Annotated in this window: 100 protein-coding genes and 6 pseudogenes (2 of these 106 running past the window's edge); 66 read left to right on the top strand and 40 right to left on the bottom strand. The window is 60.0% G+C overall.

Annotated features, from left to right (window positions below; all coding sequences use genetic code 11):
• A protein-coding gene (locus ACWGKN_RS08285) for a hypothetical protein (RefSeq protein ID WP_424254337.1) crosses the window boundary here: on the top strand, positions 1 to 846 show its 3' portion. Its footprint begins 45 nt before the window's first position; only the last 846 of its 891 coding nucleotides appear in the window; the start codon falls outside the window, past its left edge; the stop codon is at positions 844 to 846.
• A gap of 455 nt (positions 847 to 1,301) precedes the next feature.
• Positions 1,302 to 1,994, top strand: a complete 693-nt coding sequence (locus ACWGKN_RS08290; protein ID WP_035232738.1) for a DUF554 domain-containing protein — start codon at positions 1,302 to 1,304, stop codon at positions 1,992 to 1,994.
• A 76-nt stretch (positions 1,995 to 2,070) separates the two neighbouring features.
• On the opposite strand, the gene ACWGKN_RS08295 is transcribed toward ACWGKN_RS08290, so the two are convergent.
• Both ACWGKN_RS08295 and ACWGKN_RS08300 read right to left on the bottom strand, forming a co-directional pair.
• On the bottom strand, positions 2,071 to 4,131 hold the full coding sequence (locus ACWGKN_RS08295; RefSeq protein WP_452095029.1) for a molybdopterin-dependent oxidoreductase: 2,061 nt from the start codon (positions 4,129 to 4,131) through the stop codon (positions 2,071 to 2,073).
• A 22-nt stretch (positions 4,132 to 4,153) separates the two neighbouring features.
• On the bottom strand, positions 4,154 to 4,945 hold the full coding sequence (locus ACWGKN_RS08300; protein WP_452095030.1) for an SIMPL domain-containing protein: 792 nt from the start codon (positions 4,943 to 4,945) through the stop codon (positions 4,154 to 4,156).
• Between the two features lie 271 nt (positions 4,946 to 5,216).
• On the opposite strand from ACWGKN_RS08300, the gene ACWGKN_RS08305 reads away from it, so the two are divergent.
• A complete protein-coding gene (locus ACWGKN_RS08305) occupies positions 5,217 to 5,612 on the top strand; it encodes a YkgJ family cysteine cluster protein (protein ID WP_035232734.1) in 396 nt (131 codons plus the stop codon).
• Positions 5,613 to 5,678: 66 nt separating this feature from the next.
• Here the strand turns inward: ACWGKN_RS08305 and ACWGKN_RS08310 are convergent, their stop codons facing one another.
• Complete coding sequence (locus tag ACWGKN_RS08310; RefSeq protein ID WP_035232733.1) at positions 5,679 to 7,361, bottom strand: ATP-binding protein; 1,683 nt, start codon at positions 7,359 to 7,361, stop codon at positions 5,679 to 5,681.
• A gap of 265 nt (positions 7,362 to 7,626) precedes the next feature.
• On the opposite strand from ACWGKN_RS08310, the gene ACWGKN_RS08315 reads away from it, so the two are divergent.
• Positions 7,627 to 8,523 (top strand): PhzF family phenazine biosynthesis protein, encoded by an 897-nt coding sequence (locus ACWGKN_RS08315; RefSeq protein WP_035232730.1) that lies wholly within the window; start codon positions 7,627 to 7,629, stop codon positions 8,521 to 8,523.
• A 48-nt stretch (positions 8,524 to 8,571) separates the two neighbouring features.
• Here the strand turns inward: ACWGKN_RS08315 and thiD are convergent, their stop codons facing one another.
• The 6 genes from thiD to ACWGKN_RS08345 all read right to left on the bottom strand — a co-directional run bounded on the left by thiD (position 8,572) and on the right by ACWGKN_RS08345 (position 15,201).
• On the bottom strand, positions 8,572 to 9,390 hold the full coding sequence (gene thiD, locus ACWGKN_RS08320) for a bifunctional hydroxymethylpyrimidine kinase/phosphomethylpyrimidine kinase (RefSeq protein WP_035232729.1): 819 nt from the start codon (positions 9,388 to 9,390) through the stop codon (positions 8,572 to 8,574).
• Positions 9,387 to 10,043: a thiamine phosphate synthase gene (gene thiE, locus ACWGKN_RS08325; RefSeq protein ID WP_035232726.1), complete on the bottom strand. Its 657-nt coding sequence runs from the start codon at positions 10,041 to 10,043 to the stop codon at positions 9,387 to 9,389. The genes thiD and thiE overlap by 4 nt, the downstream gene beginning before the upstream one ends.
• Positions 10,040 to 10,813 (bottom strand): hydroxyethylthiazole kinase, encoded by a 774-nt coding sequence (gene thiM / locus ACWGKN_RS08330; protein WP_452095031.1) that lies wholly within the window; start codon positions 10,811 to 10,813, stop codon positions 10,040 to 10,042. Before thiM ends, thiE begins: the two co-directional genes overlap by 4 nt.
• A 238-nt stretch (positions 10,814 to 11,051) precedes the next feature.
• A complete protein-coding gene (locus tag ACWGKN_RS08335; RefSeq protein WP_035232724.1) occupies positions 11,052 to 11,363 on the bottom strand; it encodes an MTH1187 family thiamine-binding protein in 312 nt (103 codons plus the stop codon).
• Entirely contained in the window at positions 11,354 to 13,828 is a 2,475-nt protein-coding gene (locus tag ACWGKN_RS08340; protein ID WP_452095032.1) for an acetate--CoA ligase family protein, read from the bottom strand. Before ACWGKN_RS08340 ends, ACWGKN_RS08335 begins: the two co-directional genes overlap by 10 nt.
• Positions 13,829 to 13,977: 149 nt before the next feature.
• Entirely contained in the window at positions 13,978 to 15,201 is a 1,224-nt protein-coding gene (locus ACWGKN_RS08345) for a tetratricopeptide repeat protein (RefSeq protein WP_052160270.1), read from the bottom strand.
• A 425-nt stretch (positions 15,202 to 15,626) separates the two neighbouring features.
• On the opposite strand from ACWGKN_RS08345, the gene ACWGKN_RS08350 reads away from it, so the two are divergent.
• From ACWGKN_RS08350 to ACWGKN_RS08365, 4 genes are all read left to right on the top strand, one after another.
• Complete coding sequence (locus ACWGKN_RS08350) at positions 15,627 to 16,367, top strand: hypothetical protein (protein ID WP_452095033.1); 741 nt, start codon at positions 15,627 to 15,629, stop codon at positions 16,365 to 16,367.
• Between the two features lie 241 nt (positions 16,368 to 16,608).
• Positions 16,609 to 16,962 (top strand): DUF5666 domain-containing protein, encoded by a 354-nt coding sequence (locus ACWGKN_RS08355; RefSeq protein ID WP_035232719.1) that lies wholly within the window; start codon positions 16,609 to 16,611, stop codon positions 16,960 to 16,962.
• Between the two features lie 38 nt (positions 16,963 to 17,000).
• Positions 17,001 to 17,498: a DsrE family protein gene (locus tag ACWGKN_RS08360; protein ID WP_424255565.1), complete on the top strand. Its 498-nt coding sequence runs from the start codon at positions 17,001 to 17,003 to the stop codon at positions 17,496 to 17,498.
• 69 nt (positions 17,499 to 17,567) lie between these two features.
• Positions 17,568 to 17,885, top strand: coding sequence for a cupin domain-containing protein (locus ACWGKN_RS08365; RefSeq protein ID WP_035232716.1), 318 nt, complete (start codon positions 17,568 to 17,570; stop codon positions 17,883 to 17,885).
• A gap of 141 nt (positions 17,886 to 18,026) precedes the next feature.
• On the opposite strand, the gene ACWGKN_RS08370 is transcribed toward ACWGKN_RS08365, so the two are convergent.
• Genes ACWGKN_RS08370 through ACWGKN_RS08385 form a run of 4 tightly spaced genes read right to left on the bottom strand, consistent with a single transcriptional unit; the run spans position 18,027 to position 20,974 of the window.
• Positions 18,027 to 18,908, bottom strand: a complete 882-nt coding sequence (locus ACWGKN_RS08370) for a thiamine pyrophosphate-dependent enzyme (protein ID WP_035232714.1) — start codon at positions 18,906 to 18,908, stop codon at positions 18,027 to 18,029.
• A complete protein-coding gene (locus ACWGKN_RS08375) occupies positions 18,901 to 20,112 on the bottom strand; it encodes a pyruvate ferredoxin oxidoreductase (protein ID WP_035232712.1) in 1,212 nt (403 codons plus the stop codon). Before ACWGKN_RS08375 ends, ACWGKN_RS08370 begins: the two co-directional genes overlap by 8 nt.
• A gap of 4 nt (positions 20,113 to 20,116) precedes the next feature.
• Positions 20,117 to 20,422 (bottom strand): 4Fe-4S binding protein, encoded by a 306-nt coding sequence (locus ACWGKN_RS08380; RefSeq protein ID WP_035232710.1) that lies wholly within the window; start codon positions 20,420 to 20,422, stop codon positions 20,117 to 20,119.
• A gap of 3 nt (positions 20,423 to 20,425) precedes the next feature.
• A complete protein-coding gene (locus ACWGKN_RS08385; protein ID WP_035232747.1) occupies positions 20,426 to 20,974 on the bottom strand; it encodes a 2-oxoacid:acceptor oxidoreductase family protein in 549 nt (182 codons plus the stop codon).
• 825 nt (positions 20,975 to 21,799) lie between these two features.
• Here ACWGKN_RS08385 and ACWGKN_RS08390 point away from each other — a divergent pair.
• From ACWGKN_RS08390 to ACWGKN_RS08440, 11 genes are all read left to right on the top strand, one after another.
• A complete protein-coding gene (locus ACWGKN_RS08390) occupies positions 21,800 to 22,864 on the top strand; it encodes a branched-chain amino acid aminotransferase (RefSeq protein WP_452095321.1) in 1,065 nt (354 codons plus the stop codon).
• Between the two features lie 110 nt (positions 22,865 to 22,974).
• Positions 22,975 to 23,544 (top strand): cupin domain-containing protein, encoded by a 570-nt coding sequence (locus ACWGKN_RS08395; protein WP_035232707.1) that lies wholly within the window; start codon positions 22,975 to 22,977, stop codon positions 23,542 to 23,544.
• A 10-nt stretch (positions 23,545 to 23,554) separates the two neighbouring features.
• The gene (locus ACWGKN_RS08400) at positions 23,555 to 25,207 is read left to right on the top strand and encodes an AMP-binding protein (protein WP_035232705.1); all 1,653 of its coding nucleotides are present in this window, start codon (positions 23,555 to 23,557) and stop codon (positions 25,205 to 25,207) included.
• 335 nt (positions 25,208 to 25,542) lie between these two features.
• Positions 25,543 to 26,979, top strand: a complete 1,437-nt coding sequence (locus tag ACWGKN_RS08405; RefSeq protein ID WP_424254222.1) for a sensor histidine kinase — start codon at positions 25,543 to 25,545, stop codon at positions 26,977 to 26,979.
• Positions 26,922 to 27,728, top strand: a complete 807-nt coding sequence (locus ACWGKN_RS08410) for a tetratricopeptide repeat protein (protein WP_424254224.1) — start codon at positions 26,922 to 26,924, stop codon at positions 27,726 to 27,728. The genes ACWGKN_RS08405 and ACWGKN_RS08410 overlap by 58 nt, the downstream gene beginning before the upstream one ends.
• A gap of 6 nt (positions 27,729 to 27,734) precedes the next feature.
• Positions 27,735 to 29,096: a sigma-54-dependent transcriptional regulator gene (locus ACWGKN_RS08415; protein WP_424254226.1), complete on the top strand. Its 1,362-nt coding sequence runs from the start codon at positions 27,735 to 27,737 to the stop codon at positions 29,094 to 29,096.
• A 312-nt stretch (positions 29,097 to 29,408) separates the two neighbouring features.
• Entirely contained in the window at positions 29,409 to 29,771 is a 363-nt protein-coding gene (locus ACWGKN_RS08420; protein WP_035232699.1) for a hypothetical protein, read from the top strand.
• Positions 29,772 to 29,822: 51 nt separating this feature from the next.
• Positions 29,823 to 30,713 carry a hypothetical protein gene (locus tag ACWGKN_RS08425; RefSeq protein WP_035232697.1) on the top strand — a complete coding sequence of 297 codons (891 nt, stop codon included), beginning with the start codon at positions 29,823 to 29,825 and terminating at the stop codon, positions 30,711 to 30,713.
• Between the two features lie 107 nt (positions 30,714 to 30,820).
• On the top strand, positions 30,821 to 31,138 hold the full coding sequence (locus tag ACWGKN_RS08430) for a cupin domain-containing protein (protein WP_035232696.1): 318 nt from the start codon (positions 30,821 to 30,823) through the stop codon (positions 31,136 to 31,138).
• Between the two features lie 331 nt (positions 31,139 to 31,469).
• Positions 31,470 to 33,980 carry a PEP/pyruvate-binding domain-containing protein gene (locus ACWGKN_RS08435; protein WP_052159794.1) on the top strand — a complete coding sequence of 837 codons (2,511 nt, stop codon included), beginning with the start codon at positions 31,470 to 31,472 and terminating at the stop codon, positions 33,978 to 33,980.
• Positions 33,977 to 35,026 carry a protein-tyrosine phosphatase family protein gene (locus ACWGKN_RS08440; RefSeq protein WP_035228057.1) on the top strand — a complete coding sequence of 350 codons (1,050 nt, stop codon included), beginning with the start codon at positions 33,977 to 33,979 and terminating at the stop codon, positions 35,024 to 35,026. The genes ACWGKN_RS08435 and ACWGKN_RS08440 overlap by 4 nt, the downstream gene beginning before the upstream one ends.
• 45 nt (positions 35,027 to 35,071) lie before the next feature.
• Here the strand turns inward: ACWGKN_RS08440 and ACWGKN_RS08445 are convergent, their stop codons facing one another.
• From ACWGKN_RS08445 to ACWGKN_RS08455, 3 genes are all read right to left on the bottom strand, one after another.
• A complete protein-coding gene (locus ACWGKN_RS08445; RefSeq protein ID WP_452095034.1) occupies positions 35,072 to 36,082 on the bottom strand; it encodes a PilZ domain-containing protein in 1,011 nt (336 codons plus the stop codon).
• A gap of 105 nt (positions 36,083 to 36,187) precedes the next feature.
• Positions 36,188 to 37,414 (bottom strand): anion transporter, encoded by a 1,227-nt coding sequence (locus tag ACWGKN_RS08450; protein WP_452095035.1) that lies wholly within the window; start codon positions 37,412 to 37,414, stop codon positions 36,188 to 36,190.
• A 36-nt stretch (positions 37,415 to 37,450) separates the two neighbouring features.
• Positions 37,451 to 38,356: a DMT family transporter gene (locus ACWGKN_RS08455; RefSeq protein WP_424254237.1), complete on the bottom strand. Its 906-nt coding sequence runs from the start codon at positions 38,354 to 38,356 to the stop codon at positions 37,451 to 37,453.
• Positions 38,357 to 38,637: 281 nt separating this feature from the next.
• Between ACWGKN_RS08455 and ACWGKN_RS08460 the strand changes: the two genes are divergently transcribed.
• The 7 genes from ACWGKN_RS08460 to ACWGKN_RS08490 all read left to right on the top strand — a co-directional run bounded on the left by ACWGKN_RS08460 (position 38,638) and on the right by ACWGKN_RS08490 (position 47,001).
• On the top strand, positions 38,638 to 39,465 hold the full coding sequence (locus ACWGKN_RS08460; protein ID WP_035228065.1) for a glycerophosphodiester phosphodiesterase: 828 nt from the start codon (positions 38,638 to 38,640) through the stop codon (positions 39,463 to 39,465).
• 292 nt (positions 39,466 to 39,757) lie between these two features.
• On the top strand, positions 39,758 to 41,008 hold the full coding sequence (locus ACWGKN_RS08465) for a serine hydroxymethyltransferase (protein ID WP_035228066.1): 1,251 nt from the start codon (positions 39,758 to 39,760) through the stop codon (positions 41,006 to 41,008).
• Positions 41,009 to 41,282: 274 nt separating this feature from the next.
• On the top strand, positions 41,283 to 42,608 hold the full coding sequence (locus ACWGKN_RS08470) for an acetyl-CoA hydrolase/transferase family protein (protein WP_424252651.1): 1,326 nt from the start codon (positions 41,283 to 41,285) through the stop codon (positions 42,606 to 42,608).
• A 406-nt stretch (positions 42,609 to 43,014) separates the two neighbouring features.
• Positions 43,015 to 45,219, top strand: coding sequence for a cache domain-containing protein (locus ACWGKN_RS08475; protein WP_052159795.1), 2,205 nt, complete (start codon positions 43,015 to 43,017; stop codon positions 45,217 to 45,219).
• Between the two features lie 8 nt (positions 45,220 to 45,227).
• On the top strand, positions 45,228 to 45,890 hold the full coding sequence (locus tag ACWGKN_RS08480) for a response regulator transcription factor (protein WP_035228068.1): 663 nt from the start codon (positions 45,228 to 45,230) through the stop codon (positions 45,888 to 45,890).
• 153 nt (positions 45,891 to 46,043) lie between these two features.
• Positions 46,044 to 46,460: a universal stress protein gene (locus ACWGKN_RS08485; protein ID WP_035228070.1), complete on the top strand. Its 417-nt coding sequence runs from the start codon at positions 46,044 to 46,046 to the stop codon at positions 46,458 to 46,460.
• 73 nt (positions 46,461 to 46,533) lie between these two features.
• Positions 46,534 to 47,001, top strand: a complete 468-nt coding sequence (locus ACWGKN_RS08490) for a thioesterase family protein (RefSeq protein WP_035228073.1) — start codon at positions 46,534 to 46,536, stop codon at positions 46,999 to 47,001.
• 148 nt (positions 47,002 to 47,149) lie between these two features.
• On the opposite strand, the gene ACWGKN_RS08495 is transcribed toward ACWGKN_RS08490, so the two are convergent.
• The 5 genes from ACWGKN_RS08495 to ACWGKN_RS08515 form a co-directional block, all read right to left on the bottom strand.
• A complete protein-coding gene (locus ACWGKN_RS08495; RefSeq protein WP_035228074.1) occupies positions 47,150 to 48,877 on the bottom strand; it encodes an aldehyde ferredoxin oxidoreductase C-terminal domain-containing protein in 1,728 nt (575 codons plus the stop codon).
• A gap of 454 nt (positions 48,878 to 49,331) precedes the next feature.
• Positions 49,332 to 50,513, bottom strand: a complete 1,182-nt coding sequence (locus ACWGKN_RS08500) for an iron-containing alcohol dehydrogenase (protein WP_035228076.1) — start codon at positions 50,511 to 50,513, stop codon at positions 49,332 to 49,334.
• Between the two features lie 330 nt (positions 50,514 to 50,843).
• Positions 50,844 to 52,190 (bottom strand): sigma-54-dependent transcriptional regulator, encoded by a 1,347-nt coding sequence (locus tag ACWGKN_RS08505; RefSeq protein ID WP_452095036.1) that lies wholly within the window; start codon positions 52,188 to 52,190, stop codon positions 50,844 to 50,846.
• Positions 52,191 to 52,195: 5 nt separating this feature from the next.
• On the bottom strand, positions 52,196 to 53,389 hold the full coding sequence (locus ACWGKN_RS08510; RefSeq protein WP_424254971.1) for a two-component system sensor histidine kinase NtrB: 1,194 nt from the start codon (positions 53,387 to 53,389) through the stop codon (positions 52,196 to 52,198).
• A complete protein-coding gene (locus tag ACWGKN_RS08515) occupies positions 53,389 to 54,537 on the bottom strand; it encodes an iron-containing alcohol dehydrogenase (RefSeq protein ID WP_035228082.1) in 1,149 nt (382 codons plus the stop codon). Before ACWGKN_RS08515 ends, ACWGKN_RS08510 begins: the two co-directional genes overlap by 1 nt.
• 452 nt (positions 54,538 to 54,989) lie before the next feature.
• Here ACWGKN_RS08515 and ACWGKN_RS08520 point away from each other — a divergent pair, with 452 nt between their 5' ends.
• Positions 54,990 to 55,439, top strand: coding sequence for an Lcl domain-containing protein (locus ACWGKN_RS08520; RefSeq protein ID WP_035228085.1), 450 nt, complete (start codon positions 54,990 to 54,992; stop codon positions 55,437 to 55,439).
• Positions 55,440 to 55,525: 86 nt separating this feature from the next.
• On the opposite strand, the gene ACWGKN_RS08525 is transcribed toward ACWGKN_RS08520, so the two are convergent.
• From ACWGKN_RS08525 to ACWGKN_RS08540, 4 genes are all read right to left on the bottom strand, one after another.
• Positions 55,526 to 56,089 (bottom strand): flavin reductase family protein, encoded by a 564-nt coding sequence (locus ACWGKN_RS08525; RefSeq protein ID WP_035228087.1) that lies wholly within the window; start codon positions 56,087 to 56,089, stop codon positions 55,526 to 55,528.
• 190 nt (positions 56,090 to 56,279) lie between these two features.
• Positions 56,280 to 56,735, bottom strand: a complete 456-nt coding sequence (locus ACWGKN_RS08530; protein WP_035228089.1) for a hotdog family protein — start codon at positions 56,733 to 56,735, stop codon at positions 56,280 to 56,282.
• A 45-nt stretch (positions 56,736 to 56,780) separates the two neighbouring features.
• A complete protein-coding gene (locus ACWGKN_RS08535) occupies positions 56,781 to 57,785 on the bottom strand; it encodes an MDR family oxidoreductase (RefSeq protein WP_035228092.1) in 1,005 nt (334 codons plus the stop codon).
• 50 nt (positions 57,786 to 57,835) lie between these two features.
• Positions 57,836 to 58,498, bottom strand: coding sequence for a transposase (locus tag ACWGKN_RS08540; protein WP_035228094.1), 663 nt, complete (start codon positions 58,496 to 58,498; stop codon positions 57,836 to 57,838).
• Positions 58,499 to 58,565: 67 nt separating this feature from the next.
• On the opposite strand from ACWGKN_RS08540, the pseudogene ACWGKN_RS08545 reads away from it, so the two are divergent.
• From ACWGKN_RS08545 to ACWGKN_RS08560, 4 genes and pseudogenes are all read left to right on the top strand, one after another.
• A pseudogene (locus ACWGKN_RS08545) lies at positions 58,566 to 59,426 on the top strand (IS1595 family transposase); the annotation flags it as partial.
• A 55-nt stretch (positions 59,427 to 59,481) separates the two neighbouring features.
• Positions 59,482 to 60,442, top strand: a pseudogene (locus tag ACWGKN_RS08550) (IS1595 family transposase).
• A 713-nt stretch (positions 60,443 to 61,155) separates the two neighbouring features.
• Complete coding sequence (locus ACWGKN_RS08555; protein ID WP_452095000.1) at positions 61,156 to 62,664, top strand: IS1182 family transposase; 1,509 nt, start codon at positions 61,156 to 61,158, stop codon at positions 62,662 to 62,664.
• A gap of 104 nt (positions 62,665 to 62,768) precedes the next feature.
• Positions 62,769 to 63,197, top strand: a complete 429-nt coding sequence (locus tag ACWGKN_RS08560) for a transposase (protein WP_452095037.1) — start codon at positions 62,769 to 62,771, stop codon at positions 63,195 to 63,197.
• A gap of 116 nt (positions 63,198 to 63,313) precedes the next feature.
• On the opposite strand, the gene ACWGKN_RS08565 is transcribed toward ACWGKN_RS08560, so the two are convergent.
• From ACWGKN_RS08565 to ACWGKN_RS08580, 4 genes are all read right to left on the bottom strand, one after another.
• Positions 63,314 to 64,057 (bottom strand): hypothetical protein, encoded by a 744-nt coding sequence (locus ACWGKN_RS08565; RefSeq protein ID WP_452095038.1) that lies wholly within the window; start codon positions 64,055 to 64,057, stop codon positions 63,314 to 63,316.
• A 230-nt stretch (positions 64,058 to 64,287) separates the two neighbouring features.
• Positions 64,288 to 65,172 (bottom strand): hypothetical protein, encoded by an 885-nt coding sequence (locus ACWGKN_RS08570; protein ID WP_452095039.1) that lies wholly within the window; start codon positions 65,170 to 65,172, stop codon positions 64,288 to 64,290.
• 142 nt (positions 65,173 to 65,314) lie between these two features.
• A complete protein-coding gene (locus ACWGKN_RS08575) occupies positions 65,315 to 65,710 on the bottom strand; it encodes a hypothetical protein (RefSeq protein ID WP_452095040.1) in 396 nt (131 codons plus the stop codon).
• Positions 65,711 to 65,884: 174 nt separating this feature from the next.
• Positions 65,885 to 66,130, bottom strand: a complete 246-nt coding sequence (locus tag ACWGKN_RS08580; protein ID WP_452095041.1) for a hypothetical protein — start codon at positions 66,128 to 66,130, stop codon at positions 65,885 to 65,887.
• Positions 66,131 to 66,645: 515 nt separating this feature from the next.
• On the opposite strand from ACWGKN_RS08580, the gene ACWGKN_RS08585 reads away from it, so the two are divergent.
• From ACWGKN_RS08585 to ACWGKN_RS08605, 5 genes and pseudogenes are all read left to right on the top strand, one after another.
• Positions 66,646 to 67,164 carry a winged helix-turn-helix domain-containing protein gene (locus ACWGKN_RS08585; protein ID WP_035233079.1) on the top strand — a complete coding sequence of 173 codons (519 nt, stop codon included), beginning with the start codon at positions 66,646 to 66,648 and terminating at the stop codon, positions 67,162 to 67,164.
• A complete protein-coding gene (locus ACWGKN_RS08590) occupies positions 67,161 to 67,700 on the top strand; it encodes an IS630 family transposase (protein ID WP_452095042.1) in 540 nt (179 codons plus the stop codon). Before ACWGKN_RS08585 ends, ACWGKN_RS08590 begins: the two co-directional genes overlap by 4 nt.
• Before the next feature lie 65 nt (positions 67,701 to 67,765).
• Positions 67,766 to 67,954 carry a hypothetical protein gene (locus ACWGKN_RS08595; protein ID WP_452095043.1) on the top strand — a complete coding sequence of 63 codons (189 nt, stop codon included), beginning with the start codon at positions 67,766 to 67,768 and terminating at the stop codon, positions 67,952 to 67,954.
• A gap of 33 nt (positions 67,955 to 67,987) precedes the next feature.
• Positions 67,988 to 68,945, top strand: a pseudogene (locus ACWGKN_RS08600) (IS1595 family transposase).
• 37 nt (positions 68,946 to 68,982) lie between these two features.
• Complete coding sequence (locus tag ACWGKN_RS08605) at positions 68,983 to 69,231, top strand: hypothetical protein (protein ID WP_452095044.1); 249 nt, start codon at positions 68,983 to 68,985, stop codon at positions 69,229 to 69,231.
• A gap of 42 nt (positions 69,232 to 69,273) precedes the next feature.
• Here the strand turns inward: ACWGKN_RS08605 and ACWGKN_RS08610 are convergent, their stop codons facing one another.
• Complete coding sequence (locus ACWGKN_RS08610) at positions 69,274 to 69,525, bottom strand: hypothetical protein (RefSeq protein ID WP_452095045.1); 252 nt, start codon at positions 69,523 to 69,525, stop codon at positions 69,274 to 69,276.
• A gap of 353 nt (positions 69,526 to 69,878) precedes the next feature.
• Here ACWGKN_RS08610 and ACWGKN_RS08615 point away from each other — a divergent pair, with 353 nt between their 5' ends.
• Positions 69,879 to 70,985, top strand: a complete 1,107-nt coding sequence (locus ACWGKN_RS08615) for a transposase (protein WP_452095046.1) — start codon at positions 69,879 to 69,881, stop codon at positions 70,983 to 70,985.
• Between the two features lie 553 nt (positions 70,986 to 71,538).
• Here ACWGKN_RS08615 and tsaA read toward each other — a convergent pair.
• A complete protein-coding gene (gene tsaA, locus ACWGKN_RS08620; protein WP_035228099.1) occupies positions 71,539 to 71,937 on the bottom strand; it encodes a tRNA (N6-threonylcarbamoyladenosine(37)-N6)-methyltransferase TrmO in 399 nt (132 codons plus the stop codon).
• Between the two features lie 353 nt (positions 71,938 to 72,290).
• Between tsaA and ACWGKN_RS08625 the strand changes: the two genes are divergently transcribed.
• From ACWGKN_RS08625 to ACWGKN_RS08680, 12 genes are all read left to right on the top strand, one after another.
• Positions 72,291 to 72,494: a hypothetical protein gene (locus ACWGKN_RS08625; RefSeq protein WP_452095047.1), complete on the top strand. Its 204-nt coding sequence runs from the start codon at positions 72,291 to 72,293 to the stop codon at positions 72,492 to 72,494.
• Positions 72,494 to 72,994 carry a DUF4395 family protein gene (locus ACWGKN_RS08630; RefSeq protein WP_452095048.1) on the top strand — a complete coding sequence of 167 codons (501 nt, stop codon included), beginning with the start codon at positions 72,494 to 72,496 and terminating at the stop codon, positions 72,992 to 72,994. The genes ACWGKN_RS08625 and ACWGKN_RS08630 overlap by 1 nt, the downstream gene beginning before the upstream one ends.
• Before the next feature lie 491 nt (positions 72,995 to 73,485).
• Complete coding sequence (locus ACWGKN_RS08635; RefSeq protein ID WP_452095049.1) at positions 73,486 to 75,099, top strand: AMP-binding protein; 1,614 nt, start codon at positions 73,486 to 73,488, stop codon at positions 75,097 to 75,099.
• Between the two features lie 78 nt (positions 75,100 to 75,177).
• Complete coding sequence (locus ACWGKN_RS08640) at positions 75,178 to 75,969, top strand: enoyl-CoA hydratase/isomerase family protein (RefSeq protein ID WP_035228106.1); 792 nt, start codon at positions 75,178 to 75,180, stop codon at positions 75,967 to 75,969.
• 36 nt (positions 75,970 to 76,005) lie between these two features.
• On the top strand, positions 76,006 to 77,301 hold the full coding sequence (locus ACWGKN_RS08645; protein WP_452095050.1) for a thiolase family protein: 1,296 nt from the start codon (positions 76,006 to 76,008) through the stop codon (positions 77,299 to 77,301).
• A 55-nt stretch (positions 77,302 to 77,356) separates the two neighbouring features.
• Positions 77,357 to 78,217, top strand: a complete 861-nt coding sequence (locus ACWGKN_RS08650; RefSeq protein ID WP_424253810.1) for a 3-hydroxybutyryl-CoA dehydrogenase — start codon at positions 77,357 to 77,359, stop codon at positions 78,215 to 78,217.
• Between the two features lie 83 nt (positions 78,218 to 78,300).
• Complete coding sequence (locus tag ACWGKN_RS08655) at positions 78,301 to 79,446, top strand: acyl-CoA dehydrogenase (RefSeq protein WP_452095051.1); 1,146 nt, start codon at positions 78,301 to 78,303, stop codon at positions 79,444 to 79,446.
• A 115-nt stretch (positions 79,447 to 79,561) separates the two neighbouring features.
• Complete coding sequence (locus ACWGKN_RS08660; RefSeq protein WP_035228841.1) at positions 79,562 to 81,547, top strand: heterodisulfide reductase-related iron-sulfur binding cluster; 1,986 nt, start codon at positions 79,562 to 79,564, stop codon at positions 81,545 to 81,547.
• A gap of 132 nt (positions 81,548 to 81,679) precedes the next feature.
• The gene (locus ACWGKN_RS08665; RefSeq protein ID WP_035228839.1) at positions 81,680 to 82,450 is read left to right on the top strand and encodes an electron transfer flavoprotein subunit beta/FixA family protein; all 771 of its coding nucleotides are present in this window, start codon (positions 81,680 to 81,682) and stop codon (positions 82,448 to 82,450) included.
• 9 nt (positions 82,451 to 82,459) lie between these two features.
• Positions 82,460 to 83,380 (top strand): electron transfer flavoprotein subunit alpha/FixB family protein, encoded by a 921-nt coding sequence (locus ACWGKN_RS08670; protein ID WP_035228840.1) that lies wholly within the window; start codon positions 82,460 to 82,462, stop codon positions 83,378 to 83,380.
• Positions 83,381 to 83,797: 417 nt separating this feature from the next.
• Positions 83,798 to 84,031 (top strand): HTH domain-containing protein, encoded by a 234-nt coding sequence (locus tag ACWGKN_RS08675; RefSeq protein ID WP_424253943.1) that lies wholly within the window; start codon positions 83,798 to 83,800, stop codon positions 84,029 to 84,031.
• Between the two features lie 121 nt (positions 84,032 to 84,152).
• The gene (locus ACWGKN_RS08680; protein WP_452095052.1) at positions 84,153 to 85,793 is read left to right on the top strand and encodes an IS1634 family transposase; all 1,641 of its coding nucleotides are present in this window, start codon (positions 84,153 to 84,155) and stop codon (positions 85,791 to 85,793) included.
• A gap of 140 nt (positions 85,794 to 85,933) precedes the next feature.
• Here ACWGKN_RS08680 and ACWGKN_RS08685 read toward each other — a convergent pair whose 3' ends face one another.
• From ACWGKN_RS08685 to ACWGKN_RS08695, 3 genes are all read right to left on the bottom strand, one after another.
• Entirely contained in the window at positions 85,934 to 86,725 is a 792-nt protein-coding gene (locus tag ACWGKN_RS08685) for a DUF169 domain-containing protein (protein ID WP_424253947.1), read from the bottom strand.
• Positions 86,726 to 87,073: 348 nt separating this feature from the next.
• Entirely contained in the window at positions 87,074 to 87,589 is a 516-nt protein-coding gene (locus ACWGKN_RS08690) for a flavodoxin family protein (protein ID WP_452095053.1), read from the bottom strand.
• A 429-nt stretch (positions 87,590 to 88,018) separates the two neighbouring features.
• Positions 88,019 to 88,711, bottom strand: coding sequence for a Crp/Fnr family transcriptional regulator (locus tag ACWGKN_RS08695; protein WP_452095054.1), 693 nt, complete (start codon positions 88,709 to 88,711; stop codon positions 88,019 to 88,021).
• 147 nt (positions 88,712 to 88,858) lie between these two features.
• On the opposite strand from ACWGKN_RS08695, the gene ACWGKN_RS08700 reads away from it, so the two are divergent.
• The gene (locus ACWGKN_RS08700) at positions 88,859 to 89,017 is read left to right on the top strand and encodes a hypothetical protein (protein WP_452095055.1); all 159 of its coding nucleotides are present in this window, start codon (positions 88,859 to 88,861) and stop codon (positions 89,015 to 89,017) included.
• A pseudogene (locus ACWGKN_RS08705) lies at positions 88,971 to 89,501 on the top strand (IS4 family transposase); the annotation flags it as partial. The gene ACWGKN_RS08700 and the pseudogene ACWGKN_RS08705, both read left to right, overlap by 47 nt.
• Before the next feature lie 62 nt (positions 89,502 to 89,563).
• Here the strand turns inward: ACWGKN_RS08705 and ACWGKN_RS08710 are convergent.
• Together ACWGKN_RS08710 and ACWGKN_RS08715 are read right to left on the bottom strand one after the other, a co-directional pair.
• A pseudogene (locus ACWGKN_RS08710) lies at positions 89,564 to 89,656 on the bottom strand (flavodoxin family protein); the annotation flags it as partial.
• Between the two features lie 214 nt (positions 89,657 to 89,870).
• Positions 89,871 to 90,221: pseudogene (locus ACWGKN_RS08715) on the bottom strand (transposase); the annotation flags it as partial.
• A 496-nt stretch (positions 90,222 to 90,717) separates the two neighbouring features.
• Here ACWGKN_RS08715 and ACWGKN_RS08720 point away from each other — a divergent pair.
• Entirely contained in the window at positions 90,718 to 91,773 is a 1,056-nt protein-coding gene (locus tag ACWGKN_RS08720) for a hypothetical protein (RefSeq protein WP_052160203.1), read from the top strand.
• A 140-nt stretch (positions 91,774 to 91,913) separates the two neighbouring features.
• On the opposite strand, the gene ACWGKN_RS08725 is transcribed toward ACWGKN_RS08720, so the two are convergent.
• Genes ACWGKN_RS08725 through ACWGKN_RS08740 form a run of 4 tightly spaced genes read right to left on the bottom strand, consistent with a single transcriptional unit; the run spans position 91,914 to position 96,020 of the window.
• Positions 91,914 to 92,609, bottom strand: coding sequence for an N-formylglutamate amidohydrolase (locus ACWGKN_RS08725; RefSeq protein WP_424255555.1), 696 nt, complete (start codon positions 92,607 to 92,609; stop codon positions 91,914 to 91,916).
• The gene (locus ACWGKN_RS08730; protein WP_035231883.1) at positions 92,606 to 93,841 is read right to left on the bottom strand and encodes a carboxylate-amine ligase; all 1,236 of its coding nucleotides are present in this window, start codon (positions 93,839 to 93,841) and stop codon (positions 92,606 to 92,608) included. Before ACWGKN_RS08730 ends, ACWGKN_RS08725 begins: the two co-directional genes overlap by 4 nt.
• The gene (locus ACWGKN_RS08735) at positions 93,838 to 95,325 is read right to left on the bottom strand and encodes a RimK family protein (RefSeq protein ID WP_452095056.1); all 1,488 of its coding nucleotides are present in this window, start codon (positions 95,323 to 95,325) and stop codon (positions 93,838 to 93,840) included. Before ACWGKN_RS08735 ends, ACWGKN_RS08730 begins: the two co-directional genes overlap by 4 nt.
• Positions 95,322 to 96,020 (bottom strand): cysteine peptidase family C39 domain-containing protein, encoded by a 699-nt coding sequence (locus tag ACWGKN_RS08740; RefSeq protein ID WP_424255551.1) that lies wholly within the window; start codon positions 96,018 to 96,020, stop codon positions 95,322 to 95,324. The genes ACWGKN_RS08735 and ACWGKN_RS08740 overlap by 4 nt, the downstream gene beginning before the upstream one ends.
• Positions 96,021 to 96,277: 257 nt before the next feature.
• On the opposite strand from ACWGKN_RS08740, the gene ACWGKN_RS08745 reads away from it, so the two are divergent.
• The 14 genes from ACWGKN_RS08745 to ACWGKN_RS08810 all read left to right on the top strand — a co-directional run.
• Positions 96,278 to 96,967 (top strand): HAD family hydrolase, encoded by a 690-nt coding sequence (locus ACWGKN_RS08745; RefSeq protein ID WP_452095057.1) that lies wholly within the window; start codon positions 96,278 to 96,280, stop codon positions 96,965 to 96,967.
• Positions 96,964 to 97,464, top strand: a complete 501-nt coding sequence (locus ACWGKN_RS08750) for a DNA-deoxyinosine glycosylase (protein WP_035231880.1) — start codon at positions 96,964 to 96,966, stop codon at positions 97,462 to 97,464. The genes ACWGKN_RS08745 and ACWGKN_RS08750 overlap by 4 nt, the downstream gene beginning before the upstream one ends.
• A 975-nt stretch (positions 97,465 to 98,439) precedes the next feature.
• Entirely contained in the window at positions 98,440 to 99,915 is a 1,476-nt protein-coding gene (locus tag ACWGKN_RS08755) for an efflux transporter outer membrane subunit (RefSeq protein WP_452095058.1), read from the top strand.
• Positions 99,912 to 101,147, top strand: coding sequence for an efflux RND transporter periplasmic adaptor subunit (locus ACWGKN_RS08760; protein ID WP_452095059.1), 1,236 nt, complete (start codon positions 99,912 to 99,914; stop codon positions 101,145 to 101,147). Before ACWGKN_RS08755 ends, ACWGKN_RS08760 begins: the two co-directional genes overlap by 4 nt.
• Positions 101,144 to 104,206, top strand: coding sequence for an efflux RND transporter permease subunit (locus ACWGKN_RS08765; RefSeq protein ID WP_452095060.1), 3,063 nt, complete (start codon positions 101,144 to 101,146; stop codon positions 104,204 to 104,206). Before ACWGKN_RS08760 ends, ACWGKN_RS08765 begins: the two co-directional genes overlap by 4 nt.
• Before the next feature lie 562 nt (positions 104,207 to 104,768).
• Positions 104,769 to 105,425: a methyltransferase domain-containing protein gene (locus tag ACWGKN_RS08770; protein WP_452095061.1), complete on the top strand. Its 657-nt coding sequence runs from the start codon at positions 104,769 to 104,771 to the stop codon at positions 105,423 to 105,425.
• Entirely contained in the window at positions 105,422 to 106,411 is a 990-nt protein-coding gene (locus ACWGKN_RS08775; protein WP_035231872.1) for a hypothetical protein, read from the top strand. The genes ACWGKN_RS08770 and ACWGKN_RS08775 overlap by 4 nt, the downstream gene beginning before the upstream one ends.
• Positions 106,401 to 107,588, top strand: coding sequence for an ABC transporter permease (locus ACWGKN_RS08780; protein WP_452095062.1), 1,188 nt, complete (start codon positions 106,401 to 106,403; stop codon positions 107,586 to 107,588). The genes ACWGKN_RS08775 and ACWGKN_RS08780 overlap by 11 nt, the downstream gene beginning before the upstream one ends.
• A 3-nt stretch (positions 107,589 to 107,591) precedes the next feature.
• Entirely contained in the window at positions 107,592 to 108,263 is a 672-nt protein-coding gene (locus tag ACWGKN_RS08785) for an ABC transporter ATP-binding protein (protein ID WP_035231870.1), read from the top strand.
• On the top strand, positions 108,260 to 108,529 hold the full coding sequence (locus ACWGKN_RS08790; RefSeq protein WP_452095063.1) for a hypothetical protein: 270 nt from the start codon (positions 108,260 to 108,262) through the stop codon (positions 108,527 to 108,529). The genes ACWGKN_RS08785 and ACWGKN_RS08790 overlap by 4 nt, the downstream gene beginning before the upstream one ends.
• A 165-nt stretch (positions 108,530 to 108,694) precedes the next feature.
• Positions 108,695 to 109,984, top strand: a complete 1,290-nt coding sequence (locus tag ACWGKN_RS08795; RefSeq protein WP_452095064.1) for an MFS transporter — start codon at positions 108,695 to 108,697, stop codon at positions 109,982 to 109,984.
• A gap of 130 nt (positions 109,985 to 110,114) precedes the next feature.
• Complete coding sequence (locus ACWGKN_RS08800; protein WP_452095065.1) at positions 110,115 to 112,952, top strand: AMP-binding protein; 2,838 nt, start codon at positions 110,115 to 110,117, stop codon at positions 112,950 to 112,952.
• A 139-nt stretch (positions 112,953 to 113,091) separates the two neighbouring features.
• Complete coding sequence (locus tag ACWGKN_RS08805; RefSeq protein WP_452095066.1) at positions 113,092 to 114,468, top strand: TolC family protein; 1,377 nt, start codon at positions 113,092 to 113,094, stop codon at positions 114,466 to 114,468.
• Positions 114,465 to 115,343, top strand: the 5' portion of a protein-coding gene (locus tag ACWGKN_RS08810) for an efflux RND transporter periplasmic adaptor subunit (RefSeq protein ID WP_424255204.1). It continues 162 nt past the right edge of the window; the window shows 879 of its 1,041 coding nt (coding positions 1-879); its start codon is at positions 114,465 to 114,467; its stop codon lies beyond the right edge, outside the window. Before ACWGKN_RS08805 ends, ACWGKN_RS08810 begins: the two co-directional genes overlap by 4 nt.

The following is a 115,343-nucleotide window of genomic DNA, read 5'->3' on the forward strand; positions in this document are numbered from 1 at the left end:
ATCGTGGGTCACTCCACCCTGCCGGAATATACTGTGGCGACAACCTTTGTCTATTCGGATGGCTCCTGGGAAAAAGTCGTGGAAACAAACCCGTCATTCGTTATCTGGGAAACCAGCCGCGGAGAACGTTTACTGAGTTCTCCTGATTTCACCTACCGTCCCGCCCGATGGGAAAACAAGAACATGAAGGGGTACAGATTCTTCACCCCGACCAAATATCTCTACTCAACAACACAATCAAGCGTATGGCCTCTCGCCGTCGGCAATCGCACCCATTTTGATGAAAAAAGCAAGTGGGGCATCCCCGGCGTGTATGAAAAACACGCTGAAGCCACCTGGAAATGCTCCGTCAATGGAGCGGAGCGGGTGCAGGTACCGGCCGGAACATTCGACACCTGGATCATCTCCTGCTCACGGTACAGCAAGATGACCCGAGCCGGAAGAGCAGTGCAGTGGGAGGAGAAGACCTTTCATTACGCCCCCGCCATCGGTCACTGGGTGCAACTGGACCAGGATTTTCAGGGATCGCGACCCAAAATCCATCGAGAACTTGTTGCTATCCTGCCTTCTCTTTCCTCGCTGGGGATCGATAACAATGCCATAATCGGTATCAAGGAACATTTCCAGCAGACTCTGGGGACTGCTCCCAGCGGGGAGATGAACAGGTGGACTGACGAGAATAAAAAAATTTCCTTTGCGATGACACCGGTTGCGACCTACCTTCTCGCCGACGGCACCCCTTGCCGCCGATACGAACAGCGGCTCGACCTCGGTTGGCAGTCAAAGATCTACTATGGCATTGCCTGCCGCGGCGAATCTGGCCTGTGGACGGTCCCGAGAAAATGACCGGGCATCCCCCGAACAGCTTATAATCAAAGAAGAAATTCGTTCGATATAATACGCACTCAGTCTGATTTTGCCGTCATTGATCCGTTATCGCTCACCGGTTGACCTTCCGTCGAGATGAGGCGTATGCGGCTTATTTCCGCCCAGGTCTGATCGCAGCACCGGAAGGCTGTCGACCTCCCACTGGTCACCGGAACGACACCTCTGCCGTTTATATCAGAAGCCACTCCGCTCAGATCTGCCGACAGAAGGCGGGGATACGCTGTATTCCTTGACTCGTCAGGGGCTGTAGAAAGGACAGATCCCCGACCCTTCAATCTCTCCTGTTCCTCCCCCGTTCTCTCCGAAAATCGATTGCAAAATGGGATCGAGAAAGGTAATGCATGGGGCTGCACTTGTCGCCACAGCCGTCAATCCAGCATCGGCGGCCGGCAAAATATCAGCTGAGAGAAGAAATGCTTGGAACAATCGTCAACGCGGTAGCTATTATCGTCGGGAGCATCACTGGGCTCCTCTTCAGTCGGGGAATCCCCGAACACTACAAGGTAACAGTCCAGAACGGGGTGGGACTCTCGGTCGTTCTGATCGGCGTCAAGAGCTCCCTCGTCGCCGACAATCTGCTGGTGATCATCATCTCGATCGTGATTGGTTCGATCTGCGGTGAAATCGCCCGTATTGAATACCGGCTGGAACAGCTTGGCACCTATCTCGAAACCAGGGTCGCCGGAAAAAACGGCGGCAACACCGACAGCACCTTCGCCAAAGGCTTCGTAACGGCCAGCCTCGTCTTCTGTGTCGGCTCGATGGCCATCGTCGGATCACTGGAAAGCGGACTGACCGGCAACCATCAAACCCTCTTCGCCAAGTCGGTCCTCGACGGGGTCACCTCGATCATCTTCGCCTCGACGATGGGCCTTGGCGTGATATTTTCAGCTGTCGCCGTTTTCCTCTACCAGGGCGCGATCACCCTGACTGCCGTATTCATGAAGAGTTTTCTTGTACCCTCAACTATCCAGGAGATGACCTCCACCGGCGGCCTGCTCATAGTGGCCATCGGCCTGAACATGCTCGGCATGACCCGGATCAGGGTCGGCAATATGCTGCCGGCCATATTCCTGCCGCTGCTCTATTTTGCCCTGAAACAGTGACTGCCTTGAGAATGGTCGAAAGGTGAAGCGGCCATCTCTTCCATCTCTACCCACATGGCCCGCGGGACAACGGGGGCTATAACCGGGCAATGGCCACCCTGGATTCGTGGAAAGTCGCCCCGCCTCCCATGTCCGACAGTTTCTGCGAGCTCAAGTCATTGATACCCCCGTCGTCTGGCTCCACCGGCCAGAACAGCCCCTCGGCGACGAGCAGACCCCGTTGCGTATCACGCGACAGCCGCGCCCGACGGACGATCCGGCCGCGATGATTCTCGATCCGGACCAGGTCACCCTCGCCGGCACCGGCGGTCGCGGCGTCCTCCGGATGGATCAGCACTGTGCCATGCTCCCCTGCATAGCGTTCGCCAAAGGTGCTGTTCAACAGATCGGGATGGGGCGGGATCAGCAGTTTGAAGGGAAAACGGGACCGGAGATCGGGATCGCCGAACTCGCCTGGCTTCGTCAGGCAGGCGAAGGGTGGCTCCTCCGGGCCGTGATCGGCGGAGAAGACGAATCGCCCGTCGTTACCGGCGAACAGACCGCCGTTCCTCCCGCCACGGGTCGATTGCAGCCAGGTTCCGGCGGTTGGTCCAGCGGCTGGGATATCCGCCGGCAAACCTTCCATATCCTGCAGAAATCCGGTGATGCGGGCATCGACCGTCTGCCGGAACGGGGCCTCGGCAAACCCCATCTTTCTCGCCAGAGTCTGGAACAGATCGAAATTACTGATCGCCTCCCCTTGCGGGGGGATGACCGGGTCGACAACGCCGAGGTGGAAATGGCCGTAGGCGGTGTAGAGATCCCGGTTTTCGAGAAAGGTCGTGGCCGGCAGCAGCAGATCGGCATAGCGGGCCGTCGGGGTCATCACCTGGTCATGGACGACCGTGAACAGGTCGTCACGGCACAGGCCGCGCCGTACCGTCCGGGCATCGGGACAGGCGGAGAGCGGGTTGGCGTTATAGACGAAAAGCGCTCTGATTGCTGGCTGCCGTACCGTCAGCGCCTGGCCGAGCTGGATCATGTTGACGATGGGCGTCCGGTGTTCGGCCAGTTCCGGGAATTGCAGCCGGTCGCGGTTGCCGCGAAAGGCCAGCGTCGACAGGAGGACGCCCCGGCCGGGACCGCCCTGAAACAGCCCGAGCACCGCGGCCAGGGACAGGATCGCCCGCACCGCCATCCCGCCCCGGCTGTTGCGGGTCAGGCCGACCCCGATGCGGAAGAATGTCCCGGAATTCCGGTGCAGCGTCCGAGCCAGTTCCGCCATCTCGGTGCGCCCGACTCCGCTGGCGGTTGTGAACTCCTGCCACGGGGTGCCACGCAGGTAACCCTCCAGCCGCTCAAAGCCGATCGTTTGACGTTCGAGCATCGCCCGGTCGAGGCGATCATCCTCGACCAGGAATTTGATGAGGCCGAGGGCGAGGGCGGCATCCCCGCCCGGCTTGACCGCAACAAATCGGTCGGCGGCCCTGCCGGTGGCGTTGCGGTACGGATCGATGACCAGCAGGCGGCCGCCCTTTTGCCTCGCCTCGGCGACCAGCGGCCAGAAATGGACATTGGTCACCTTGATGTTGATGCCCCAGGCGACGATAAGCTCGGCATCGGCCGCCACCTCCGGCGGGCTTCCCGGTGCCGTGCCGCAATGCCTGGCCCAGGCGGCGCCGGCGGCGGCGAAGCAGATGGTCTCATCCAGCCGCAGGGCCCCGAGGCGATAAAAAAAAGCATGGCCGGCAAAGCGGTTGACCACCCCCATGTTGCCGGCATAGGAATAGGGCAGCACCGCCTCGCCGCCATGGCGGTTCACCACCGCGGCCAGTCTGGTCGTCAGGATATCCCAGGCCTCGTCCCAGCCGATCCGCGAGAATCGGCCGTCGCCCTTGGCGCCGGTCCGGACCTGGGGGTAGAGGAGGCGGTCCTCGGTGTAGACCCGTTCGATATACCGCCGCATTTTCCGGCAGATGAATCCCCGGGTGAATGGATGGTCACGGTCGCCGCGGAGCGAGACGATCCTCCCGTCCTCCACGGTTGCGACCATGCCGCAGCTGTCCGGACAATCCAGCGGACAGACGGTCTTCCTCTCCTCTTTCACGATTCCTGCCCTCAGCCTCCGCGCCCCTGCCCGTTCCTTGTCCGCAACCATTCCCCCTCCGGTTTGCCGGAGTTCAGCGGACGGCAAAGACGACGTTGACCGCGATCGTCACATCCATCTCGCCGGCCGGCAGTATCGAAGGTGCCCCCTCCGCGGCGGCCTGCATCTGCGGCGTTGTCCGGAAATAGGGGACAGGCTGGACGTTGCCCTCGCTTTCGTTGATCTGCAGCGGCTTGTCCACCGTCAGCTCGGACAATTTGGCCAGCGCCTCAGCCTTCTGCCGCGCCTCCTCAAAGGCCAGGATGCGTGCCCGGCTGACCAGTTCCTTGCGGTTCTTGACCTCGAAACTCACCGAATGCATCTCGAGTTGATGAATGGCGCCAAAGGCGTCGAGGATCTTCGCCACCCGATCCGGCCGCACATCGATCTCGGGGATCGAGATATTGAGACTCTGCTCGACCCGCTGGCCGATCAGCCGCCGCTCCCCGTCGCTCCAGTCGTATTCCGGGCGAAACGACAGGTGGGAGGTCTGGATGTTGCGCTCCGAGATCTCATTTTTCTTCAGGATATCGAGCACTCTGGCCAGTTTCTGATTCGCCTGCTGCTGCGCCTTGCCGGTGGTTTCCGCCAGTTCCGAGACCCCGGCGGTGATCCGGACATGGTCGGGCTCGACGACAATCCTTCCCTCTCCCGTCACCGTGATGGTCCGCTGTGGCACCGCGGCCGCCTCGGTCTTGTTGCCCGCTTCCGGCCGGCCCCGGTCTTCGATGCGGATGCCGGTCTGCTGCAACCGGTTGGCGGCAAACACGATCGCGGCACAGACGATGAGCGCCGCAATCACCACACCCCACTGTTGATTCTTCATTCCGTCACCTCCCCTGCTGCATGGATTTCACCGCAATCCCCTCGATCATTGAGCCGTCCCGAAAGGGCAATTGCTTAGCCTAGCGGATGCACCGCAGCCGGGCAAGCGAAATCTCGGCATTTCCCTTTACAGACCGAGGCCGACGCCGCATAGTGCGCTGAAGCAGCCGCACATCGCCCCCAACCGAAGAGGACGGGAAAAAGCGATACCGACCACTGGCCACGACAACGCCTTTTTCGGTCGGCCCAACCTCCGATTCAGTGCCCAGGCAATGACAACCGCATCTTCACCCCTCCAACCATCGGCCGGCTGCGTTTACTGCAACTACTGCCCAGGTTATTGCTGCTACCGGCTGAAGGGCTCGACGCTGTTCATCACGGCGGAGGATATCAACCGACTGGCCCGGCATTTCGGGATCAGCGACGGCGAGGTGCGCAAGCGGTACCTCGAAGGCAAAAATACCTTCAAGACCAGAGACGACGGCTCCTGCCTCTTCCTCAGCAATGCCAGGATGATCAAGCGGTGCTCGGTGCATACCGCCCGCCCCCGTCAGTGCCGGGATTTCCCTTACGACGCCCCCTGCCCCTACCTGCTGCGGGCCGATCTTCTCGAGCAGATCCAGCCCCGGATTGAACTGGCCCTGGCCCGACCGGGAAAATCGGAATAAGCGTGGTGCCGATGTCTGCCCCCGTTCCCAGCGGCCGCTGCAGGCGGGTAGTGCGACCGGGCCCGATCAGTTGCATCGGGCTGGATCGACTTCGGCCGGGAGATACACCCGGACAATCGTGCCGGTCCCTGGTCTGGACCAGATCCTGATCTCTCCCTGGTGCCGGCGGACGATGGCGTAGGCAATCGACAGGCCCAGTCCGATCCCCTTTTGCTTTCCCCGTGATTTCGTCGAAAAATACGGATCGAATACCCGCAGGCGATGGGCATCCGGGATGCCGACCCCGGTATCCGCTATCTCCACCACGACCAGTCTCCCGCGCAGCGGCGGTTCTTCCTCCGCCTCGTGCCCGGCATCCGCAGCCGGATCATGGTTGAAGAGCCGAACCCTGACGCTCCCTCCAGCGGCGACGGCCTCGACGGCATTGTCCAACAACTTGCCGATGACATGATCCACCTGGAAGGCATCGAACCGGAGAGGCCACAGATCGGGGGCGATATCGAGCTCCAGTTCGATCGCGACTGCGGCCCGGGCCCGTTCGACACGGAAGCTGATGACGTCGCCGAGGTTGCCCGGAATCAGTCGCGGCACATCCCCCAGCGAAAAGGAGATCAGCTGCAGCGTCAGTTCCTTGGCCCGCAGACTGGCCTGTCTGGCGGCATTGACAAACTCCCGCTCCTTTTCCTGCAGGTTCCCCTTTACCTGAAGGAGATCGAGATTGCCAATGACTACGGAAAGCAGATTATTGAAATCATGAGCGATACCTCCTGAGAGGACGCCGATCGATTCGAGTTTGAGAACCTTCAGCCTCTCCTCTTCCACCCGCCTCCGGTTGCTCAGGTCATGGGCGATGCCGTTGACGACCACGGACTGGCCACAGGTATCGTACTGGCCGTTGATCGTCCAGTGCAGGGGCATCGCCTGGCCGGTCCGCCGGTTGATCAGGCGGTTCTCGATGGCGATGCTGGTCCGCCGCCGGGACAGGATCTGGAGAATGCTATCAAGAAAGGCATCGGCATCCTCCCGATGGACGAAATCGATGACCGTCCGACCGAGGCAGGCACTGGCGGCTTCCCCGAGTATCCGCTCGGCCGTGTGATTGCAGTAGGTGATGGCCCCGTCCTTGTCCAGCTGCACCACCAGGTCGTCGGTCCCCTCGACGAAGCCCCTGAATCTTTCCTCGCTCAGGCGAAGGGCGTCCACGGCGATCTTGCGTTCGATGGCAGTGGCCAGCTGCTGCGCGATCGAGGTCAGAATCTCGAGGTCCTCCCGGTCGAACCGGTCCGGATCGGTATAGCTCTTGACCGCCATCACCCCGAGGACCTCGTTGCCGGCCATCAACGGCACCCCCAGCCAGATCAGCGGCAACTTCGGGACGCGGCACTCCGCCACCGCTCGTTGCACAATGTCGGCGGTGCGCAGCAGCAGCGGCCGGCGTGTCCGCACCACTTCGTCGGCGAGGGAGTCACCGTCGGCAATGCGGCAGCCGGGGTCATAGTGGTGACCCCGCTCATCGTGGAAAAAAGGGAAGGACAGTGTGCCGGTCCGGCGGTCCAGGATGCCGATGGCAAAATTGGCGGCATCGATGACCCGTGCCAGGTTGCGATGGATCACCCGGAACAGCTCGTCGAGACTGATGGTCGCGCTGACGGCACTGGAGATATCGATCAGCGTCCGGCGGACCGCCGCGGCACGGAGATCATTTTTTCGGCGACCGGCATTCCGGCGATCGTGGACGTCGCGCACCATGATTTTCACCCGGGTGAAGAGACATGTGCAACGGAAACAACAAGATCTATCGATGTCTGAAAAAGAGCGTCCTATGCTACCCCTTTCGCCTTTGCTTTTCAATCACCATCGGGTCGCCGGCTCGAGAAAATCGATCACGACGCCGATTGGTGACAACCATACCTGTGCTGCCGCGATTTCGGCACAACTGTATCTGTTCGACCGCGTCGATATCAGGTAGTCTTGACCGGAAATATCCGATCAACCCAGACATGATGAGGACCAGATGAAACAGTTCCGCTTCAAGAAACTCGATGCCTTCGCCGCCGGTCAATCGAGCGGCAACCCGGCCGGAATGATTACCATCGATTCCCTTGCCGACATTACCCCCGACGAAATGCAGCGGATCGCGCGCGAACTGCGTGGCTTCGTTTCCGAGGTCGGGTTCGTCTGCCGGGTGGGTCCGGATCGGGTCGCCCTGCGCTATTTTTCAGCGGAACGGGAGGTCCTCTTCTGCGGTCACGCGACGATTGCCATCCTCTACGACCTGTTCGCCAACGACCCTGATTTCCGACATCAGCCGACAATCCATTTCGACACCACGACCACCAGTCTGGCCGCGGAAAACAGGGTCGCGAGCGAGGACGCCGTCTTCATCAGCGCCCCCGCTCCGGTGGCCGGCAGGCAGGACTTCGCCGCGGCCGCGATCGCCGCGGCGCTCGCCATCGACCCGGCGGACATCTCCGCTCGCCTGCCGACCGCAAGGATCAACGCCGGGCTCGAGACCCTGGTCGTCCCCTTCACCGACCTGCAATCGACCCTCACCGCCCTCCCCGATCTGGCTCGGCTCAAGCGGTTCTGCGAGGACCACGCGATCGACATCGTCACCATCTTCACCGGTGAAACCGCCCGGCCGGATGCCGCCTGGCGCAGCCGCGTCTTCGCCCCCCGCTTCGGCTACCTCGAGGACCCGGCGACCGGCTCCGGCAATGCCGCCCTTGGCCACTACCTGCTGCAGCAGGGTCTGTGGCAGGGCGAGACCCTGACGATCGAGCAGAACGGCGAGCGCGATCGTCCGAATATCGTCAAGCTCATGGCGCGGGGGGAAGGGACGGGAAGTCCGCAGGTCTTTGTCGGCGGCGGGGCCGTCAGCCGGATCGAAGGGCAGTATCTGCTCCGCTAGATGCGGCTGGGAAGTCAGGCGATGTCCTGCGACCGCAGCACGACGATCCTACCAGTTGCGGTAAAAATGGTGCACCGGGCCGTGACCGTGGCCAAGCCGATAGGAGGCGCCGGCGGCGATGGCGCCGGTGATGTATTCCTTCGCCTGCCGCACCGCCGATGCGATATCCTCGCCGCGGGCGAGATAGGCGGCGATCGCCGACGACAGCGTGCACCCGGTGCCGTGGTTATTGCGGGTGGCGATCCGCTTGCCCGGCAGGACCACCAGTTGATTCCCGCCATCGAGACAGAGGAGGTCGTCGCAGGCGGCGGATTCGAGGTGCCCGGCCTTGACCAGGACGTTGCGGCACCCCAGCGCCGCCAGTTCAACCGCCGCCTCGCCGATCGCCGCGGCCGCGACGATGTCCCGGCCCAGCAGGACCGAGAGCTCGGGCAGGTTGGGGGTGACCAGTTCGGCCAGGGGCAGGAGGTGCTTTTTCAAGGCACCGACCGCCTCGTCCTGCACCAGCCGGTCGCCGCTCTGGGCGACCATCACCGGATCGAGAACGATCCGGCCGATGCCGTGCCGCCGCAGCCCCTCGGCCACCTCCTCGATCAGTTCGGGTGAAAAGAGCATCCCGATCTTGACCGCATCGCAGCCGATATCCGAGAGCACGGCATCCATCTGGGCCCGGACGAAGTCGACCGGCACCGGATGGATGGCGGTGACGCCGCAGGTATTCTGGGCGGTGAGGGCGGTGATAACGCTCATGCCGTAGCAGCCGTTGGCGGCGATGGTCTTCAGATCGGCCTGGATGCCGGCCCCGCCGCCGCTGTCCGAGCCGGCGATGGTCAACACCCGGTGATAGATCCTGGTTTCGGTGTTCATATCATCCTCCCCTCCCGGGCCTGCGCAATCCGCCCTTTCAGCTCGGCGGCCGCCGTCCGGGGACAGTCGGCGGCCACGATCGCCGACACCACCGCCACCCCGTCCGCCCCGGCGGCGATGACTGCCGCGGCGTTGTCCGCCTTGATCCCGCCGATGCCGACCAGCGGCAGGGCCACCGCCCGCCTGATCCGTGCTACCCCCTCCAGGCCCAGCGGGGCCGCCGTATCGGTCTTGGTCGGGGTGGCGAACACCGGGCTGATGCCGAGATAGTCGGCCCCCTGGTGCTCGGCCCGGACCGCATCGGCCAGCGATTCGACCGAGATGCCGATGATCATCGCCGGCCCGGCCAGCAGCCGGGCATCGGCGATATCCATGTCCTGCTGGCCGAGGTGGACGCCGTCGGCCTGAACCGCCAGCGCCACGTCCAGCCGGTCGTTGATGATCAGCGGGATACCGGCCGGCCGCAGCAGGGCCATGAGCCGCCGTGCCTCCGCGATGAGCTCGCGGGTCGGGCTGTGCTTGTCCCGCAACTGGACGCAGGTGACGCCGCCGGCCACCGCCTCCCTGACGATATCGGCAGCAGCCCGCCCCCGCGACGAACCCCTGTCGGTCACCAGATAAAGGGAGAGATCGGGCCTCGGATCGATCTTCATGCGATACTGAACCGGCAGCGCTCGGCGGCCTCCTCCGGGCGGAGATTGAACAGGGCGTCGAGCAGGCTGATCATGAACGAACCGGGGCCGGCCGCCTTCTCTCCCGCCATCTCCCCGGCGATGCCGAAGCAGGCCAGGCCGGTGGCCGCTGCCGACAGCGGATCGGGGTCGACGGCGAGAAAGGCGCCGATGATCGCCGTGGCCGAACAGCCGGTGCCGGTCACGGCCGTCATCAGCGGATGGCCGTTGGCGATCCGGACCGCTCTTTCGCCATCGGTCACCAGGTCGACCTCGCCGGTGACCGCCAGGGTGGTCTGCAGCGAGGTGGCGAGCCGGCCGGCGACCTCGACGGCCTCATCGACGGCGTGGACCGCATCGACACCCCGGCCGGCCGTCGCGGCATCGCCGAGGGACAGGACCTCGGAGGCGTTGCCGCGCACGACGCTGACCCTGGTCTCGGCCAGTATCCTCCTGGCCGCGGCCGTCCGCAGGGCGGTGGCCCCGGCGCCGACCGGATCGAGGATGATCGGCCGGCCGAGGACGGTCGCCCTCCGTCCCGCCAGCACCATCGCCTCGACCCAGCGGTCGGTGAGGGTGCCGATGTTGAGGACCAGGGACCCGGCCAGCCCGACCATCTCCTCGACCTCGCCTGCGGCATGGGCCATGACCGGCGAGGCGCCGATCGCCAGCAGGACATTGGCGGTATAGTTCATCACCACGAAATTGGTGATATTATGGACCAGCGGTTTACCGGCTCGAATCTTTCTCATGTTTTCAGCCGTTTTCCCGGGGAGCTGGGTGATAGCACTCATGGTTTCGTCGAATATCAATTTCAATCGGATCGGAAGAACACAAGGCGGCGAACAATCGTCACCGCCGATCGGCAGTACCGTTGCCGCCGTTCCCCCGGCGACACCATCTGTGGTGATCGTATATGGGGATGGCGCCCGGGGTTGTCAACCTTTTCACGGCCGCCAGGCTCCGCGGCGACCGCCGCCGGTCTTCAGCCTAACCGTCATGTCGCTGCAGTTTCCGCCTGACGCTCTCGACCTTGTCGTCCATCCCCTGGTCGCGATCGGTGCGGGTGCCGAGCTTGATGGTGGTGGTGATCCGCGGTACCCCCATCGCATGCACCCGCTCGTGGCAGCGCCTGACCGCCGCCATCACCTCGTCCCACTCCCCCTCGATATTGGTGCCGTAGGCGTGGAGGCTGAACTTGAGGCCGGCCTCGGCCAGCACCTCCTGGCAGGCGGCGACATAGGCCGAGACCGAAACCCCGACCCCCATCGGCACGACACACAGATCCATGATTACGCGCATTTTCTCCTCCCTGGGGTTGCATTGTCGGGCTCCGGGCCCTCGTCTCCGACCAGTTCCCGCCCATGGCGGCGACGGAGGTTGCGGGCGGCAAGCCGGGACTGGATATAGAGACCGATGGTCCGCACCGCCCGGTCAGCCTCGCCGAACACCATCATCCCCGCCTCCTCCAGCCGCCGGATGAAGGGGGCATACATGGTCCCACCCGCCACCACGGCGACGATCGGCTTGGGACTGGCAGCGACGATCGGCAGCAGCAGATCGGCCAGGCTCCTGCCGCTCAGCAGGTCCCTCTCCAGCGCCGAAATCACCGGCGCCAGCGGAATGATGCCGGCCAGTATCAGGTCGACCCCCTCATCGGCCGCCAGGGCTTCAATCACCGCGCTGTAGAGGGAATCGGTGGCCCCGACGTTCAAATCGAGCGGATTCTTGATTTCCACCAGATGGTCCAGGCCGCAGTCGGCCAGGGCCCGGCCAATCCTGCGGCGGGTCTCGCGGCTCAAGGCGCTCATCTTCAGGTCGAAATCCTCGGCGTGGATGTTGTCGGCCATCCCCACCGCCTCAAAGCCGGCGGACGACAGCGCCGCCACCCGGTTGCCGTCGATGACCCGGCCGTGGAGATGACGGGCCAGCAGGTAGAGGTCGGTGAACTCGCCGAAGGATGAGGCCACCATCGCCCCGGCCTGAGTCAGGCAGGATTCGCAGACCGAGTAATCACCGGCGACCGAGGCGGTGTGGCTGGAGGTGGCGGTCTTGCCCTCGGTGGTACGGCCGGCCTTGTAGAAGATCACGTCCTTGCCGGCGAGGACCGCCTGACGGACGGCCCGGGTGAAGTGGATCCCATCGAGATCATTGAATCCTTCGCAGTAGACGGCGATCACCTCGAGATCGGGATGACCCTGGAAGTAGTGCATGAAGTCGCCGTGGGTCAGGTCGTTCTGATTGCCGACCGAGACCAGATAGGCCGGATCGAGTTCGGGGATGCGGCTCAGGCAGGTGGCCATGAAGCCGCCGGACTGGCTGATGAAGGCCGAGGTGGGCCGGCCAGCCTGGCGCTGCTTGGCCAGCCGCTCCTCGGTGATGAACCAGGTATCGTAACCGCCGGGATGGGAGATGACGCCAAGCGAGTTGCCGCCGAGGAACACCGGGCCGGTTCCCTGGCGGTGCCCTTCGTCGATCCTGGCCATGATCCCCTCGGCCAGGGCGCGGCTCTGCCGGGTTTCGCCCAGGCCGCCGGCGATCAGCAGCACCGCTTCGATTCGGCCGCCGGCGAGGATCTCATCCACCAGGGGCGGCAGTGCCTCGGCGCCGACCGCCGCCACCAGCAGGTCGAGACGGTCGGTGATATCGCCGAGACCGGGGACGCAGCGGACCCCGTCAATCGCCTCGGCGGTCGGATGGACGACCGTTATCCGTTCCTTCGGATAGCCGTGGGCCAGGACATTCTTGAGGATGATCCGGCCGAAATTGTCGCGGCTGGTCGAGACCCCGATGATGCCGATCCGCTCCGGATGCAGCAGGGAGTGGATCCCGGCGGCCGGCCGGGCGGCCCTGGCCTTCTTGTCCGGCCGGGAAAACCGGCACATCCCGTCCAGCGGCACCATCATGAAATCGCGGAAGGCGAAGGGGTTGATCTCCAGCTCCTCGATCCAGAACGGGGTCTCGGGGTTGGTCGGCGAATACCGATTGGCCACCTCGATCAAAGCGGAAAAACAATCCACCAGCTGTTCGTCGGCGACCATCCGTTTCTGGCCGCGCGATTTTCCCGTCAGGACCTGATAGGACACGGTGCGGCGGAACAGGTCGAAAAAGGCCTCGCCGTCGTTCAATTCGGTCGAGGCGGAGATGATGCCGCGGTTCCTGCGGAAATTCTCGGCCAGCATCTCGGCATCGGTGCCGCCGACGCCGGCGGTGAGGATCATCCCGAATTCCCGGCTGTTGCGAAGACCGACGAGCAACTCGCTGCCGAAGGTCTCGACCTCGGGGGGGAGGTACTCCACCATCAGCACCCCGCGGATATCGTGGGTGATCGCCGAGACCAGGGCATCGCCGGAGAGGCCGCGATAGCGCTGCGGCGCCTTGCGGGGATGGCGTTCGATGCCCTCGGCGTAGCTGTCGGCCACCTCGTACATCATCCGGCGCCAGGCCGCCCGGATCCGGACCGGCTCCCTGGGCACGATCCGGACGCCGCCGACATCGAGCTTGTGGATGATGTAGGGGGAGACGATCTTCAGCACCACCCGATCGCCGGGCAGTGACACCAGTTCCTCGTCGGAGGGCCGGGCCCCGGCTGTCAGCAGGCGGCATCGCGGCGGTGTCTCGGAACCGAGATGACGCAGCAGGGTATAAACCTCATGCTCGAAGAGGAAACGGCGGTCGTCGGCGGCGGCCTGCTCGAACAGCGCGGTCATCGCCTCGAAATCGATACGGGTCTCAACCCCGTTCCTGGTTGCCGATACTCCGTTCATGTGCCATTCCCATCGGAGACGCTTACCGATTGAATGCCGTATCCATCGTCGATGCGGCACCGATATGTTTTCATTGCAGTATACATCAACAACACGGCGCCGCCAAACCGCCTCACCGTCGGTGGATGGTCATGGTCACGACCCCACGGTCAGTGGCCGCCGCTGTCTTTGTCCAGGAAAAAGAGCATCCCCCCGATCCAGTCGTCCCCTTCCCGCCGCAGCTGGACAACTTCGCGGTGACGCACGGTCCACCCGGTCCCAGCGGCCAGACGGCCGATAAAATCGGGGCAATGGGCGAACCTGCCGGTCGACTGCAGGCGGTATGTCGGCGTCTCGGCGGTCTCGATCGAGAAACAGAGCAGGGCATCGTCGGTAGTTTTGCGGTGAACCGCCGCCAGCATCGGTTCCGGGTCGCCGAGATAGATCAGGACATCGGCCAGGGTCACCAGGTCATAGCGGCCATCGGTCGCCCCCAGGAAGGGGATGATGCCATCGACCAGCAGATGCTGGTACAGCTGCTTGGACCTGGTCCGGATGATCATGGCCTCGGCGAGGTCGACGCCGGTGAGACACCTGCAGATATCGGCGAAGGCGGCGCCCACCAGCCCGGTGCCGCAGCCCAGGTCGAGGAGATGGGCAAAGGTCCTGTCGGCACCGGCCAGGAGACCGACGCCACGGCGCAGTCCTTCCGGCACCCGATAGCCCAGCCCCTGCACCAGGCTGTCGTCGAAACCGTCGGCATAGCCGTTGAAGACGGTGCGGACGTACTCGTCGGCGGCGGTCCCGAGCCGCTCCCCCCGCAGCGCGGCGACCATGTGGCGGGCCGTCTGGTGGCCGGGATGAAGTTCCAGCAGGCGCAGGTAGCAGGCGCAGGCCTCGTCGAGCTTCCCCTGCAGGTGCAGGAGGTAGGCGAGGCTGCCGGTCGCCGCCTGGTGGTCCGGCTCCAGCACCAGCAACCGGCCGAGGACCTCGGCCGCCCGGTCGTATTCGTGCAGTTCCCGGTGGCAGCCGGCGAGGCTGTACAGGCCGTCGACATCGTCCGGCACCAGCCGTGTCAACTCCTCGTAGACGAGGGCGGCGTTGCCGGTCCGGCCGCATTTCTGCAGGCACAGCCCGAGGTTGTAGAGCAGATCGGGATCGTCCCCGGCGTCGTCCATGGCCCGGAGGTAGTGCTCGAGCGACGCCTCGAATTTTTCCTGGGCATAGAGCAGCAGGCCGATGTTGTAGTGGAGGGCGGCGGAACCGGGAAAATAGTCGAGGAGACGGGAGTACTGCGCCTCGGCCTCGGCATAGCGTCCCTGCTGCTGCAGCGAGGCGGCGTTGCGGTAGATGCCGTCGACCAGATCGGCGGCCATCGGCGGCGGCCCGGTCATGCCCCGCCTCCGGTTGTGGCGATACGGTCGATCATCTTCATCTGCTTCTCCTCATCCATGTCCTCTCAGCGGATCGACGGCGCCTGCGCCCACTCTCTCATGTGTATTACCGTTGCCGCAGTCGGGAACGCAATCTATTTCCGCGCGGGGCGCCGCAGACCGCTGCGCGGCAGCGACGGCAGCGTTTGCCACCGGTGTTGCAAGGCAGCGTTATGCCCTCAATATGCCGCGACAAACCGCTCGTGTTTTCCTTGTCAATTCGTTGCCGTTGCCCTACTCTGTAAGAAAAATCGGCATCCATGGCGGTTGGCTCGAGACTCCGGTTTACGGCTGACGCAGGCTGATCGAGAGGGCGGACGAAGGGTTGGGACCGCCTCCCCCCGGCACGACCGGCGGTTCCTGGATGCCTCCAAGGAGAGGGTGAATTGAAGCCGATCAATCAAGGCAGACCACCGGAACACGTGGAACCGGCAGCCTGGCGCCGGCACATGGCCGAGGCCGAGATCGGCGCCGCCAATGCGGTCCCGGTAATCGGCGTGTGGTTCCTCGGCTGGCAGGCCTGGCGGCCGATCTTCTTCTACTGGCTCGACGGCCTGCTCGCCCTGTGGGGCTTGGGGGTGGTCGCCGCCGCAGTCTCCATCCGTGAAACGCCGTTCAAGGCAACGGGGGCCAAATTCCGGCTGGCCAAGGCCGCCGTGGTCGTTCTGGCGCTGGCCATCCTCTCCGTCCCCTCGGTGTTCACCGCCTGCTATCTTTTCGGGACATTGCACCAGCCCCCCGAGGAGATCCTGTCCCGGATATTCTCCGGTTACGGCGTCTGGTTCTCGCTGCTGGTGGTCGTCGGCTCGTACATCGCCCAGACGATCGGCGAAATACGCTGGCGCCCGGCTGTGACCCTCAAGCAATCCGGCAAGGAACGGGCCAATCTGTTCATCCACCGTACGCTGCTGATGGGCCTGCTGGTCCTCTGGGACAGTTGGAGCCCGCCGTCCAGACTGCTGCTCGGGCTCTATGTCCTGGCCGTGGCCTGTCTCTACACCTCTACCCAGCTCTATCCCGAGCGCTATCTGCGTCTGATCGGCTTTCCGACCAGGACCTCCAAGACTGTGGCCAAGGCGACCGGAAATACCGCAACGAAAAAGAAGGACCGACCGACCCACCGCTGACAGCTGCCATCAAATCAGAGAACCATCTCCATTCGCCCGCACTTTCCCCGCCTTGCCTACCGACGGGCTCATCCAGTGAGTCGAATCCCGGACCGGTCAACGATTGCCGCTCTTGCCCCGGGGAATCTCGCGCATTGCGGAATGGTCCGGAGATGCTTATCACTTCCACAATAGACGCCCATCAACCGGTATCGGCCCAGGGCGATGGCAACCAAACCTTTTGTACAGGGGGGATTCACCCATGAACCCATTAACCCGCATCACTCGACTCGCCGTCCTGCTCGCCGCTCTCGGCCTGATCCTGTTCCAGACCGCCCCGCTTTCCGCCGCCCTCTATGAGGAAGAGGTCTCGACCGGCGAATACCTCTATCTCAAAGGCATGGTGCGCTCCGTCTCCGCGGCCGACAAAACGTTGACCATCGAGCAGATGAAAGGTCCCCGCGTCACCATCCGCGTCAACCCCGACACCGAATTCGAAGGCGTCCGCAAAATCGAAGACCTGCAGGCCAGACAGGTGATCAAGGTCTGGTACCGCCCGCAGCAGGACGGCAATATCGGCCTGAAGATCCTCAGACTGCCGGACATGGGGTGCTGAGACGCCCGTTTTCCGCTTCCTGCATTGGAGATGGAACGATGAACAGAATGCTCTTGATGGCGTTGACCGTATTTGCGGCAGTCGTCTTCCTCCGGGGCGAAGGCGGCGCCGTCGCCTTGAACCACGGCAGCGCCTTGTCCGGGGTTATGACGACCAATGTCTTCTTCGACGTCAACATCGGTGATCCGGCCAAACTGCGCACCCGGCTGCAGCTGATTGAAACGACCCACGCCCAGTTGGTCGCCGCCGGCTTTTCGCCGCGGGTGGTGATCGGCATCAGGGGCATGGCGAGCAACTTCTTTACCAGGGACGCGGGCTACATCCTCGAGGCCGAGCTGCCGGTCAAAAAGGAGATCGCGGCGAAGGTGGAAAAGTTCAGGGCCATGGGATTCGCCGTCGAACAATGTCGCATCGCTGCCGGAATGCAGGGAATCGACGTCGCCGACTTTCTGCCGCAGGTGCAGGTCGTCGACAACGGTTATATCTCGATGATCGGGTACCAGGCACAGGGGTATGCCTACGTGCCGATGGACTGACGGCGGCCGCAAAACAATTGCCGCATCACATCTGATGACGGCATCTCAGTGACACAAGTGGAGGAAGACATGGCATTCTGGGATTTGAACTCCTTGCCGCTGGAGGAGTTCCGGCCGGGCATAGTCAGTAAGGCGGAATTCGGTAACGACCTCATCATGGTGTGCATGGAGATCGCTGCCAACATGGAGGATGCCGGCCATACCCACCCCTTCGACCAGTGCGGGGTGGTCCTCGACGGGAGAATAGAGATGTTTGTCGGCCGGGACCGCCGGATGCTCCATGCCAATCAGAGCTATTTCATCCCTGCCGGTGAACGCCATGGCTGGAAAACCTTCGATGAAGCGGTCAGGCTGTTGGATATGTCGGTAAAACAGCCGCCGAAATAGCCGGATACAAAGTCCATCCCGTCAGGTGGAAACACCGCTCCCCCTCCGCCCCATGAGTTTTCTGTCCTTATCGACTGAAAACCCATGGGGAACCGGGACCGAAGGAATGCGATCAGGCGGACGGCAAACGGGGCGCGAGGCTCAGGCCGCCCATTTGGCGTCGACCTGCTGCTGGATCCGGTTGACCAGATCGGTACCAAGTGCCTTGAATCTGCCCTGGGTGGCAAAGTAGTCGCTGACCGGCCTGCGTTTTCCACTGGCGACCCGCTGCGAGGGGGCGGAGAGTTTGAAGACGCCGGTCTCGATTTCATAGAGGTCGAAGAGGCCGGTCTCGACGGCGAGTTTCCCCACCTTGATCGTATATCTGGTATCGAAATTCCATCCCGGCGGGCAGGGGGTGTGGACATGGATATATTTCGGTCCGACGATGGTGGTGGCCTTTTTCACCTTGTCGTAGAGATCCAGGGGATAGGCCGCCGAGGCCGTTGCCACATAGGGAATGCCGTGGGCGGCGATGATCGCCGGCACGTCCTTCTTGGTCTGCAGCTTGCCCTTGATCGGCGTCGTCGTCGTCAGCACGCCCTGGGGGGTGGTGCCGGAACGCTGAACGCCGGTGTTCATGTAGGCCTCGTTGTCGTAACAGATGTAGATGATGTCCTCGCCCCGCTCGCAGGCCCCCGACAGGGCCTGGATCCCGATATCGCCGGTGCCGCCGTCGCCGGCCCAGGCGACGACGTTGACATCGTTTTTCCCCAGCGCCTTCATCGCGCCGCGGACGCCGCTGGCCGCGGCCGCGGTCGAGGCGAAGGTGACATTGACGCACGGGAGTTTGGTCGAGGCCACCGGGTACAGGCCCTGCAGGACGGTGAGGCAGCTGGGCGGGACCACCAGGACGGTGTTCTTGCCCAGGGCCTTCAGGCCGATACGGTAGACGATGGACAGGCCGCAGCCGGTACAGGCCCGGTTGCCGGAGTGGACGAACTCTTCCTCAGTCAGGTTCAAAATGGTTGTCTTCTCAGCCATGGCTCTCTTCCTGTAATTTTAAGCCGATCCAGCGCGGCGTATCTTCAATTTCTCCGGGCCGTTTGCATGATTCGGCCAGGATCTCCAGCAGCTGCTGCGTCTTGATCTCCCTGCCGCCGAGCCCGAGGATGTAGTTGTGGAGGATCGGCCGGTCGTCCATCCGGTAGAGGGCCGATTTGATGTCGCTGTACAGCGGCCCCTGGTTGCCGTAACTGACGGCCTTCTCCAGGACGATCACACACTGCTTGCCGGCCAGGACGGAGGCAATGGCCTGGTCCGGGAAGGGCCGGTACATCTGCACACCCATGACGCCGATGGCGATGCCGTCCTCCCGCATGATATCGATGACATCGCGCAGCTGGTAGGACAGCGAGCCGACGGCGACGGCGACAAAGCGGGCGTCGTCGCAGCGGTAGGTCTCGACGAAGGGACTGCCGCCCCGGCCGAACCGCAGTGCGAATTCGCGGTCGATCTCCTCATAGCTGTCGAGGGCGGCACGGAGATCCTGGTGCAGATTGTGGCGGATCTCGAAATAGCCCGGCTGCATGGTGCCGTCCACCCCGGGACGGATATCGGGCAGGGTGACGGTGTTGAAGTTGCCGGGATTTTCCGGATCGAGGAAGTGGGTCGGGGCAAACGGCGGCAGGAAGGCGTCGACCTCGCTCTGTTCCGGCCGGTCGAAGGGCATGTAGGTATGGGACAGCAGATAGCCGTCGTAGCACACCATCACCGGGATACCGACCGTCTGGGCGAGGCGGAAGGCCTTGATCACCGAGTCGATGATCTGCTGGTGGTCGTTGGCGTAGAGCTGGATCCAGCCGACATCCCGCTGCGACATGCTGTCCTGCTGGTCGTTCCAGACCGTCCACGGCGCGCCGATACCGCGGTTGGCGACGCACATGACGATCGGCAGCCGGGCCCCGACCGCCCAGTGCAGCTGCTCGACCATATAGAGCAGGCCGTTGGCGCTGGTGGCGGTGAAGGCCCTTGCCCCGGCAGTGGCGGCGGCGATGCAGACGGCCATGGCGCTGTGTTCGCTCTCCACCGGGATGTACTGGGCGTCGAGCTGGTCCGACTCGACGAATTCCGACAATTTCTCCGTCAGCGGGGTCTGCGGGGTGATCGGATAGGCGGCGATGACCTGGACCCGTCCCAGTTTGACTCCTGTTGCCGCGGCGACATTTCCCGAATCGATGATATGCATGGGGTTATTTCTCCTTCGCGATAAAACTCGCCTCGTCCACCATCTCGATGGCCCCGGCCGGACACTCCTCGGCGCAGATGCCGCAGCCCTTGCAGTAGTCGAGGTTGATGGCGGGTGGAATGGTCTTGCTGACAACGCAGTCCGGGCAGTAGAGCCAGCAGGTGAAGCAGGACGGCTTGCCGGTCTTGGCCGGGATGCACTTGCCGTGGTCCATGACCGGCCGCTTGACCCGCCATGAACCGGTGTTGCCGCCGTCGCCGGGGCCCGGCTGGCTTCTCGATATCATTTCGCAGTAGTTTCTCTTCGCCATCTCTCACTCTCCGATGAAGGTATGTTCGTAGGCGATCCGTGCCGCCCTGGCGTTCAGTTCCGGCTTCTTGCCGGCGAACTCTTCTTCGATGGCGCGGGACAGGGTGTCGATGTCGACCAGACCGCTGGCCTTGGCAAAGGCGCCGATGATGCCGCTGTTGACGATGCCCGGCGGCAGTCCTGCTTCAACCCCGTGGGTCGTGACGTCGGAGACGGCCACCCGGGCGTTGCCGAAATCGTAGCTGGAGGCGGGCGGAGGGGCATTGAGGATGACCAGGCCGTTGTCCTTCAGCCCCGCCACCACATCGACCTCTGCGAGCAGGGTGCGATCGAGGACGACCACCATGTCGGGGGTGGTGATCGGCGAGAGATCGTAAATTTTTTCCCGGGAAATCTTCAGCGAGGTGAAGACCGGGGCGCCGCGCCGCTCGGTGCCGAAGGTCGGCGCCATGACCACGCCCTTGTAGCCGCAGACAAAGGCCCCGTTCGCCACAATCTTGGCCGCGGTGATGGCACCCTGGCCGCCGCGTCCGTGCCATCGTATTTCGATGATGTCTTTTCTCATTGTTCACCGCTTCGGTAAAATTTGCCGGTGGCGCTTGAGCCTGCACCACCGGCGGTTGATGCCTCACAACTCTATCTTCGGTCTTTCATCCCGGCCGATGCCGGAAACTGTCGTCTGTAGTTTTCCCTCCATGATCCTCCCGGCCGCGGTGGCGGCGTCGGACGCCGCCAACAACCGAGCGCTCGATCAATTTCCGCCCCACTCTACCACACCGTCGCGTTCAGGTAAACACACCGGTTCCTGCCGGCAGTGAACCGAAACCGGCGGATGGATACGCTACCGGACCGCACCGGCAGGATCTGAATCGAATTGAGAATCAATGTCATTCACCATAACGTGTACGGCAAAAAAAACTCATGATTTTTTCCGCCGCCCGCCACAGTCCTTGTTTCCAGCAACCTTCGACCCGAGATCAGCGCGATGGACGGCATCGTCGCCGCACCGGGCGGGAGCTGCCGCCTGCAACCCTGTACCCGGCTCCGGCTGCCGGATTCACCTTGACGCCTTGTCCCGGCCGGCCGGACAGGGGATCACCACAAGCAATCGTTGCGGCGCCCAACGAGACGGAATCCTTCTTTTATATGGCGGAAATATGCCGGAAATTTCCTCCCATGTCCCGGAAAAAGAGCGGCAATTCCCCCGGGGTTTGTGGTATGGTGGGCTACGGTTTGGATCTCTTTGTCATTCTATTTACTTGGGTGGGCCAATCGTCTCTCCGCCAGCACCCCGAACCTGTTTTTATTGACATTTCCTCACATTTTCAGCAAACAACGGTAATCATATGCATCAATACAACTTACGGAAGGAGCCATGATGAAAATAGCATTCAGGAAAGCGGACAGCCTCAAGAGTCACCCCGATCAAACGTCGCTGGGATTCGGGACCATCTTCACCGATTACATGTTCAACATGGACTATAATCCCGACCAGGGGTGGCACAATCCCCGCATCGAGCCCTATGGACCGATAGCGATGGATCCGTCGACGATAGTGCTGCACTACGGTCAGACCATTTTCGAGGGCCTGAAGGCCTACCGCACCGAGAGCGGGGCCGTCCAGCTGTTCCGGCCGCAGGACAACATCAGGCGCCTCAACCAGTCGGGGGACAAGCTCTGCATCCCACCGCTCGACGAAAAATTCGTTCTCCACGCCCTCGTCGAGCTGCTCAAGGTCGAAAAGGACTGGGTGCCGAGCGCCCCCGGGACCTCGCTCTACATCCGTCCCGCCATCGTCGCCATGGATCCCTATGTCGGTCTCCGCGTATCCCAGACCTACCGTTTCTTCATCATCCTGACGCCGGTGGGCGCCTACTATCCGAAGGGATTCAACCCGGTGAAGATCTGGGTCACCTCCAAGTATGTCCGGGCCGTCCGGGGCGGACTGGGCGAGGCCAAGACCGCCGCCAATTATGCCGCCAGCATCTACGCCACCGAGATGGCCCACAAGGAAGGGTACACCCAGGTGCTGTGGCTCGACGGCGTCGACCTGAAATATGTCGAGGAAGTGGGGTCGATGAACATCTTCTTCGTTATCGGCGACGAACTGATCACCCCGATGCTCAACGGCAGCATCCTCGCCGGTGTCACCCGCAATTCGGTCATCACCCTGGCCCGGTCGTGGGGCATGAAGGTGACGGAGCGCAGGATCGGCATCGATGAGGTCTATGCCGCCAACCAGCGGGGAGAGCTGAAGGAGATCTTCGGATCGGGCACCGCCGCCGTCATCTCGCCGGTCGGCCACATGAAGTTCGACGGCAAGGAGATCACCATCGGCGACGGCGGCGTCGGTCCGGTTTCCGCCCGGCTGTTCAAGGAGTTGATGGATATCCAGTACGGCAGGGCCAGGGATCCTTTCGGCTGGACCATGACGGTGGCATAGGGGAATACCGGCAACGCGGCTCACGTCCCCCCTGGCCGGCGGCCGTCGGGGACGTGATGTGCAGGGCAGGTGGATGGCTGGGGCATCAACAAAATAGACGAGGGAAAGGTATGAGTGTAGAGAAGATCAGTCAGCGAATCAGGTACTATATGGAAAAGCGGGACATCGGGATCGACAGGCTCGCCGAGAGCACCGGACTCGACCGGGAGTTCATCGCCACCATGCTCAAGGAGAACGTCTACCCCCCGCTGGGGCCGATGATCAAGATCGCCCGGACCCTCGGGGTCCGTCTCGGCACCTTCCTCGACGACCAGCAAACGACCGACCCCTACATCGTCCGCAGTGCCGAGCGGCTGACCAAATTCAGCGTTCTCGCCGAAAAGAACAAGCCGGCATCGCTCAACTTCTTCTCTTTGGGAACGGGCAAGACCGATCGCCACATGGAACCGTTCTTCATCGAGGTGATGCCGGAATCGGCCGCCAAAAAGACCTTGTCCTCCCACGAGGGCGAGGAGTGGATCGCCGTTGTCAAGGGCAGCATCGAGGTGATCTACGGCAAGGAGACCTACATCCTCGAGGAGGGAGACAGCGTCTACTACAACTCGGTGGTGCCGCATTATGTCAGCGCCCGCGGCGGTGAAAAGGCCCGGATCCATGCCGTGATCTACATACCGGAATAGGGGAGGCGCCATGGAACAGACACTGCCGTTGCTCGATATGACCCTGGGACGGATGCTCGATACGACCGTCGCCAGATACCCCGACAACGACGCCATCGTCTACGTCGACCGCAACTTCCGCCTGACCTACCGCCAATTCCAGCAGGCCGTCGACGACCTGGCCAGGGGCCTGATGGCGCTCGGTGTGCAGAAGGGCGAAAAGGTCGCCATCTGGGCCACCAACATCCCCAACTGGGTGATCCTCCAGTTCGCCACCGCCAAGATCGGGGCGATCCTGCTCACCGTCAACATCAACTACAAGAGGGCCGAGATCGAGTACCTGCTCGGCCAGTCGGAGACCGAGAACCTCTTCCTGATCGACGGCTATCAGGACACCGACTACATCACCACCATCTACGACCTGGTCCCGGAACTGAAGACCATGGAGCGGGGCCGCCTGGCCAGCAGCCGCTTTCCGCACCTCAGGCGGGTCTGCTTCCTCGGTCTGGAGAAACACCGGGGAATGTACTCGATCCCCGAGATCAACGCCCTGGCGGCGATGGTCGGCGATGAGGAATACCAGGCCCGCCAGGCCACCCTCTCGCCCCATGATGTCGTCAACATGCAGTACACCTCGGGAACCACCGGCTTCCCCAAGGGGGTCATGCTGACCCATCACAATATCGGCAACAACGGGTATTTCGTCGGCGCGAACCAACTCTTAACCGAGAAGGACCGGATATGCGTGCCGGTGCCGCTGTTCCACTGCTTCGGCTGCGTCATGGGGGCCATCGCCTCGGTCAGCCACGGTTCCTGCCTGGTGTTCCTCGAGGGATTCGACCCGGTGATGGTCATGACCTCGGTCGAGAAGGAGCGCTGCACCGCACTGTACGGCGTGCCGACGATGTTCATCGCCATCCTCGACCACCCGCTGTTCTCCAGGTTCGACTTTTCGTCGCTGCGCACCGGGATCATGGCCGGCTCGAACTGCCCGGTCAAGGTCATGGAGCAGGTCATCGAGCGGTTGAACATGACCGATGTCACCATCTGCTACGGCCTGACCGAAACCTCCCCGGTCATGACCTATACCCGTATCGGCGACGAGTTCCGCCTGCGGGTGGAGACCGTCGGCCGGGCCCTGCCCCATCTCGAAGTCAAGGTCATCGATCCCAACACCGGGGCGACCCTGCCCCCGGAAACCCAGGGAGAGGTGTGCTGCCGCGGCTACAGCGTCATGAAGGGGTACTACAACAACGAGGAAGCCACCCGCAAGGCGCTCACCGAGGACGGCTGGCTCCGTTCCGGTGACCTCGGCATCATGGACGAGGTCGGCAACCTCCGGATCACCGGGCGCATCAAGGACATGATCATCCGCGGCGGCGAGAATATCTATCCCCGCGAGATCGAGGAGTTTCTCTACAACATGGACGGCATCAAGGACGTCCAGGTGGCCGCCGTGCCGAGCGAGAAATACGGCGAGGAGGTGGGGGCATTCATCGTCCGCAAGGACAATGCCAATATCGAGGCGAGCGACGTCATCGACTTCTGCCGGGGCAAGATCGCCCGCTTCAAGGTCCCAAAATATGTCCACTTTATCGATAAATACCCGATGACCGCCAGCGGCAAGATCCAGAAATACAAACTCTCGGAGATGTCACAGGATATCTGGCCGGAGAGGATCTGACAGGAGTTTCATCGTAATCCCCAGTACATTTCCGACCTCCCGGCAGCCGTGCCATCGCGGTCGGGAGGTCGGGGAGCCATGCCATCGCCTCGACCCAGCCGTCCACTCCCGCCGCCCGCAAACCGGTCACCAGCCGCTGAAAAACATGTAAATCGAACAGAGCGCCGCGCATGGGACCGCCCCGGCGCCACTTGACCTGAAAAGTACTCCCGCGGTATATCGGAAGTTGCTCCTGCCGCCTGCCGGCACCCCATGTATCTCAACCATGCCGCATTGGCCGACTCCCGGACATTAGTCGGCCGCACTCCCCTGCCATTGAACCCGGAGGAACACGATTGACCATATTCTCTCGCCTGATGCTCAGTTATTTCGCCCTGCTGGTGATGGCAACGGCGGTGAGCGCCTACTCCATCATCCAACTCGGCCAGATGAGGGGGATCACCCATTCGATCATCCTGCACGACACCAACATGCTCGATCTCCACAAGAACATGGCCGACGCCCTGCTGTCGGCCTCCCGCTATGAGAAAAACATCGCCGTCATGTGGGACCCGGCGTTGTATCAGAGCTTTCTGATCTCGAAAAAGGATTTCGAGCGCTACTTCGAGGAGGCCAGGGGCCTGGTGGAACCGGGGGAGATGCAGGAGGTGCTGATCCGCCTGGAAAGGAACCATCGAACCTACCAGTCGCTGATTGCCGAGGACGTTGCCCTGCTGGAGGCGGGCAAGCCCCTTCCTGAAAACCGCAGCGGCGACGACAAGGAACAGGTGCTGAACCGGGCGCTGGAGGATCTGACCCAGTTGAGGGCCTTGATCCACCACACTACCTTCAGCAAGGTCAAAACACTCGATGAGGCCGGGGTCAAGGCCCAGACGATGGCCGTGGTGATCACCGCCATCGCCTTCCTGCTCGGTCTGGTGCTGTCGATCAGCATCACCCGGAGCATCGTCCTGCCGCTGTCGCGGATGAAGAAAAAGACGGTGGAGATTGCCGCCGGGAAGCTGGAGCCCGACCTGGAACTGCCCTCTCCCCCCGAGGTCGGGGCGCTGGCCCAGGCCTTCAATACGATGTGCGCCAGACTCAAGGAGGTGGACCGGATGAAAACCGAATTCTTCTCCCTGATGTCGCACGAGCTGCGGACCCCCCTCACCTCGATTCGCGAGGGAACCAACCTGTTTCTCGAGGGCAAGGGCGGCGAGGTCACCGATAAACAGAGGAAGTTGCTGACCATTATTGCCGAGGAGAGCAACCGGTTGATACGCCTGGTCAATTCGCTGCTCGACCTCTCCAAGCTCGAGGCAGGTATGGTGCCATTCCATTTTACCGAGTATGATCTGCCGCCGCTGATCAACCGGACGCTCGACGAACTGATGCCCCTGGCCGAATCCAGGGGCATCCGGCTCGAGAAGGATATCGGCGAGGTCCCGCGTGTCGCCATGGATAGCGAGCGGATCAGGCAGGTGCTGCGCAACCTTCTCGGCAACGCCCTCAAGTTCACCCCGCACGGCGGTTCGGTCCGGGTCGAGGCTCAGTTGACAGCGGATGGACTGCGGGTGTCGATAACCGACACCGGGCCCGGCATCCCCCGGGAACATATCGGCAGTATTTTCGAAAAATTCCGCCAGGTTTCCCCTGCGGACTCCCGCCGCCTCGAGGGCACGGGGCTGGGGCTGGCAATCGTCAAACACATCGTGCATGCGCATGGAGGTAGTATATGGGCAGAAAGCGAAGCGGGGCATGGCAGCACCTTTATTTTTGTGTTGCCGCTCTGATCATCTTCATTGTCGCCGCCTGTGCACCGCTCGGCGACACGCCGACGGATCGGGAGAACGCCGGACTGCGGCACGGTCGGCAGCTCCTTGTCGACCGCGACTTCCAAGGCGCGCTGCGGGAGAGCCGGAAGGTGCTCGACCTCTACCCGCACAGTCCGCCCGGCGATGCGGCGCTGTACGAGATCGGCATGATCCATGTCCATCCTGACAACCCGAAAAGTGACCCCGGCAAGGCCCTCCAGGCCTTCACCCGGCTCACCAGGGAATTCCCCCGGAGTCCGCGGGCGGAAGAGGCCAGGAGCTGGATCCACATGCTCCAGGTCGTGAAGAAAACGAGGGGTAACGATATCGTGAAGGAAACCAGGGGTAACGATATCGAGGCCAAAGAAACAGTGAGGGAACCGTCGGTCGAGCAGGGTTTCATCCATCTCCTCAACGGCCAACAGCTCCTCGTCCAGGGGGATATTCAAGGGGCGCTGCAGGCCAACCTGGAAGCCCTCGCCCGCTCTCCCCACGACCCGCCGGGCGACGAGGCGCTGTTCGCGATGGGGCTGATCCACATCCATTACGCCAATCCGAAAAAGGACATCCGCCAGGCCCAGGCGTTGTTCGCCCGGATCGTCAAGGAGTTCCCCGACAGTCCGCGTACCGAAGAGGCCAGGATCTGGGTCGATATCCTTGATACCATGGAAAAGACCAGGCAGATCGATATCGAGATCGAAGAGAAAAAGCGGGAGATGAGGAGGTAGACACTCATGGCACGGGCAAAGCTGCTGGTGGTCGACGACGACCGCAACCTGCTGGAAATCATCAAGATGCGGCTGGAATCGATGGACTACGAGGTGACGGCGATCCGGGATGAAGAGGCGGCCAGGCAGGCGGTGGCAACCCAGGTCTTCGATCTCGCGGTGATCGATCTGCAGTTGGCGAACCAGGACGGGATCTCGCTGATGGAAGAGATCCACCTGATGAGCCCGGACCTGCCGGCCATCATTCTCACCGCCCATGGCAGCATCGAAAGCGCCGTCGAGGCGATGAAACGGGGGGCCTACACCTATCTCACCAAACCGTTCGACGCGCGGGAGTTGTCGCTGCATGTGGACCGGGCCCTGGAAAACCGCCGGCTCAGCTCCGAGGTCAACCGGCTCAAGGGTCTGCTGGCGGAACGCTACGACTTCAAGAACATCGTGGCGCGCAGCGACAAGATGCGGCAGGTGCTGGAGACCGTGGCCAGGATCGCCGGGATGGATTCGACGGTCCACATCCACGGCGAGAGCGGCACCGGCAAGGAACTGATCGCCCGGGCGATCCATCTTGCCAGCCCGCGCCAGGACAAGGCGTTCGTGGCCATCAACTGCGCCGCCCTGCCGGAAAATCTGCTCGAGAGCGAGCTCTTCGGTCATGAGAAAGGTGCCTTCACCGGGGCGATCAGGAGCTCGCGGGGGTTGTTCGCCCAGGCCCATCAAGGGTCCATTTTCCTCGACGAGATCGGCGACATGTCGCCTTCGCTCCAGGTCAAGCTGCTCCGGGTGCTGCAGGAGCGCCAGTTCTATCCGGTCGGCAGCGAAAAGCCCCTGTCGGTCGACGTCCGGGTGATCGTCGCCACCAACAGGAACCTGGCGGAGATGGTCAGGCAGGACCAGTTCCGCGAAGACCTGTTCTACCGCATCCACGTCATTCCCATCGAGTTGCCGGCCCTGCGGGAGCGACGGGAAGACATCCCCCTGCTGGCCGATTATTTTCTGAAGAAACTCAGCACCCAGATGAACAAGAAAATCAAGGGCCTGTCACCGGCCGCGATGCAGCGGCTCATGCTCCACGACTGGCCCGGCAATGTCCGGGAACTGGAGAACACCCTCGAGTATGCGGTGGCGATGACCGTCCAGGACGTCATCACCGAAGACCTGATCCTGCCCGGCAAAGCGGGGACGATCGAAGAAGGTCTGCAGCCGCTGACGGAAGCCCGGGACGCCTTTGAAAAGGGGTATCTGGTGCGCCTGCTGGAGATGTCCCACGGCAATGTCAGCAGCGCCGCGACGATGGCCGGACGGTACCGCCCCGACCTGTATGCCCTGCTCAAGAAACATGGGCTGAATCCCGGCGATTTCAAGAAATAACCCACCCGTTCGACAATCCCCTTCAGCATGTAGGGAAATCCATACATTCCCGGTAAATCGCCAGAATTGCGCCATTGTCTCCCCGTCGTTGACGTGCGGGCCGGGTGCCCCCTGAATGGAAATCCATACACCTGGCTGGTCCACCGCGACCAACGCCGCCTCATTTGTTCTCATATTCGACAGAATATCCGTTAGATACCTTCAAACCAGAGCGTGTGGCATACATCTTGCTGCCTGTATGGCAAGACTGGGGAACCGGCAGCGTATCATCCTGGCGGCACATCCATTCACACTCGAGAAAGGAGGTACACCATGCGACATCTTACCCGGAGCATCACCCTGGCGTTCATCATCATCGGCCTGTTCACCGTCGGCCCGGCACTGGCTGTCCCGCAGCCCCACCGGCAACCCGATGCGGCCCAAACGGCAGGCGAGGCCCTGAAAATCAGGCAGAACAGGATCGTTGAGAACGAGACCGCCAAAATCATGCCGGTTCTCGATGACAGGATCAAGGACCCGGAGATTCTGACCAAGACCAGGGAGAAACTGCTCACCCTGCCCGTCAAGGATATCCGGCTGGTCTCTTCCCTCTGTGATCGGGTAGCGGCCAGTGAAAAGACCCCTCGGGCCGACATCGTGTTTTCGCTGGTCACGGCCCTGATCGTCCTGTCCTGACCCGAGTGATCCCGATGTCGAAATCTCTCTCTTTGAAAACGGAAATCCATCATGTCCAAGAATTTGATCCATCTGTCATACCATTTCATCGTCCTGCTGCTGAGTGCCGCCATCGCCTTCTCGATCCCGCACGTGTTCAGCGCCCTGGCCAGGAATCTGCTCACTTTCTGGGCGTTCATCGAGAACGAGAAGATATTTCTGATCTCGCTGGAACTCTCCATCGCCGCCATGCTGATCATCATGTTCAACTCCATTCGGCAGGGATGGGAGGCCAGAAAACTGTCGCGGGTGGCAACGAGCGCCGGTCTGGTGCCGCAATCGCCGTTGACGGGACTGCTGGGACGCCGATCGGCCGGCAGATTGAAGGCGGCACGGGGTATCGCGGCGGACATCATGATCATCGGCTCGACCGGACGGCGGACCTTCGCCGATTCCGACGGAGAACTCCACCATGCCGTCCGCAACTGCCGCAGGGCCAGGATCATGCTGCTCAATCCGTATGGAGAGGGGGCGGTCGCCCGCGCCCGGAGCATCCCGGACCCGGAGATCACACCGGAGCTCATCCGCGACCAGATCATCGAGAGCATCGGTTTTCTCAAGGACCTGAAGGCCGGCCAGAAAAACATCCGGGTGAAGCTCTATCCGGACATGCCCCTGCTGAAACTGGCGATCCTTGGCGACCACGCCTTTCTCCGCCATTATCATACCGGCCTCAACGTCAACACCATGCCGGAATATGTGTTCAGCAGCGACGGCCTCAATGGCGGTCTTTATCTGCCCTTCTACCGGTATTTCCTGTCGCGCTGGAACGACCCGGACATCCCTGAATACGACCTGGACACCGATGAGCTGGTGCTCCGCGACCAGGCGGGACGGGAGCGGCATCGGGAACCGGCCCGCTGGGCCGGCCTGGTCGATGAGAGAGTGGTGAAAATCGCCTGATTCACGGGCAGGCGGAAACGGCCTGCCGATACATCAACATTGCAAATCGCCGCACTTGGAGCTGTTTTTCGATCGCGGCATGTCACATTCGGAAAAGGAGAACAGACATGGCTTTCTGGGATTTGACCTCAGTGCCCCTGGAATGGTTCCGTCCGGGTATTTTCAACAAGATGGAGATCGGCAACAACCTGATCATGGTGTGTATGGAGATTGGTCCCGGCAGGGAGGATGCCGGCCATGTCCATCCGTTCGATCAGAGCGGCGTCGTCCTCGAGGGGAGGATTGAGATGTTCGTCGGCGGCGACCGCCGGCTGCTCCACCCCAATCAAAGCTATTTCATTCCGGCCGGTGAACGCCACGGCTGGCGGACACTCAATGAAGAGGTGCGGCTCCTGGACGTGTCGCCGAAACATCGACCGAAATAGAAGACCTGCCCCCCCGGGCCGGGCTCGGGCCGGGAGATCATCACACCGCCGTCATCGATCTCCCGGTCCCGCCCGTCACCACCTCCCCTTCCATCCCCCTGCCGCCGCCCCCCCCCGGCCGACGGCGCCTCCGTCGGGATTGGCGACCGGATGTCCCCCGCTGCACGGAATACAACCGTATTGATTGACTTACCGGTGCCGGATCGTTACTGATAGATATATATTGCCCACCGCGTTTTCCGGGCGGTCGTTGCGCCATTGCCGCCCCTCGCCGCCCGGACTGTTTTCGTAACGGCCGACGAACCCAGGTCTATTCCGTGGGGCTAACCGTATGCAGCTCAACACCCTCTTCAAGTACTGGACCTACCGCCTGTTCGCCCCGGGCGTCGTCCTGCGCGAGACCTATGAGGCCTTTCGCGAACTGCTGGTCTTCGACAATCGCAGCCACGAGCTCATGGCCGATCTGGAGGCCCTCTATTATCAAGGGATCAAAGAAGATTTCTGCCGAATCAGTCACCGCTACGATCACCTGTCGGACAGCGTCAACGGCATGGTCACCTGCCTCGAACGGATGGCCCCCGGCTCCTTCGTCACGCTGCGCGAGTATTACCGGAAATTCGATTTCTACGGCCGATTCCAGCTCGCCCCGCCGGCCGTCCGCTTCGGCCCGCCGTTTGCCCTGCCGCTCGACGAGCCGACCGCGCATAAGCCGGACATGGTCGGGGCCAAGACCGCCAACCTGGCCGCCATCGCCGCCATCCTCCACCTGCCGATCCCTGTCGGCTTTGTCATTTCCGTCAACAGCTTCAATTACCTGCTCGAATACAATGACCTGCGCGGCCTGATCAACGCCTTGTTGGCCGAGATCGATCCCACCGTCCCCGACTCCCTCGTCGATATTTCCAGCCGGCTGATAGAGCTGATCACCGCCGCCGAGGTCCCGCCCGCCGTCAACGAGGCGATCTTCGCCGCCCAGGCCGCCGCCTTCGCCGGGCGGGAAGACAGCATCAGAATGGTCGTGCGCAGCAGCGCGGTGGGCGAGGACAGCGAATTCTCCTTCGCCGGCCAGTACTCGACCGCTCTCGACGTCCGCCGCGAAGACCTGATCAGCGCCTATCTCGCGGTGTTAGCGAGCAAGTACCAGCCCGAGGCCTTGACCTATCGCATCCATACCGGACTCGGCGACGAGGAGACGCCGATGGCGGTCATGGTGCTGGAGATGGTCGACGCGACCGCCAGCGGTGTCGTCTACACGGTCGGCCCGACCCGTCCCGATGCCGATCAGGTCCATATTCACACGGTGCGGGGCCTGGGGGAAGGCCTGGTGAGCGGGCGGCTGATCCCGGCAATCCAGGTGGTCGACCGCAACGAGCTGACGGTCCGGCCCCCGGTCACCGACGACGGCCAGATCGATCCCGGCCCGCCACCGGTCCTGAGCCTTGAACAGGCCATCAGCCTTGCCGCCCGCGCCCTCGAGATCGAACGGCACTTCGGCAGTCCCCAGGATATCGAGTGGGTGATGCAGGACAACGGTGAGCTCTTTTTCCTCCAGAGCCGCCCGTTATCAACCCGCCCCCTGCCGCCGCAGGCGGCCGCCACCGAAGCCCCGGCGGACAGCCGTGACGGCGGCTGCCAGCCCCTGCTGCGGGGCGGCACCACGGCGGCGGCGGGACAGGCCAGCGGCCCGGCCTATTGTGTCGATCGCGAGCATCCGGTCGAACAGGTCCCGGCCGGTTCCATCCTCGTGATCCGGGAGGCGCGCCCCTCCTACGTCCAGGTCATAAACCGGGTGGCCGGGGTGCTGGCCGAACTCGGCAGTGTCGCCGGTCACTTCGCCACGATCTGCCGGGAATTCGAGGTGCCGCTGCTGTGCGGCCTCGGCGCCGGGGTCCAGACCATCCGGCACGGTCAGACCATCACCATGCAGGCCGCGGAGCGGCAGGTGTTCGACGGCGCCACCCTCTCGACCCGTCCCGCCGTGCCTCTCTATCGCAGCCAGCGCCATCTCCCCTATTTCCGCAAACTGCGTCGACTGCTCGATACCATCACCCCCCTGCACCTGACCGATCCCCGGGCCGGCAATTTCGTCCCCGAGGAATGCCGTTCCTTCCACGACATGATCCGCTTCTGTCACGAGCAGGCGGTGAGAACCATGTTTTCCCTCGGCGACCGGCTCGGCCAGCCTGCCCGCCATCGCAAGAAAATCCTGTCCGACCTGCCGTTCGATATCTTCGTCGTCGATGTCGGCGGCGGCCTGCAGGCCACCGTCCCGACGGGAGAGCCGATCCGGATCGAGCAGATCGGCTCGGCACCCTTCCTCGCCCTGTGGGCCGGGATGACCCATACTTCGGTGCGCTGGCACGACCTGCCGCATTTCGACTGGCGCCAGTTCAGCGAAACGACCCTGGCCGACGGCATATCGACGGTTGATTCGCCGGAGTATGCCAGTTATGCTGTGATCGGAGGAGATTATGTCAACCTGATCATGCGCTTCGGCTACCATTTCACCCTGATCGACGCCCTGTGCGGCGACAACAGCGCCAACAACTACTGCCAGTTCCGCTTTGCCGGCGGCGGCGGGGAGTTCTCGGGGCGCCTGCTGCGGCTGCAACTGATCTCGACCGTGCTGCAGCAGGCCGGCTTCGAGATCGAGACCCGCGGCGACCTGCTCGACGCCAGGATCTCCGCCCTCCCGGCCGCCGACATGGAGGCGCCGTTGCTGACCCTCGGGCGACTGCTCGGGGCGACCCGGCTGATGGATATGACGCTGCATGACCTCGACGACGTCCAGCGCTATATAAAGACCTTCCTCGCCGAATCTCCCGCGGGTTTGCCGTCATGACCTACAGCGTAACCTGGCTGACCAGCCAACTGGCCTGCGGCTCGGCCCCGATGTCCTACGACGACCTCGACCTCATCAAGGGACAGGGGATCAACGCCATCGTCAATCTGTGCGGCGAATTCTGCGACCTGCACGAGATCGAGAAACAATCCGGTTTCGAGGTCTACTACCTGCCGATCCCGGATGAAAGCGCTCCCGACATGGAGCTGATGGAAAAGGCCCTGGACTGGCTGGACGAGGCCCTCTACCTGCAGAAAAAGGTCCTGGTCCACTGCCGTCATGGCCTCGGCCGCACCGGCACCTTCGTCTCCGCCTATCTCCTGCGGCGCGGCTTCGGCCTCAGACTGACCGAAAAGAAGCTGAAAAAGGCGCGCATCAGTCCAGGGAACTTCAGCCAGTGGCGGCTGTTGCGCCGGTATGGGAAACAGAAGGGGCAGCTCAAGGCCAGTGAGCCGCGGCTGGAAAATAAGACGACGGTCGACCTGAAGCCGTTTCTGCGGGAGGTCGAAGCGATTCTCGAGGAAGCCGATGCGGCGGCCGTGGCGGCCGGCAGCGATCCCAACAATGATGCCGCCGCTGCCTGCTGCTGCCACGGCGGATTCGAGGTGGACCTGATCGAGGCGGTGTATCTGAGTCAGTCGCTGAACCGGCAACTCGACCGTGACCAGCGCATGGCGGCGATCGAACGGGCGCTGGCAGCATCCTCCCGGATCCGGGAAGACCGGGTGGAAACGGGCCGCAATCGGGAGGAGGCCGCGGGGAGGGTATCATCTGCCGGAACCATTCCCTGTCCGCTGCAGGTGGATGGCGTCTGCACCCTTTTTGCCCAGCGCCCCCTCAGGTGCCGGACCGGGCTGGACAGCGGTACCCGGAAGCGGCTGCAGGAAGCGATCCACAAGGCTTCCCGGGAAATTTTTCTCGCCCTGACCGGATCGTTCTCTCCGGCCGCCAACCTGCAATTCTCCATAGCCGACACGGTTTCAGGCCGCTTTGTCCAGCAGTATTTCCAGGCGATCCTCAACGGATCGTCCAGGTCGGAGAGATGAAAATCGCCCTGCATTGCCGATGGCCACGGACTGCAATCCACGACATTATTTCACCAGCAGGACCTGGCCGGGATAGATCTGACTGTTGACGTCGAGGCCGTTCACCTGGCGAAGGTAGTCGATTTTGAGATGATAATTCAGGCTGATCCTGTACAGATTCTCGCCTTTTTCGACCACATGGTAGGCCGGTTCAGGTGATGGTGCGACTTCGTCTTCCACTGCTGCCGGAGTGCCTTTCAATGAACTGGAACCATCACCGGACTCTGAATGTAACGCTGAATCCCCCTGCTCTTTGCTTTCCAGTCGTTCCACCAGTTTTTCAACTTTCCCCATCTCCGGAATCGTATTTTTAACGTTATTCAGATCATATCGAATACCATCGATTTTACCTGCAACATCGGTCATGGATACATTTGCCGAATGCAACGATTTCAATTGTGATTCTATCAATGCCAGCTTTTCGGCCATCTGTTCGATTCGTAGTCCATCAATTTCTTCCTGCCTGCTGGTCATGGACATGTAATACAGCAACAGACCCACACCAATACATACGATGCCGATAACGGCATATTTTTCAATCTGGATTGATCCGGTTGCTTCCGCGGTCTCTTTGGGTTCGACGTAATCCTGTTGCCATTCCGGGGCCAGAACGCCGGCAATCAACCTGATATTTTTCTCAGATATTTCAGTAAATTCAACTGCCACGGCAAAGGGAAATTGCTGCTCCCCGCCTCGTTTCAACAGAAATGTCCTGACAACTGATCCTTCAGCCGTAACAACATCGTTGCAATCGGGTATCTCAACGACAATACGGATCGAATCACGTGGTTCCGGTTGCTCGGCAAGGCAGAGAAGGGCGCCGCCACGGCTGATATTGCTCACCTTCCCTCGCAATGTTTTATTGTTTCTGAAAACAGTAACAGGCCAGGTGACGGCAGCTCGTGGTTGTTTGCGTCGAAGAAATGAGCGTCGATTGATCATTTTTGAAAATCGCATGGTCGTGGCGGTCAATCTCCCTCCATATCGTTGGCTGTTCCGAAGATCATCTTCAATCATACTCTCCCTGATAGCATATCGGGTCTGATTTTATCAAGGCGCAACACCCTGGTGCCGCTACCGGGCAGGGTGGTGTCAGCGGTAACGTTCATCTCCCCCGATCATTCACCCGGCAACCGCAATCCACCCGGCCAGGATCGTCAGGCTGGCCAGCGTCACCGGGATGCCGATTCTGGCGTGTTCCGCGAACGAGACCACCACCCCTTCGGCCAGCGCCTGCTCGACCACGATGAGATTGGCGATCGAGCCGAGGAGGATGAAGTTGCCGGCGAAGGTGCTGGATACGGCCAGGACATACCACAGGTGCTGATCGGCGGGGTCGAGGAACTGGATCAGCAGCATCACCGCCGGAACGTTGCTGAAGATGTTGCTGAGCACCGCCGAGATGACGGCCAGGGTCAACGGTTCGCTGAAATGGATGCCGAGTCCCTGCAGCCCGGCCATCACCTGTCCCGGCAGATCGCCGGCGGACACGCCATGGACGACGATGAACAGGGCACAGAACAGGGTGATCAGGTGCCAGTCGACCAGACCGAGGATCCGCCGGGTGTCGTAGCGGCGACTGCAGAGGAGCAGGCCGGCGAGGCCGATGGCCGAGACCTCGCGCGGCACCGGGGTGAAGAACAGGGCGATGAGGGCGCCGATCGCCACCAGGCCCCTGGCGGTCTGGTGCCGGTTGAACTCCGGCCAGGAAGTCCGGCGATTGAGGCAGGCGGTCGCACTCTCGGCCCCGGCGACGAAACGGCGGCGATAGAACAGCACCAGCAGCAGGTAGCCGGCGGCCAGGGCGAGCAGCGACGGCGGCAGGCACCAGATGAAGAAGGCGTTGAAATCAAGGCCGGCGCTCTGGCCGATCAGCATGTTCTGGGGGTTGCCGATGATGGTGGCGGCCGAGCCGATGTTGCTGGCCAGAGCCAGTCCGAGCAGGAAGGGGACGGGGTTGAGCCGGGCTGCAACCAGGCCGTGGATCAGTACCGGGGTGAAGGCCAGGCACACGATATCGTTGGCCAGCAGGGCCGACAGGGCGGCGGCCAGCAGCATCGACACCGCCAGGAACAGCCGGGGCCGGTTCAGCAGCGGGATGATCCGGCGCGCCGACCAGGCGTAGAAGCCGCCAAGGCGAAGCTGGGCCGAGATCACCATCAGCGAATAGAGCAGCAGGATGGTCGGGATGTCGATGGCGGCGAAGGCCTCGGTGGCGGTCATCACCCCGCCGACCACCATGGCGATGGCGCCGAGCAGGGCGATGCCGGTGCGGTCGATGGCCAGTCCCGGCAGACGGCCGCAGGCGATGCCGAGGTACGTCAGGGAGAAGAGGATGCCCGCGGTCATCGCTGTGGATAATCCCGACATAAGATGAAAACGTCCTTATTCCCCATGGCCCGCCGGCAGTCCGGTTACCGGTTTTTTCGCCGCCAGCAGGCGACCGAGCAGGGTGCTGCTGCCGAGGATCAGCAGGCCGCCGACCCAGAAGCGCCAGCCGGCCGGGTCGCCGAGGAAGGTGATGCCGATGATGGCGGTAAAGATCACCTCGCTCGTCATGAACACCCCGCCCTCCCAGCCGCGGCAATAGAGGAATCCCTGGGTCATCATCAACTGGGCACTGAGGGAGAAGAGAACGATGCCGAGGAGCACCACCACCTCCACCCCCCGATCGGGAAGGGTGGGATCGGCCAGATACATCGGGGCGGCGACGGCGGCGCACACCGTGCAGAAGTAGAGATAGATCACCACCGAACCGTTGTCGCGGCGCAGGCGGTGGACCAGGGTCATCGCCAGGCCGGCGAAGACCCCGCCGAGCAGGGCGATGGCCTGGCCGGCGATGCTGCCGGTCAGCTGAAAATCAAAGAGGATCCCGGCCCCGACCAGGACCAGGAGCAGACACAGGGCCTCGCAGCGGCTGATCCCCTCCTTCAGCAGGACAAAGGAAAACACGGCGGCGAAGGCCGGATAGGTGAAGAAGATCACCATCGCCGTCGACACCGGCAGCAACCGGATGGCCATGATCATCGACAGGAAGGCCAGCGCCCCGGCGCCGCCGCGGAAGATCAGCAGCGGCAGATTATGGCCCCTGAAGAGATTGCGGCGGCGCCCGAACAGCAGCTGCAGCAGCACCATGCCGCCGAAGGAGCGGTAGAAGGCGATGTCCCAGGTCGAGTACTCGCTGCCCAGCAGCTTGATGCAGATATTGAGCATCGCGAACAGCAGCGCCGCCGAGAGCATGAAGAGCGGTCCCGCCACCGCGGCGTCGAGATGTACCAGTCGTCTGTTCATCGTACCGTTATTCCTTGACGTTGAGCACAAATGCAGGCCCAGGCCGATGTCGGAGGCAGAGACGGAGCTTCGGCGACATCCCTGTGTCTTTTACTCCCAAGCAAACGGGATTGACACCAAAAAACACGCGCGTTCTCCGCTCCCCCTGCTTTTCGCCCGGCAATACCCTTGACAAGGCACGGATACGAGGAGTAACTGAAAGGACAGCGAGAGACGGATCAAATGAAAAATATCGGCGCCCGTCCTTCCCGTATCGTCAATCCCCTGATGGAACGACAAGCATGACCTTCTTCGACCGATTTTCCGATGTGCATCTGGTCGGCGCCCATCGCGGCTTCAGGGCCTGCCGCCCGGAAAACACCCTGAGCGCGTTCACCGCCAGCGTCGGCCGCTGCCATTTCATCGAAACCGATGTCCAGATCTGCCGGGACGGCATCCCGGTGGTATTTCATGACCCGACCCTCAAACGGACCACCAACGCCGCTTTCATCGCCAACAAACTGGGGATAAAGTCACTGCGGCTCAGCACATGGGACCTCAGCCGGCTCAAGCAGCTCGACATCGGCTCGTGGTTCCTGGCCGCCGATCCGTTCGGGACCCTGGCCGCCGGCACGCTGGCCGTCGCCGACCTCGAGCCGCTGATGCCGCAACGGATCCTGACGCTGGCGGAACTGCTGGAGTGGGCGATGCGGCACAAGATGCCGCTCAACATCGAGATCAAGGATCAGCGGCGGACCAGATTCGATCAGCATGTCGCCAGTCTCGTCCTCGATGCCGTCCATCGGGCCGGTTCCGCCTCGATGGTGCTGATCTCCTCCTTCAACCATGATTATCTCGTTCAATGCAAGGCCCTGGCCCCGCATATCTCGATCGGCGTCCTCCAGAATGAGCAGCATCCGCCGGAACTGGTGCAATATCTGCAAACGATCGGCGCCGCCGCCTACCATCCCGCCGATGCCATCACCAGCAGGGAACTGATCCGCACCCTGCGTGCCGCCGGTTTCGGGGTCAATGTCTATACGGTGAACGACAGACAACGGCAACGGGAGCTCTTCGACTTCGGGGCCACCGCCATCTTCACCGATTTTCCGGAGCTGCCTGTCCGCTGATCGGGCCTCGATCCGCCCCCGACCCCGCTTGCGGCGGCGACACCGTTTTTTCCCATTTTCCGCTGTGAAATTGGCGGTGACTTTATTATAGTTTCCTCTTCACTGCATGCCGGGTCCAGTAAAAGTGCGGCAGGGCCTGCAGCGGCGCCTCGCCCTCCGCCCTGGCCGGCGGAATGTGACGGTGGTCAGTGGCCGGACGCGGCCTGGTCACCGTTTTTTTTTATTGCCATGTTCTCTCAATGCCCCGGACATCGTTGCCGGGCATCCAACTCGTGATTGAAAAGGAAGGAAAATGGAAGATCTGCTCAAGGTAGACGAGGAAATATATGCCCTGGTGCGGCAGGAAGAAATCCGCCAGTCCCGAAAAATCCGGCTGATCGCCTCGGAAAACTATGTTTCAACGGCGGTCCTGCAGGCGACCGGTTCGGTCCTGACCAATAAGTACTCGGAGGGGTATCCCGGCAAGCGGTATTACGAAGGGCAGCAGATCATCGACCAGGTCGAGACCATCGCCATCGAACGGGCCAAGTCGCTGTTCGGGGCCGAGCATGCCAATGTCCAGCCCTATTCCGGCTCGCCGGCCAACCTCGCCGTCTATCTCGCCTTTCTCAACTGCGGCGATACCATCCTCGGCATGGCCCTGCCCCATGGCGGCCATCTGACCCACGGCTCGCCGGTGAGCATTTCCGGCAAGTACTTCAACGCCCAGTCGTACCAGCTCGATCCCGCCACCGGCCTCCTCGACTACGAGGCGATTGCCGAGAAGGCCAGGAACTGCAAGCCGAAAATCATCGTCGCCGGCCATTCGGCCTATCCGCGGATCCTCGATTTCGCCAGATTCCGCGAGATCGCCGACGAGGTCGGGGCCCTGCTGATGGTCGACATGGCCCATTTTGCCGGCCTGGTCGCCGGAGGGGCCCATCCCTCCCCGGTGCCATACGCCGACGTGGTCACCACCACCACCCACAAATCGCTGCGCGGCCCCCGCGGGGCGATGATCCTGTGCCGGGAAAAATACGCCCAGGCCATCGACAAGGCGGTGTTTCCAGGCGTCCAGGGCGGCCCCCACGACAACACCACCGCCGCCATCGCCGTCGCCCTGAAGGAGGCGTCGACGAAGGAGTTCCGCCAGTACGCCCGCCAGATCGTCAACAACGCCGCCGCCCTTGCCGATACCCTGATGGCCAGAGGCTTCCGGCTGATCACCAACGGCACCGAAAATCACCTGATGCTGGTCGACCTGACTAGCAAGGGCATCTCCGGCAAAAAGGCCGCCCGGATCCTCGATACCGCCGGCATCGTCCTCAACTGCAACGCCATCCCCTTCGATCCCCGCAAACCCTACGACCCGAGCGGCATCAGGCTGGGGACGGCGGCGGTGACCTCGCGCGGCTTCAAGGAGACGGAGATGGTCGAGGTCGGCCGGCTGCTCGACCAGGTCATCAGCGATCCGGAGAATGAAGCGACCCACGCCCGGATCGCTGCCGAGGTCAGGGAACTGTGCTCCGGCTTCCCGGCCCCCGGGCTCGAACACATCGTTTGACCGCCGCTCTTTTTCGAAACAGAAAGGGGTTGAAGACCACTGGTCTTCAACCCCTTTCTTTTGGCGACGGCATTCAGCATCGCAACGCTTACACTCCCTGCCGATAGGTGCTGAACCTAGTCCCTTTCGGAAAAAGACGCAGATTAAATTCAGCTTCCAGCCGATTGCGACCGAGCACCGCAATCATCTATATTTTCGAACAAGAAGAGAGAGCCCCCCCTGTCAGCCGATGGCAGCCGGTAACGAAGATCATTCCATGCCCAAGGAGATCACAGTGAAATACACAAGCCAACTCACCAGCAAGTTGATGTCGTCCAGTGATGCAGTCCAGATGATCAAATCGAATGACTGGGTGGACTACGCCTGTTTTCTCGCCACGCCCATCACCCTCGACAAGGCCCTTGCCAATCGGGTCGGCGAGGTCGAAAACGTCAAGGTCCGCTCCCTCGGCTTTCCCGGTCTGGCGGCGGTAGCCAAGGCCGACCCGGAGGGGAGGAGCTTCTCGTACAACAGCTGGCATTTCACCGGCGCCGATCGCAAACTCCACGATCAGAAGGTCTGCAACTACATCCCGCTGTGTTACCACGAAGGTCCCGGTTACTACGACAAGGCGGATATCACCACCGATGTCATGCTGCTCCGCACCACCCCGATGGACAGCAACGGCTACTTCAACTTCGGCGTCTCCAATTCCTTCACCTGGGCCCAGATCCGGGCGGCGAAAAAGATCATCGTCGAGGTCAACGAGAACATGCCCTACTGCTACGGCGGATACGAGGAGCGGATTCACATCTCCGAGGTCGACGCCGTGGTCGAAAGCGACAACGAGGCAATGTTCTGCCTGCCGGAGCCGAAAATCTCCGATATCGACGAGCAGATCGCCGAGATCGTCGTCTCCCGGATCACGGACGGCTCCTGCCTCCAGCTCGGCATCGGGGCGATGCCCAATGCCATCGGCAAACTGATCGCCAAATCCAATCTGCGCAACCTCGGCGTTCACACCGAGATGCTGTGCGACAGCTTCGTCGACATCTACGAGGCCGGCTGCATCGATAACAGCAAGAAGAAAAACGATATCGGCAAGATGGTCTACACCTTCGCCCTCGGGTCGAAGAAAACCTACGAATTCCTGCATCACAACCCGTCCTGCAGCAGCTACCCGGTCAACTACACCAACAGCCTGGAAAAAATCTCGGCCAATGACCGGGCCATCGCCATCAACAACGCCCTGGAGATCGACCTCTTCGGCCAGGTGTCGTCGGAATCGAGCGGCACCCGGCATATCTCCGGCACCGGCGGCCAGTTCGACTATACTTATGGCTGCTACCATTCCCGCGGCGGCAAGGCGCTGATCTGCCTCAGTTCGTCGGTGGTCGACAAGGACGGCACCAGGCACTCGCGGATCCGGCCCTTCCTCGAGCCGGGCACGATCACCACCCTGCCCCGGGTCTTTGTCAATTATGTGGTCACCGAGTACGGGATCGTCAACCTCAAGGGCAAATCGACCTGGGAACGGGCCCAGGCCCTGGTCTCGATCGCCCATCCGGATTTCCGCGAGGAACTGACCGAGAAGGCCAAGATGATGAACATCCAGATGTAAGACCCGCTCTCATCCGGGCGCCTCCCTCCTCCGAGGCGCCGCGGGTCTTTACCGGAAATGAAGGGAAAGGGCTGTGCCGGTTCTCCTCACTGCATGTCAAGTCCACCTGCCCAGACTGCACCCGGCAGGCCTGGACCCTTCATTCTTTTCCGCTGCATCGCCACCGTTTTTCCCCTTGCCCGCCGTCGCGATCATCCTGCGGCACCCGGTTTTTCCCTCGATCCCGCAGGCCCGGGACGGCCATGAAGGCGGGAGGACGATCGCCGCTTTCCCGCTCCAACGATTTCTGTTACAGATACTCTTACCGCGTTTGCCGGAGGTTGTTCCAGCGCTTGCGGCCCCTGACGATCGCCGGCGGTCCGCCGGCGGCAGGGGAAAGCGGCCACAGGTAGTGGAGGGAGGACATATGTTTGCAGGCACACGGATTCGGAACAAGCTCCTCTTTTCCTACTCGCTGCTCTTCATCCTGTCGCTGTCCATCGGTTTCGCCACCGTCTATGTGATCGTCCGCGACACGATCACGACCAACATCGAGAGCGAACTGCACAACACCACGACCTCGATCAACAACCTGGTGGGCAACGCCGCCACCGCTTCGATCAAAAACTACCTGCGCGGCATCGCCGAAAAAAACCTCGAGATCGTCGACACGTTCTATCGCGCTCAGCAGCGCGGGCTGCTGAGCGAGGCGGAGGCGAAGGAACGGGCCGCCGCCATCCTCCACAGCCAGACCGTCGGCAAGTCCGGGTACATCTACTGTCTCGACGGCAATGGCATCGTCGTCGTCCATCCGCAGAAGGCCGTGCTCGGCAGCGATGTCTCGGAGTATTCCTTCGTCCGCGATCTGCAGACGAAGAAACGCGGTTACCTCGAATACGACTGGAAAAATCCCGATGATCCGGCGGCCCGGCCGAAGGCCCTGTACATGGTCCACTTCGAGCCATGGGACTGGATCATCTCGGTATCCGCCTACCGGGAGGAGTTCAAGGGGCTGGTCAATGTCGACGATTTCAAGAAGAGCGTCCTCGACCTCAAATTCGGCCAGACCGGCTACGCCTTCATCCTCGACAGCAAGGGCAATGCGATCATCCACCCGAAGCTCGAGGGGGCCAACATCCTGACCCACGCGGGGATACCCAACGAGGCGCTGACCACGATCCTCAAGGAAAAAAACGGCCAGATCGTCTATCCGTGGAAGAACCCCGGCGAGACCAGGGCTCGCGACAAGCTGTGCATCTTCACCTATATCGACGATTATGACTGGATCGTCGCCGCCGCCAGCTACCACGACGAATTCTTCGGACCGCTGAAGACCATCGGCAGCCTGACCCTGGCGACCTTCGTCATCACGCTGATCCTGATCCTGACGCTGACCGTGAAGCTCAGCAACTCGATCACCACTCCCCTGCAGCGGTTGATGAACCACTTCGACAATGCCAGCCGCGGCGATTTCAGCCTGCGGATGACGACGGCCGCCAGCGATGAGATCGGTCAGCTCGCCGGTTACTTCAACCGCTTCATGGAACAGCTCACCGACTACAGCAGCAACCTGACACGGCAGATAGAGGTCCGCCGGGAGACCGAAAACAGCCTGCGCGAAAACGAGCAGCGCTATCGCTCGGTGATGGAATCGGCTGCCGATCCGATCGTCATCTACGACATGGAAGGAAAGGTGACCTATTTCAATCCCGCCTTCGAATCGGTCTTCGGCTGGCGCCTGGAGGAGTGCCTCGGTCACCGGATGGACCACTTCGTGCCGGAAGAAAACTGGCCGGAGACCACGGTGATGATCAACACCATCAAGAACGGCGGGATCCTGCCGGCCACCGAGACCCAGCGCTACACCAAATCCGGCGACATCCGCTCCGTCAGCATCAGCGGGGCGGCATTCCGGGACCACAACCGGAAACCTGCCGGCAGCGTCATCATCCTCCGCGACGTCACCGAACAAAAGCGGTTGACCAACCTGCTGATGGATATCGGCGACAATATCCGCCAGACCATCGGCCAGGACCTCCATGACGATCTCTGTCCGCACCTGATCGGCATCGGCGGCCTGGCCTCGGCGCTGAAGGCGACGATCGGCGACGAGAACGGCAAGGCCGTCTTCCTGGCGGAAAAGATCATCGAGCTGATCGACGAGGCCACCGCCAAGGCCCGCGGTCTGGCCCGGGGACTCTGCCCCGTCCACCTGGTTTCCTACGGCCTGCAGTCGGCACTGGGCGAAATCGCCGACCACACCCGGATGACGGCCGACATCCGCTGCACCTTCAAAGGTGACGAATCTCTCACCTTCACCAACAACACCCTTGCGACACACCTCTATTATATCGTACAAGAAGCAGTGAACAATGCGGTGAAGCACGCCGCCGCCACGGCCATCAACATCTCGCTGACCAGAAAGGAAGGCTACATCCACCTGCGGATCACCGATAACGGCCGGGGGATCGGCGAGCGCCGGGGCGGAATGGGGATCGGCATGCAGCTGATGAAATACCGGGTCCTGGCCATCGGCGCCTTCCTGGAGATCACCAGCGCCGAGGATGCCGGAACGACCGTCCATGTCGTCTTGAAGACCCCGGAAGACGAACCCGACAACATCAACGGCTGAGGAGCACGATGCCTCCGCGCAAGAAAAGCAGGATTCTGATCATCGACGACCACCCGATCTTCTGTCTCGGCATGAGCGAATTGATCAACAAGGAAGAGGATCTCGAGGTCTGCGGCAGTGTCGAGTCGATGAAGAAGGCCTGCGCCGCGATCGACGACCTCAAGCCGGACCTGGTGGTGGTCGACATCTCGCTGAAGGACGGCAACGGCATCGATCTGGTCCAGGAGATCAAGAAATCGCACGAGGGCCTGCCGATGCTGGTGCTGTCGATGTACGACGAATCGCTCTACGCCGAGCGGGCGCTGATGGCCGGGGCCAGCGGCTATATCATGAAGCAGGAGGCGATCCACAAGGTCGTCGAGGCGATCCGCCACATCCTCGGCGGCGACATCTACGCCAGCATCACCGTCAAGGAGAAAGTGTTCAAGCGGCTGACCTCGCAGCATGCCGGCGACAACCGGTCGCCGCTGGACATTCTCACCAATCGCGAGCTCGAGGTTCTGCGCCTGATCGGCGAGGGCTGTTCAACCAAGGAAATCGCCGACCGCCTGCACCTCAGCATCAAGACCATCGGCACCTACCGCGAAAATCTCAAGGAGAAGCTGAAACTCAAGCACTTCACCGGGCTGGTCAAGTTCGCGGTCCACTGGTCGAACAAGATCATGCAGTAGCCGGCCGGCACAAGCGGTGCCGAATCCCCCTGCTGCGGCGCCGGGGATTGAGAAGATCGAATCCTTCTGCTACAATCCGGCTCGCGAGCAACCATCCCGCAACCCGCTCTTCCCGCCCGATTCTCAAACCTTTAAACCCAACGGAGCGATGCGATGAAAAAAATCCTGCTGGCGGTCGACGGTTCCGACCACTCGGCGAAAGTGCTCGAGACCGCGATCGAATACGCCAGACTGATGGGCGCAATGATCCTCTTCGTCTACTGCCACGAAAAATTCCCGGCGATCCTCGGCGAACCCTACCGCAACAGGGAAATCGTCAAGATCCTGGATGAGAGCGAAAAAGTGGTGACCCCGTTCCTGCAGCGCCTCGCGGTCGAGAATATCCCCTTCGAGGACCGGATCATGGAAGAACCGGCGGCCAAAAGGATCACCGACATCGCCGAAATCGAAAAGTGCGATCTGATCGTCATGGGGTCGCGCGGCCTGAGCAACCTGGCGAGCCTGGTCGTCGGCAGCGTCACCCACCGGGTTCTGCAGACGGCCCCCTGCTCGGTCCTGGTCGTCCGCTAGGGCGGTAACCGAAAAACGTCGCGACCCGGGTCACCCGCCGGTGGTCATCGCAGTCTGGAGAAAAAGGAGAAAGATGGAAAAGAAAACGGACCTGCAGGACATGCTGAACCAGCTGGGGGAAACCTACCAGAATCGGATGCCCTTTCATCGCCTGCTCGGCATCCGCATCGTCAGCCTGACCCCGGACGATGTCCGGGTCAGGATTGATATGCGGGAGGAGTTGATCGGCAATTTCGTCCGCCGGATTCTCCATGGCGGCGTCATCTCGGCGGTCCTCGACCTGACCGGCGGCCTCATCGCCTTTGCCGAACTGGTGAAGCACCTGGGAGCGGTGCCGCCCGACGAACTGGCCAAACGCTTCGCCCGGGCCGGCACCATCGACATGCGGGTCGATTATCTGCGCCGGGGCACGGGCGAGTACTTTATCGCCACGGGCTCGGTCCTGCGCCGGGGCAACAAGGTCGCGGTGATCCGGACCGAATTGGTGAACGACCAAGACCTGCTGATCGCCGCCGGCACCGGCACCTATCTGATCATCTGATCCGGCCCCGGTGGCGTGAGCCGCCGCCGGCAGGGAAAACCGCGTTTTCTCGACGTCCCGCCTCCCCCGCCGGGGCGTCACGGAGATGATTCTCCCGTTACGTTCCGGAAAAATCATCTCGCATGGACGCCTGTCCCGTTGACCGGGATCAGAAATTCCAGAAGGAATCGATGGCGGCGTTGTCGATATCCCACACCACGTTGTGCGGGGCGATCGGCTCGGTGCGGAAGAACTCCGGCAGCCGGTCGTCGTGGCTGGTAAAACCGGCGGCCAGGTTGAAGGCCCGTTCGATCTTGAGGATCGTCTTGCCGAGGTTGGTGACGTCGTCGGCCGTCAGGGCGATGCCGAACCGGGCGTTGATCATGTCGATCAGCGCCGGCAGGCAGTTGGCGTCATCGAGGGCGGCGAAGGCGATGAACAGGCACATCCCGGTCGAGTCGATGGCGGCGGTGGCGATCTGGAGATTGCGCGACAGCTCGACCTGACCCTCGTTGCTGAGCGGATCGAGCTTGCCGCCGACCCCGAGGATATTGGTGGCGATGGTGTAGCCCATGGTGTGGTCCGCCCCCTGGGTCGAGGTGGCGTAGGTGATCCCGATTCCCTTGATCGCCCGCGGATCGTAGGCGGGAATGGCCTGGTTCTTGACGGTCGGCACACGGGTGATGCCGAAGGCCCGGCCGACGGCGCCGGCGCCGCCGCCGATGATCCGGCCGATGCCGGTGCCCCGGCCGACCTCCTCGCGCAGCATCCGGCAGACCTCGGCGCCGTCGCCGAACGGCAGCACCCCCGCCTCCATCGCCACCCCGAAGGCCACCGAGGTCTCGATGGTGTCGAGCCCGAGATCGTCCATGATATGGTCGGCCTCGGCGATATGGTCGAGATCGTCGACGCAGCAATTGGCCCCCATGGCCCAGATCGACTCGTACTCAAAGCCCGAGGTCAGGTATTTCTTGTCTCTGTTGTTGTAGAGCTGCGAGCAGTTGATGACGCACCCCGGATGGCAGTTGTGCTTCGGCTTGCCGTCCCGGGCGACGATGGTGTCGTACATGGTCTCGCCGGAGATCTTCTCGTGACCGGCAAACTGGCCGGAGGTGAAGTTCCGGGTCGGCAGGCCGCCGGCCTCGTTGATGATATTGACCAGGACATTGGTGCCGTACTGGCCCAGGGCCTGGCTGATGGGGTTGTCGATGAGGGCCTTGGCGAAGGCCCGGCTGGCGGCGAGGAAATCCTCGGGCCGGGCGATCTCGACCTTGGCCTCGCTGGCCTCGATCGCGATGAACTTGATTCCCTTGGAACCCATCACCGCCCCGAGTCCGCCGCGGCCGCAGGAACGGATCCGCGAGCCCGGGTCCTTGACCGAGATGTTGGCGGCGGTCATCTTCATCTCGCCGGCCGGACCGATGGAGATCACCCCGAATTTCTCACCCAGCCTCGCATTCAGGATCTGGACCACCTCGTAATTGCCCTTGCCGATCAGTTCCGCCTCGGCGGTGATCGTCACCCCGGCGGCGGTCACCTGCAGTCCGTACCAGGTGTCGGATTGCGGCTTGCCTTCGATGATCAGCGCCTTGACCCCCAACCGGGCCAGCAGCTGGGCGGCGGTACCACCGGAGTTGGCCTCCTTGATGGTGCCGGTCAGCGGGCTCTTGGCGCCGCAGGACAGACGGCCGGAATTGGCGGCCTGGGTGCCGGAGAGCAGGCCCGGCGCGATCACCAGTTTGTTGCCGACCCCGAGGGGGTGGCAGGTCGGTTCCACTTCGGCGGCGATCACCGTGGATGTCAATCCCCGGCCGCCGAGTCCCATCCATGCCGCCGGGACCTCTTCGATCACGGCGCTCAGATCGGTCATGTTGACACGAAAAATTTTGTCGGCCATTGCGTATTTCCTCAATAAATTTCAAACCCTCAGCGGGGATATGTCCAGGCGCTGAACTTCGCCTTGTGGTTCACACTATTTTTTTCGAGCCCTTTGCAGAATGACAGACCAATACCGTATGTCCCTCTCGTATCTCGGAGGACCGACATAATGTATGTTGTCATTTCGAGCGATAGCGAGAAATCTCGGTTTTCCGGACGATGAGATTTCTCCCTGCGGTCGAAATGACAGGATCGGGTCGAACTGACAGGATCGGGTCGAATCGACAGGATCGGGTCGAATCGACAGGATCGGGTCGAATCGACAGGATCGGGTCGAATCGACAGAACCTGCAGCAGCAATTCATTTTGCAAAAAACCTTTTCTCTACAGAATATTCAACTCAACCGGGTGTGGATAGGCCGGTGCCGGAGCACGTTGTCCATGCTCCAGCACCGTGGCAGCGCCGCTGTATATTAAAGGGCTGCCGTGTAGATGGCCATGACGTCGGCGTCCTTCGGACAGCGCGGATTGGTCAGACCGCAGGCATCCTTCTGGGCGTTGCCGGTCATCGTGGCGATATCCTCGGCCTTGACATCCTTGCCATAGCGCTTGCCGAGCTCGATCAGACCGGCGGGGATACCGATATCGGTCGACAGCTTCTGGATTGCCTTCAGTGCCAGTTCGGCCGCATCGCGGGGGGAGAAGCCTTCGACATTCTCGCCCATCAGCCTGGCGATCTTGACGAAGCGCTCCATCTTGGCAATCAGGTTGAAGCGGCAGACATGGGGCAGCAGGATGGCATTGCACTCGCCGTGCGGCAGATCATAGAAGCCGCCGAGCTGGTGGGCCATCGCATGGACATGACCGAGGCTGGCGTTGTTGAACGCCATGCCGGCGAGATACTGGGCGTAGCACATCCCTTCGCGGGCGACGATGTCGCTGCCGTTGGCCACCGCCGGACGGAGGTGGGTGGCGATCAGCTCGATCGCCTTCTCGGCCGCCGAGTCGGTCATCGGCGTGGCGATGGTCGAGACATAGGCCTCCACCGCGTGGGTCAGCGCATCCATGCCGGTGGCGGCGGTCAATGCCGGCGGCATGCCCATCATCAGCAGCGGATCGTCCACGGCGATGCCGGGGGTGACGCGCCAGTCGACGATCGCCATCTTCACGTGGCGGGAGGTGTCGGTGATGATGCAGAAGCGGGTCATCTCCGAGGCGGTGCCGGCGGTGGTATTGACGGCCAGGTAGGGAGGCATCGGTTTGGAGGATTTGTCGACGCCCTCGAAGTCATGGATCTTGCCGCCGTTGGCGATCACCAGACCGACGCCCTTGCCGCAGTCATGGGAGGAACCGCCGCCGAGGGTGATCAGGCTGTCGCAGCCGTTCTTCTTGTATACTTCGACGCCGGCGTGGACGTTGGTGTCGGTCGGGTTGGGAATGGTTTCGTCGTAGACCACATACTTCATCCCCGCCTCGTCGAGCAGGTCGGTGATCTGCTTGGTGATGCCGGCTCCGGTGATCCCCTTGTCGGTGACGATCAGCGGTTTGGTGCCGCCGAGGGCCTTGATCTTGGACGGGATCTGCTTGGCGGCGCCGATGCCGATCAGGGTGACGCTGGGAATGAAATAACCGTATACTTCTTCGCGAATAGCCATGGTGAAACCTCCGTTGTTCGATTGTGGTTTGTTTCAATCTGTGTGGTGCCCGGCCTGGATCCTTAGGCTGGACAGTGATACTATAGCAATTCGCGTGCCAATTTCAATACACTGTAATATCAATTATTTAGATGTATGATCTACCCAAATGATACGTCATATTGTCCCTCGGAGAACCGAATTCCCGGCAAAAATACTGTACGTCCGGGGATAATCTCATGAAAAATACAAGATACCGATGGGTTACGTCGGGGCGGGTCAGAAGGAAACAAACGCCGGGGGAAAATGGGTCAAAATGTCACAGTTCCCTGCCGGGCGGATGGCCGGCCTTCATTCCAGGGCGTACTGAGCCAGCTTGCGGTAGAGGGTCTTGCGGCTGACGCCCAGGGTTTCCGCGGTTTTCTGGCGGTTGCCGTCGTAGAGATTGAGAATTTTGAGGATATGATTCTTCTCGACCGATTCCAGGGTGAGGGCCGACTGCACCTCTTCCGCGGCGGAAACCAGTTCCCGGGGCAGACAGCGCTCGGTGATGATAGTGTTCTCGGCGAGGATGATCGACCGCTCGATGACGTTGCGCAGTTCGCGGACGTTGCCCGGCCAGGAGTAGCGGAGAATGCAGTCCATGGCCGTGTCGACGATGCGGTAAGCGGTGTTGTCGGGACTGAGCCGGGTGAGAAAATAGTTGACCAGCAGCGGCAGATCCTCCTTCCGCTCACGCAGGGCGGGGATCCGGATGGTGAATGCGTTGATGCGGTGGAAGAAGGCCTCGTTGAAACGGCCGTGTTCGACCTCCTCGGCAAGATTGCGGTTGGTGGCGAACAGGAAGCGGATATTGACCGTCCGCTCCTCCTTCTCCCCGACCCGCCGGAAGGTCTGGGTCTCCAGCACCCTGAGCAGGGAGGCCTGGACCTCGAGCGGCAGCTCGCCGATTTCATCGAGGAACAGGGTGCTGTCATGGGCAAAGGCCATCAGCCCCTCACGCGATTCGGTGGCGCCGGTGAATGACCCCTTCATATGGCCGAACAGCTCGCTGCGGGCCAGTTCCTTCTGCAGCGAGGCGCAGTTCTTGATGATCATCGGGCTGGCGGCGCAGGTCGAACGCTGATGGATCAGCCGGGCCACCACATCCTTGCCGACCCCGGAATCGCCGGTGATCAGCACCGGGATCCTCGCCGGGGCCACCTTGTTGATGAGAAACCGGATCTCGGCGACAGCCTTGGAGTTGCCGATGAATTGCACCTGCTTTTGCTCGAGACCGCTGGTATGACGCAGGATCCGGTTTTCGCGGGCCAGCAGCACCCGTTGGTGGGCCTTCTCCACCACCAGGTCGAGCTGCTCGAGGTTGAACGGCTTGCGGATGAAATCGCAGGCGCCGAGCTTCATCGCCTCGACCGCGCTGTCGATATCGCCGTGGCCGGTGATCATCACCACCTCGACATGGAGCACCTGCTCCTTGATTTTGATCAGCAGGTCGAGATCATGCACATCCGGCAGGCGCAGGTCCATGATAATGACATCGAACCACTGTTTGCGGATCATCGCCATGGCGGTGGCGGCGTCGGCAGCCACCACCACACTGCGCCGGTCGTTGGCCAGCTCCTTGAGCAGGAGCCGGCGGATCGGTTCCTCGTCATCGATGACGAGGATGCTGTACTTCTCGCTGTCGATCGGCTGCATGGGCCCTACACCTCGATCCCCGGCAGGGACACCTTGAACGAGGCCCCCCGGCCCTCCTCGCTCGTGACCGTTATCTCGCCCCGATGGTGCTTGACGATGGCGTAACAGGTCGACAGCCCGATTCCGACGCCCTTGCCCACCGGCTTGGTGGTGAAAAACGGCTCGAACAGTTTATCCTGGACATCCACGGGGATGCCGCACCCGGTATCCTTGACGGTCAGCTCGACCCCGCCTCCGGTGCGGGCCCGGGTGATGATGTCGATCTGCCCGCCCTCGCTGCTGGCATCGAAGGCGTTGGTGACCAGGTTGATGATCACCTGCTTCAGCTGCGACTCGTCGCCCATGATCTTCGGCAGGTCCTGGGGCAGGGAGGTATGAACCGTAATCCCGCGCCGCTCCTTGAAATGATGCTTGAGCAGGAACAGGGTGTCGTTGACGCAGCGGTTCAGATCGACCGGCCAGAGGCTGGAGGTCACCGGCCGGCTGAAGGTCAGCATCGTCTGGACGATGTCGCGGCAGCGGCGGCACTCCTTGACGATGGTGTCGGTATATTCCCTGAAATCGGCATATGTCTCCGGTTCCACCCGGTCCTGGATGCGACCGAGCCGGCGCCGCAGGCCTTCGGCGAAGCCGCTGATGGCGGTCAGCGGGTTGTTGATCTCATGGGCCACCCCCGCGGCCAGGGCGCCGATCGTCGCCATCTTCTCGGCCTGGTAGAACTGGGCCTGGAACTCTTTTTCCCGGGTGACATCGCGCTTGAACACCAGCACGCTGCGCTCGCCGGTGGGCGACAGCTTCAGCGGCGAGGCGATGATCTCGAAGTGCCGGAACTTGTTATCCACCTTATAGATGCAGAGATCCTTGACGATCTGGCCGAGATCGAGCGAGCGGAGGGCCGGGCAGTCGTCGCAGCGGCGGCTGCTGCCGCGGAACACCTCATGGCAGGTGCGACCGATGGGGTCGATGCCGGGAAACCACTCGGTGAACACATGGTTGACCTGCTGGATCCGCAGGTCTTCCGACAGCACCACCATCAGGTCGGTGATGCCGTCGAGCACCGCCTGGATCTCGCGGCGTTTTTTCTCCAGTTCCTGGTTGGAGGTCTTCAGCTGTTCGACCTTCTGCTGCAGTTCCTGGTAAAACCCCAGCTTGCAGTGCTCGATGCCGACCAGGTCTTCGAGGGTGGTCAGGGCAGTCATCACCACACCTCTTCGCAGATCTGCAGGAATTCCTGCCAGGAGGCGGGACGGGGATTGGTCAGGTTGCAGGCGTCGTTGACCGCCATCCGGCAGATCTGCTCGAGGTACTGCCTGTCCCCTTCATCGATCACCTGCCGCAGCCGCTGCGGCACATCGAACGAGGCGAAGAACGCATCGAGCCGGTCGATCCCGGCCAGCGCCGTCTCCCGGGGCGAACCGACCGTCCGATCGAGAACCACCCGGCCGATCTCGGCCATCTTCGTCTCGGCGTGATCGAGATTGAAGCGCATGACCGCGGTCAGCAGGATCGGGTGGATGACCCCGTGCCGCATGTCGAAATGGCCGCCCAGGGAATGGGCCAGGGCGTGCTCGGCGCCGAGACTGGCGTTGCTGAAGGCCATCGAGGCGGCGGTCGAGGCGATGCTCAGTTTTTCCAGGAAATCCATCGAGCGGGTCTCCACCGCCCGAGGCAGATAGCGGAGGATGAGATCGATGGCCTTCAGCGAATGCATGCAGGTAAACTCTGAGGAAATCGTCGAGATATACGCCTCGATGGCATGGGCCAGGGCGTCGACGGCGGACTGGATGATCAGGGTCTCGCTCTTGGTCTCGAGAATCAGCGGATCGACGATGGAGATATTGGGGACCAGGGTGCGGGTGATGATCGACATCTTCACCGCCCGCTCGACATCGGTGATGATGCAGAACTGGGAGATATCCGAACCGCTGCCGGCGGTCGTGGTGATCAGGACCATCGGCGGCAGCGGCCGGTTGACCCGGTTCGCCCCTTCGTAGTCCCTGATCCGGCCGCCGTTGCTGGCGATGATCGCCACCCCCTTGGCGGTATCCATCGAGCTGCCGCCGCCGATGGCGATGATCACATCGGCTCCGTTTTCGCGGTAGAACCGGGCGCCCTGCTCCACCTGAAAGTCACGGGGATTGGAACTCACCCCCGGGTAATAGACCCATTCGATCCCCTCCTTTTTGAGGATGTCCATCAGCCGCTGCACCCATCCGGCCTTTTCGATCCCGCTGTCGCTGACCAGAAAGACCTTCCTGGCCCCCAGGCGCAGGGCGCACTGGCCGGCATAGTTCAGACTTCCCCGGCCGAAGATGATCTCGGGGATGGCAAACTTGGTTACATCCATGGAGCGTATTCTCCTCACACAGAGTGGTTGTATCGGTGCATGACCTGCGGCAGGAGCGGCTGCCGCCGTTTGGCACCACCGTTCCTCGTTTGAGTACAGATGTGATATTTTTGAGCGCGATTGTCAATGGTGCAGTGGCCACGCCCCGCTTTCGGCTGTTCCCGATACTGGAGAGCAGTTGATAATCAGGCCATCGGCTGGAGGCCCTGTCGCAACCGTCATGGCCGCCTGCGGACACCACTCTATTTTATCTTATATATATATTTCATATACATATATCAATCTCGCCGCTCGTCGTATTTGACTTCGGGCGGCGAGTCCCCGATAATAAATGATAGCGCGGGGACATTGCAACAGCCGGATCGACGGCCAGATGATCAATGACGATGGCCGCCCCTTCCCGACTCGACCACCGCCGGTCAGCGATGGCCACGCCACGGAGGAGGTCCGCCATGACACATCGAACGCTGCTTTCCTGTCTTTTTGCCTGTATGGTGATCGGAAGCGCAGCCGTTTCGCATGGACGGGAGGAAAAAGGCCAGCTCCGGTCCCAGGGCAAGGAGATCTGTCAGGAGGTGCGATCGGGAAAGATGTGGCAGGTCGACAAAAAAAGCAGGTTCTCCAGCGCCCGGGAGGCCGAACGCTATGCCGCCGATCTGCAACTGGGAGGCTACGGCGATTGGCGTCTGCCCACCAAGGCGGAGATGTTCAACCTCGCCAGGATCTTTTTCTGGAAAAAGAACACCGACTGTGCCATGAACATGCGGGGTGATTTCTGGCTTGTCGATGATCGGGGCAAGACCTCTCCCGGCCACTGGGAGATCGATTACGCCTGCGGCCCCCAATACCGGTACATCAAAGCGATCCAACCAAAGGGGCATGTCCGGGCGGTGCGCCCGTGAGGCGGCATACTGCCCTTCTATGATGCCCCACGACAGTTCGGCGGAACGATGCGATCACCACACTGGTTCGTCGCCTGCCGAACCGTTTATTGTTTCAATCGTTTCCCGATATTCCACGCCCTGCCGAGCTTCTCACCGACCGCCCAATACTGGTTGTCCGGCATCGACAGGGTGAACGGATTGAGCTTGCTGATATCCACGACCTTGTCCGTCAGATACCGTTCTTCGGTGAACACCTCTTTCACTTCCCCGATATACAGTGTATTGAACGGCAGTTTGACCGTATCAAACAGCGACAACGACATCCCGACCGGGCACTCCTCGATCAGCGGGGCATGGCCCAGGCTCCCGAAGAACACCTTGAAGAGATCCGATTTATCGCTCTTGCCGCCGGAAACCATGCCGCAGTAATCAGCCTTCTCGATCAGCGAAATATCAGGGATGTTGATGCTGAATTCCCGGTTGGCGTCGATGCCTTTATTGGTATGGTGCGGGCCCAGGGCGATCGCAAACAGCGGTGGTTTGTAATTGACCCGCGACACCCAGCCGACGGCCATGAAGTTGGCCTTGCCGTCGACAACAGAGCCGACAAGTACCATCGGCATCGGATAGAGAAACGCGGCCCCGGGATCAATCGTAATTTTTGCCATAACTCTCACCCGTTGGTATTTGACAACAACAAAATGCGAACACAGGAAAATCCTCCGACGATAGCCATCTTCCGTTTCCAGAAAAGCAATCAGGTGAATTGACTGGGGATCAGATCATACGCCCAGATGTAGACCTGGAATTTTCGGCACCACTCGGCCATCAGCGCCGGATACTGCCGGTAATCTACGATCAGGCCATTCTGGTCACCATCATCGTTGTCTGGTATTCAATCACCTGTTGATCACGCTGATTAAACCCTTTGTTTTTGTAAATAAACAGGAATCGTTCCGGATTTTTGGTAGGACGAAGGTCAACGACTTCGGCTTCAGCGCGGAGGGTGTCGCCAAACACAACCGGAGAGGTAATTTTCATATTGTCCACGCCGATGTAGGCATAAATTTCATAGCCGTCTCCGGCGAGCAGTTCGGCAATCGTATCGGCATGATGGATCAGGCCATCAACCACGGTAAAAATAAGGGGGCCGGCCAGTGAGCGCTCCTTGAACCAGGTATTCCTGGCATATTCGGCATTGCTGTGTACCGCCATGTTGAACCAGGTGAGCTGATGCAGTATGGAAAAATCCCCCTTGTCGAGGGTCCTGCCGACACGACACGGAATTCTGGTTCCCGCGGCTACTGTACCCATATTTCCTCCTTTTGTTGTCTGTAAGGATAGTTCTCGACAGCTCTTTTACGCGTTGACATCGACCACGACATGACCGGTGATGTTCCCCGCCAGGAGTTCCTTGGCGTATCGGGGCACTTCCGCCAATGGTATGACGGTATTGATGGTTGCCAGGGCTTCATCCGTGATATCGGTCACCAATCGCTCCCACGCGGCTTTTCTCCGCGGTGTCGGGCAGCTCACCGAATCAACCCCTCGCAGGCTCACCCCTCGCAAAATAAAAGGCATGACCGTTGTCGGCAGGTCAAAACCGGCCGCCAGCCCGCATGCCGCCACGCAGCCGCCATATTTCATCTCCGCCAGAATTCTTGCAAGGACCATGCTGCCGATAGTATCGATGGCGCCTGCCCATTTCTGGCTTTCCAGTGGTGCCGGAGGCCTGGTCCATTCTTCCCCGCAGACAACCTCCCTGGCACCAATTTTTTGCAGATACTCGTGAATAGAGGGTTGCCGAGAGCGGGTGAGCGCCGTTACCTCGTACCCCAGCTTATTGAGAATGGCCACCGCGGTGCCACCCACCCCGCCGGTGGCACCGGTGACCAGGATCGGACCGCTGCCCGGTGTTACCCCGGCTTCTTCCAGGGTCATGACCATGAGCATGGCGGTGTAACCGGCGGTACCGATGTACATGGCCTTTTTCGTGTCCATCCCCTGTGGGAGATGAATGAGAAAATCGGATTTGATCCTGGCCATCTGAGAATATCCACCCCAGTATCGCTCTCCAACGCTCCAGCCATTGAGGATGACTTTATCGCCCGGATTGAATGCAGGAGATTTTGATGCAACCACCTTTCCCGCCAAATCCACCCCCGGCACGATTGGAAAGATGCGAAATATTTTGTTCCGGTTTGCAAATCCCAATCCTTCTTTATAATTGAGGGTTGAATAGTCGACCTGGATCAAAACATCTTCGTCAGGCAGGTCTGCTACGGTCAACTGTTTCAAGGATGCAACCAGTTCGTTTTCTCGTTTCTCAACCACTAGAGCTTTAAAAGAATCGTTCCTTGCCATTGTGCGTGCTCCTTGCGTGAAGGGAAGTTTGAAATACAGGGACACCTTACCTATTTCCCAGACATCTTTTTACGACCGGCCTTTCTCGGTTTAACAATTCGCTGCAGTGAACTCTCGAGCGAATCAAGAAACGATTCGCCGCCTAAAGCTCGTCCGGTCCGTTCATGGCAGCGGATTTTCTCCGCATCTTCGTCGTCGGCATCAGACAGGAACACGCTCCATGCTCCCGCTAGTTGCAGCAGCGGAGCGGCCTGCACGAGAATATCGTCCTTTCCCTCACGGTGCGCCATGGCACTGCTCCATTTCCAGGCGTATGGATTCGGAGTGAGATGTGCCCGTACCGGATTCATCTCTATGTATCTTGCCGCTGCAAGAAGATACTGTTCATCCATCGGAAACGACGAGAATCGCCCCTGCCACAGATGCCCCGTCCACCGTTGCCGGCGGTTGATCGTCGCGGAATATCGACGGTGCGCTTCGCCAATCGCCCGCCGCAAGCCATCCTCCGTTTCCGGAACGGCGATCAGATGAATATGATTGGGCATCAGACAATACGCCCAGATATCGACCTGGAATTTTCGGCACCACTCAGCCATCAGAGCCAGATACAGCCGGTAATCCTCGTCACAGAAGAAGGTCTCCATCCGTCGATTGCCCCGCTGGGTCACGTGGTGCGGAACACCGGGGGCTATGATGCGTGCTATTCTTGGCATGGGTTGAGGTTACAACCGAAAGAGTGCATCATCAAGGATTAATAGGTAAGGTGTCCCCCTTTTTCCAAAACGGTACGGTACGGAAAGCTCCTGTGCCAAAGCTCTCATCAAAATACGATGGCCCAATGGATTTCAGTGTACTGCATGTGGTGGGATGAAAGCGTATTATGTTTCTTCGCGCCACGTGTATCAATGCACCCAGTGTCGTCATCAAGTTTCGGTAACGGCCGGCACTCTGTTTCATGCGACCAAAATTCCCCTGGTCAAATGGTTTTGGGCCATTTATCTCATGGCCTCCGACAAAGGCGGCATTTCCGCTCTTCGCGCATCCAAACTCCTCGGCGTTTCCTGGATCACCGCCTACACTATGCTCGGCAAGATCAGAAAAGCGATGGCCGACCGGGACAGCATCTACCGACTCGCCAACCTGATTGAGTTGGACGATACTTTTGTCGGTGGCAAACGCGCCGGCAAGAGAGGTCGTGGTGCCGAGGGTAAACGACCTGTACTTGTGGCGGTTGAAACTCGTGAAAAAGGGGCCGGATTCATCGCCATGGAAGCTATAGACAGCGTATCCAAAAACAGTGTAAAGCAATTTCTTGCCAGACACCTTCGCACTGACCAGACTGTGAAAACGGATGCGTTTCCGGCGATGAACATTATCGGTAAGCAGCATAAGCACCAAAAGAGAGTGACACCTCCTGAAGAGGCCAAAATTTGGTTGCCACTGGTTCACATCATGATCGGCAACATGAAGAAATTCATCAACGGAACTTTCCATGGTGTTTCTTCCCAGCATCTTCAGGAATATCTTGACGAATTTTGCTATCGCTTCAACCGGAGGTTTTGGGAACCGGAACTCCCGTTACGTTTACTCAACGCATGCCTTGCTCATGTTCCGATCAAGAATGCTGAGTTTCATTCATAGCCATTTTCTTTAAATGGGGTAGTCGGTTAGCTCCTCTTGTGTTACTTTGTCATATATGACAGCAGGAGGCGACTTCCCAAACACTTATCGCGAATTTGTGCAACATTTTCCTGACGACAGTGCATGCGCTGCCTACTTGGAGCACTTGCGGTGGCCAGATGGTTTTCATTGCCCTGCATGCATGACTCTTGGGGATCCGTGGCGACAAACACGTGGTCGTTTGGTCTGTCCGGCATGTCGTCATCAAACATCCGTGACGGTTGGCACGATTCTGAAAAAAAACGAGAACGCCACTGACAACTTGGTTTGAAGCCGCATGGCACCTTGCAACCGCCAAAAATGGCCTTTCGGCAAAAACTTTGGAACGAACGCTGGGTACCAGTTACCGGACGGCTTGGGCGATTCTCCAACGATACCGGGTATCGATGGTGCGTAGTGAGCGGGGGCAGTTGTCGGGTATTGTCGAAGTTGACGAGGCACTCCTTGGTGGCGTCGTGCAGGGCGGCAAGCGCGGCCGCGGAGCCACTAAGTCTATTGTTGTGATAGCTGTCGAGATCAAGAAACCTAAAGGTTTTGGGCGAATTAGAATGCGTCATATTCCAGAAGCCTCTTTTGCTTATCTCCAGCCTTTCATCAGTGACGTTGTAGCCGAGAAGGCAACTGTTCGCACAGACGGCTGGAAAGGATACAATGGATTGTTCAAGCACGAGTACGTACATGAAAGGACTGTGCTTTCCTCATCGGATGACCCTGCGCATGTTTCGATGCCAGGTGTGCATCGTGTAGCAAGCCTCCTCAAACGCTGGATTTTGGGAACTCATCAGGGATCTTTTGTACCCGGTCATCTCCAGGCCTACTTGGAAGAATTTACATTTCGCTTCAACCGCCGTACATCCCGCAGCCGGGGGCTTGTATTTCGTCGGCTTATGGAGCAAGCCGTGGTTACCCCGCCGGTGACTGAAGCTGACGTGACTTTCGGCTATAATGGGAGCCGAAGTCAAGGGGAGAGGAGCTAACCGACTACCCCCTTTCTTTAATTATTTTTCCACAATCCGAACAAAATTTTTGGTCAGGTGTTTTTGTTGTCAACTCATTACTTGTTTCCATTTCTCACTCCTTTAAAATTGATTTGTTGGGGCCGGTAGAATCTTCTTTATCTCAAAAAATCCAATCGGGGCAGGAGGCCGGTTTCCCGACTGCCCCTTCACAGATCCAGCGTGCGGTTTTCTCGCACAAGGCACCCAATATGGTTCGCTTCGTACAAAAGCAGATCAGCGCCAATATCCAATCTTCCTACTCCGCAAGCCGCGCAAGACTCTACACGGGCTGCTGGTTAAGCTTTGCCCGATAGGGGCTTCCTGCCCAGGAACTTAAGCAGGACGCCCTGTAAGAAGCACAAGCTGCGATTGGCGCACAAGCATGATGTCTATAGCCACCGACATAGCCGGGGGTTTACCTCATTGTCATTAAAAGACGCCATAGGGACTGTCCAGAGTAGAGCCATATAGGTTGACAGGCTAGATTTGGAAGATCGTACGTATTCTAGGAGGCTGTCCGAGAATGCCCTTGGTGAGATGTTCGGGTTAGCATGACGGTTCGAGCTCAATGGATACAGCTTAAATAAAGTGCCTGTTTTTATGTCATAACATGATGTAATTTCATTGTAATTGTTTGTTTTTCTCTGTTTTTATGGTAAATTGCCTCTATTCAAATAAGAGAGAGGTTTTCCATGTCGATTCCCTTCAAGAAAAGTCCGATAGAGTTCAATCAGCGACTGCTGTTTCCAAGCAATATTTTTGATCTGCTACCTGATGATCATGAATGCTACCTGTATAAAGACATATTCAAACAGCTTGACACCACCAGTTTGGAAAGTCAGTACAGCCAGAAAGGGCAAAATGCCTATCATCCCCTGTTGATTATCTCGATCCTGGTATATGCCTATAATCACGGCGTTTTTAGCTCAAGACAAATAGAGAGAAGATGTAATGAAGACCTGTCTTTTATGTATATCAGCGAGATGAATTGCCCCAATTTCCGGGTGATAAGCGATTTCAGGAAAAACAACGCCGCTTATTTCAATGAATGCTTTAAGCAAAGTGTTCTGTTGGCAATGGAATTGGGGCTTGCATCTCTTGGCCATGTGAGCTTGGACGGCTCAAAATTCAAGGCCAATTCCTCTAAACATAAAGCTATGAGCTACAATCGTCTCAAAGAAAAAGAGAAGGAATTAATGGCGGAAGTAGACTCCCTTATCGAAAAAGCCAATAGGTGCGATGAGGAAGAAGACAAGGAATATAAAGAACAAACCGGCTATGAAATTCCTGAAGATTTAAAGCATAAAGAAGAGAGACTCAAGCAAATACAAGCAGCCAAGGAAGCTTTGGAGAAACGCGAAGCATCAATCCATCCCGGCCAAGAAATTGAGGGCAAGAAGCAAATCAGTTTTGCAGATAAAGAAGCTCGCATAATGGGCAAAAATGGCAGCTTTGATTATCAGTACAATGGGCAGATCTGTGTAGACGAAGACAACCAGATTATTGTTGCGCAACATCTCAGCCTGAATGCGAACGACAAAAATGAGGTTGAGCCTGCCCTGAGAAATATGCAGGAAACAACCGGCACTCTGCCATCCAAACTGAGTGCTGATAATGGCTATATGTCAGGAGATAATCTTGAGGCCTTAACCGTCCCTGAGCTTGATGCATATGTTGCTACCGACAAAGGAGAGAAGAAGAACAAGGTCTCCTTGGACGACTCGAACCGTAACCTCACAAAAGCAGATTTTATCTATAATGCACAGGATGACTGCTTTACATGTCCCGGTGGGCAAATCCTGGAGCTTAAAAATGAATCTAAAGCCGGCAAAAAGACATACCAGGGTTCCCCAGATGTTTGTGCCGATTGTGACTATAAAAGCAGGTGTTGTAAATCAGCCAAAGGCGAAGCCAGAACCATAAACACGGACGACAAAGAGCCGTTACGTCAACAGATGAATGCCAAAATGGAGGAAAAATCCTCCAAAGAAATTTACAAGAAACGAAAAGTAATTGTGGAGCCGGTGTTCGGCCAGATAAAGAACACCGGCTTCCGAGGATTCAGCGTCAGAGGGCATGGAAAAACAAGTGGTGAATTCTCCCTCGTGTGTACTGTACATAACCTTAAAAAGATAATGAAAGCCATTTTGAGAGGAGTGGTACGTTCGGAATCAGGGAATTTAGTGGCAAATATGGCATAATGAGTTGGAATTGACCGAGATTTAGGCGAAAATCTCTTCCATGAGATTTTGTATGTGCATATTCCTCTTAATCTCTCTTGGCGGCATTCTACGCTACTCTTTTTATGGTTAGGCTGCGCAACGGACTCTGCTTTAAGTCGTTATTCTCGGACAAGCTCCTAGTCACCTCTGCTTCGCTACATGACAGCCAGGTAGCGATTCCACTGATAAAGCTGACCAGTAGGAAGGTAATCTACCTGTACGATCTGATGGATGCGGCATATGATGCGGCAAGAATCGAACAGATCAGCCGGGAATACAATCATGTCATGATCACAGAGAAAAATGGCCGATGTAAGGAAGTTGTTCCCATGGCGCCTCACCAGGCAGAACGTTACAAAATCAGATCGAGCGCGGAGCGGGCAAACAGTCGATTGAAAGAAGACTTCGGCGCCAACAACGTCATGGTCAAAGGACACGCCAAGGTATCACTTCATTTGATGTTCGGAGTCATTACCCTGTTTGCCGATCAACTGCTCCGACTGATTGGTTAGGATTTAAAGATCGGAGGCCTTGCCTTGGACGCTCTTTGGCAAGCTGCTCATTTTGAAAGAGGCTCTAATGGTAGATAGGTAGATAACGCACAAAATAAAACGGTTTGTGCAACTTTCTAAAACGACTTATTTGATTGGGTTTTAAGTTTTTCTGTATATACCTTCTTTTTTTCCATGCAATGCCCAACAACCTCTTTGATGTGTGATTTATTTACATAAACAACAGGCTCAAACCCATTGCCAACAAAAATATATAGCAATTCATTTTCTGTTTCCCACATCAACCAATCAGGATTTTTCCCCTGCCGGACTATTTTATTTTCCACTTTCTGCATATGCATCGATATATCCTTGTTATTTCCATTATCTCCTTCTGTGACAACTGTTCCTTGCCCATATTTTTCTTGCAATGTTTGAAGAACAGTGTCGGTTTTACTAGGATCAATAGTGATAGTGTAATAAAGAAGTTTCTCATCAAATGCTGAAAAAAAGAATCGTCCACCACTGGTAATTATTGTATCACTTGCATTTGAAAAGTGTCTTTCTGTATTTTCGTCGGCATATACTCGTACAATCGATTCTTCCCCACATTCTTCCAATTTAGAGTTAATATCTCTAAGAGTTTTATTACTTTGTACCAGATAATATGGAATATCATTGTTTGCTGTCAAAGTTCCTGCTTTTTGGTCGTTCCGGCCACGTTGTCTAAGCCCAACAAAATCGTTGGTTATTTTTAATTTTTCACTTATCACATCTCTACTGTCTGTCCATTGTATATCGCTGAAGCTAAAAGATTCAGCACCATACACCGTTGAATGAGCGGTTAGGAAAATACAAAAAAAGAAAAGAAATAATTTCAAAATGTCCTCCTCTAGATAAGAATTTTGTCTAATGTTCTGGTTTTTAGATAAAAAAGGCAGAGCAAAATGAATGACTCTGTCTTTTGTGTATCTGATTTATGATAAGAAGAAGTCAGGCTTTCTTTTTCCTGCAAGCTGCGATTAATAATACGGCGATACCTACCAAATAGAAGTATGGTGATTGATTTGGGGGTGAGGGTGATAAAGTCAATTACCCCATATTCTGGTTCTCACATATCAATTCTATATTTTTCTGCCAGGTTTTTTGGATGTTCGCCTAATGAATCAATATCACTGTCTTTTATGTCGTTGCATGATAAGTCAGGAAATATTTTATTTGAATTGAAAAACTTATCAAATTCATCATGACCGGCGTAACAATATTTACCATTTTCGTAAATATATATTTCTCCACTACAACCCCCACTTCCACAGAGATCATATGTGTATAAGTACCATGCCTGATGACCATCTCCTTTAATGTCTCTGTGTTTGTATGTAATATCATTTCTTGTAGTTTTTATTTCAACCGGTTCTTGAGGTTTATAGTCGGTTAATGTTGGGTGTCTAGCAATATAAAGATCATATACGTCATCGGGAGGAACTGTTTCTTTTCCGTTATTGCCGTTCGGCGGTACATCTATTTTCTTTGAATCTGTCTGTGGGTTCGTTGGAGTTGGCACATCCTTCGACTGTAATGAATTAGCTATGCTTTGGACTATCGCTTGCTGCACACTTATCGCATCAAATAAATCCATTCCACTAACAACGGAAACTATGTGCCTACCGTTGTCGTCGAGTTGAGAAGTATAAGTTATTGGAAGTTGGTAATTATCTCCTGCGATTAGCTTTGCCTCACAGGAATATTTTTTAATTCCTTTATCATAGGCACTAGGTCTAGGAAGTTCTAAATTTAAGAAATCCCCCCCTTTTTCGTTAAACTGCTCAGTCTCTTTTTTGTCCATCGACGAGAGAGGCCCAACCTGTTCTATAATAATCTGTTTTACTAATGTGATAGTATTTTCATCTGAGCATTTGGGCGGTTCTTTTGAACATGCAGCAAGTAAAATGCACGTTGCCATTATTAGGGTAATTCGGCACAGAATAGAGTCCATGTTTGTCCCTTGCTTAACCTGCTGATTCTATGTGGAATGAATGTAAAGACAAAAGAATTATTTTGCCTAATGACAGTTTGGTACTATTTTAAACTGCGGGTACGTTGAATAATCCAAGTTCGTGAAAAGAGGAATTGGATGATCATTCCACGCCTTTTTTATTATTTAACGATTCGATGATTGAGGCTTCAACGTTCATAATAAATTTAGAATCCTCGGGTACCGAGCAGGTGAATGGTTTCGAGTAAGATTGCTGAGTACCATTCCAAATTTGATTATGGAGGATAGCATATTCATATGCTTCGTTATACGCGGCGATCAATGTATTCATTAATTCTTCAATGGAAGGATTTTTTGCCACGGCTTCTTTGATTGATTGATTGAGCGATTCTGGGATTTTCTTCGAGTTGTAGCAAGATTCAGCGAGAGCTGCGGCACTTCCCATTTGTTTATATTGGTCGATAGGAGAGCCCGCTGAGTAAGCTGTGGTTGCAACCAGAATTCCTAAAAATGTCCCAATAAATCGAAGAAACAACATGATTGATCTCCAAGGTTGCTGTTTTATACCATTTTGGTTTACGGCTTTCCTATATTCCCTGTTAGCAAGAAAATGTTTAACATACCTACCATCAAAATTAGGATTGCATCAATTCTTCTCCAGTTAAACTCAGTAAATTTATTGATTTTCCAACCAAACAATACAGACTAGCTTTTAATTCAGGAAAGCCTTCCGGATTTCTTCAATTTGCTCTACAGAAAGTTCATTTTGCCTTTTTGCGACAAGAATCATATCAACAAGGATATCAAAAGGCAGCTCTGGGCATCCGCGCGAAATGTTACCGCTAGCATTTTTGTAGGCATATTTGATTGAACGGCTTTCAAGTGCATTGTCATCCCACGATGACCAGCCAATACGAATTTCTCCATCCCTATATGATTCTTTGTATGTAGGTATCATAGACAATTCCTTTATTTTTTGACAGTATTTTGATAGTGTTCAATCAGTGCATCAACACTGTATACACACTGTGGGTGATATTGTAAAGTTTTTTAGTCTGTCTATTAAAACCTTTTCTTTTGAAGATTAGACAAAATAGATTATTTTGTCTAATGGCAGATAAAGCCCCATTTAAAATGGTTTGGCAAACTCCTAAACCGGCATATTTGATTGTTTGGGCTAAACCCTATTAAAAAAATGGCTGTGATTCCAAATTATTGTGGAGTGGATGTTCTAACGGTATCTTTATCCTGCCGCTATTCTTGCTTTTTTCCGGTGGTGGTCAAGACGTAAAGTTGCTATGTTTGATCCCTACAACGGCACTTATGAACATGTGTACCACATGCTGTAGGTCGCTTCGGAGTACGAATACTGCATATTGTGTCTATATTGACATGTTGCGTTGTAATTCTAAGTTGCAATCATAACAATACTAATTTAACATATAGCCATGAACATTACCAGGAGGTAACGACATGGCAAGAATTGCACGATACGATGAGGGAGAATTAAAGGCAGCCCTGCAAATGGTGTCCGAGGCGACCACAATCCAAGAGCTACGGCAAGGACAAGCTGTTTTGCTCCCCGCACTCACTGGAGCTACTCTGGACACGACAGCTGAGGTGCTTGGTTTAAGTCGCGATCGAGTGTGCGTTCTTCGGCGACAATTTGGCGAATTAATCAAGGCTCCATCAAAAATGATTGGGGAACGACGAGGTGGTCGCCGCCGACAACTGATGACCCTTGAAGAGGAAAAGGAATTTTTGGCGCCTTGGATTGAAAAAGCAGCAACGGGGAGCGTTCTCGTAGTGCCACCCATCCACCTTGCATTCCAGGAACGGGTAGGACACGAAGTGCCGAAATCAACAATATATCGTTTGTTGGCCAGACACGGATGGCGAAAGGTAACGCCGGATACCAGGCATCCCAAAGTTGACGTTGCCGCACAAGAGGAGTTTAAAAAAAATTCTCCGAGGTTATCACGGGAGAAATGATCGGAAGAGACAAGCCGCTTTTGCTGCTGTTTCAGGACGAGGCGAGGTTTGGCCGGATGAGTGACCCGGCTCGTTGCTGGGCTCCTGTCCCGATCCGCCCAACGGTAGGATTGGCGCTGATACGAGAGTTTCGGTATTTTTATGCAGCCATCGGACCACAAGGAGGAACCCTGCATTGGATGGTCACCGAGAAGATGAACACCGAAAACATGTCCGTATTTCTCAAGCAGGTGGCGGAAGCGCATACTGATCGACATGTGGTTATGGTTGTTGATGGAGCCAGTTCTCATCGTGCAAAAGCTCTTGAGGTTCCTGACAATATGTCTCTAATCCGATTGCCACCGTATTCACCGGAACTCAATCCAACTGAAATTCTGTGGCATGAGTTACGTGAAAAACGGTGTGCCAATCGCGTGTTCGAATCGCTTGATGCAGTATGTAGCGAGGTTGAGGTCGGCCTTCAAGAGCTCGCATCTCTACCAATGGCTGTGACGCGGTTAAGTGGATGGCCATGGATTGTTAATAGTATTTTTTAGAATGCAACTTAGAATAAGGTGATTTTCAGGTTTGTTTCTAACAAAATCAATAATAGGTGGGTAGTATGGGGCGGATTACGGTTTTATTTAGTGGTATTTTATTGCTGGCGGTAGGTTGCAGTGGTCAAGTCAATAAAGAAGCTGAGAATGCAGCAATGCAGGAACTTGGTAAGTATGTCATCAAATGCGGGGACGACTACACCATTTATATTAATACTGGTGGTGAATTATGGAAATTTATTCAAATGGGGTAGTCGGTTAGCTCCTCTTATGTTACTTTGTCATATATGACAGCAGGAGGCGACTTCCCAAACACTTATCGCGAATTTGTGCAACATTTTCCTGACGACAGTGCATGCGCTGCCTACTTGGAGCACTTGCGGTGGCCAGATGGTTTTCATTGCCCTGCATGCATGACTCTTGGGGATCCGTGGCGACAAACACGTGGTCGTTTGGTCTGTCCGGCATGTCGTCATCAAACATCCGTGACGGTTGGCACGATTCTGGAAAAAACGAGAACGCCACTGACGACTTGGTTTGAAGCCGCATGGCACCTTACAACCGCCAAAAATGGCCTTTCGGCAAAAACTTTGGAACGAACGCTGGGTACCAGTTACCGGACGGCTTGGGCGATTCTCCAACGATACCGGGTATCGATGGTGCGTAGTGAGCGGGGGCAGTTGTCGGGTATTGTCGAAGTTGACGAGGCACTCCTTGGTGGCGTCGTGCAGGGCGGCAAGCGCGGCCGCGGAGCCTAAGTCTATTGTTGTGATAGCTGTCGAGATCAAGAAACCTAAAGGTTTTGGGCGAATTAGAATGCGTCATATTCCAGAAGCCTCTTTTGCTTATCTCCAGCCTTTCATCAGTGACGTTGTAGCCGAGAAGGCAACTGTTCGCACAGACGGCTGGAAAGGATACAATGGATTGTTCAAGCACGAGTACGTACATGAAAGGACTGTGCTTTCCTCATCGGATGACCCTGCGCATGTTTCGATGCCAGGTGTGCATCGTGTAGCAAGCCTCCTCAAACGCTGGATTTTGGGAACTCATCAGGGATCTTTTGTACCCGGTCATCTCCAGGCCTACTTGGAAGAATTTACATTTCGCTTCAACCGCCGTACATCCCGCAGCCGGGGGCTTGTATTTCGTCGGCTTATGGAGCAAACCGTGGTCACCCCGCCGGTGACTGAAGCTGACGTGACTTTCGGCTATAATTGGAGCCGAAGTCAAGGGGAGAGGAGCTAACCGACTACCCCCTTTTATTCAATTTAAAAAAGCCTCATTGTCGAGTGAAGAGACAACATCAGAGGCTGATCGTTTAAATGGTCTTGAGTGGAGTGGCTATATAAGAATAGATCTTAATGCACCTGCTAGGAGTTCTGAATTTAAAACTTGGTCAGACTGGTCATCTGATGAAAATCAATCTTTTACAGCACAAATGCTTGCCGAAAAAAAGAAAGATGGACAATGGCAGTTTAAGAATCAGTCATCTTTTCAGATGAAAGCTATTACTTGCTCAGATGTTCCTTGATAACAAAGGCTTCAAGGCCAAAATAGCTGCTTGGGTTTCTTTCTATTCTTTATCCCAGTCATAATCTCCCCAGCCTTCTCGTTCAGCTCTGGCCATTAATATTCGTGCAAGTTTAAGAGAAGGAATGCGGGCTTGTCCTCGTGCGGGTTGCAGGTGTCCGTTCGGCTTTTCATAAATGAAGCGATACCCTTTTTCTGTGTATCCGTTTGGATGGTGATAATGACACCACTGGAAACAGAGACTCCAGCCATTTCCTACATCTTCAGAAACTTCATGGATTTTTTCAACATTCATCGTATGGCTCCTGTCTATAGAATATAAGGTGCTGGTTTGTTCTTCCCATAGAACGTTTGGGGCGTTTAATAGACCCCATTTTTTTTGAAAAAGATGAATGATTAGACAAAAAGTATTATTTTGTCTAATCCTTGGATCACAGGCATTGGAAAATCAAGTACTTACCTGTCATGATTGTCGACAAACATTGGACAAATTGATGAACAATTGAGCCTCTTTCAAAAAGACGAGTTGTTGTTGACGAGAGATTTAAAACCTGAGAATTTGTGTATTTAAATAATTGAATTAATTGATCTTCATGGCAATTTTTGGTATAGTTTTGTATCCAGCAAAACACAACCAAGGAGAATGTCATGAAGCTCACAGACAAGATATCATGGTTGATGGGGCGTGTCCAAAGAAGTCTGTTTCCTCATCTGAACCAATGCCTGACGACGCCGCTTACCAAACAGGAGGAGAGGTTGGTATCCATCCTGGAGATACTACAGGTTGAACGACATGTACCAAAGAACGTCACGCGTTATCAGTATCCTGGACGTAAGCCGCATGATCGGCAGTGTCTGGCCCGTGCGTTTGTGGCAAAAGCGCTGTATCGCCTCCCGACAACCAGTGATTTGCGCCGTGCCTTGCAATCAGTTGCCAACTTGAGAAGGATCTGCGGGTTCAGGGAATACGGTGCTCTTCCATCGGAAGCGACATTTTCACGGGCTTTTGCTGAATTTGCCGCCGGCAGTCTTGATTGCAGCGTACACGACGCACTGATCAACGAATACCTGAAGGATCAGATTATCGGGCATATAAATCGCGATTCCACAGCTATTGTCGGTCGCGAGAAGCCGGCCAAAAAGGTTGTCAAAGAACCGAGGCCACCTCGCAAAAGAGGACGCCCTGCCAGAGGTGAGCATCGTGAAATCATCGAAAAACGGCTCGATCGTCAGGTTCGGCAGACCGCGGAGGAAGCCATTGATGAGTTGCCTATCGCCTGCGATCGCGGCACCAAGAAGAATGCCAAGGGATACAAGGAGTCATGGAATGGCTACAAGCTGCATCTGGACACAAACGATATCGGCCTGCCGATCAGCGCTCTAGTCACCTCTGCTTCGCTACATGACAGCCAGGTAGCGATTCCACTGATAAAGCTGACCAGTAGGAAGGTAATCTACCTGTACGATCTGATGGATGCGGCATATGATGCGGCAAGAATCGAACAGATCAGCCGGGAATACAATCATGTCATGATCACAGAGAAAAATGGCCGATGTAAGGAAGTTGTTCCCATGGCGCCTCACCAGGCAGAACGTTACAAAATCAGATCGAGCGCGGAGCGGGCAAACAGTCGATTGAAAGAAGACTTCGGCGCCAACAACGTCATGGTCAAAGGACACGCCAAGGTATCACTTCATTTGATGTTCGGAGTCATTACCCTGTTTGCCGATCAACTGCTCCGACTGATTGGTTAGGATTTAAAGATCGGAGGCCTTGCCTTGGACGCTCTTTGGCAAGCTGCTCATTTTGAAAGAGGCTCACAAGAAAGAAATTTCCAGCCGAAAAATCGAGATTTCTCGCTATCGCTCGAAATGACAGGAGGATGGCTCGATATGACGGAGACAGAAAAAGTTAAAATAAGCGGTTACGAAATACCTTCAAAGGTGAAATTCCTTTAGGTTGAATTCCTTTATATGGCAGGGAACCACGTCACCTCCATTTGACCAACCAACAATCTCGTTATTCTGCAAGTAGCTGATCTGCCCCACATCGTCGTATCTAACAGGAATATCATCTCTTATTTGGACACTACCCTATACCCGGCAACCGGACAAGCGAAAATGCGACAGGACGTCCTGTGCGATTTTTGGGGAATTGGCTCTGTCAGTCAGATACCCATAACAGAGCAGTTCAGTTTGCATCGAAAGGCGGATTGTCCTACCGCTCAAGGGAGGGATGATAGCCAATGGGCGCTGTTCTGAAAAATATAGCGACCCTTCTCCGAAATCGACCCTTGGATCCTTGATCTCACCCCCCGAGTTGTTTTTTGATGTCGATGATCGGGGTGCCGTCGAGGATGTCCAGCCCCGACACCTCCAGGCGGTTGCCATCGACGGCCAGGACCTTCAGCTCCGAAATCGCAATCGGGTTGGGCCGCACCGGACTGCGGGTGGCGAAGACGCCGCGCAGACCCTGGGAGCGGTCGCCACGCGGGTAGACCAAGAGGATGTCGCGGTTGGACCGATGCAGCCAGAACAGCACGACGATGGTCTGGCCGGCGATAATCCCTTCGAGCCCAGCCTGGTATTCGGGGAAGATCTCCAGGGTGCCGGTTCGATCCGAGATGTCAAAGTTCCGCGGGGCCTCGCCGACATCGGTGATATCACCGTGCAGCACCCCGATAATCCGCAATGCAGGTTGTTCCATATTGTCTCCCTTATTCAACAAAGGTTGGAGTCTCTTGCAAAATGAACCGCTGCAGATCCTGTCATTTTGACCGGAGCCAGAAAACTCGTCGTCCTGATAACCGAGATTTCTCGCTATCGCTCGAAATGACAACATAAATTAAATGACAATACAAAATATATCGGCCCTCCGAAATACCGGTGGGACAAACGTGTTCTATTGTCATTTCGCAGATGACTCGTTGTTGATCAATTTCCCGGCCGCACGCCGCCGGCGCCGACTGGGCCGATGGTGGCACCGAGGTCCATGGTGTCTTATTGTACTTCATACGGCAAGGGTTTCTCCTGCCGAACAGTATACATGGAGGTACGACCATGATCAAATCGACAGTGGATTACAAGGACTGGACCATTTCCGTGTCCGCCGAGTCCAACATGTGCTCGAATTTCAGCTTCGATGTGACCGACCCGTCCGGCCGCACCCAGCATGTCGGCCTGGGCGGCGACGACGAGCGCCGGGCGATGGAGAGGGCGAAAGAATTGATCGATCTGGAACTGGCACTGGCCGAGGAACGATAATGAAAGCGCAACTGAACTTCATCCGGCAACAGGGCTTCCCGGACGCCTCGGCTGACTCCTGCGCCTGCCTGTACCCGGCGCTGATGTGGCAGCCGCGCATCGTCGGATCCCTGGTGGTGATTGGCCTTTTGCTCCAATCCGGGTTATATTTTCTGGTTTTGGGCGCCCTTCTGTGGTGGAATGCGACGCTACCCCGCCTGAACCCGTTCGATGCCCTCTACAACCGCATCGTCGCCGGGCCGAGGAACCTGCCGCTCCTGGAACCGGCCCAGCCTCCCCGCCGTTTCGCGCAGGGCATGGCCGGCACCTTCATGCTGGTGATCGGGATCGCTCTGGTCGCGGGTCTGACCGGTCTCGCCTGGATTGTCGAAGCCCTGCTGGTGGCGGCACTGGCGGCCCTGATCTTCGGCCGCTTCTGCCTGGGTTCCTACCTGTACCACCAGTTCCGGGGACAGGGAGACTTCGCCAACCACACGCTGCCGTGGTCGCGGACCGGGTAAGCAGGACAATCCGGCCCGGTATGGAGTGATCGAACGGCTGGTGATCGGGACAAAAAGATCAGTACGAGCCACGGCGAGGGGGGAGTTTTCCGTCCCTGGAAACCAGCAGGTGCTCCACCCAAAGAGTATCTTTATTAAAACTGTCGCCACGGGGTTCATGTGGTGAGGCTTCTGGACATCCCAAGCCGTTGGTCCGGATCCGATTGCCCTGCAGACCGCTGTACCGTAGTCCTCACAGCCGATCAAATTGACCCCATGAAGCGGGGGTGCGGGTTAAATACCGTTGTGGATCAGGATGTTATGCGATAAACAGGGGACTAGGTCCTGAACCTAGTCCCCATCAGCTTTTTTTCCAGGAACAAATAGGTTTTGTACCGATTGTCTGTTCGACCGATATCTTCTACTATCGATTTCCATAACGGTGCAGCGACCGGCAAGCCATCACCACTTCCATCGGTTCTTGCCGCACCTGCGCCACAGTCGGAGCAGACATGATGTTCAAAGCGGATGTCAATCATGACATACTCAGTCCGGTATCCTTCCTCGACCGCAGCGCCAGGGTCTATCCGGACAAGACGGCCGTGATCTACGGCGACCGCAGATTTACCTACCGCGAATTCCAGGCCAGAATCCACCGGCTGGCCAACGCCCTGCTGGCATCCGGGATCGGCCCGGGCGACAAGGTGGTCTTTCTCTGTCCCAACACCCCGCCGCTGCTCGAGGCCCATTTTGCCGTGCCGATGATCGGTGCGGTGCTGGTCTGCGTCAACATCCATCTCTCCGCCGGCGAATACCGCTACATCATCGATCATTCCGATGCCAGGGCGGTCTTTGTCGACAGTGAATACGCGGCCGCGATCGAGGCGATCCGCGACGAGTTGGCGCAGGTCGAACTGCTTGTCACGATCAACGACACCACCCCGCCGCTGCCGACGGGACTGGATTACGAAGACTACATCGCCGGCGCCGCCGCCACCGCCCCGGATCTGCCGGCAGTCTTCACCGAGGATACGCCGATCACCATCAACTACACCTCGGGGACCACCGGCAAACCCAAGGGCGTCATGTGCAGCCATCGCTCGACCTGCCTCCATGCCCTGGGCGAGATCATCGAGACCTCGCTGGCCTCGGATGCGGTCTACCTCTGGACCCTGCCGATCTTTCACTGCAACGGCTGGGGCTTCGTCTGGGCCGTCACCGCCGTCGGCGGCACCCACGTCTGCCTCCGCCACTGCGAACCGGGCGATATCTTCCGCCTGATCGAGAGGGAGCGGGTCTCCCTGCTCTGCGCCGCCCCCAACGTCCTGCTGGCGCTGGTCTGCTACCCGCAGTCGGTCGAGGTCAAACTGCGGCGGCCACTCCAGGTCCTGACAGCCGGAGCGTCGCCGTCGCCGACCATCCTCCAGGGCATCGAGGATATCGGCGCCAATATCACCCATGTCTACGGCCTGACCGAACTGCACGGGCCGCACAGCGTCTGCGCCTGGCAGGCCCCGTGGACCGAACTCGACCCCGATGCCCTGACCCGGATGAAGGCCAGGCAGGGGGTGCCCTACACCACCAGCCTGTACATGGAAGTGGTCGACCCGGTGACCATGCAGCCGGTCCCGGCCGACGGCCGGACCATCGGCGAGGTGGTGATGCGCGGCAACAACGTCATGCTCGGCTACTACAAAGACCGGGAGGCGACCGCCCAGGCCTTCCGCGGCGGCTGGTTCCACAGCGGCGACCTCGGGGTGATGCACCCGGACGGCTATGTCCAGATCATGGACCGGGTCGCCGACATCATCGTCCGCGGCGGCGATATCATCTCCTCGGTCGAGATCGAGGAGGTCATCAGCCGCCACCCCGATGTGCTCGAAGTGGCCGTGGTCTCGGCCCCCGACCCGGTGTGGGGCGAGGTGCCCAAGGCCTTCGTCGTCCCCAAGCCGGGCCGCACCCCGACCGCTGAACAGATCATCGCTTTCTGCCGCGAAAACCATGCCGATTTCAAGGCCCCGCAGACCGTCGAGTTCGCCCAGTTGCCGAAGACCGCCACCGGCAAGACGATCAAGGCCAGGCTGCGCGACCAGGAGTGGTTCGGCTTTCAACGCAAGGTCAGCTGACCGCTGCCGGCACCCGAGGGCCATCCTCGGCAACAACCATCGGCGCCCCCGCGGGGCTCCACCCATGAAGGAGACACCATGGCATACACATGCATCGAGGTACATGACGAGGCCGGCATCGCGACCATCGTCTTCAATCGGCCCAAGGCCCTGAATGCCCTCAACGGCGCCACCCTGCGGGAACTGGATGACGCCCTCACCGCCATCGCCGCCAACGACGAGATCAGGGTCCTGATCCTCACCGGGGCCGGCGACAAGGCCTTCATCGCCGGCGCCGACATCACCGAGATCCGGCAGCTGACGCCGCTCGCCGCCCGCCAGTTCACCAACTTCGGCCAGCAGCTCATCGACCGCCTGCAGCGCCTGCCGATCCCGGTGATCGCCGCGGTCAACGGCTTCGCCCTCGGCGGCGGCTGCGAGATGGCCCTGGCCTGCGACTTCATCTATGCCGCCGAGACCGCCACCTTCGGTCTGCCGGAGATCAACCTCGGCATCATCCCCGGCTTCGGCGGCACCCAGCGGCTGCCGCGGCTGATCGGCGCCAACATGGCCAGGGAGATGATCTTCACCGGCCGGTTCCTGTCGGCCGAAGAGGCCCTCGAGGTCGGCCTCGTCAACCGCTGCTTCCCCGCCGACCAGTTGCTGGCCAAGACCCGGGAGACGGCGACGCTGATCGCGTCCAAGGGCCGGGCCTCGCTGCAGGCCGCCAAGGATGCGATCCGCCAGGGCCTCAACGCCGACCTGCAGACCGCCCTGGCCATCGAGCGCGACGCCTTCGCCCTGTGCATCAGCAGTCCCGATGCCCAGGAAGGCACCTCGGCCTTCGTCGAAAAACGCAAGGCGGTTTTCACCGGAAAACGCGATAGCTGATCGTCATTATTGCAAACCCAGACTGGAGTATACGAAATGGAAAAGGCTGTCATTGTCAGCGGATGCAGAACAGCGGTGGGCGCCTTCGGCGGCGTCCTGAAGGATGTGGCGGTGGTCGACCTCGGAGCCCTGGTCCTGCGGGAGACCCTGGTCAAGGCCGGGCTGCGGCCGGTGGCCGGCGCCGATCTGGCCGAGACCGTGCCGGGCAGGCTCGCCGATCGCAACCAAACCGAGTTGGAAGAGAAATATGCCGGCTGGGACGCCGGCCTGCGCGAGATCGCCGTCGACGAGGTCATCATGGGCAACGTCCTCCAGGCCGGCCAGGGGCAGAACCCGGCCCGCCAGGCGACGATCCGGGCCGGGATCGCCAAGGAGACCCCGGCCTTCACCATCAACAAGGTCTGCGGCTCCGGCCTCAAGGCGATCGCGCTGGCCGCCCAGTCGATCATGACCGGCCAGGCCGAGGTGGTGCTCGCCGGCGGCCAGGAGAACATGAGCCAGGTGCCGATGGCCCTGATGAAGGGGCGCTGGGGCTACCGCATGGAGATCACCGGGGTCGGCGAGATCCACGACCTGATGGTCTATGACGCCCTGTACGAGAAATTCTACGGCTACCACATGGGCGTCACCGCCGAGAACATCGCCAGGCTGTACGCCATCAGCCGCGAGGACCAGGACCGCCTGGCCCGCCAGAGCCATGCCCGGGCCATGGAGGCAATCGAAACCGGGATCTTCGCCAGCGAGATCGTCCCGGTCAAGGTCCCCTCGCGCAAGCAGGAGATCATCGTCGACCGCGACGAGCGGCCGATGGTCACCAGCATGGAGAAACTGGCCAAGCTGCGGCCGGTCTTCACCAAGGATGGCTCGGTCACCGCCGGCAACGCCTCCGGGATCAACGACGGGGCGGCGGCGGTGCTCTTGATGAGCGAGAGCCGGGCCAGGGCCCTGGGGCTCAAACCGCTGCTGACCATCGAGAGCTTCGCCTCGGGCGGGGTCGACCCGGCCTACATGGGCCTCGGTCCGGTGCCGGCGATCCGCCGCGCCCTGAAACAGGCGAAGATGACGATCGCCGATATCGACCTGATCGAGCTGAACGAGGCCTTCGCCTCCCAGGCGATCGGCTGCATGCTCGAACTGGGGATCGACGTCGACAAACCCAACCGTTACGGCAGCGCCATCTCGATGGGCCACCCGGTCGGCTGCACCGGCGCCCGGCAGATGGTCGCCACCCTCAACCAGATGCAGCGCGGCAACCACGCCACCGGCCTGATCAGCATGTGCATCGGCGGCGGCATGGGCATGGCCATGGTGGTCAGCAACAGGGGCGCATAACACCGTTGATTCCGGTTGCAACCGAATTTTATACAAGAAATTTCAGGAGAGAGCCATGCAAGTAACAACCTTTGGAGTCATCGGCGCCGGCCAGATGGGCGGCGGCATCGCCCAGGTCGCCGCCGCCAGCGGTCTGAACGTCATCCTCCACGACATTGCCGACGAATTCGTCGCCAAGGGGATGAAGGTCATCACCGCCAACCTGCAGCGCAGCGTCGACAAGGGCAAGCTGTCGACCGACGAGATGGAGGCCATCCTCGGCCGGATCAGGACCGTCACCGATCTCGCGGCCATGAAGGATGCCGATATCGTCGTCGAGGCGGCCTCGGAGAAAGAGGATATCAAGTTCAACATCTTTACCCAACTCGATAGCATCTGCCCGCCCCACACCATCCTCGCCTCCAACACCTCGTCGATCCCGATCGGCCGCATCGCCGCGCGCACGAGCCGGCCCGACAAGGTCATCGGCATGCACTTCATGAACCCGGTGCCGGTGATGAAGCTGGTCGAGGTCATCCGCGCCCTGCCGACCTCGGACGAGACCTACCAGGTGACCGTCGATCTGGCCGTCAAGATGGGCAAGGTCCCGGCCCAGGCCAGCGATTACCCGGGATTCATCGCCAACCGCATCCTGCTGCCGATGATCAACGAGGCCATTTTCTGCCTTTACCAGGGCGTCGGCGACCGCGAATCGATCGACAAGGTCATGGAGTACGGGATGAACCACCCGATGGGACCGCTGGCCCTGGCCGACCTGATCGGCCTCGACACCTGCCTGGCGATCCTCACCACCCTGCACCAGGGCCTGGGCGATCCGAAGTACCGTCCCTGCCCCCTGCTCCGCCAGTACGTCGAGGCCGGCTGGCTGGGCCGCAAGAGCGGCCGCGGCTTTTATACCTACGCCCCGAAAGCGTGAACCCGATCCTGCAACTGCGATAACAGGACTAACGCCATGCCGCCGGGCGGCAAGGCTGAATACCAACCGACAGGAGTATTGCCATGAAATTTGAATTGACCGAAGAACAGAACCTGCTCCGTGACATGGTACGCCAATTCGCCGAGACCGAGGTCGCCCCCTCGGCCGCCGAGCGCGACGAGCAGGAGCATTTCGACCGCGCCCTGATGTTCGATCGCCTGGGCGAACTCGGCCTCACCGGCATCGTCTTCCCCGAGGAATACGGCGGCGCCGGCGCCGACTACATCAGCTACGCCATCGCCGTCGAGGAACTGTCGCGGGTCTGCGGCTCGACCGGTGTCACCCTCTCGGCCCACCTGTCCCTCTGTTCCAACCCGATCTACCTGTTCGGCACCGAAGAGCAGAAGATGAAATACCTCGTCCCGCTGGCCCAGGGCACGGCCCTTGGCGCCTTCGGCCTGACCGAGCCCTCGGCCGGGTCCGACGCCGGCGGCACCAGGACCACGGCGGTCCGTCAGGGTGACGAGTGGGTCCTCAACGGCACCAAGATCTTCATCACCAACGCCGGTGACGCCGACACCTATGTCGTCTTCGCCCGGACCGACAAGAATGCCGAGAAGCACCACGGCATCACCGCCTTCATCGTCGAAAAGGGAACCCCGGGGTTCTCGTTCGGCAAGAAGGAGAAGAAGATGGGTATCCGCTCGTCACCGACCATGGAACTGGTGTTCGAGAACTGCCGGGTGCCGAAGGAAAACCTGCTCGGCGAGGAAGGCAAGGGTTTCAAGGTGGCGATGAAGACCCTCGACGGCGGCCGCATCGGCATCGCCTCCCAGGCCCTCGGCATCGCCCAGGGGGCCCTCGAGGCCGCTATCAACTACACCACCCAGCGGGAGCAGTTCAACAAGAAGATCACCGCCTTCCAGGGCGTCACCTTCCAGCTCGCCGACATGGCGACCCAGGTCCAGGCCGCCCGGCTGCTCGTCTACAACGCCGCCTACCGGGCCAGCGCCCACCTGTCCTACTCGCAGGAATCGGCCATGGCCAAGCTGTTCGCCAGCGAGACGGCGATGCGGGTCACCACCCAGGCCGTGCAGCTGTTCGGCGGCTACGGCTATACCCGTGAGTTCCCGGTCGAGCGGATGATGCGCGACGCCAAGATCACCGAGATCTACGAGGGAACCAGCGAGGTCCAGCGCCTGGTGATCGGTACGGCGTTGACCCGCTGATCGCTGTTCGCTGATACTTCCCGCCAACCGGCAGGGCCCGACCGCATGGCCGGCCCTGCCGCCCCGCTGACCAAGGGAGATGTCGCCCGGCACTCCCGTTTTTTTTGTGATCGCCATGGAATTCACCCGCGCAATTTACTGGAATGTCGGCCACGGCGCGGCCACCCTCGTGCCGATGTACCTGCTGGCCATTGCCGCCATAGCCGCCCTCGTCTATGGCTTCGTCCGCCGGGCCGAAACCTACCGGCTCGGTAAACCGAAAGACCGGCTCGACCAGCCGCTGGCCCGCGCCGCCGCCATGCTGCGGGACGTGCTGCTGCAGACCAGGGTCCTGCGGGTCAAGGGTCCGGGCCTGGCCCACTCCCTGTTCTTCTGGGGATTCGCCCTGCTCTTCGTCGGCACCTCCCTGATCGTGGTCCAGGCCGATTTCACCGACCTGCTGTTCGATTTCGTCTTCCTCAAGGGCACCTTTTACAAGATCTTCAGCCTGGTCCTCGACCTCGCCGGTCTGGCGGCGGTGGTCACCCTCTTCGGCCTGCTGGTCCGGCGCTGGGTCGTCAAGCCCGCCGGGTTGCAGACAGGCAGGGACGATGTCATCATGCACGGCCTGCTGTTCGCCATCCTGCTCACCGGTTTCTTCATCGAAGGGGCGCGGATGGCGGTCACCGAGGCCGGCAACCCGCTGGCGGCCTGGTCGCCGGTGGGGATGGGGCTGGCCGGACTGGTCGGCGGCATGGGAGAACCAACCCTGCTGGCGCTGCATCGCGGCCTGTGGTGGTTCCACCTGCTGCTGGCGGTGCTGTTCATCGGCCTGGTCCCCTACACCAAGTTCCGCCACATCCTGACCACCAGCGCCAACCTCTTCCTCGCCAACCGCGGCCCGGTCGGCAAGCTGGCGACGATCGACCTCGAAAACGAGGACACCGAGTCGTTCGGCGCCCGCACGGTCGGCGACCTGAGCTGGAAGGACATCTTCGACGGTGACGCCTGCACCCAGTGCAAGCGCTGCCAGGATCGCTGTCCGGCCCACAACACCGACAAGCCGCTGTCGCCGATGCAGGTCGTCAACCGGATCGGCGAGACCGCCTTCACCGCCCCCGAGGCCGACCTGATCGAGACGGTCGGCCGCGACGCGATCTGGTCCTGCACCACCTGCCGGGCCTGCCAGGACATCTGCCCGGCGGCGATCGAGCACGTCGACAAGATCGTCGAACTGCGGCGCAACCTGGTGCTGATGGAGGGGGAATTCCCCGGCGACGAGGTCATGACGGCGATGGAGCAGATCGAGGTCAACGGCAATCCCCTGGGGATGGGCTATGCCTCGCGCGGCGACTGGGCCGAGGGCCTGGAGCTGATCGATGCCGGCACCGGCCAGGACTTCGACGTCCTCTACTTCGTCGGCTGCTATGCCAGCTTCGACAAGCGCAACATCGCCGTCGCCCGCAGCTTCGTGACCCTGTGCAAGGCCGCCGGCATCAAGGTCGGCATCCTCGGCAAGGACGAGAAGTGCTGCGGCGAACCGGCCCGGAAGATGGGCAACGAGTACCTCTACCAGACCATGGCGAGCGAAAACATCGGGGTGATCGAGGCCTCCGGGGCCAAACGGATCGTCACCACCTGCCCGCACTGCTTCAACACCCTGACCAAGGATTATCGCGATCTCGGCCTGACGATCGAGGTCGAGCCCCATCCGGTCTTCCTGTCGCGGCTGGTGGCCGAAGGCCGGCTCAGGATCACCGGTGCCCCATTCGACTGCAGCTACCACGACTCCTGCTATCTCGGCCGCCACAACGGCCTCTACGCAGCGCCGCGCCAGCTGATCGCGACCGCCGGCGGCCGGATCGCCGAGATGGAAAAGAACCGCGATCAGGGCTTCTGCTGCGGCGCCGGCGGCGGCCGGATCCTCGCCGAGGAAAAACTCGGCAGCCGGATCAATGTCGCCCGGGTACAGCAGGCGGCGGCCACCGGCACCGGTCTGCTGCTGGCCAACTGCCCCTTCTGCCTGACGATGTTCGAGGACGGGGTCAAGGGCGCCGGGATCGAGGAGAGCCTGCGGCCCCGCGATATCGCCGAGGTCCTGGTGGAGCGGCTGCCGGCCTGAGCGGGTGGCTGGGATTTTTGCCGCTGATCGAAATGACACCCTTCCCTGTGTCATTTCCAAGCGAAACGAGAAATCCATTTTGAAAAGACTCACAAGGCTCACTAAACAACATCATTCTTGTGGAGGAACACAATGAAACTGCTGGTATGCATCAAACAGGTTCCGGACATGGAATCGAAATTCAAGATCGACACCGACGGCGTGTGGTATGACCGCGGCGATCTGGCCTGGCGCATGAACGAGTACGACGAGTACGCGGTCGAGCAGGCGGTCCAGGTCAAGGAGGCCACCGGCGCCGACCTGACCGTGCTCTGCATCGGCCCGGACCAGGTCAAGGAAACGATGAAAAAGGCCCTGGCGATGGGCTGCGACCGCGGCGTCCACATCGCCGACGACCAGAGCCATCGGCGCGACCCGTTCCAGATCGCCTCGCTGATCGCCGCCTTCGCCAGGGACAAGGGCTTCGACCTGATCTTCACCGGCATGCAGTCACAGGACCGCGGCAGCGGCCAGGTCGGGGTCATGGCCGCCGAACTGCTGGGACTGCCGGCCGTCACCACGATCGTCGGTTTCGCCCTGGCCGGCAACACGATCACCGTCAAGCGTGAGCTCGAGGGCGGGGTCAAGGCCACCGTCGAGGCCACCCTGCCGGCCCTGGTCACCTGCCAGCTCGGCCTCAACACCCCGCGCTACCCGACCTTGCCCAATATCATGAAGGCGAAGAAGAAGGAGCTGCTGACCGTGGCCGCCGCCGATCTGAGCCCGGCCGACGCCCTGCTCAATACGGTAAAGCTGACCTTCCCGGAAAAGAAGGGTGGCGGCGTGTTCCTCGAGGGCGATGTCGGCGAGGTCGCCGACCGGCTGATCCGGATCCTGAAAGAAAAAACCAGCGTACTGGCATAGGAGATCGATATGAAAATGCTGTTGGTAGCCGAATACAGACAAAAGAAATTACTGGAGAGCTACACCGAGCTGCTGGCCTTCGCCGGCCAATTCGGGGCCGAATGCGCGATGTTCCTGGTCGGCGACGGCGCCGCCGAGCTGCCGAAATTTGCCGGCCGGCTCTATCTCGCCGATGTCGCGACGTACGGCGAATACAATCCCGATGCCCACAAGCGCCTGCTCCTCGATGTCGTGGCACAGGAGCAGCCGGAGATGATCGTCTTCAGCCACAGTTCCTACGGCTGGGACCTTGCCCCGCGGCTGGCCGCCAGCCTCAAGGCGGCGCAGGTGTCGGAGGTGGTGGCGGTGGACGCCGGCCGGCTGGTGGTCCCGGCCTGCAACGCCAAGCTGCGCCGGACCGTCGCCGGTAACGGGGCGGTGACGATCGCCACCCTCCAGGCCGGGGCCTTCTCCCTGGCCGATGCCGCCGCCGGCAGCCCCGAGGTCATCGCCGTCAAGGGCGAGGGCCAGGGCCGGGTCGCGCTGCTCGGCTACGAGGCCGCCGAGCATGGCGGCGTCGACCTCACCAAGTCGGAGGTCATCGTCAGCGCCGGCCGCGGGGTCGGCAAGCCCGAGAACATCACCCTCGTCGCCGGTCTGGCCAAGGCCCTGGGCGGCGAGTACGGCGCCAGCCGCCCGGTGGTCGACGCCCAGTGGGTCGAGCACAACCGCCAGGTCGGCACCACCGGCCTCACCGTGTCGCCCAAACTGTACGTCGCCTGCGGTATCTCCGGCGCCGTCCAGCACCTGGCCGGGATGAAGAAATCGGAGTTCGTGGTGGCGATCAACACCGACCGCGACGCCCCGATCGGCGATGTCGCCGACGTCTTCGCCGTCGCCGATCTCAAGCAGCTGCTGCCGGTTCTGACCGAAAAACTGCAGGCCCTCTAAGGCCGGCGGGCGGGACGACGGCCCCCTGCACAGCCGTCGTCCCGCAATTTTCTCATCGCTTTTGGCCTTGTCCCATCCGAAGCGGGATTCTCCTCCACACCAATTTCCCTCTCAAATCACATTCTGTCGACAAATTGACAGAAAAGTCGTACTCCGCCGTTGCCTGACAGCGACGGCCGCTCTCTTTCCATACGTGTCCGGCAACTGATATCTCCTCTTGCTGCCCAACCTGTCGTCAGGTTCTGGTCATGCGATACTCCTGCGTTTTGCACCGATAATTCTCAAGATCGTCATTGCCGATGGATTGCCTTTTGCCCCAAAACGTGGTAGCCCCAGAAGGTACGGTAAATGATAGGCAAACCAGTCCCACTCATCGTTTTGCACCGTGATATGTGACAGAAAAGGAGTGCACCCTCAATGGCTCAGGTTGATCGCATCTTCGAGCTTCTCAGCATTTTCCAAACCAATTCCTATGCACTGACCACCGAAAAAATCGCCCAGCGGTTGGAATGTTCCATCCCGACGGTCAAACGCTACGTCGCCAAGTTGAGGAACATCTACGGCATTCCCCTCCGCTACGACTTTCAATATCAAGCTTTTCTTCAACACTTGAGGGATAGTTTTTGCTCTATTCCTTTTGCAACTTATTGATTTAACAATGCAGGTTGTTAGGAAATGTAAAACCGGTAGTCCCAACGCAACCTTCACATTCTCTTGACTACATAGGCTGTTTATCGATATTCCGGGGGTGTCCTCAACAAGGGAGGCCTCCATGTTTGCACGCATCAAAAAATCCGGCCGGTACCAGTATCTGCAACTTGTCGAAAACAACAAGATCGGTGGCAAAGTCTGCCAGCGTGTCATCTCCACCGTTGGTCGTCTCGATCAACTCCAGGCCAAGGGAAGTGTCGAGACCCTTATCCGCTCGCTGGCCAGGTTCTCGGAGAAGACCTTGCCGGTTCTCTCCGGCAAGGTCGATGTCACCGCCCATGCCGTAAAAATCGGCCCGGCACCGATCTTTGCACGACTCTGGCTGGAACTCGGCCTGCCGACGATTATCAACAACCTGCTTGCTGACCGGAAGTTTGCATTTGATATTGAGCGGGCGATTTTCCTCACGGTCTTGCATCGCTTGTTCATGTCGGGATCCGACCGGTCGTGTGAGCAGTGGCGGCGTGACTACGCGGTTGCCGGAGTTGAGGAAATCGCCCTGCATCACGCATATCGGGCCATGGCATTTCTCGGGGAGATCTTGATTGATCAGCATGGAGCGACACCTTTCAGCCCCCGCTGCACGAAAGACCTGATCGAGGAAGGACTGTTTGCCCGACACCGCAACCTGTTTACCAGCCTGGACCTTGTCTTCTTCGATACAACCTCGATCTACTTTGAGGGAGAGGGCGGCGAGACTCTCGGCCAGTTCGGGCACAGCAAAGACCACCGGCCTGACCGCAAACAGATGGTGGTCGGGGCGATTCTCGATGACAATGGCCGCCCTATCTGTTGTGAACTGTGGCCCGGCAACACCGCCGATGTCACGAGCCTGCTGCCGGTGGTGGCAAGACTGCAAAGTCGTTTCGGCATCAAGCGCTTCCGTATCGTAGCGGATCGGGGCATGATAAGCGCCGATACGATCAAGAGCCTGGAGAATCCGGACTGCGATATTCCCTATATCCTGGGCGCCAGGATGCGCCGGGTGAAAGAGGTGAGCGAAGAGGTCCTCTCCAGAGCCGGGCGGTACCACGAGGTCTCTCCCGAGAGAACGGATGCCAAGTCTCCTTCGCCCCTGGCTGTCAAAGAGGTTCTGGCGGAGGGGCGGCGTTACATCGTCTGCCGCAACGCCAGGCAGCAGAGAAAAGATGCGGCCGCGAGACAAGCCATGATCGCAGCCCTCGAGGAGCGGATTCAAACCAACCCCAAAGGGCTGGTCGGTAATCGCGGATATGCCAGATATATCAAGGTCTGCAAAGGTGGCATGACAATCGATACAGACAAGATCGCGGCGGAAGCCCGATTTGATGGCAAATGGGTGTTGCGCACCAATATGACCCTCTCTGCCGAGCGGGTGGCCCGCAAGTACAAGGAACTCTGGCAGGTGGAACAGGTCTTCCGCGACGTGAAGTCGGTGCTCGACACCAGGCCGGTTTTCCACAAACGGGACGAGACAATCCGGGGCCATGTCTTTTGCAGTTTTCTGGCGCTTGTCCTGCGTAAGGAACTGGATCGCCGCCTGGAAGCTGCGGGCCATCGGTTCGAATGGGCGGATATCAAGCGGGATCTCCAGGCCTTGCAGGAGGTCGTTGTCGAGGAAAGTGGTCGAAGCCTTACTGTCCGCACGGCATGTAGCGGAACCTGTGGCAAGGTGTTTCAGGCGGTTGGTGTTGCCTTGCCGCAAACCATACGTGAAATATGAGTGGGTTTTCCGCAGATTGTCCATGCCAGGTAGTGCCAACACTTTTTATGCGTCCTTTATCAATCTGAAATCGTATAATTATTTTTTTTCAACTGTTGAAGATGAGTCAAAATCATATCCTTGTAAACGACCTGGATGCTTCATAATATGCCAATTTCTTTCCCTAACTTCACGTGCGCAGCGGGGAGTTCAGGCTGAAAGTTCTGGTAAGGAGTGACGGGATAACGGACGCCAATAGCCTTCCCTGCCTCCCTCAGTCCCTTAACCATATCAGCGAGGCATTTGACAGGAAATGCCAGGACCATCTCATCATCCTGAGTAGCGGCAAAAACACGTTCACCATTTCCGGGAATGACCATCCTTGGGCATTGCATCTTAAAAGGGGCAATGAGATATTCATCACACTCCACCTTACCTCCGCATTCTCCAGCCAGGCGTTTTCCGGTTACGTATGTCCAAGCTTGAGCCAAACGCATCATTTGAGCGGGATTGCCATAAATGATAACAGTATCTGGTTGAAAAGTTACTTTTTCCACGGGGGCCAATATAATCCCTTTTATCTCTCCGTTCTTGAATCTGCTCATAGATGATGTCTCTTTCCGGGCGAGATCATTGTTACCGGAAAAACCTACTTCACGAAAGAGGCCGGCAAGTGATAAAGAGGGGTCTGTTGCATCACTGAATCCAAAGGCTATTGCAGCTGGTACACAGATTATGTCTTCTTTGGCAAGTCCAACTGTCCATCCATAGCTCCTGACCATGGTAATGCCTTGACAGAGAGCGATTCTTTTGCCCATTGCAACTGAGGGTCGGCGAGCCTTCTCAGGGAATTTAGTCCCGTCTTGCAGGAACTTTACAGCTACGGGGAAGGTTTTAAGACGAAGATCCTCACGTATAAAAACGGCTGCCTCTTTCAGATTTATCTTTTCCATGGTCATCTCCTTTTTTTGCCGATACCCACTCATCTGGCCTTCTTCAGTGTTTGAGGATCGTGAGTGTTACCGTGATGCATATCACGTCCTGCTTTTCATAATCGGGCAATACCGAAACGGTGTGCTCCTGTCAAGAAGCTCAAATCTCCATATATCAGTGGATATTGGACAACATGGCAGAGGTCTCAGGAAAGCTTCTCTTTCAGATTTCCAACTTGATCTTATCCCGCAGCTCAGCAGGACTCCTGAAGCCTACTGAGTCCAAATGCAACAAGTTCAGCACTCGCTCTGCTTTACGAGAAGTATTTCTTATGAATCAGGAGTCCTGAACGAATGTATAGGGAGTAATCAGCCCAAGACTTCTCTTGTAAACGCTTTGGCTTTTGCCACGTCTTCTTCTTTTGGACTTCCTGTCATCTGTTTAACCATATCCCCCCATGCCTCGTCAGACAAGTTGAGCTTTTTCTGCACCGCGTCGTGCAAAGATTTGGTCAGAGCTCCTTGGCAGTCAAAACAGCCTTTATATTCAATTTTCTTTTCCTCACATACTGTTTGAATAGGTTCTGTAAATTGATCCATGTCCTGGTTCGGATAAGCCGGGGCGAAATGGGTTATGAAGCCAGCCATTTTTTGGCTCGAACCTGCCTTAACGTTAGTCAAGAACTCTTTAACCGGTGCAGCCAGATTGGCTGAATGGAGAGGTGAACCAATGAAGATAAAATCATATCCAGCGAAATCTTCAGCACCGACATCCTCAAGCTTTTTCAAATCTGCCTCATTCGTCCGGGATGCTTCTTCCCAGATACCTTTAGCGATCTTCTCCGTATTTCCACTCTGGCTAAAATAAGCAACTAAAACTTTCATGATAACCTCCTGTTATTTAACCTACGATTAAGAATAGAACGCTGTATTGAAAAACAGTTTTAATTAAGCGATCTGTTTTGCAATTTTTTATACAGCTGCCTGGTAGAGCAATAAGTTGAAACTTCCCATACAGAGCTTTTTTTCTTTCAAGATCGATCAAAATCTTAAACGAAGTTGCGTGATGTATCTGTAGCAGCTGCTACATTATGAAATGTTATTTTTTTAATTGAAAATCCTTTGATCATCACATATCAGCTGAACCACAAAATTTCATTTCTCAACGGAACAGAGGGGTTGATCAGTATCCAATGGACTCAACGTGACTGGTGTGAACGATTAAAGGGACAAGTATAGAATAAAGGGTGTAGCAAACAGGTGAGCTCTGTTTATAGGGAGAATTTCAAGGAAGAATGGATAAGCTGTAACATTCTACGACAGCACAATGAGCTTTTTGCCCTCAAGAATTATTTTACCTGCAACTTTCAAGGTTTTCATGGCACGGGTGATACTGACTCGGTGAGCACCAATTAAAAAACTCAGATCTTCATGAGTCAGGGGAAACTGTATCACCCATCCACGAGCGCTCGCTGTCCCATGCTCTTTGGCGACATTGCACAGGACACTATAGAGCCGCTTTTCGATATTCGTCGCCGCCAGACTACCTACCTGGCTGGTAAGCCATGAGACTCTCTCACTCAAATTTCTTATTACCTGAAGCCCGATATTAGGATTTTTGAGAACAAGCTGTTCAAACTGATTTCTGCTATATCCACAAGTCAATGTATCTTCGAGACAAATGGCACTCACCGGATATTCTCCCTGATCTAAAAAGATATTCTCACCGACAAAGTCGCCAGCTTTTCGTATATCCAAAGTAAGTTCGCTGCCATCTTCAAGAACTTTTACAAGTTTAATGCGCCCGCCTTTTATGAGAAATAGTTCATCGGCAGAATCAGACTGCATGAACAGCACCTGTCCCTTCACCATCTTCTTTCGCTGTGCTTCTTTGGCTAATGCCGCCAGGTCTGACGGTTCAAGATTATTGAACATCCACAATTGACCGATGCAGATTGGTGACAGCTTAACGTCCTTACCTGCGATTTCTTGACAAAGACAACTCATTTGTTAGTTTCCTCTATCATATCATATCATTACATTATCAAAATTTTCGCACTTTTCGTACTATTCATCAGTAATGTCCGGTTAGAAAATTGCAGTTAAAAAAATACGAAAAATATAAATAAAACGAATACTTAACTTGACAAATCAATGAAAGCGGGTCGCGATTATTTTCATAGTTATCCTATTAATTCAAGGAGTTATGAAAATGCCGCGATTACTGCCAACGAAAGCAAAATATTCGACCGTCTCCTTCAAAAAACTGAAGCGCCCTTTAAAAAAGATCCTGAAAAAAGCCCCACAGCTTGAATCCAGGTGCAACAGGCCTCTACAAATGGATTTTAACGACCAACTCAATGCTCTCATCTTCTTTCATCTAGAAGAGCATACCTCCGGTAGGCATCTCATCCAGAATCTGAAGGAGGATGACTTTGCAAGAGAACATATTGCCCCGGAAAAAGGTATTTCCAAGAGTTCATTCTTTGAGGCTATGAATGACAGAGGTCTTGAACAATTTCTTTATGTCTTCAATGCTCTGCAAGAACAGGCGCGTACAGTCTTGCCGCAAAAATTTCCCGAACTCGGCCAATTGGTGGCAATTGATGGCTCCTTGATTGACTCTGTCCTTTCTATGACCTGGGCCGATTATCGAGGTGGTGCCAAAAAAGCAAAAACCCACATCGGGTTTGACATCAATCGTGGCATCCCGCGGAAAATATTCCTTACCGCCGGCAACGAAGGTGAGCGGCCATTTGTCAGCAGAATACTGCTGCCGGGCGAATTGTCTTTGGTACAGCCAAGGCAGGCGATACAGGGTTGGACCTTGCACTTAGACAACTTAATGAAGTCTGTTTTAAGACCTGTGTTTTCCAGAACTGCCTGGACAAGTCGGTCTGTATTTGAGTTTTTGACAGGGCTGCCCGAAATTCCTACTACCTGTGGTTTCATTGTCTCCTCCTTGGGAAAAGTGATCTTTGATTTCCCAAGGAGTATACCGAACCATCAATATGTATATTGTAGCTGCTGCTACAATCAATGGAATAATTTTTAAAAAGTTGACTGTGGAATCTCGGCTGACATGGCCGATCAATTCTCCTTGTAAATAATCCTGCACCAGCGTGTCGTGAACCACCGCGCCCAGTTCACAGCTGGAAAAATCGGCAAAAGCTCGTGAGAACGTCGATTCCGACGGGATGTCCCGTTGTTTGGTAAAACCGCAGATGAGGCGGAGATTGGGGCGGGCACGCAGCTCATTGATGAGACTCCTGGTATGTGGATAGCCTAACACCGCTTTAGCCACAAAACTGCGGCCAATCGCTCGGCGTTCTGCCGCTGGTCGACCTGTCCACTGCTGATTCTTCGGAATATGGCGCTCTATTTCAATGACCTCAAGGACCTTTACCAGGTGTTTCTCTTGCTCGGAGAGTGGAGAAACACAACATTGTTCAAGTTGGGGAAACAAACTTCGTTGTAATCTCCCCATCAACCATGATACTTTCTCTTCGAGCTTCATGCTGATTCTCCGTTTTTCTTTGTTGGTAAACAAAATGTACCGGAAAATCACATGAAGCTCAATTATTTCAATATATTATCATCATTTTTTCGTTCTGTCGCCCACTCTTCCTCGCTCCCTTTCAAGGAGTTTTGCAAAAGCCTCTTCAGATACAAAAATTTTTGCTATTTTTCAACCAGTTCAATCAAGAAACATGTGACGATTCGCCATTGTCAAACGTATATAACATTACCCCGGTGGCTGATGCCTGGACGCGCGACACAATATCATCCAGGTGGACATTGTGATGTTTTCGTGTAGCATATCCATTGAATACGTCTCAAAATGGCCGGCCCCTCAAGGTATTGGGCGCGCTTGAACTAACAATCAACCTTTTCCGGTCTTGTCTCGTCGGCCGGAACAACAACAGACCGGATGGATAAAAGGCCTGAGAGAGCCAGAACAGCGATGTATTGAGGAGCACACAATGAGAAAGATATTTCCAGGAACATTTTTATTGGCTGTGATACTGACATGTTCACTGCCGGCGGCGGCGCGGGTGGATGTCAATATCAGCATCTCCGTGCCCCCACCCGTAGAATTCGCCGCCCCACCGCAGATGGTCGTCATCCCCGAGACCTATGTCTATGCCGTCCCGGATGTGGATGTCGACATCTTCTTCTATGAAGGCTGGTGGTGGCGGACCTGGGAGGATCGCTGGTACCGCTCCCGGAGCTACGATTCGGGCTGGGTCTATTACGAGAGCGAGCCGGTCTTCTACCGCGACGTCCCCCGGGAGTGGCGGCGCTGGTACCGCGAACGCCGCTGGCGGGACTACCGCTGGGACCATCGACCCATCGCCTACCAGGAGGTCAGGCGGAACTGGCGGGACTGGGAGGAAGAGCGGTACTGGGAACGGGAGACAACCTGGTACGTCGACGGCCTGCGGCGATCGGAGTCGGTCCATGTCGATGTCAGCGTCGCCGCCCCGCCGCCCGTCACCTTTCATCGCCCACCGCAACTGGTGGTCATTCCCGAGACCTATGTCTACGCCGTGCCCGGCATCGACATCGACATCTACTTCTTTGACGGCTGGTGGTGGCGATCGTGGGAGAGCCGCTGGTACCGCTCCCGGAGCTACAGCTCCGGCTGGGTCTACTACCAGCACGTCCCGGTCTTCTACCGCGATATCCCCCGGGAGTGGCGGCGATTTTACCGGGAACGGCGCTGGCGGGACCAGTACTGGGATTACCACCATGTCTCGTACCACGAAGTCGAGCGCAACTGGCAGAGCTGGGAACGAAACCGGTACTGGGAAAAACAGAAAAAATGGAATATCCGGGCTCAATCGTCGAAGGGATCGCGCAAACACTACGACGCCGTCTATCCGGCAGCGCCGCACTATCGCCAGGTCGGCGGCCCGCCGGCACACAAGGTATACCGGCAATCCGGCCCGCCGGTCTACAAGGGCGGAAAACCGCACAAAGCCGGAAATTCCCAGAAAGGCAAGCCCGTCAAGAGCAATGGAAAAGGCAACAAGGGCAATAATGGCAAGGGCAATAAAAACAAGTAATCGGCCCCGATGATCCGACGACCGGCGTCTCCGCCTCGTCGACCAACCTCAGGCTCCGGTGGCTTCATCTTCCTCCCGCCACCGGAGCCGGACGGTTCCCGCTGCCTGAGCACCGGCAGCATGTAGCAGTATTTCCCTCCTCAGCCCCGGCCGATCCCACACTGCCGCAGGGCCTCGGTCAGCAGCGCGGCGACGGCCGAACGGCCGCGGTCGTCCACCACCAGATTCTGATTGATCTCCACCTCGAGACCGAGATAGCCCCCGTCGCCGAAGCGACGCCGCAGGGCAGTGGTATGGCCGTCGGCAACGCCGCGATAGGGAGAGTTCATCCTGATCGACAGTTCCGGGTCAGTGGTCCGCATCGCCGCCATTAGCCGCCGGGCGAGTTCCTTCTCCCCCTGCCGCCGCGGATCGTAGAGGAGGCCGAAATCGTTCGACCGCACAACCCCGTTCAGGATCGGGGTAAAGGAGTGGACGGCGATGTGCGCCAGCCCGCGATATTGGCCCAGGGCCCGCTCGACGGCGACCAGGACGGCATTGCGGAACGGGGTGTAGTAGCGGGCGACGATCTCGTCCTTGGCGGCCCGCGAAAGGTGCCTCGAAAACTCGGAGAACAACCCCCGGTGGTGCAGGGAACGGTTGAGGTCGATCAGCAGCCGACTGCACCCGCCGTAGAACGCCGCCTCGGCCAACCCCTCCAGCCCCCGGCAGACCGTGGCGGCGCCGATATCAAAGCCGAGGTGGGAATCGAGCAGATGGCGGGCGCCGGCCAGCAACTCGCCATACGGTTCGGGAATCAGCGGCGAGGCATGTTCACAGCTGAGCAGCAGTCTCATGGCACAAACTGCGTGTTGGTTGCCAGCGACCGGGCCAGCCGCCGATAGACCGCCTGCAGCCGCTCGCGGCGGCTGTCGCCGTCGAGGGCGCGGAGGATGCGACTCGCCAGGCATCCCTGGTCGAGGATGACCGCCAGGGCCGCCCGGCTGCCGGCATCGATCGCCCCGGCGCAGCGGTCGAACAGCCCGGCCCAGACCGCGCACGCTGGCATCTCCCGCTCGTTGAAGCCGAACAACCGCAGGTAGTCCCGATCCTCCACCATCGTCTCCCCCCCCTGGCGGATGACGGCGAGGAACAGCCGGCGCAGCCGTTCGGTATCGACCCGACCCTGGGCGCCGGGATCGGACCACTCCCCGGCCGCGAGGGAGCGCAGACACTCGATCAGCAACCGGGCGATGCTGCAGTCCGCCAGCGGGCATTCCTGGGTGTCGAGGATCCTGATCTCGATGGCCCCGCGGTCGAAACGGGCGATCGCCCCCCGGGCGTTGAGGAAATAGCGGTCCATGATCCCCGCCGGATCGTAGGGCGCAATCGCCGCCATGATCGGGGCGAAGATCCGCTCTTCGTACTCGGCCTCGCTGGTGACCGGCTCCGGGATCAACCGCCCGGTCAGGGCCGGCAGGCGGTCCTGGTTGTGGAGGTAGACGTCGAGCCGCGAATCGAGCCAGCCGGTCGGCCGGCCGTCGAGAATCGGCGATGATGCGGTCAGCGCCGGCATCAGCGGCAGCAGCAGGCGGATGGCGGTATGCAGCCGGGCGAACTCGGCGTCGCCATGAAACGGCAGGTTGAGGTGGGCGCTCTGGAGGTTGGCCCAGCCATGACCGCGGCAGTCGAAGATGGTGTTGTAGAGGTCGTAGATCTCATGGGCGTCGTGCGGCCACAGCACCATCTCCCGCCCCGGGTCCATCCACGGGTGGGCCCCGCCCGGCAGCAGCATGGCGCCGTGACGGGCGAGCAGACCGTCGATGAGCTCGACATTGCGATGAAAATCGGCGGCCGCGCGCTGCAGGTCGGCGGTCGGACCGTTGGTCTTCAGCTCGAGCACATGGGCCGCCAACTCGTTCGACCAGGCGATCGCCCCGTTGTCGACATCCGACACCTGGCGGCCGGCAAAATCGCGGAACAGCCGGTCGACCAGAGGCCGGACGTCGAGGCTGGCGCGGTCGACCACCATGTACTCGATCTCGAGGCCGAAGGCGGCGAAGAGATGCAGGGCGGCCGCCGCACTCATATCGCCGCCTCTCCCCCGGTGCGTTCGACGATCCGCCGCATGAAGGCGTCGATGATCCGGCGGTAGACGACATCCCCCTCCCCGAAATCCTCGACCCCCTCGTCGATGTTCGGGTTTTCGTTGATCTCGATGACGATCGGCCGGCCCTTGACGGCCTTGATATCGACGCCGTAGAGGCCGAGGCCGATCGGCTTCACCGCCTTTTTCGCGATCTTGAGGATCGCCGGCGGCACATCGGCCAGCCGCACCCCCTCGAAGCCGCCGGAGACCTCGCTGCCCTTCTTCGCCTCCCAGTTGTAGATCTGCCAGTGGTTCCTGGCCATCAGGTACTTGCAGGCGAAGAGCGGGTCGCCGTCGAGGATGCCGATCCGCCAGTCGAACTCGGTGAAGATGAATTCCTGGGCGATCAGGAGTTCCGATTTCTTCAGCATCGCCTCGATCAGCTTCTCCAGTTCGGCGCCGGTCTCGGCCTTCTTGACCCCGAACGAGAAGGTGGAGTCGGGCAGCTTCAGCACGCAGGGGAAATTGAGCGTCGACTCGACCAGGTGGCGGTTGCGGCGGTGGACGATCATCGTCTTCGGCGTCGCCACCCCGGCCGACTGCAGCATCTCGGCGAGATAGACCTTGTTGTTGATCTTGAGGATCGACTCGGGATAGTCGAGCAGGGCGATCCCCTCCCGCTGGGCATGGTGGGCGAACTGGTAGGTCTCGTTGTTGACGTGGGTGTTCTGGCGGATGAACAGCGCATCGTACATCAGCAGGCGGTTGTAGTCCTTCACCGAGATCACGTCGACGTTGAAGCCGGCCTTCTCGCCGTAGCGGACGAACTTCTGGATCGCCTTCCAGTCCGAGGGCGGGGCCGGGTCATCGTCGCGGTAGAGAATCGCCATGGCGTAGCGGCCGACATGCGCCCCCGGCTTGCCCGAGCCGTAGCGTTTCTGCGAGAAATAGTCCTCGGCCCGGCGCAGGACGAAATCGAAGTGAGTCTCCGGGATGTCCTTGGCCGAGATGGTCCTGACGCTCTTGATGTGCCACAGCCGGCTGGTGCTGCGGACGAACCGGACCCGCAGGAAGGGGACGCGGAACATCCGGTAGAACAGGTTGCTGAGGTCGTCGTACTTTTCGGCCAGGTTGCGGCCGAAATAGACGCTGAGGATGAACTCGTCCGAGCGCAGGTCCTTGAGGCGGCGCTGGATCAGGCTGTCCATGTCCTCCGAGATCATCTTGATGACGAAGGGCTTCTGGACATCGAGGATGTTGCGCACCGTCGGGATCGGCTTGTGGCCGCGGGCCTCGGCCAGCAGCGAGACATAGTAGCCCTTCGACTGGTAGCTGTAGGAGCGGCAGAGGTTGAAGACCCGAAGCTTTCTGGCCTTGGCCCAGTCGGGGTTGGTCAGGTACTCGTGGGAGGAGACGATCGCCAGGTTCGCCCCTTTGATCTTCCAGGTCTCGGGATTGTCGACGACGATGACCTTGTGCATCATCGCCTCGCCGGCTGGACGATCAGCAGGTTGGCATCGTAGGTCACGCTGCCGAGATGGATGGCGTTGATCAGCCGCTGCACCGGCAGGGTATAGTACTGCGAGACGCTCAAGGGGTTGCCGCTGTAGGGATCGGCGATCCGGACCATATCGACTGCCGCATACTCGGTGAGGACGACGAAATGGCCCATCGGTTCGCCGCTGATATCGTTGTAGACCGAGCGTTTGCCGCGGGTTACCTCCCGCATCGAGTTGTAGAGATAGGTGGCGGAAAGGCCGGTCAGGATCGGAATCGACAGCTGCAGGATGCTCTTGAGCAGCGCCGGGGTCAACGGGTCGAAGAGGATCCGGCCGCCCCGCTGGAGAAAGGTGATGTAGGCCTGGCTGGCCTGGACAAAGCGCTTCTTGTTCTTGTACTCCTGCTGCCTCTCGAGCTTGGCGATCAGGGCCGGCGGATCGAGGGCGGCCCAGGTCGGGTCGAACATCTTCAGGTTCCAGGAGTAGATGGTGGCGTCCATGCCGCGCCGCAGGGCGTCGATACCGAGGTAGACGGCAAGGGTGCCGCCGGTCTCGAGCGATTTGATATCCTCGATCAGGCGGCTCAGCTCGACTTCGAGATCGTAATAACGGTAGACCGCGTGGAGCGAGGTCGGGCCGCAGGAATTGTCGTCGGGCTGAGGGAGGATCGTCAGTTCCATGCCATTCATCCTGAGGAAAACGCATTGTCCGGCGATGGTCGGACCGGTGATACTTCATCATGCCAGAGGCAGGAAGCGGCCGTCAATGACTTCTTCGGCGAATTCCCGGCCCGGCAACAGCGGCAATGGATTTCCCGCCTTTCTGATTCGGCGCCGATCGGGTATGATATCTGTTTTCCCGGCACCGGCACGACGCCACCTGCGGCCGGAACCAGCCCCCATCCCTGGCGATGCAATCCTCCAACCACCCGACAGCCATGCACAATATCCTCTTCGACCTCGACGGCACCCTCACCGACTCCAGCCTCGGCATCACCCGCTGCGTCCAGTACGCCCTGCAGCAGCTCGGCCGACCGGCACCGCCGGCCGACGAACTGCTGTTCTGCATCGGCCCGCCGCTGCTCGAGAGCTTCACCGTGCTGCTGCCGGACGGATCGACCGACCTGGCCCGCGAGGCGGTGCTCCACTACCGCGACCGCTTCGACCGCATCGGCAAGTTCGAGAACCAGGTCTACGACGACATTCCCGAGGCCCTGGCCGAACTGCAGGACCAGGACTGCCGGCTGTTCCTCGCCACCTCGAAGGCCGAGGTCTTCGCCCGCCAGATCCTGCACCACTTCGAGCTGGCCCCCTTCTTCACCGCCATCTACGGCGCCCGGCTCGACGGCAGCCTGTGCGACAAGAGCGAGCTGATCGGCCATATCCTGGAGCAGGAAGGGCTGGCCCCGGCTCAGACCCTGATGGTCGGCGACCGCAAGCACGACATGATCGGCGCCGCCGCCTGCCGGATCGGCGGCATCGGCGTGACCTACGGTTTCGGCAGCGTCGAGGAGCTGACCGCCCACGGCGCCCACCACCTGGTCCATGCGCCGCTGGCCATCCCCGGTCTGGTGGCCCGGCTGCGCCAGACAGAGAGCGGCGACACGGCAAACATCCCCCGCCAATGATCGCCAGCTTCCCGCCGGTGGCCGCGGCCGACGCCCGGCTGCTGATCCTCGGCAGCATCCCCGGCCGGGAGTCGCTCAGGCAACGGCAGTACTACGCCCATCCCCGCAACGCCTTCTGGCCCATCATCGCCGAAGTCTTCGGCGCCGCCTCCGACCTGCCCTATGATGAACGGCTGCGGTTGCTGACCGACCACGGCATCGCCCTGTGGGACGTCATCGGCAACTGCCGGCGGCCCACCAGCCTCGACAGCGACATCGAGCCGGAGTCGGTTCAGGTCAACGATTTCGCCCGCTTCCTCGCCGCCCACCACCTCATCGCCACGATCTGCTTCAACGGCGGCACCGCCGAGGCCACCTTCCGCCGCCGCATCCTGCCGTTTCTCGATCTGGGACAGCAACCTCTCACCTTCCATCGCCTGCCCTCGACCAGTCCGGCCAACGCCGGCTGCAGCTATGCCGAGAAACTGGCCCGCTGGCGCCGCGCCCTGATGACCTGAGGTTCGCCCTGCCTCCTGGCGGCAGCCATCCGTGCCATTGCGGCCTCGGTTCGGGTGGTCCCAGCTGAGTAAATCTTACCCATCCGGCCCCCCAGACTGAATACTCATTCACCACCGTACCGATCCTGCCGGCAAACCGCCGCGCTCGGCGCCATACACATATTAGACGTAAACATAGGGACATAGGTGGTCATTTTCCATCGCTGCATTTCTGGCAGCGTCTTTGCAACTCATCAGCCCACAGTGACATCAATCCTTTTTTATTTCCCCCATAACGAGGTGCAATCATGATGACCAGAAATGTCTCGACCACAGCCGTAATCGCTCTTTTCCTCATAATCAGCTTATCGAGACAATAGCCAGGGACAACGGCACCCGCACCGATGAGCTCCTGGCCTTGGTCGCCGCCGGGCTCGGCGGCGATTCGCGCTGACCCAACAGCCCTGTCATATCAAGGTAATTCGACCTTATCTTTCATGTCATTTCGAGCGAAGCGAGAAACCTCGTTGTTCCCGGTAGGGCGAGGGCCGGGATGCCGCCCCCCGCTGTCATTTCGTGCGATAGCGAGAAATCTCGTGTTGTCGAGGATGCCCCCTTCTCGTGGTTGATGATGGCCGAAGGAGATCTCTCCCTGGCGGTCGAGATGACAGCGGGGGGCCGGTCGCGATGACAGAAGGGCCGATCGCGGTGACAGAAGGGCAGGTCGCGGTGACAGAAGGGCAGGTCGCGGCGACAGCGGGGGCCGGTCGCGATGGCAGGGGCGCCGGTCGCGGCGACAGAGGGGGAAGATGGCGATGACAGGGCAGACAGCCATCCATTCCGCAACGCCTCGATCAAGAGATAAATTGGAATTCTCACCGAAAAAGGTATTATCAACTGATGCTTGAAAACGCATTGGCGATTTTTTCGGCACGGATCCCCAGCCATAACGCGAAGTCATCCATCCAGTCAAATTTCCTGATTTCCCGATATCCCATGCGGCGTTTCTTTCTCCTTCCCGGTACCTGGCTCCTGTTGCTGCTGCACGCCGCCTGCGCCCCGGTCGGTCCCGAATACCGGCCGCCGGCCGCCGACCTGCCGGACACTTGGGGCGGCGGGCAGGAGTTGGCGGCTCCTGCCGCTGCCGACCACTCCCAACGCTGGTGGGGCCTGTTCGACGATCCCATCCTCAGCCGCCTCGTCGACCGGGCCATCGAGGCCAACCACGACCTGCGCATCGCCGCCAGCCGGATCACCGCCGCCCGGGCCCGACTGCGGCAGACGGCGGCAGAAGCCTCCCCTGCAGTGAACGCCGGCGCCGGCTCGACCCATGCCCGGCGCAGCGACAATGCCGGCACCGATGGCGGCAGCCGCGACCTGTACGAGGCCGGCTTCGACGCCGCCTGGGAGATTGACCTCTTCGGCGGCCGGCGCCGGGCCATCGAGGCCGCCACCGCCACCCTGGCCGCCTCGGAAGAGAACCGTCGTGATATCCTGATCTCGCTCGAGGCCGAGGTGGCCCGCACCTATTTCGAACTGCGCGGCAGCGAGCGCCTGCTGGCCACGGCCCGCAACACCCTGGCGGCCCAGGAGAAGACCCTGGCGGTCGTCGCCGGCCGCCGCCAGCTCGGTCTCGCCTCCGCTCTCGAGGCCGCCCGGGCCGAGACCCAGAAATCCCTGGTCGCCGCCCAGATCCCGGCCCTGGAACAGAAGATCGCCGCCGGCCGCAACCAGCTGGCGCTGCTGCTCGACCTGCCGCCGACCGAGATGGCCCGTCGCCTGGCGAACGCCGCTCCTGCGTTCACCCTGCCGCCCACCCTGCCGGCCGGCCTCCCCTCCGATCTGCTCCGCCGCCGCCCCGATATCCGCCAGGCCGAACGCCTTCTGGCCACAGCCACCGCCGAGGTCGGGGTCGCCACCGCCGACCTCTTCCCCCGTTTTTCGCTCTCCGGCCTGATCGGCCTGCAGAGTTCCAGCCTGTCCGACCTGGTCAGCACGAACAGCCGCTTCTGGTCGATCGGCCCCTCGGTCAGCCTGCCGGTGTTCAACCGCGACCGGCTCCGGGCCGCCGTGACCATCACCGAGGCGGCGCTGGAAGAGATGCAGGCCACGTACGAGAAGATCGTGCTCGCCGCTCTGCTCGAGACCGAAACCGCCCTCGTCAACTACTCCAGCGAGCAGGAGACCCGCAGCCGACTGGCCGCGGCGGTGGAGACCGGCAGTCAGGCCCTGGTTTTCAACGAGGGCCTGTACGCCGCCGGGCTGGCCGACCTCACCGACGTCCTCGCCAGCCAGCGCACCCTCTTTGCCGCCCGGGAGCAGCTGATCGTCAGCGACCAGCGGCTGGCGGTCGCCGTCATCGCCCTCTACAAGACCCTGGGCGGCGGCTGGCAGATTGCCGGGGAACCGGCGCCGGTTGCCGCCGCCGGCACCACCCAATCAATTCCCCCTGCCACCGGGACAGCCCCATGACCAACGTCAGCCTTCAATATCCGTATTCTCCTTCGTTCCATTGGTGGTGCCGGGTGCTGCCGCGGCCGGCCCTGGCTTTCGCCCTCGTCCTCCTCCTGCTCGCCGGTTGTTCCGGCAATGGCCGGGAACCGGAGAAAGGGGGCGGCAGCCGGGCCGCCACCGCCGTGACCACCGCCCTCTGCCGTACCAAGGATATCCCGGTCGTCATCGCGGCCACCGGCCGGGTCGAGGCCTCGGCCTCGGCGGGGATCAAATCGCAGGTCAACGGGATACTGGAGACGGTCCACTTCACCGAGGGCCAGGAGGTGCGGCAGGGCGACCTGCTCTTCCGCATCGATCCCCGTCCCTATCAGGCCCAGCTCAAGGCGAAGGAGGCCCTGCTGGCCAAGGACCGGGCGGAACTCGACAATGCCGCCAGGGAGATGGCACGCTACCTCCCCGCTGCCGGCAAGGGGTACGTCTCCCAGACCCAGGCCGACCAGGCGGCGACCCGGGTCGCCAGCCTGAAGGCCACTGTCCAGGCCGACCAGGCGGCGGTCGACAGCGCCCGCCTCGACCTCCAGTACTGCACCCTGATGGCGCCGTTCGACGGTCTGGCGGGAGAGATCGTGATCGATGCCGGCAACCTGGTCAAGGCCGGCGACGATGTGCCGCTGGTGACCATCAACCGGATCGCGCCGGTCAGCGTCGCCTTCGATATCGCCGGCGAACGGTTGCCGGAAGTGCAGCAGGCGATGCGGCAGAGCGCCCTTGGAGTGGAGGTCGCCCTGCCCGGCCACCAGGCGGCGGTCGCCACCGGGACCCTCGCCTTCATCGACAACGCCATCGATCCGGCCAGCGGTACCATCCGGCTGAAGGCCGACTTCGCCAACGCCGGCCGGGAGCTGTGGCCGGGCAGGCTGGCGGCGGTGACGCTCCAGCTCGGCCTCCGCCGCAACGTCCCCGTCGTCCCCAGCCCGGCAGTGCAGATCGGCCAGGACGGGGCCCATGTCTTTATCGTCAGGGACGACGGCACCGTCGCCTTCCGCCAGGTCACCGCCGGGATCAGGTTCGGCAGCGAGACGGTGATCGACAAGGGGCTCGCCGCCGGTGAACGGGTGGTGACCGACGGCCACCTGCAGCTGGTCGACGGCGGCCGGATCGAGGACCGGAGCGACCAGCCGGCCGGCACCGGGACCGGGACCGATGGTCAAGGCGGCGCAAAGGCACAACGGAAGGACGGCGGCCGATGACCGGCGGGCTCTCCGATCTCTGCATCCGCCGACCGGTGTCAACGGTGCTGGTGATGGTGTCGATCATGCTCGCCGGCCTGATCGGTTATCGCCTGCTGCCGGTGGCCGACCTCCCCAACGTCGATTTCCCGACCATCCTGGTCACCGCCTCGCTGCCCGGCGCCAGCCCGGAGACCATGGCCTCGACCGTGGCGACCATCCTCGAGAAGGAGTTCTCGGCGATCGCCGGCATCGATTCGATGAACTCGGTCAGTTCGACCGGCCGGGTGCAGCTGACCATCCAGTTCTCGCTCGACCGCGATATCGACGCCGCCGCCCAGGACATCCAGACCGCCATTGCCCGCACCGTCTCCCGCCTGCCCGACGACATGCCGTCGCCGCCGTCGTTCCGCAAGATCAACCCGGCCGCCATCCCGATCATGTTCATCGCCCTGACCAGCCCGTCGGTGCCGATGTCGGTCCTCGACCAGTACGCCCAGACGATGAGCGAGCGGATCTCGATGCTCCGCGGCGTCGCCCAGGTATCGATCCGCGGCACCAAGAAATACGCGGTCCGGGTCCAGCTCGACCCGGCGGCGCTGCTGGCCTTCGACCTCGACGCCGACCAGGTGGCGGCGGCGATCAACGCCCAGAACGTCAACATCCCGATGGGCGAGCTGAGCGGGCCGCAGCGGACGATGACCCTCAAGGTTGACGGCCAGATCGCCTCGGCCGAACCGTACCGCCGGATCGTCGTCACGGTCCGCGACGGCCGTGCCATCCGCCTGGAGCAGGTGGCGACGGTGGTCGACGGCATCGAAAACGACGAGGACGAGTCCTGGATGTACACCCCCCGCGACCGCTCCACCGCCATCTTCCTTGCCATCCAGAAACAACCGGGCAGCAACACCCTCGAGGTCGCCGGACTGGCCAAGGACCTGTTCCCGGCCTTCCGCGACAACCTGCCGGAGGCGGTGCGGATGACCGTGCTGCGCGATGCCAGCAGGTCGATCAAGGCCTCGGTCGACGACGTCCAGTTCACCCTCCTCCTCACCCTGGTGCTGGTGGTGCTGGTGATCTTCTTCTTCATCCGCAACCTGTCGTCGACCATCATCCCCAGCCTGTCGCTGCCGATGTCGATCTTCGGCACCTTCGCGGTGATGTACCTGCTCGACTACTCGATCGACACCATCTCGCTGATGGCCCTGACCCTGTCGGTCGGCTTCGTCGTCGACGACGCCATCGTCATGCTCGAGAACATCGTCCGCCACCTGGAGATGGGCAAGCCCCGGCTGCAGGCGGCGATCGACGGGGCGCGGGAGGTCGGGTTCACCATCGTCTCGATGACGATCTCGCTCGCCGCCATCTTCATCCCGCTGCTGTTTCTCGGCGGCATCCTCGGCCGGCTGTTCCGCGAGTTCTCGGTGACGATCGCCGTCGCGGTGCTGGTCAGCTGCGTCATCAGCCTGACCCTGACGCCGATGCTCGGCAGCCGCTTCCTCCGCGAACAGCGCCGGATCCGCCATGGCCGCTTCTACCAGGCCACCGAGCGGATGTACCTGCGGTCGCTCGCGGTCTACGAGACCAGCCTCCGCTTCGTCCTCCGCCATCGCCTGGCAACGATGCTGCTGTCGCTCGCCATCCTTCTCGCCACGATCCAGCTGTTCCGGGTCGTGCCGAAGGGCTTCATCCCCTCCGAGGACCGCGATTTCATCAGCATCTCGACCGAAACGGCGCAGGACATCTCCTGGCCGTCGCTGGTCGATCACATGCAGGAACTGGCCGAGATCGTCCGCCGCAACCCCAATGTCGAGCGGTTCATGATGAATGTCGACGACAGCGGCACGATGATGGTCACCCTCAGGCCGCGGGCGGAGAGGGAGATGAGCGCCGACCAGGTCATCGCCTACCTGCGGCCGCAGCTCAACACGGTGCCCGGCATCCGCGCCATGCTGGTCAACCCGCCGCCGATCAACATCGGCGGCCGCCGCGCCCGCAGCCTCTACCAGCTGACCCTGCAGGCCACCGACACCGTCCTGCTCTACCGGACCGGGGCGGCGCTGGAGATGGAGATGCGGCAACTGCCGGGCCTGACCGACGTCTCGAGCGACCTGCAGCTGAAGAACTCCGAGCTGCAGATCGAGATCGACCGCGACCAGGCCCTGCTCCTCGGGGTCTCGCCCCGCCGGATCGAAAACAGCCTCTACAACTTCTACGGCGGCCGCTCGGTCTCGACCATCTATGCCCCCAACGACCAGTATGAGGTCATCATGGAGGTCCAGCCGCAGTACCAGGACGACGCCGACGACCTGGAACGGATCCATGTCCGCTCCGACCAGGGCGGGCTGGTGCCGCTGACCTCGGTGATCCGGCTACGGCAGGGGATCGGGCCGCTGTCGATCAACCACTCCGGCCAACTGCCGTCGGTGACCCTGTCCTTCAACGTCCGCCCGGGGGTCTCGCTCGGCGAGGCGGTCACCAGCCTGGAGACGCTGACCGCCGCCCTGCCGGACGGCATCCAGTCGACCTTCCAGGGCAGCGCCAAACAGTTCCAGGATTCCCAGGCGGCGATGGGCTGGCTGCTGCTCTTGTCGATCGTCGTCATCTACATCGTCCTCGGCATCCTCTACGAGAGCTTCATCCATCCCCTCACCATCCTCACCGCCCTGCCCTTCGCCGGTTTCGGCGCCCTGGTGACGCTCCTGCTGTTCGACACCGAACTGACGATCTATGCCTTCGTCGGCATCATCATGCTGGTTGGCCTGGTGAAGAAGAACGGGATCATGATGATCGACTTCGCCGTCGCCGCCCGGGGAGAGGGCAAAAGCGCCGAGGAGGCGATCCTGTCCGCCTGCCTCATCCGCTTCCGCCCGATCATGATGACGACGATGTCGGCGCTGATGGCCGGGATCCCGATCGCCATCGGCTTCGGCGCCGGCGGCGAATCGCGCCAGCCGCTGGGCCTGGCGGTGGTCGGCGGCCTGCTGTTCTCCCAGACCCTGACCCTCTACGTCACTCCGGTGTTCTATCTCTATATGGAGGAGCTGCAGCGATGGCTCAAGGGGGGCACCGCCGCGTAGTCCACCCGCCCTCGGTCGGGCCCGGAAGCGCCTGCTGACAACAAGCTTCCGCCAGGGCTATCGACGCTCTCGGCAGGAGGTGCCATTGCTGATAGCGTGGTTCGGGCGACGGTCACGACGACACTGAGGCCCGGTTCTTCCCGCATCATCGCGAAACCTCTGCCAGCCGGGGATATTTCTCAGCCGTCTGAGCCTTTTGTAAAATGACAAAATCACACGGAACGCCCCACTCTCATCTCGGAAAGCCGAGATAATTTATGTTGTCATTTCAAGCGATAGCGAGAAATCTCGGTTTTCAAGACAATGCGATTTCTCCCTCCCGGTCGAAATGACTGAGTCTGCAACTGTTCTTTTTGCAAGAGGTTCGTCAATGAGATTTTTTCTCGTTTTTTTCTTTCGTATATTCATATAGTTGTTTTTTCCAACGACGGCTTTGCCGGCTATTTTGCGTCGCGTTCATTCATTCTGCGGCCATCTGTTCTATAGTGAAGCTGAGGTCCAGGGAGCACCGTTGTCCCCATGGAACGTCACAGCCCCACCCCACTCAACCGGGAACCACGCCATGACCGTCCCGTCAGTCCCGACCAGAGGCCGCACCCTCGATTACGCCGCACCGGTCTATGATCTGCTCGAACCGCTGTGCCTCCTCAACCGCCAGGACGAGTTCGATCGCACCGTGCTCCAGGCCCTGGACCCGCAACCAGGGGATAAGATCCTCGATCTGGGCTGCGGCACCGGGGTGCAATGCCGGAAGATCAGTCAGTTCCTCGATCCCGGGCAGGGCGGCTGCATCACCGGCATCGACGCCGCCGGCAAGATGATCGCCGCCGCGCGGGCCAAAAGAGCCACCCCCCATTGCCGGTTCGAGGCGATGGCCGCCGAGGACCTGCACTTCCCGGACGCCGCCTTCGATGCGGTCATCTCCAGCCTCTTTTACCACCATGTCCCGCTGGACCTGAAACGCCGAAGCCTCGAGGAGGCATTCCGGGTCCTCAAGCCCGGTGGCCGGCTGATCGTCGCCGATATGCACACGCCGACGACCTTCATTGGGGCGCTGGTCTCCCATCTGTCGCGCTGGTTGTTCCTGCAGCCGCAGATTGCGGAGAATATCCGTGGCGTGCTGCCGGAGTTGATGAGCGAATCAGGTTTTCTGCCACCCCGGATCGTTGCCCGGTATTTCGGCTACATCGCCGTTTTTTCCACCACGAGACCACTGTGAACACACTGCTGAACGTCACTGCCGACACCGCCTCGGATATCGCCGCCCTGGAGGCGGAACTCCGGTCCGGCCTGCAACTGTTCTGGCGCACCGCCGCCACCATCCTCGATGACGGGCCGATCCGCCTGTCGCCGCCGGATGAGGCGACCCTGTCGCTGCCACGCAACTTCTTCTCGATGCTGTTCCTCTACTCCTATTACCGGATCGGCGTGCCGGCCGAACGACGGATCCTCTACGCCGCGGTCAACCAGTGCCTGCGCGGCATGGTCACCGGCTGCGACAACCTCCTCGACGACGAGTACAAGACCACCCTGGAGACCGACCTGCCGTTGCCGGCACACCGTTTCCGTTCGGTGCTCGATATCATGGTCGCCGACAGGGTCCTCTTCGCCGTCCTTGCCGACCATTGCCACAGGCATGCGCTCCCCGTCGACCTGGCCCTCCAGGCCAGCGCCGCCTCCCTGCGAGCCCTGACCTTAAGCGGGGCGCAGGAGGCCGCCGAGGAGGAAGGGATCGCCGAGCGGATCGCCCCGGAGATCGTCCTGGGCCGGATCCACCACGACAAGACCGGGGTCCTGTTCCAGTCCCCCTGGGCGGTTCCGTCCGTCCTCGAGGCCGATCTCCCGCCGGAAGCCGCCACCGTCCAGGAAGCCCTGTTCCAGGTCGGCATCGGTTGTCAGATTCTCGACGACCTCGTCGATCTGTTCCGCGACGTCCGGCAGCAGCGGCACAATTACGTCGCCTCGATCATTGTCCACCGGGAACCGCGAGAACTGTGGCAGCAGCTGCAGACTCTGCTGCCGACCGACCAGACCCCGGACCGCCTGTACGCCGACTGGCCGGATTTTGCCGCGCGGCTGAAAACGGAGGCCATGACGACCATCGAACAGGGGCTGCGGGCGCTGTTTTTCGACAGGCACCACGATCTGGTCCACCCGGCGGCGCTGTTCGTGGCCAGCCGTATCGGTGCCGCCGTTGCCTACTGAACCGGATGCCGATCGCCCCATGCCCTATCCCTTCCTGCTGAAGATCGCGGCGGTGACCCTGTGGCGCTCCTGGCGGGCCACCGCGGTCCTCTCCTTCATGATCGTCACCGCCGTGGCGGCGCTCGTCTTCCTCTCGGCCCTGGCGGTGGGCACCAACGACGCCATGATCCGCAACTCCACCGGGCTGTTCTCCGGCCATATCGCCGCCAGCGGTATCCGGGAGGCAGACGTCGCCCGGCTGGCGATGCCGGGGGTGAGCCACGTCCTGGTCCGGCGCCACCTGCCGGTCATTCTTCGACACAACTCGCTGATCGAGCCGGTGGCCCTGGTCGGCATCGATCCCGACCGCGAGCAGGAGGCCACCGCCTTGCCGGGGAAAACCGTGGCCGGCAGGTACCCGGTTGCCGGCGAGGCGGCGATCTCTATCAGTCAGGACACCGCCGACCGCCTCGGCCTGGCCGTAGGCGATGCCGTGACGGTCGCCGACGGCCAGGGCGTGGGGCTCAAATCGCTGACCGTCTCGGGCCTCTACCGGACAGGGATAACCCAGCTCGACCAGGGGATGGCATTCTGCCCGGCCGCCGCCCTGCCGGCCGGTGCGGCCAGTGTCTCGGCGGCGTTCTTCCTCGATGCCGACACCCCGCTCGACACCACCGTCGCCCGGTACCGCCAGCGGTTCCCCGCCGGCACCTTCACCCCCTGGACCGAGTTCATGCCCGACCTGAAACAGCTGATCGACCTGGAGTATATCTGCATGGCGATCGTCGTCACCCTGGTGTTCGCCATCGTTGCCGTCGGCATTTCCTGCTCGTTTCTGATCTTTACCCTGAAAAATCTCCGCGAACACGGGATAATGAAGGCCATGGGACTCGAGGCCGGCGAAACGGCCCTGCTCCTGCTCATCCAGATCGGCCTGCTGACGATCGCCGCCGCCGCTCTCGGCACCCTGGCCGGGACGCTGACGACCGCCGTCTTCGCCCATACCGGCATCGATATCAGCACCTTTACCTCCCATAACCAGTATTTCGCCGTCTCCGGCATCCTCTATCCCCGCCTGACCGGTGAGGCCCTGCTGACCCCGCCGCTTGTCGCCGTGGTCTTCGGCCTTGCCGCCTCGATCTGGCCGATAGTCTACATCATCCGCAAAAACCCGGCGGATATACTCAGGAACTTCTAACCGATGCTCGATCTCCAGGGAGTCTCCAGGCACTTCATCTCCGGCCGCGGCCATGTGGCGGCGCTGCATGACATCTCGTTTGCCGTGGAGGGCGGCCAGGCGGTCGTCCTGACCGGGCGCTCCGGCTCGGGGAAAACGACCCTGCTCAACTGCATCGGCACCCTCGATCTGCCGGATGCCGGCGCCATCCTGTACCAGGGCACCAACATCTGCACCCTCAGCTCCCGGCAACGCAACCTCTTCCGCCGGCGGCAGGTGGGATTCGTGTTCCAGGCCGGCAACCTGCTGCCGTGGCTGACCATCGCCGAGAACCTGCAATTCCCCCTGGAACTCAACGGCATCCGCGGCGCCGCCCAGCAGCGGCGGATCGAGGAACTGCTGGCGGTGTTCGGCCTCTCCGGTTACGACAAGGCGTTGCCGGCCGAACTGTCGGGCGGGGAACTGCAGCGCATCGCCTTCGCCCGGGCGATCGCCCATGCCCCGGCGATCCTGCTGGCCGACGAACCGACCGCCAGCCTCGATTCGGACAACAGCCGGCGCCTCGTCGAACTGATGCTCGCCCTGTGCACGGCCAGGGGGACGATGCTGTTCATCGCCACCCATGACCAGGAACTGGCGGGGATGATCGAGACGGTCATCCCGCTCAAAGACGGAAAAATGGAGACCAGACCATGAACACCACACGGATGCTGACCCTGACGATCGTCATCGGCCTCGCGGCGACCACCGGCTGCGCCTATCGCTATTATCTGGGGATGCATGGGCCATCGATACGGCACGCTCCGGATATCCACGACGTCTCCGTCACCGACGACGCCGATTGCCTCGGCTGCCATTCCCCCGACAACCGCCAGGACGGCACCCCGGCGACATCGCACCCCGGTTTCAAGGGGTGCATCAAATGCCATAACGACCCGCTGCCGGCCACGCCAGGGCGATAGCGGCAAAGCCCGTCGATCGCTAGTTCCCCCGCCTCGCTCCGGAACTCCTTTCCCCAATCACGGCGGATAGAGTATCCTGTTGCCGATCCGTGTCGATGCCTGCGGCCGTCGCCGCACCGCAGACGGCAAGGCGATGAACGTATCCATTCGAGGAGATATGCCGCAATGCGCATCAAGATGACCACCGAGGAGAAGAGCTGGGTGCTGTACGACGTCGGCAACTCGGCCTTCGTCCTGGTCATGGTGACGGCGATCATGCCGATATTCTTCAAGGATTATGCCGCAAGCAGCCTGCCGGCGGCGGTGTCGACCGCCAACTGGGGGTTCGCCAACTCGACCGCCTCGCTGATCCTGGCCCTGCTGGCCCCGATCCTCGGGGCGATGGCCGACTACCGCCACCGCAAAAAATTCTTTTTCCTCGTTTTTCTCGCCGTGGGCCTGTGCTTCAACCTGGCCCTGCCGGCCGTCCGGGAAGGCCAGTGGCTGCTCTGCCTCGTCCTGTTCGTGCTGGCCCGGGTCGGCTGGGCCGGGACGATCATCTTCTACGACGCCTTCATCACCGATGTCACCAGCCACGCCCGGATGGACACAATCTCGTCGCGCGGCTACGCCTGGGGCTATATCGGCAGCGTCATCCCCTTTCTGGCGGTGATCGGGCTGCTGCTCTCGGCCGGCATGGCCAGTGGCCTGCCGGTGGTCCCGACCAAGATCGGCTTCATCGTCGTGGCGCTGTGGTGGCTCGCCTTCTCCATCCCGCTCGTCAGAAATGTCCGCCAGATCCATTACCTGCCGCCCTCGGCCACCCCGCTGCACGACAGCCTCGCCCGACTGGTCACCACCTTCCGGCAGATCCGCCGCCACCGCCGGGCCTTCCTGTTCCTGCTCGCCTATTTCTTCTATATCGACGGGGTCGACACCATCATCACCATGTCGATGGCCTACGGTCGCGATCTCGGCTTCGGCGTCACCCTGCTGATCGCGGTGCTGCTGTTCATCCAGATCGTCGCCTTTCCCTTCGTCCTGCTCTACGGTCGGCTGGCCGTGCGTTTTTCGGCCCGGACGATGCTGCTGGCCGGCATCGCGGTCTACGGCCTCGTCACCTTCATCGCCTTCCTGCTGCCGTCCATCACCGACATGGGGATGCGAACCATCGCCTTCTGGGGCGTCGCCTTCCTGGTGGCCTCGTCGATGGGCGGGATCCAGGCCCTGAGCCGGAGCTGCTTCGGCAAGCTCATCCCCGCCGAACACAGCTCCGAATTCTTCGGCTTCTTCAATGTCTTCGGCAAATTCGCGGCGATCACCGGGCCTTTTCTGATGGGCGCGGTCGGACGGATGACGGGGGACACGCGCTGGGGGGTGCTGAGCATCCTGGCCCTGTTCGCCATCGGCGCCTGGCTGCTCAGCCGGGTGCCGGAGGATGATGCGAATCTCCCGGCCAACCGCGTATCCTCTTGACCTTGATGCCGATTTTCCTTTGTATCCCCGCCATCCTGCTATACACTTGAACCAGACACGAGCCGGCGTCGTGCCTGTCCCGCCATGGACGGCAGACGCCCCTGAACTCCCGCATCGCCCCAGGCCATCCATGCAATCGGCAACGCCCCCCGAAGTGCTGTTGGAAATATTGTCGCACCTGATGGCCGAGCTCCATCCCGAGGCCGCGTCCCGGCTCGACATCACCCTCGACAGCCGCCTCGACCGCGACCTCGGCCTCGACAGCCTGGCCCGCATGGAACTGCTGGCCCGCCTGGAACGAGCCTTTGCCGTACGGCTGCCGGAAAAGGCGCTGACCACTGCCGAGACCCCGCGCGACCTGCTGCGCCATCTTGCCTCCGCCCCGACGGCGGCGACCGAGCCACGGCGGCGGCCGGCCGATTTCGGCTCCGCCGGACCGGCGACAGAGGTCCATACCGCCGCAACCCTCGTCGAGGTGCTGGAACTCCATGCCGGAAGCCACCCCGCGGCCGGTCACATCCTCCTGCTCCAGGGCGAGGAGGAGCAGCTGATCACTTACGGCGAACTGCGGGAGAGGGCGCGCCAGGTGGCCGCTCTGCTGCAGTCGCTGGCGCTGGAACCGGGGGATACCGTCGCCATCATGCTGCCGACCGGCATCGACTATTTCTTCTGTTTCTTCGGGGTCCTCTATGCCGGCTGCGTCCCGGTTCCCCTCTATCCCCCGGCCCGGCCCAGCCAGATCGAGGAACACCTGCGCCGGCACCGCAAGATTCTGGCCAACGCCGGCGCCCGGATTCTCATCACCGTCCCCGAGGTCAAGACGGTCGCCCTGCTGCTCAAGAGCCAGGTCCCGCTGCTGGAGCAGGTCCTGACGATAGACGAACTGTACCGCCACGAGCGGACGCCGTTCGCCCTGCCGATCGCGGCCAGCGCCACCGCCTTCCTCCAGTACACCTCCGGCAGCACCGGCGACCCGAAAGGGGTCATTCTCAGCCACGCCAATCTGCTGGCCAACATCCGGGCGATGGGCCGGGTCTGCGGGGTGACTAGCGCCGATGTGTTCGTCAGCTGGCTGCCCCTCTATCACGATATGGGCCTGATCGGGGCCTGGCTGGGCAGCCTCTATCACGGCTGCCGCCTGGTGGTGATGCCGCCGCTGTCGTTCATCGCCCGCCCGGAACGCTGGCTGATGGCGATCGACCGCTATCGCGGCACCCTCTCGGCTTCGCCCAATTTCGGCTACGAACTGTGCTGCACACGGCTCGACGGCACGCAGCTGGAGAGACTCGACCTCAGTTCCTGGCGCCTCGCCTTCAACGGGGCCGAACCGGTGATCCCCGCCACCCTGCGTCGCTTCGAAGAACGGTTCGCCCGCTGCGGCTACCGGGCCACCGCCACGACCCCGGTCTACGGCCTGGCCGAATCGTCGGTGGGCCTGGCCTTCCCGCCCCCCAGCCGGGGAGCGGTCATCGACCGGATCGACCGCGACATCTTTCTGGCCTCGAGGGCGGCGGTCACCGCCGGCGACCCCCAGGTCAAGGTGTTCGAATTCGTCAGCAGCGGCCGGCCGCTGCCCGGCCATCAGATCCGGATCGTCGACGACGGCGAGCGCGAACTGCCCGATCGGCGGGAGGGACGGCTCCAGTTCAAGGGGCCATCGGCGACCAGCGGCTACTACCGCAACCCGGACAAGTCCAGGGAGCTGTTCCATGACGGCTGGCTCGATTCCGGGGATCTGGCCTACATCGCCGCAGGCGAGGTTTACATTACCAGCCGGGTCAAGGACATCATCATCCGTGGCGGACGCAACGTCTATCCCCATGAACTGGAGGATGCGGTCAGCGCCATCCCCGGGATCCGCAAAACCTGCACGGCGGTGTTCGGCAGCAGGGACCCCCGGACCGGCACCGAGCGGCTGATCGTCCTCGCCGAATCGCGCAAACGGCAGGACAGGGAGCTCGACAACCTGCGCCGCCAGGTCAATGCCGTCACCGTCGACCTGCTCGGCCTGGCCCCCGACGAGGTGGTGATCGTCCCGCCCGGTGCGGTGCTCAAGACCTCGAGCGGCAAGATCCGCCGGGCGGCGAACCGGGAACTGTACGAGAGCGGCCGCATTGGCCGGAAAAAGAGCGCCGTCTGGGTGCAGCTGCTGCGGATGAGCCTCGCAAGCCTCGGTCCGCTGACCAGCAGGATGCGGCGCCGGGTCGGGGCCACGCTCTATGCCGGCTGGTGCTGGCTGGTCCTGGGACTGACCGGCGCTCCGTTGTGGGGCCTGATCGTCGCGGCGCCGGGTCGGGATCTACCCTGGCGCCTGGCACGGCGCGGGGTGCGGCTGCTGGCGATGCTGACCGGGATCAGGATCACCGTTGCCGGGAGCGAGAATTTTCCGACCGCCGGCAACTTTGTCGCGGCCTGCAACCATATGAGCTATCTCGACAGCCTGGTGCTGGCTGCGATCCTGCCCCGGCCCTGCAGTTTCGTCGCCAAGGCCGAACTCGGACGCAACCCGGCCCTGCGCCTGGCCTTGGAACGGCTGGGGACGATCTTTGTCGACCGCTTCGATGTCGAAAAGGGTCTGGAGGCTGTGGAACAGATCGCCGCCGACACCGAGCGGGGCGCCAATCCGCTGTTTTTTGCCGAGGGCACCCTGCAGCGCATGCCGGGGCTGCTGCCTTTTCAGATGGGGGCCTTCGTGCTGGCGGGGCGCCGGCACCTGCCGGTGGTGCCGATCACCATCCGCGGGACGAGGAATATCCTGCGTGGCGGCTCGTGGTTTCCCCGCCGCGGCAGGGTGGACATCACCATCTCCGAGACCTGCCGGCCGACCGGCGACGACTGGCAGGCGGCCATCGATCTCCGTGGCCGGGTGCGCACCGAGATCCTCCGTCACCTCGGCGAACCGGACCTGGCAGGGGAGTACACCTCGCTGACGCAGATGGACATCGGCCGGCCGCCGCCCGTCACGTGATACCACCATGAAAAATCGGGGCCGGCGCCGCTGTCCCTTTTTTGGCTTTGACAAGCGAGACAACCGGACCTACTCTATTTAAGGTTTTTGTTAAATTACTGGAAGATCAAAACAACTCCAACAAATTCAAAATGATACCATGCAGCCACTGATACACCGTTCAGCACCCCCCTTCCTCCTTGCCTGGCTCATGATCCTGCCGGCCGTCGCCGGGGGCCAGGATCTCCGACCGCCGCCGGAGGTGCCGACGGTCTGGACCGCCGAACAGGCGGTCGACTTCGCCCTGGCCCACAGTCCGGACAGCCGGATCGTCCTCGAACGGCTCAGGGCGGCCGAGGCCCAGGCCCGGATGGCCGATGCCGCCGATCTTCCGTCGGTCACGCTTTCCAGTGAGTACAGCCAGACCGACAACCCGATGTACTCCTTCGGCAATATCCTCAACCAGGGGGCCTTCGACAACAGCATCGACTTCAACGATCCCGGCCGCACCGACAACCTCCAGCTCAAGGCCGGGATCCATTACCGGCTTTACAGCGGCGGCAAGGACACCGCCAACCGCCGGACGGCCGCCGCCCGGGTCGAAGGCGCCGCGACCGACCGCACCAGCCTCGATCGCCTGCTCGCCTTCGAGGTGGTCCGGGCCTTTCACACCGTCATCCAGGCCGAGGAGATGACCGCAGTCCGCGAGACGGCGCTGGAGGCGATCACCGCCTCGCTGGCCGTCGCCCAGGCCCGCTTCGAGGCCGGCACCCTGTTGCAGCAGGATCTCCTCACCATCGAACTGCAGCAGGCCACCGCCAGTGAAAATCTGATTGCCGGCCGTCATGCCGAGGAACTGGCCCGGCGGCGGTTTCTCAACCTGCTGGGGTTGCCGCAGGGGGAGGTCCGACTCGACGGCGCCACCGGCATCCGCCAGGAACTGCCGCCGACCGCCAGCGCCGCCGGCCGCCACGAACTGGAAGGCCTGAAGGCGGCGATCCGCGCCGCCGAATCGGCGGTTGCGGCGGCACGGGCGGAGAAACGACCGTCCCTCGATTCCTTCGCCTCCTACCAGATCGACCACGGCACCGTCCTCGACGACGGCGGCGATTCATGGATGGCCGGCCTGCGCCTCAACTACATTCTTTATGACGGCGACCGCACCAACGCAGCTATCACCCTCGCCGAATCCCGGCTGCGCGAAGCCCGGGCCCGATTGGCCAAGGCCGAACTGGATCTGGACCTGGAGGTGCAGCAGGCCGAGCTCGACTACAATCAGGCCGGCCAGCGCCTGCAGGTGACCGAGAAGATGGTGGCGGCAGCCGAGGAGACCGCCCGCCTGAGCCGGGAGCGGTTCAAGGAAGGGGTGATCCTCGCCATCGACCTGATCGACGTCGAGACCCGCCTGAGCGACGCCCTTGCCCGCCGGTCGTCGGCCAAGGCCCTGCACCGGGTGGCCAGGGCCAACCTGCGCCGGGCGATGGGGCTGCCGCAGTTTGCCGAAAGCCAAGATATCGAGAAGGAGATTTCGCAATGAGGTATCGCACAACACTGGCTCTCGCCCTGCTGCTCCTGGGAGCGGCGGTCCTGTTGCTGACCGGGTGCCGGGAGGGGAACAAGGCCGAAGGGATGCGGGACGAATCGACCCCCGCGGTCAAGGTCGGCGTCGCCCGGGCCGAGGAAAAACCAGCCGCCCGGCAGGTGGAGCTGATGGGCTCGCTGCAGGCCACCGAGCAGGCGGAGATCGCCGCCAAGGTCAGCGGCAGCATCGTCACCCTGCCGGTGGTCCTCGGCTCGCGGGTGGCAAAGGACGACCTGCTGGTCGAGATCACCGCCGGCGAGATCTCCGCCCGCCAGCGCCAGGCCAGGGCCCAGCTCGAACAGGCGCGCCGCAACCTCGAGCGCGAGCGCAAGCTGCTGGCCAAAAACGCCGCCACCCCGGAGGCCGTCAAGTCCCTCGAGGACACGCTGCGGATCGCCACCGCCGCCTACGAGGAGGCGGGGACCATGCTCGATTACACCCGCGTCCTGGCCCCGTTCGCCGGTCTCGTCACCCGCAAGATGGCCAACGTCGGCGACCTCGCCACCCCCGGCAAGCCCCTGCTGCAGCTCGAGAACGAGGCCCGGCTGCAGGTCATCACCAATATCCCCGAGTCGATGATCATGAATGTCAGGTCGGGCGACCGGCTGCCGGTCCATGTTCCCTCCGCCGGTCTGAGCATCGTCGGCACCGTCGCCGAGGTCGCCCCCACCGCCGACCGCCTGTCGCGGACCGCGCCGGTCAAGATCGACGTCCCGGCCGACCCCAAGCTCCATTCCGGCCAGTTCGCCCGGGTCAGCCTTCCTGCCGGCAGCGCCCGGACGATCGTCGTCCCGGCATCGGCCCTCACCACCTACGGCCAGATGGAACGC

The organism is Desulfoprunum sp., from assembly GCF_053613775.1.

Bases quoted from the DNA above. Each gene is read 5' to 3' on its own strand.
- ACWGKN_RS08535 (WP_035228092.1), bottom strand. From the start codon at position 57,785: ATGGCAAGGAACGATTCTTTTAAAGCTCTAGTGGTTGAGAAACGAGAA.
- tsaA (WP_035228099.1), bottom strand. From the start codon at position 71,937: ATGGAACAACCTGCATTGCGGATTATCGGGGTGCTGCACGGTGATATC.
- ACWGKN_RS08510 (WP_424254971.1), bottom strand. From the start codon at position 53,389: ATGACTGCCCTGACCACCCTCGAAGACCTGGTCGGCATCGAGCACTGC.
- ACWGKN_RS08790 (WP_452095063.1), top strand. From the start codon at position 108,260: ATGAACACCACACGGATGCTGACCCTGACGATCGTCATCGGCCTCGCG.
- ACWGKN_RS08690 (WP_452095053.1), bottom strand. From the start codon at position 87,589: ATGAAAGTTTTAGTTGCTTATTTTAGCCAGAGTGGAAATACGGAGAAG.
- ACWGKN_RS08610 (WP_452095045.1), bottom strand. From the start codon at position 69,525: ATGAATGTTGAAAAAATCCATGAAGTTTCTGAAGATGTAGGAAATGGC.
- ACWGKN_RS08375 (WP_035232712.1), bottom strand. From the start codon at position 20,112: ATGCATATCATCGATTCGGGAAATGTCGCCGCGGCAACAGGAGTCAAA.
- ACWGKN_RS08560 (WP_452095037.1), top strand. From the start codon at position 62,769: ATGGTTAGGCTGCGCAACGGACTCTGCTTTAAGTCGTTATTCTCGGAC.
- ACWGKN_RS08305 (WP_035232734.1), top strand. From the start codon at position 5,217: ATGACAACCGCATCTTCACCCCTCCAACCATCGGCCGGCTGCGTTTAC.
- ACWGKN_RS08700 (WP_452095055.1), top strand. From the start codon at position 88,859: ATGAAAGCGGGTCGCGATTATTTTCATAGTTATCCTATTAATTCAAGG.
- ACWGKN_RS08630 (WP_452095048.1), top strand. From the start codon at position 72,494: ATGAAAGCGCAACTGAACTTCATCCGGCAACAGGGCTTCCCGGACGCC.
- ACWGKN_RS08540 (WP_035228094.1), bottom strand. From the start codon at position 58,498: ATGCCAAGAATAGCACGCATCATAGCCCCCGGTGTTCCGCACCACGTG.
- ACWGKN_RS08355 (WP_035232719.1), top strand. From the start codon at position 16,609: ATGAACCCATTAACCCGCATCACTCGACTCGCCGTCCTGCTCGCCGCT.
- ACWGKN_RS08425 (WP_035232697.1), top strand. From the start codon at position 29,823: ATGTCCAAGAATTTGATCCATCTGTCATACCATTTCATCGTCCTGCTG.
- ACWGKN_RS08340 (WP_452095032.1), bottom strand. From the start codon at position 13,828: ATGAACGGAGTATCGGCAACCAGGAACGGGGTTGAGACCCGTATCGAT.
- ACWGKN_RS08505 (WP_452095036.1), bottom strand. From the start codon at position 52,190: ATGCAGCCGATCGACAGCGAGAAGTACAGCATCCTCGTCATCGATGAC.
- ACWGKN_RS08475 (WP_052159795.1), top strand. From the start codon at position 43,015: ATGTTTGCAGGCACACGGATTCGGAACAAGCTCCTCTTTTCCTACTCG.
- ACWGKN_RS08805 (WP_452095066.1), top strand. From the start codon at position 113,092: ATGCAGCCACTGATACACCGTTCAGCACCCCCCTTCCTCCTTGCCTGG.
- ACWGKN_RS08640 (WP_035228106.1), top strand. From the start codon at position 75,178: ATGGCATACACATGCATCGAGGTACATGACGAGGCCGGCATCGCGACC.
- ACWGKN_RS08585 (WP_035233079.1), top strand. From the start codon at position 66,646: ATGGCAAGAATTGCACGATACGATGAGGGAGAATTAAAGGCAGCCCTG.
- ACWGKN_RS08590 (WP_452095042.1), top strand. From the start codon at position 67,161: ATGATCGGAAGAGACAAGCCGCTTTTGCTGCTGTTTCAGGACGAGGCG.
- ACWGKN_RS08635 (WP_452095049.1), top strand. From the start codon at position 73,486: ATGATGTTCAAAGCGGATGTCAATCATGACATACTCAGTCCGGTATCC.
- ACWGKN_RS08750 (WP_035231880.1), top strand. From the start codon at position 96,964: ATGATCGCCAGCTTCCCGCCGGTGGCCGCGGCCGACGCCCGGCTGCTG.
- ACWGKN_RS08760 (WP_452095059.1), top strand. From the start codon at position 99,912: ATGACCAACGTCAGCCTTCAATATCCGTATTCTCCTTCGTTCCATTGG.
- ACWGKN_RS08800 (WP_452095065.1), top strand. From the start codon at position 110,115: ATGCAATCGGCAACGCCCCCCGAAGTGCTGTTGGAAATATTGTCGCAC.
- ACWGKN_RS08665 (WP_035228839.1), top strand. From the start codon at position 81,680: ATGAAACTGCTGGTATGCATCAAACAGGTTCCGGACATGGAATCGAAA.
- ACWGKN_RS08450 (WP_452095035.1), bottom strand. From the start codon at position 37,414: ATGACCGCGGGCATCCTCTTCTCCCTGACGTACCTCGGCATCGCCTGC.
- ACWGKN_RS08725 (WP_424255555.1), bottom strand. From the start codon at position 92,609: ATGAGACTGCTGCTCAGCTGTGAACATGCCTCGCCGCTGATTCCCGAA.
- ACWGKN_RS08555 (WP_452095000.1), top strand. From the start codon at position 61,156: ATGTCGATTCCCTTCAAGAAAAGTCCGATAGAGTTCAATCAGCGACTG.
- ACWGKN_RS08410 (WP_424254224.1), top strand. From the start codon at position 26,922: ATGGGCAGAAAGCGAAGCGGGGCATGGCAGCACCTTTATTTTTGTGTT.
- ACWGKN_RS08745 (WP_452095057.1), top strand. From the start codon at position 96,278: ATGCACAATATCCTCTTCGACCTCGACGGCACCCTCACCGACTCCAGC.
- ACWGKN_RS08335 (WP_035232724.1), bottom strand. From the start codon at position 11,363: ATGCGCGTAATCATGGATCTGTGTGTCGTGCCGATGGGGGTCGGGGTT.
- ACWGKN_RS08655 (WP_452095051.1), top strand. From the start codon at position 78,301: ATGAAATTTGAATTGACCGAAGAACAGAACCTGCTCCGTGACATGGTA.
- ACWGKN_RS08730 (WP_035231883.1), bottom strand. From the start codon at position 93,841: ATGAGTGCGGCGGCCGCCCTGCATCTCTTCGCCGCCTTCGGCCTCGAG.
- ACWGKN_RS08770 (WP_452095061.1), top strand. From the start codon at position 104,769: ATGACCGTCCCGTCAGTCCCGACCAGAGGCCGCACCCTCGATTACGCC.
- ACWGKN_RS08785 (WP_035231870.1), top strand. From the start codon at position 107,592: ATGCTCGATCTCCAGGGAGTCTCCAGGCACTTCATCTCCGGCCGCGGC.
- ACWGKN_RS08360 (WP_424255565.1), top strand. From the start codon at position 17,001: ATGAACAGAATGCTCTTGATGGCGTTGACCGTATTTGCGGCAGTCGTC.
- ACWGKN_RS08530 (WP_035228089.1), bottom strand. From the start codon at position 56,735: ATGGGTACAGTAGCCGCGGGAACCAGAATTCCGTGTCGTGTCGGCAGG.
- ACWGKN_RS08670 (WP_035228840.1), top strand. From the start codon at position 82,460: ATGAAAATGCTGTTGGTAGCCGAATACAGACAAAAGAAATTACTGGAG.
- ACWGKN_RS08680 (WP_452095052.1), top strand. From the start codon at position 84,153: ATGTTTGCACGCATCAAAAAATCCGGCCGGTACCAGTATCTGCAACTT.
- ACWGKN_RS08575 (WP_452095040.1), bottom strand. From the start codon at position 65,710: ATGTTGTTTCTTCGATTTATTGGGACATTTTTAGGAATTCTGGTTGCA.
- ACWGKN_RS08795 (WP_452095064.1), top strand. From the start codon at position 108,695: ATGCGCATCAAGATGACCACCGAGGAGAAGAGCTGGGTGCTGTACGAC.
- ACWGKN_RS08695 (WP_452095054.1), bottom strand. From the start codon at position 88,711: ATGAGTTGTCTTTGTCAAGAAATCGCAGGTAAGGACGTTAAGCTGTCA.
- ACWGKN_RS08480 (WP_035228068.1), top strand. From the start codon at position 45,228: ATGCCTCCGCGCAAGAAAAGCAGGATTCTGATCATCGACGACCACCCG.
- ACWGKN_RS08615 (WP_452095046.1), top strand. From the start codon at position 69,879: ATGAAGCTCACAGACAAGATATCATGGTTGATGGGGCGTGTCCAAAGA.
- ACWGKN_RS08495 (WP_035228074.1), bottom strand. From the start codon at position 48,877: ATGGCCGACAAAATTTTTCGTGTCAACATGACCGATCTGAGCGCCGTG.
- ACWGKN_RS08315 (WP_035232730.1), top strand. From the start codon at position 7,627: ATGAAACAGTTCCGCTTCAAGAAACTCGATGCCTTCGCCGCCGGTCAA.
- ACWGKN_RS08455 (WP_424254237.1), bottom strand. From the start codon at position 38,356: ATGAACAGACGACTGGTACATCTCGACGCCGCGGTGGCGGGACCGCTC.
- ACWGKN_RS08580 (WP_452095041.1), bottom strand. From the start codon at position 66,130: ATGATACCTACATACAAAGAATCATATAGGGATGGAGAAATTCGTATT.
- ACWGKN_RS08440 (WP_035228057.1), top strand. From the start codon at position 33,977: ATGACCTACAGCGTAACCTGGCTGACCAGCCAACTGGCCTGCGGCTCG.
- ACWGKN_RS08430 (WP_035232696.1), top strand. From the start codon at position 30,821: ATGGCTTTCTGGGATTTGACCTCAGTGCCCCTGGAATGGTTCCGTCCG.
- ACWGKN_RS08660 (WP_035228841.1), top strand. From the start codon at position 79,562: ATGGAATTCACCCGCGCAATTTACTGGAATGTCGGCCACGGCGCGGCC.
- ACWGKN_RS08650 (WP_424253810.1), top strand. From the start codon at position 77,357: ATGCAAGTAACAACCTTTGGAGTCATCGGCGCCGGCCAGATGGGCGGC.
- ACWGKN_RS08735 (WP_452095056.1), bottom strand. From the start codon at position 95,325: ATGATGCACAAGGTCATCGTCGTCGACAATCCCGAGACCTGGAAGATC.
- ACWGKN_RS08415 (WP_424254226.1), top strand. From the start codon at position 27,735: ATGGCACGGGCAAAGCTGCTGGTGGTCGACGACGACCGCAACCTGCTG.
- ACWGKN_RS08570 (WP_452095039.1), bottom strand. From the start codon at position 65,172: ATGGACTCTATTCTGTGCCGAATTACCCTAATAATGGCAACGTGCATT.
- ACWGKN_RS08365 (WP_035232716.1), top strand. From the start codon at position 17,568: ATGGCATTCTGGGATTTGAACTCCTTGCCGCTGGAGGAGTTCCGGCCG.
- ACWGKN_RS08345 (WP_052160270.1), bottom strand. From the start codon at position 15,201: ATGACCGGGCCGCCGCCGATGGCCGCCGATCTGGTCGACGGCATCTAC.
- ACWGKN_RS08290 (WP_035232738.1), top strand. From the start codon at position 1,302: ATGCTTGGAACAATCGTCAACGCGGTAGCTATTATCGTCGGGAGCATC.
- ACWGKN_RS08370 (WP_035232714.1), bottom strand. From the start codon at position 18,908: ATGGCTGAGAAGACAACCATTTTGAACCTGACTGAGGAAGAGTTCGTC.
- ACWGKN_RS08460 (WP_035228065.1), top strand. From the start codon at position 38,638: ATGACCTTCTTCGACCGATTTTCCGATGTGCATCTGGTCGGCGCCCAT.
- ACWGKN_RS08765 (WP_452095060.1), top strand. From the start codon at position 101,144: ATGACCGGCGGGCTCTCCGATCTCTGCATCCGCCGACCGGTGTCAACG.
- ACWGKN_RS08755 (WP_452095058.1), top strand. From the start codon at position 98,440: ATGCGGCGTTTCTTTCTCCTTCCCGGTACCTGGCTCCTGTTGCTGCTG.
- ACWGKN_RS08625 (WP_452095047.1), top strand. From the start codon at position 72,291: ATGATCAAATCGACAGTGGATTACAAGGACTGGACCATTTCCGTGTCC.
- ACWGKN_RS08595 (WP_452095043.1), top strand. From the start codon at position 67,766: ATGGGGCGGATTACGGTTTTATTTAGTGGTATTTTATTGCTGGCGGTA.
- ACWGKN_RS08500 (WP_035228076.1), bottom strand. From the start codon at position 50,513: ATGGCTATTCGCGAAGAAGTATACGGTTATTTCATTCCCAGCGTCACC.
- ACWGKN_RS08395 (WP_035232707.1), top strand. From the start codon at position 22,975: ATGAGTGTAGAGAAGATCAGTCAGCGAATCAGGTACTATATGGAAAAG.
- thiD (WP_035232729.1), bottom strand. From the start codon at position 9,390: ATGAACACCGAAACCAGGATCTATCACCGGGTGTTGACCATCGCCGGC.
- ACWGKN_RS08400 (WP_035232705.1), top strand. From the start codon at position 23,555: ATGGAACAGACACTGCCGTTGCTCGATATGACCCTGGGACGGATGCTC.
- ACWGKN_RS08445 (WP_452095034.1), bottom strand. From the start codon at position 36,082: ATGATTGAAGATGATCTTCGGAACAGCCAACGATATGGAGGGAGATTG.
- ACWGKN_RS08740 (WP_424255551.1), bottom strand. From the start codon at position 96,020: ATGGAACTGACGATCCTCCCTCAGCCCGACGACAATTCCTGCGGCCCG.
- ACWGKN_RS08300 (WP_452095030.1), bottom strand. From the start codon at position 4,945: ATGAAGAATCAACAGTGGGGTGTGGTGATTGCGGCGCTCATCGTCTGT.
- ACWGKN_RS08525 (WP_035228087.1), bottom strand. From the start codon at position 56,089: ATGGCAAAAATTACGATTGATCCCGGGGCCGCGTTTCTCTATCCGATG.
- ACWGKN_RS08420 (WP_035232699.1), top strand. From the start codon at position 29,409: ATGCGACATCTTACCCGGAGCATCACCCTGGCGTTCATCATCATCGGC.
- ACWGKN_RS08515 (WP_035228082.1), bottom strand. From the start codon at position 54,537: ATGGATGTAACCAAGTTTGCCATCCCCGAGATCATCTTCGGCCGGGGA.
- ACWGKN_RS08675 (WP_424253943.1), top strand. From the start codon at position 83,798: ATGGCTCAGGTTGATCGCATCTTCGAGCTTCTCAGCATTTTCCAAACC.
- ACWGKN_RS08490 (WP_035228073.1), top strand. From the start codon at position 46,534: ATGGAAAAGAAAACGGACCTGCAGGACATGCTGAACCAGCTGGGGGAA.
- ACWGKN_RS08310 (WP_035232733.1), bottom strand. From the start codon at position 7,361: ATGGTGCGCGACGTCCACGATCGCCGGAATGCCGGTCGCCGAAAAAAT.
- ACWGKN_RS08435 (WP_052159794.1), top strand. From the start codon at position 31,470: ATGCAGCTCAACACCCTCTTCAAGTACTGGACCTACCGCCTGTTCGCC.
- ACWGKN_RS08685 (WP_424253947.1), bottom strand. From the start codon at position 86,725: ATGGAAAAGATAAATCTGAAAGAGGCAGCCGTTTTTATACGTGAGGAT.
- ACWGKN_RS08380 (WP_035232710.1), bottom strand. From the start codon at position 20,422: ATGGCGAAGAGAAACTACTGCGAAATGATATCGAGAAGCCAGCCGGGC.
- thiE (WP_035232726.1), bottom strand. From the start codon at position 10,043: ATGAAGATCGATCCGAGGCCCGATCTCTCCCTTTATCTGGTGACCGAC.
- ACWGKN_RS08295 (WP_452095029.1), bottom strand. From the start codon at position 4,131: ATGGTTGCGGACAAGGAACGGGCAGGGGCGCGGAGGCTGAGGGCAGGA.
- ACWGKN_RS08390 (WP_452095321.1), top strand. From the start codon at position 21,800: ATGAAAATAGCATTCAGGAAAGCGGACAGCCTCAAGAGTCACCCCGAT.
- ACWGKN_RS08465 (WP_035228066.1), top strand. From the start codon at position 39,758: ATGGAAGATCTGCTCAAGGTAGACGAGGAAATATATGCCCTGGTGCGG.
- ACWGKN_RS08485 (WP_035228070.1), top strand. From the start codon at position 46,044: ATGAAAAAAATCCTGCTGGCGGTCGACGGTTCCGACCACTCGGCGAAA.
- ACWGKN_RS08645 (WP_452095050.1), top strand. From the start codon at position 76,006: ATGGAAAAGGCTGTCATTGTCAGCGGATGCAGAACAGCGGTGGGCGCC.
- ACWGKN_RS08520 (WP_035228085.1), top strand. From the start codon at position 54,990: ATGACACATCGAACGCTGCTTTCCTGTCTTTTTGCCTGTATGGTGATC.
- thiM (WP_452095031.1), bottom strand. From the start codon at position 10,813: ATGAGAAAGATTCGAGCCGGTAAACCGCTGGTCCATAATATCACCAAT.